This window comes from Streptomyces lunalinharesii (genome assembly GCF_039532155.1).
Classification (GTDB): Bacteria; Actinomycetota; Actinomycetes; order Streptomycetales; family Streptomycetaceae; genus Streptomyces; species Streptomyces lunalinharesii.
Genome location: NZ_BAAARK010000008.1, coordinates 115,344 through 230,686 on the forward strand (window position 1 = coordinate 115,344; position 115,343 = coordinate 230,686).

General features: G+C 73.6%; 81 protein-coding genes, 1 tRNA gene and 1 CRISPR repeat array (1 of these 83 only partly in view). Of the genes, 34 read left to right on the forward strand and 48 right to left on the reverse strand.

Annotated features, from left to right (window positions below; translation table 11 throughout):
• Positions 1–7 carry the 3' end of an aspartate-semialdehyde dehydrogenase gene (locus tag ABD385_RS15335; RefSeq protein ID WP_344575871.1) on the forward strand. The gene continues 1,025 nt to the left of window position 1, outside the view, so the window shows 7 of its 1,032 coding nt (coding positions 1,026–1,032); the start codon falls outside the window, past its left edge; it ends in the stop codon at positions 5–7.
• Between the two features lie 93 nt (positions 8–100).
• Here the strand turns inward: ABD385_RS15335 and ABD385_RS15340 are convergent, their stop codons facing one another.
• A complete protein-coding gene (locus ABD385_RS15340) occupies positions 101–622 on the reverse strand; it encodes a DUF1203 domain-containing protein (protein WP_344575872.1) in 522 nt (173 codons plus the stop codon).
• Between the two features lie 124 nt (positions 623–746).
• Between ABD385_RS15340 and pepN the strand changes: the two genes are divergently transcribed.
• A complete protein-coding gene (gene pepN / locus ABD385_RS15345; RefSeq protein ID WP_344575874.1) occupies positions 747–3,335 on the forward strand; it encodes an aminopeptidase N in 2,589 nt (862 codons plus the stop codon).
• A 220-nt stretch (positions 3,336–3,555) separates the two neighbouring features.
• Here pepN and alc read toward each other — a convergent pair whose 3' ends face one another.
• From alc to ABD385_RS15380, 7 genes are all read right to left on the reverse strand, one after another.
• Entirely contained in the window at positions 3,556–4,701 is a 1,146-nt protein-coding gene (gene alc, locus ABD385_RS15350; RefSeq protein WP_344575876.1) for an allantoicase, read from the reverse strand.
• Between the two features lie 173 nt (positions 4,702–4,874).
• Positions 4,875–5,819 carry a LysR family transcriptional regulator gene (locus ABD385_RS15355; protein WP_344575877.1) on the reverse strand — a complete coding sequence of 315 codons (945 nt, stop codon included), beginning with the start codon at positions 5,817–5,819 and terminating at the stop codon, positions 4,875–4,877.
• Between the two features lie 35 nt (positions 5,820–5,854).
• On the reverse strand, positions 5,855–6,793 hold the full coding sequence (locus tag ABD385_RS15360) for a DMT family transporter (RefSeq protein WP_344575878.1): 939 nt from the start codon (positions 6,791–6,793) through the stop codon (positions 5,855–5,857).
• 121 nt (positions 6,794–6,914) lie between these two features.
• Complete coding sequence (locus ABD385_RS15365) at positions 6,915–7,889, reverse strand: acyl-ACP desaturase (protein ID WP_344575879.1); 975 nt, start codon at positions 7,887–7,889, stop codon at positions 6,915–6,917.
• 264 nt (positions 7,890–8,153) lie between these two features.
• Entirely contained in the window at positions 8,154–8,402 is a 249-nt protein-coding gene (locus ABD385_RS15370) for a hypothetical protein (RefSeq protein ID WP_344575881.1), read from the reverse strand.
• Between the two features lie 105 nt (positions 8,403–8,507).
• Positions 8,508–10,691, reverse strand: a complete 2,184-nt coding sequence (gene malQ / locus ABD385_RS15375; RefSeq protein ID WP_344575882.1) for a 4-alpha-glucanotransferase — start codon at positions 10,689–10,691, stop codon at positions 8,508–8,510.
• A gap of 5 nt (positions 10,692–10,696) precedes the next feature.
• Positions 10,697–10,957: a hypothetical protein gene (locus ABD385_RS15380; RefSeq protein ID WP_016576256.1), complete on the reverse strand. Its 261-nt coding sequence runs from the start codon at positions 10,955–10,957 to the stop codon at positions 10,697–10,699.
• Between the two features lie 570 nt (positions 10,958–11,527).
• Between ABD385_RS15380 and ABD385_RS15385 the strand changes: the two genes are divergently transcribed.
• On the forward strand, positions 11,528–14,494 hold the full coding sequence (locus ABD385_RS15385; RefSeq protein ID WP_344576137.1) for a beta-N-acetylglucosaminidase domain-containing protein: 2,967 nt from the start codon (positions 11,528–11,530) through the stop codon (positions 14,492–14,494).
• 74 nt (positions 14,495–14,568) lie between these two features.
• On the opposite strand, the gene ABD385_RS15390 is transcribed toward ABD385_RS15385, so the two are convergent.
• Positions 14,569–15,105, reverse strand: coding sequence for an HNH endonuclease (locus ABD385_RS15390; RefSeq protein WP_016575977.1), 537 nt, complete (start codon positions 15,103–15,105; stop codon positions 14,569–14,571).
• A gap of 290 nt (positions 15,106–15,395) precedes the next feature.
• On the opposite strand from ABD385_RS15390, the gene ABD385_RS15395 reads away from it, so the two are divergent.
• From ABD385_RS15395 to ABD385_RS15430, 8 genes are all read left to right on the forward strand, one after another.
• The gene (locus ABD385_RS15395; protein ID WP_344575884.1) at positions 15,396–16,496 is read left to right on the forward strand and encodes a mechanosensitive ion channel family protein; all 1,101 of its coding nucleotides are present in this window, start codon (positions 15,396–15,398) and stop codon (positions 16,494–16,496) included.
• 149 nt (positions 16,497–16,645) lie between these two features.
• Positions 16,646–16,984 carry a hypothetical protein gene (locus tag ABD385_RS15400; RefSeq protein ID WP_344575886.1) on the forward strand — a complete coding sequence of 113 codons (339 nt, stop codon included), beginning with the start codon at positions 16,646–16,648 and terminating at the stop codon, positions 16,982–16,984.
• A 335-nt stretch (positions 16,985–17,319) separates the two neighbouring features.
• Positions 17,320–18,456, forward strand: a complete 1,137-nt coding sequence (locus ABD385_RS15405) for an ROK family transcriptional regulator (protein ID WP_344576140.1) — start codon at positions 17,320–17,322, stop codon at positions 18,454–18,456.
• A gap of 68 nt (positions 18,457–18,524) precedes the next feature.
• Complete coding sequence (locus tag ABD385_RS15410; RefSeq protein ID WP_344575888.1) at positions 18,525–19,919, forward strand: ABC transporter substrate-binding protein; 1,395 nt, start codon at positions 18,525–18,527, stop codon at positions 19,917–19,919.
• An 11-nt stretch (positions 19,920–19,930) separates the two neighbouring features.
• A complete protein-coding gene (locus ABD385_RS15415; protein WP_344575890.1) occupies positions 19,931–20,887 on the forward strand; it encodes a carbohydrate ABC transporter permease in 957 nt (318 codons plus the stop codon).
• A 27-nt stretch (positions 20,888–20,914) separates the two neighbouring features.
• Positions 20,915–21,820 carry a carbohydrate ABC transporter permease gene (locus ABD385_RS15420; RefSeq protein ID WP_344575892.1) on the forward strand — a complete coding sequence of 302 codons (906 nt, stop codon included), beginning with the start codon at positions 20,915–20,917 and terminating at the stop codon, positions 21,818–21,820.
• Positions 21,821–21,827: 7 nt separating this feature from the next.
• Positions 21,828–23,216 (forward strand): 6-phospho-beta-glucosidase, encoded by a 1,389-nt coding sequence (locus ABD385_RS15425; RefSeq protein WP_344575893.1) that lies wholly within the window; start codon positions 21,828–21,830, stop codon positions 23,214–23,216.
• A complete protein-coding gene (locus ABD385_RS15430; RefSeq protein ID WP_344575895.1) occupies positions 23,207–24,199 on the forward strand; it encodes an N-acetylglucosamine kinase in 993 nt (330 codons plus the stop codon). Before ABD385_RS15425 ends, ABD385_RS15430 begins: the two co-directional genes overlap by 10 nt.
• Before the next feature lie 42 nt (positions 24,200–24,241).
• On the opposite strand, the gene ABD385_RS15435 is transcribed toward ABD385_RS15430, so the two are convergent.
• Positions 24,242–24,559 (reverse strand): hypothetical protein, encoded by a 318-nt coding sequence (locus ABD385_RS15435; RefSeq protein WP_344575897.1) that lies wholly within the window; start codon positions 24,557–24,559, stop codon positions 24,242–24,244.
• A 369-nt stretch (positions 24,560–24,928) separates the two neighbouring features.
• On the reverse strand, positions 24,929–25,621 hold the full coding sequence (locus ABD385_RS15440) for a FadR/GntR family transcriptional regulator (RefSeq protein WP_344575899.1): 693 nt from the start codon (positions 25,619–25,621) through the stop codon (positions 24,929–24,931).
• A 501-nt stretch (positions 25,622–26,122) separates the two neighbouring features.
• Between ABD385_RS15440 and ABD385_RS15445 the strand changes: the two genes are divergently transcribed.
• The 9 genes from ABD385_RS15445 (at position 26,123) to ABD385_RS15485 (ending at position 39,154) form a co-directional block, all read left to right on the forward strand.
• Positions 26,123–27,586, forward strand: coding sequence for a hypothetical protein (locus ABD385_RS15445; protein WP_425585405.1), 1,464 nt, complete (start codon positions 26,123–26,125; stop codon positions 27,584–27,586).
• A gap of 11 nt (positions 27,587–27,597) precedes the next feature.
• Positions 27,598–28,611 (forward strand): glutamate ABC transporter substrate-binding protein, encoded by a 1,014-nt coding sequence (locus tag ABD385_RS15450; protein WP_344575901.1) that lies wholly within the window; start codon positions 27,598–27,600, stop codon positions 28,609–28,611.
• A gap of 150 nt (positions 28,612–28,761) precedes the next feature.
• Positions 28,762–30,072, forward strand: coding sequence for a hypothetical protein (locus tag ABD385_RS15455; protein ID WP_344575903.1), 1,311 nt, complete (start codon positions 28,762–28,764; stop codon positions 30,070–30,072).
• The gene (locus ABD385_RS15460) at positions 30,069–32,651 is read left to right on the forward strand and encodes a serine/threonine-protein kinase (protein ID WP_344575904.1); all 2,583 of its coding nucleotides are present in this window, start codon (positions 30,069–30,071) and stop codon (positions 32,649–32,651) included. The genes ABD385_RS15455 and ABD385_RS15460 overlap by 4 nt, the downstream gene beginning before the upstream one ends.
• Before the next feature lies 1 nt (position 32,652).
• A complete protein-coding gene (locus ABD385_RS15465; RefSeq protein WP_344575906.1) occupies positions 32,653–34,026 on the forward strand; it encodes a protein phosphatase 2C domain-containing protein in 1,374 nt (457 codons plus the stop codon).
• A 104-nt stretch (positions 34,027–34,130) separates the two neighbouring features.
• Positions 34,131–34,988 carry a hypothetical protein gene (locus tag ABD385_RS15470; RefSeq protein ID WP_344576144.1) on the forward strand — a complete coding sequence of 286 codons (858 nt, stop codon included), beginning with the start codon at positions 34,131–34,133 and terminating at the stop codon, positions 34,986–34,988.
• 44 nt (positions 34,989–35,032) lie between these two features.
• Positions 35,033–36,637: an FHA domain-containing protein gene (locus ABD385_RS15475; protein ID WP_425585406.1), complete on the forward strand. Its 1,605-nt coding sequence runs from the start codon at positions 35,033–35,035 to the stop codon at positions 36,635–36,637.
• A gap of 114 nt (positions 36,638–36,751) precedes the next feature.
• Positions 36,752–37,156 (forward strand): globin, encoded by a 405-nt coding sequence (locus ABD385_RS15480; protein WP_344575909.1) that lies wholly within the window; start codon positions 36,752–36,754, stop codon positions 37,154–37,156.
• Positions 37,157–37,354: 198 nt separating this feature from the next.
• Positions 37,355–39,154, forward strand: a complete 1,800-nt coding sequence (locus tag ABD385_RS15485; RefSeq protein ID WP_344575910.1) for an FtsX-like permease family protein — start codon at positions 37,355–37,357, stop codon at positions 39,152–39,154.
• Positions 39,155–39,182: 28 nt separating this feature from the next.
• Here ABD385_RS15485 and ABD385_RS15490 read toward each other — a convergent pair whose 3' ends face one another.
• The 7 genes from ABD385_RS15490 to ABD385_RS15520 form a co-directional block, all read right to left on the reverse strand.
• Positions 39,183–40,043, reverse strand: coding sequence for a DUF8010 domain-containing protein (locus tag ABD385_RS15490; RefSeq protein WP_344575911.1), 861 nt, complete (start codon positions 40,041–40,043; stop codon positions 39,183–39,185).
• The gene (locus ABD385_RS15495; protein WP_016575352.1) at positions 40,040–40,474 is read right to left on the reverse strand and encodes an acyl-CoA thioesterase; all 435 of its coding nucleotides are present in this window, start codon (positions 40,472–40,474) and stop codon (positions 40,040–40,042) included. Before ABD385_RS15495 ends, ABD385_RS15490 begins: the two co-directional genes overlap by 4 nt.
• A 5-nt stretch (positions 40,475–40,479) precedes the next feature.
• Positions 40,480–42,144 carry an energy-dependent translational throttle protein EttA gene (gene ettA, locus ABD385_RS15500; RefSeq protein ID WP_344575912.1) on the reverse strand — a complete coding sequence of 555 codons (1,665 nt, stop codon included), beginning with the start codon at positions 42,142–42,144 and terminating at the stop codon, positions 40,480–40,482.
• A gap of 284 nt (positions 42,145–42,428) precedes the next feature.
• Entirely contained in the window at positions 42,429–43,826 is a 1,398-nt protein-coding gene (locus ABD385_RS15505; protein ID WP_344575915.1) for a Cys-Gln thioester bond-forming surface protein, read from the reverse strand.
• A gap of 232 nt (positions 43,827–44,058) precedes the next feature.
• The gene (locus tag ABD385_RS15510; RefSeq protein ID WP_344575919.1) at positions 44,059–44,604 is read right to left on the reverse strand and encodes a single-stranded DNA-binding protein; all 546 of its coding nucleotides are present in this window, start codon (positions 44,602–44,604) and stop codon (positions 44,059–44,061) included.
• A 349-nt stretch (positions 44,605–44,953) separates the two neighbouring features.
• Positions 44,954–47,020: a GTPase gene (locus tag ABD385_RS15515; RefSeq protein ID WP_344576145.1), complete on the reverse strand. Its 2,067-nt coding sequence runs from the start codon at positions 47,018–47,020 to the stop codon at positions 44,954–44,956.
• 113 nt (positions 47,021–47,133) lie between these two features.
• Entirely contained in the window at positions 47,134–48,900 is a 1,767-nt protein-coding gene (locus ABD385_RS15520; protein WP_425585407.1) for a dynamin family protein, read from the reverse strand.
• Positions 48,901–49,212: 312 nt separating this feature from the next.
• Here ABD385_RS15520 and ABD385_RS15525 point away from each other — a divergent pair.
• A tRNA-Arg gene (locus ABD385_RS15525) sits at positions 49,213–49,285 on the forward strand.
• A gap of 283 nt (positions 49,286–49,568) precedes the next feature.
• A CRISPR array of direct repeats spans positions 49,569–51,062; the repeat unit is 29 nt; unit sequence GGGCTCACCCCCGCAGGTGCGGGGAGCGG.
• A 440-nt stretch (positions 51,063–51,502) separates the two neighbouring features.
• Here the strand turns inward: ABD385_RS15525 and cas2e are convergent.
• From cas2e to ABD385_RS15570, 9 genes are all read right to left on the reverse strand, one after another.
• Positions 51,503–51,853, reverse strand: coding sequence for a type I-E CRISPR-associated endoribonuclease Cas2e (gene cas2e, locus ABD385_RS15530; RefSeq protein WP_344574558.1), 351 nt, complete (start codon positions 51,851–51,853; stop codon positions 51,503–51,505).
• On the reverse strand, positions 51,850–52,860 hold the full coding sequence (cas1e, locus tag ABD385_RS15535) for a type I-E CRISPR-associated endonuclease Cas1e (RefSeq protein WP_344575923.1): 1,011 nt from the start codon (positions 52,858–52,860) through the stop codon (positions 51,850–51,852). Before cas1e ends, cas2e begins: the two co-directional genes overlap by 4 nt.
• 3 nt (positions 52,861–52,863) lie before the next feature.
• On the reverse strand, positions 52,864–53,568 hold the full coding sequence (gene cas6e, locus ABD385_RS15540) for a type I-E CRISPR-associated protein Cas6/Cse3/CasE (protein ID WP_344575926.1): 705 nt from the start codon (positions 53,566–53,568) through the stop codon (positions 52,864–52,866).
• Between the two features lie 2 nt (positions 53,569–53,570).
• Positions 53,571–54,299: a type I-E CRISPR-associated protein Cas5/CasD gene (gene cas5e / locus ABD385_RS15545; protein ID WP_344576146.1), complete on the reverse strand. Its 729-nt coding sequence runs from the start codon at positions 54,297–54,299 to the stop codon at positions 53,571–53,573.
• A 5-nt stretch (positions 54,300–54,304) separates the two neighbouring features.
• Entirely contained in the window at positions 54,305–55,525 is a 1,221-nt protein-coding gene (cas7e, locus tag ABD385_RS15550) for a type I-E CRISPR-associated protein Cas7/Cse4/CasC (protein WP_344575929.1), read from the reverse strand.
• The gene (gene casB / locus ABD385_RS15555; RefSeq protein WP_344575931.1) at positions 55,522–56,244 is read right to left on the reverse strand and encodes a type I-E CRISPR-associated protein Cse2/CasB; all 723 of its coding nucleotides are present in this window, start codon (positions 56,242–56,244) and stop codon (positions 55,522–55,524) included. The genes cas7e and casB overlap by 4 nt, the downstream gene beginning before the upstream one ends.
• Positions 56,241–60,824 carry a type I-E CRISPR-associated protein Cse1/CasA gene (gene casA / locus ABD385_RS15560; RefSeq protein WP_344575933.1) on the reverse strand — a complete coding sequence of 1,528 codons (4,584 nt, stop codon included), beginning with the start codon at positions 60,822–60,824 and terminating at the stop codon, positions 56,241–56,243. Before casA ends, casB begins: the two co-directional genes overlap by 4 nt.
• 1,591 nt (positions 60,825–62,415) lie before the next feature.
• Positions 62,416–63,540, reverse strand: coding sequence for a rod shape-determining protein (mreB, locus tag ABD385_RS15565; protein WP_344575936.1), 1,125 nt, complete (start codon positions 63,538–63,540; stop codon positions 62,416–62,418).
• 173 nt (positions 63,541–63,713) lie between these two features.
• Entirely contained in the window at positions 63,714–65,780 is a 2,067-nt protein-coding gene (locus ABD385_RS15570; protein WP_344575939.1) for an FUSC family protein, read from the reverse strand.
• A gap of 414 nt (positions 65,781–66,194) precedes the next feature.
• Between ABD385_RS15570 and ABD385_RS15575 the strand changes: the two genes are divergently transcribed.
• Complete coding sequence (locus ABD385_RS15575) at positions 66,195–67,211, forward strand: alpha/beta hydrolase (protein WP_344575942.1); 1,017 nt, start codon at positions 66,195–66,197, stop codon at positions 67,209–67,211.
• A gap of 70 nt (positions 67,212–67,281) precedes the next feature.
• Here the strand turns inward: ABD385_RS15575 and ABD385_RS15580 are convergent, their stop codons facing one another.
• From ABD385_RS15580 to iolC, 9 genes are all read right to left on the reverse strand, one after another.
• Positions 67,282–67,728 (reverse strand): hypothetical protein, encoded by a 447-nt coding sequence (locus tag ABD385_RS15580; RefSeq protein ID WP_344575944.1) that lies wholly within the window; start codon positions 67,726–67,728, stop codon positions 67,282–67,284.
• Between the two features lie 129 nt (positions 67,729–67,857).
• On the reverse strand, positions 67,858–68,718 hold the full coding sequence (locus ABD385_RS15585) for an ABC transporter permease (protein ID WP_344575947.1): 861 nt from the start codon (positions 68,716–68,718) through the stop codon (positions 67,858–67,860).
• Positions 68,715–71,519, reverse strand: coding sequence for an alpha/beta fold hydrolase (locus ABD385_RS15590; protein WP_344575949.1), 2,805 nt, complete (start codon positions 71,517–71,519; stop codon positions 68,715–68,717). The genes ABD385_RS15585 and ABD385_RS15590 overlap by 4 nt, the downstream gene beginning before the upstream one ends.
• Positions 71,520–71,765: 246 nt before the next feature.
• A complete protein-coding gene (locus ABD385_RS15595) occupies positions 71,766–72,911 on the reverse strand; it encodes a hypothetical protein (RefSeq protein ID WP_344575952.1) in 1,146 nt (381 codons plus the stop codon).
• Positions 72,912–73,161: 250 nt separating this feature from the next.
• Positions 73,162–74,655 (reverse strand): CoA-acylating methylmalonate-semialdehyde dehydrogenase, encoded by a 1,494-nt coding sequence (locus tag ABD385_RS15600; protein ID WP_344575953.1) that lies wholly within the window; start codon positions 74,653–74,655, stop codon positions 73,162–73,164.
• 36 nt (positions 74,656–74,691) lie between these two features.
• Complete coding sequence (gene iolD / locus ABD385_RS15605; protein WP_344575956.1) at positions 74,692–76,683, reverse strand: 3D-(3,5/4)-trihydroxycyclohexane-1,2-dione acylhydrolase (decyclizing); 1,992 nt, start codon at positions 76,681–76,683, stop codon at positions 74,692–74,694.
• Positions 76,680–77,678: a 5-deoxy-glucuronate isomerase gene (gene iolB / locus ABD385_RS15610; RefSeq protein ID WP_344575959.1), complete on the reverse strand. Its 999-nt coding sequence runs from the start codon at positions 77,676–77,678 to the stop codon at positions 76,680–76,682. The genes iolD and iolB overlap by 4 nt, the downstream gene beginning before the upstream one ends.
• A gap of 92 nt (positions 77,679–77,770) precedes the next feature.
• Complete coding sequence (locus ABD385_RS15615) at positions 77,771–78,658, reverse strand: Cgl0159 family (beta/alpha)8-fold protein (RefSeq protein WP_344575961.1); 888 nt, start codon at positions 78,656–78,658, stop codon at positions 77,771–77,773.
• 66 nt (positions 78,659–78,724) lie between these two features.
• The gene (gene iolC, locus ABD385_RS15620) at positions 78,725–79,717 is read right to left on the reverse strand and encodes a 5-dehydro-2-deoxygluconokinase (protein WP_344575964.1); all 993 of its coding nucleotides are present in this window, start codon (positions 79,715–79,717) and stop codon (positions 78,725–78,727) included.
• Positions 79,718–80,091: 374 nt separating this feature from the next.
• Between iolC and ABD385_RS15625 the strand changes: the two genes are divergently transcribed.
• From ABD385_RS15625 to ABD385_RS15645, 5 genes are all read left to right on the forward strand, one after another.
• On the forward strand, positions 80,092–81,012 hold the full coding sequence (locus tag ABD385_RS15625) for a sugar phosphate isomerase/epimerase family protein (RefSeq protein WP_344575966.1): 921 nt from the start codon (positions 80,092–80,094) through the stop codon (positions 81,010–81,012).
• 245 nt (positions 81,013–81,257) lie between these two features.
• A complete protein-coding gene (locus tag ABD385_RS15630) occupies positions 81,258–82,259 on the forward strand; it encodes a Gfo/Idh/MocA family protein (RefSeq protein ID WP_344576149.1) in 1,002 nt (333 codons plus the stop codon).
• 210 nt (positions 82,260–82,469) lie between these two features.
• Complete coding sequence (locus ABD385_RS15635; RefSeq protein ID WP_344575968.1) at positions 82,470–83,981, forward strand: sugar porter family MFS transporter; 1,512 nt, start codon at positions 82,470–82,472, stop codon at positions 83,979–83,981.
• A gap of 227 nt (positions 83,982–84,208) precedes the next feature.
• A complete protein-coding gene (locus ABD385_RS15640; protein WP_344575971.1) occupies positions 84,209–84,403 on the forward strand; it encodes a helix-turn-helix transcriptional regulator in 195 nt (64 codons plus the stop codon).
• A 174-nt stretch (positions 84,404–84,577) separates the two neighbouring features.
• The gene (locus tag ABD385_RS15645; protein ID WP_344575973.1) at positions 84,578–85,612 is read left to right on the forward strand and encodes a Gfo/Idh/MocA family protein; all 1,035 of its coding nucleotides are present in this window, start codon (positions 84,578–84,580) and stop codon (positions 85,610–85,612) included.
• 68 nt (positions 85,613–85,680) lie between these two features.
• Here the strand turns inward: ABD385_RS15645 and ABD385_RS15650 are convergent, their stop codons facing one another.
• Positions 85,681–86,232 (reverse strand): GNAT family N-acetyltransferase, encoded by a 552-nt coding sequence (locus tag ABD385_RS15650; protein ID WP_344575976.1) that lies wholly within the window; start codon positions 86,230–86,232, stop codon positions 85,681–85,683.
• Between the two features lie 30 nt (positions 86,233–86,262).
• Positions 86,263–86,916, reverse strand: a complete 654-nt coding sequence (locus ABD385_RS15655; RefSeq protein ID WP_344575979.1) for a DedA family protein — start codon at positions 86,914–86,916, stop codon at positions 86,263–86,265.
• 255 nt (positions 86,917–87,171) lie between these two features.
• On the opposite strand from ABD385_RS15655, the gene ABD385_RS15660 reads away from it, so the two are divergent.
• A complete protein-coding gene (locus ABD385_RS15660; RefSeq protein WP_344575981.1) occupies positions 87,172–87,459 on the forward strand; it encodes a heavy-metal-associated domain-containing protein in 288 nt (95 codons plus the stop codon).
• 710 nt (positions 87,460–88,169) lie between these two features.
• Here ABD385_RS15660 and ABD385_RS15665 read toward each other — a convergent pair.
• The 5 genes from ABD385_RS15665 to ABD385_RS15685 form a co-directional block, all read right to left on the reverse strand.
• Positions 88,170–89,459, reverse strand: coding sequence for a citrate synthase (locus tag ABD385_RS15665; RefSeq protein WP_344575984.1), 1,290 nt, complete (start codon positions 89,457–89,459; stop codon positions 88,170–88,172).
• Between the two features lie 177 nt (positions 89,460–89,636).
• Positions 89,637–91,853, reverse strand: a complete 2,217-nt coding sequence (recD2, locus tag ABD385_RS15670) for an SF1B family DNA helicase RecD2 (protein WP_344575988.1) — start codon at positions 91,851–91,853, stop codon at positions 89,637–89,639.
• 93 nt (positions 91,854–91,946) lie between these two features.
• Positions 91,947–92,822 carry a sugar phosphate isomerase/epimerase family protein gene (locus ABD385_RS15675; protein ID WP_344575991.1) on the reverse strand — a complete coding sequence of 292 codons (876 nt, stop codon included), beginning with the start codon at positions 92,820–92,822 and terminating at the stop codon, positions 91,947–91,949.
• Entirely contained in the window at positions 92,819–94,006 is a 1,188-nt protein-coding gene (locus ABD385_RS15680; RefSeq protein ID WP_344575993.1) for a dihydrodipicolinate synthase family protein, read from the reverse strand. The genes ABD385_RS15675 and ABD385_RS15680 overlap by 4 nt, the downstream gene beginning before the upstream one ends.
• Positions 94,003–95,151, reverse strand: coding sequence for a Gfo/Idh/MocA family protein (locus tag ABD385_RS15685; protein WP_344575996.1), 1,149 nt, complete (start codon positions 95,149–95,151; stop codon positions 94,003–94,005). Before ABD385_RS15685 ends, ABD385_RS15680 begins: the two co-directional genes overlap by 4 nt.
• A gap of 175 nt (positions 95,152–95,326) precedes the next feature.
• Between ABD385_RS15685 and ABD385_RS15690 the strand changes: the two genes are divergently transcribed.
• The 3 genes from ABD385_RS15690 to ABD385_RS15700 all read left to right on the forward strand — a co-directional run bounded on the left by ABD385_RS15690 (position 95,327) and on the right by ABD385_RS15700 (position 99,415).
• Entirely contained in the window at positions 95,327–96,505 is a 1,179-nt protein-coding gene (locus ABD385_RS15690; RefSeq protein ID WP_344575997.1) for a LacI family DNA-binding transcriptional regulator, read from the forward strand.
• Positions 96,506–96,575: 70 nt separating this feature from the next.
• Complete coding sequence (locus ABD385_RS15695) at positions 96,576–97,406, forward strand: sugar phosphate isomerase/epimerase family protein (RefSeq protein ID WP_425585412.1); 831 nt, start codon at positions 96,576–96,578, stop codon at positions 97,404–97,406.
• Between the two features lie 191 nt (positions 97,407–97,597).
• The gene (locus ABD385_RS15700) at positions 97,598–99,415 is read left to right on the forward strand and encodes a glycoside hydrolase family 3 protein (protein ID WP_344576002.1); all 1,818 of its coding nucleotides are present in this window, start codon (positions 97,598–97,600) and stop codon (positions 99,413–99,415) included.
• Between the two features lie 78 nt (positions 99,416–99,493).
• Here the strand turns inward: ABD385_RS15700 and ABD385_RS15705 are convergent, their stop codons facing one another.
• The 3 genes from ABD385_RS15705 to ABD385_RS15715 form a co-directional block, all read right to left on the reverse strand.
• Entirely contained in the window at positions 99,494–100,912 is a 1,419-nt protein-coding gene (locus ABD385_RS15705) for a S28 family serine protease (RefSeq protein ID WP_344576005.1), read from the reverse strand.
• A gap of 83 nt (positions 100,913–100,995) precedes the next feature.
• Entirely contained in the window at positions 100,996–105,048 is a 4,053-nt protein-coding gene (locus ABD385_RS15710) for an ABC transporter ATP-binding protein (RefSeq protein WP_344576006.1), read from the reverse strand.
• Between the two features lie 107 nt (positions 105,049–105,155).
• Positions 105,156–107,987 (reverse strand): discoidin domain-containing protein, encoded by a 2,832-nt coding sequence (locus tag ABD385_RS15715; RefSeq protein ID WP_344576010.1) that lies wholly within the window; start codon positions 107,985–107,987, stop codon positions 105,156–105,158.
• Between the two features lie 237 nt (positions 107,988–108,224).
• Between ABD385_RS15715 and ABD385_RS15720 the strand changes: the two genes are divergently transcribed.
• Genes ABD385_RS15720 through ABD385_RS15730 form a run of 3 tightly spaced genes read left to right on the forward strand, consistent with a single transcriptional unit; the run spans position 108,225 to position 111,899 of the window.
• Complete coding sequence (locus ABD385_RS15720; RefSeq protein WP_344576012.1) at positions 108,225–109,007, forward strand: ATP-binding cassette domain-containing protein; 783 nt, start codon at positions 108,225–108,227, stop codon at positions 109,005–109,007.
• Positions 108,979–111,264 (forward strand): YhgE/Pip family protein, encoded by a 2,286-nt coding sequence (locus tag ABD385_RS15725; RefSeq protein ID WP_344576015.1) that lies wholly within the window; start codon positions 108,979–108,981, stop codon positions 111,262–111,264. Before ABD385_RS15720 ends, ABD385_RS15725 begins: the two co-directional genes overlap by 29 nt.
• On the forward strand, positions 111,261–111,899 hold the full coding sequence (locus tag ABD385_RS15730; protein WP_344576018.1) for a TetR/AcrR family transcriptional regulator: 639 nt from the start codon (positions 111,261–111,263) through the stop codon (positions 111,897–111,899). Before ABD385_RS15725 ends, ABD385_RS15730 begins: the two co-directional genes overlap by 4 nt.
• Positions 111,900–111,909: 10 nt before the next feature.
• Here the strand turns inward: ABD385_RS15730 and ABD385_RS15735 are convergent, their stop codons facing one another.
• Positions 111,910–113,655, reverse strand: coding sequence for a thiamine pyrophosphate-binding protein (locus ABD385_RS15735; protein WP_344576021.1), 1,746 nt, complete (start codon positions 113,653–113,655; stop codon positions 111,910–111,912).
• 82 nt (positions 113,656–113,737) lie between these two features.
• Positions 113,738–115,246, reverse strand: a complete 1,509-nt coding sequence (locus tag ABD385_RS15740; protein ID WP_344576024.1) for a sodium:solute symporter family protein — start codon at positions 115,244–115,246, stop codon at positions 113,738–113,740.
• Between the last annotated feature and the right edge of the window lie 97 nt (positions 115,247–115,343).

The window sequence follows — 115,343 nt, forward strand, 5'->3', positions numbered from 1 at the left end:
CGGCTGACCCGCCCGCACCACGACGCGCACCGCGGCCGGTGCCGGTACGGATCCGCTCCGCACCGGCACCGGCCGCGGCCGTTGCGCGCCCCGGCTCGGGTCAGGGGCGGCGCACCTCGTACAGGAAGCAGCCGTACTCCAGCGCCCGGACGTGGACGGACGCCACCTCGGGGTCGGCGAACGCCTCGTCGAAGGCCGCCTCGAAGCCGGCCGCGGCGTCCTCGGGTATCTCGAAGTAGCGCCCGCCGGCGATCCGGCCCTGCCGGTCGTAGCGCCGCAGGGTCCGCAGAGACCCGGCGTGGGCGTGCGGGTACGGGGCGGCGGCGGGGTCCGGCCCCGGGCACGGTGCGGCGTGGATGAAGACCGGCCCCTGCTCGTCGTAGGCCCCGGGATCGGCGCCGGTCTCCGCCGCCCAGCGGCGCAGCGGTGCGTAGGACACCAGGGCGACCCGCTCGCCCTCCTCGATGGCCCGCAGGCAGCAGCGCAGCGGGCTGCCCACGCAGTCCACCGGCGCCCCCTTCTCGCGGGCGGTGTACGGCTCCATGGGGCGGCCGGCGTCGTCGGTGCCGCGCAACTGCGTGAGGGTGGCGGCCGGGATCGGGAGTGGTGCGTACGTGGTCATGCGTCCAGGTTCGGCGCTGCGCGCCCGGGCCGCTGGCGGGATCCGGACGTCGTCCTGGCCGCTCGGGCGCCGTGGAAGGATGGCCGGACGCTGCGAGATGACCGATCGTGAAGGAGAGGGACGGGTGCCTGGTACGAATCTGACCCGGGAAGAGGCCCAGGAGCGCGCGCGCCTGCTGACCGTGGACGCGTACGAGATCGAGCTGGACCTGAGCGGGGCACAGGAGGGGAGCGGCACGTTCCGGTCGGTGACGACGGTGCGGTTCGACGTCGCCGGCGAGGACGGCGCGGCGTCGTTCGTCGACCTGGTCGCGCCGACCGTGCACGAGGTGGTGCTGAACGGCACGGCGCTCGACGCGGCGACGGTGTTCGCGGACTCGCGGATCGCGCTGGCCGGACTGCGGCAGGGCCGCAACGAGCTGACGGTGGTCGCCGACTGCGCGTACACCAACAGCGGTGAGGGGCTGCACCGGTTCGTCGACCCGGTGGACCAGCAGGCCTATCTCTACACGCAGTTCGAGGTGCCGGACGCCCGCCGGGTGTTCGCCAACTTCGAGCAGCCGGACCTGAAGGCCACCTTCCAGTTCACCGTGACGGCGCCGCGGGGCTGGACGGTGATCTCGAACTCGCCGACGCCCGAGCCGGTCGGCGCGGACGGCACCGTCTGGCGGTTCGCGCCCACGCCGCGGATCTCCACCTACGTCACCGCCCTGATCGTCGGGCCCTACCACAGCGTGCACAGCACCTGGGAGGGCGCGGACGGCCGGTCGGTGCCGCTGGGGATCTACTGCCGGCCGTCGCTGGCCGAGCACCTGGACGCGGAGGAGATCTTCGCGGTCACCCGGCAGGGCTTCGACTGGTTCCAGGAGAAGTTCGCCTACGACTACCCGTTCGCCAAGTACGACCAGCTCTTCGTGCCGGAGTTCAACGCCGGGGCGATGGAGAACGCCGGCGCGGTCACCATCCGCGACCAGTACGTCTTCCGCTCGAAGGTGACGGACGCGGCCTACGAGGTGCGTGCCGAGACGATTCTGCACGAGCTGGCGCACATGTGGTTCGGCGACCTGGTCACCATGGAGTGGTGGAACGACCTGTGGCTGAACGAGTCGTTCGCCACCTACACCTCGATCGCCTGCCAGGCGTACGCGCCGGGCAGCAAGTGGCCGCACTCCTGGACCACGTTCGCCAACTCCATGAAGACCTGGGCGTACCGGCAGGACCAACTGCCGTCCACCCACCCGATCATGGCGGAGATCCGTGACCTGGACGACGTCCTGGTCAACTTCGACGGCATCACCTACGCCAAGGGCGCCAGCGTCCTCAAGCAGCTGGTGGCCTACGTCGGCCAGGACGAGTTCTTCAAGGGCGTGCAGGCGTACTTCAAGGCGCACGCCTACGGCAACACCCGGCTGAGCGACCTGCTGGGCGCGCTGGAGAAGACCAGCGGCCGGGACCTCGCGACCTGGTCGAAGAAGTGGCTGGAGACGGCCGGCATCAACGTGCTGCGGCCGGAGATCGAGGTGGCCCAGGACGGCACCGTCACCGCCTTCGCGGTGCGGCAGGAGGCGCCGGCGCTGCCGGCCGGGGCGACCGGCGAGCCGGTGCTGCGGCCGCACCGGATCGGGATCGGCTACTACGACCTGACGGGCGGCAAGCTGGTCCGCACCGGCGGCGTCGAGCTGGACGTGGACGGCGAGCGGACCGAGGTGCCGTTCCCGGCGGGCTTCCGCCGGCCGGACGTGATCCTGCTCAACGACGGCGACCTGTCCTACGCCAAGGTGCGGATGGACGAGCAGTCGCTGAAGGTCGTCACCGCGCACCTCGGGGACTTCGCCGAGTCGCTGCCGCGGGCGCTGTCCTGGGCCTCGGCCTGGGACATGACCCGGGACGGCGAACTGCCGGCCCGGGACTACCTGGCGCTGGTGCTCTCCGGCATCGGCAAGGAGACCGACATCGGCGTGGTCCAGTCGCTGCACCGCCAGGTGAAGCTGGCGCTGGACCTGTACGCGGCGCCGGAGTGGCGCGAGAGCGGCCTGGCGACCTGGACCGAGGCGGCGCTGACGCACCTGCGGGGCGCCGAGGCCGGCAGCGACCACCAGTTGGCGTGGGCCCGGGCGTTCGCCGCGGCGGCCCGCACCGACGCCCAGCTGGACCTCCTCCAGGGCCTGTTGGACGGCTCCGAGGAGCTGTCCGGGCTGGCCGTGGACACCGAGCTGCGCTGGGCGCTGCTGGAGCGGCTCGCGGCCACCGGCCGGGCCGACGAGGCGGAGATCGCGGCCGAGCTGGCGCGGGACGCGACGTCGGCCGGCGAGCGGCACGCGGCGACGGCGCGCGCCGCACGGCCGACCGCGGAGGCGAAGGCCGCGGCCTGGGCCTCGGTGGTGGAGTCCGACGCGCTCCCCAACGCCGTGCAGGAGGCCGTCATCGCCGGCTTCGTCCAGCCCGACCAGCGGGAGCTGCTGGCGCCGTACACCGCGCAGTACTTCTCGGCGGTCAAGGACGTCTGGGACAGCCGCAGCCACGAGATGGCGCAGCAGATCGTGGTGGGCCACTACCCGGCCCTCCAGGTCTCCCAGGAGACCCTGGACGCCACCGACGCCTGGCTGGCGCAGGTCGACCCGAGCCCGGCGCTGCGCCGCCTGGTGACCGAGTCGCGGGCCGGCGTCGAGCGGGCGCTGCGGGCCCGGGCGGCGGACGCGGCCGCCGGGGCCTGACCGGCGCGCGGTACGCGCAAGGGGCGTGCCCCCGGAACCGATGCGGTTCCGGGGGCACGCCCCTTGCTGCGGGCCCGGGCCCGCGAGGTGGAGTCGCCCGGCGGACGGGCGTCAGGCGCGTGACCGTCCGCCGGGCGGGTCGAGTGGCCCCGCCGCGTGGCGCGCGGGGCGGACCGCCGGGCCCCGTCCCCCTCCTACGGGGCCCGGCGGGACGGGCGGATCAGCCGCTCAGCTCGTCGAAGCGGCGGACCAGCTCGGCCCGGCCGGCCTCGGTGAGGTCGCCGTGCACCCGCATCCGGGCCAGGCCGCCGTCGGGGTAGACGTCCAGGCGGACGTGGGTGGCGGTGACCCGGCGGGGCAGCACGAAGCGGTGCGGGGTGTCGGGCTGGAGCTTGGTCTTGGGCAGCACCTCGAACCACGAGGAGGCGTCGTCCGGGTTGCCGTCGCAGGCGGAGAGCCGGGCCCAGCCGGCCGAGTTGCCCTTGAGGTAGGCGGTGTCGATCTCGACGGCGCGGACCTCGCCCTGCGCGGCGAGCCTGAAGCGCACCCAGTCGTTGGTGCCGCGGACCCGGCGGCGGCGGTTCTCCCAGCCGTCGTCCATCTTGCGCGACAGGTCGGGCTGGATGATCTGGGTGGGCGAGGAGTAGAAGCGGTCGGAGGCGTCCTCGACGGTGCCGCCGTGCATCACCGAGGCCAGGTCCAGGGTGCCCAGGACGTCCAGCCACTCCGGGTCCGGGACGACCTCGCCGTAGACCCGGAGGCGGGCTATGCCGCCGTCGGGGTGCTGCTTGAGGCGGAGGTGGGTGAAGCGGCGCTCGGTGGTGACCTCGAAGCCGTTGGCCGCGTGGCCGCGCACGGGCGTGCGGGGTACGAGCTCCTCCCACTTCACGCCGTCGGCGAGCAGGTCCTCGGGGCTGGGGCTGCCGGGCAGCGCGGTGGCCTCGACGGTGACCTGCTGCGGGTAGTTGCCGCGGAAGTGGGCGGTGTCGACGATGACGCCGCGGATCACGCCGGGGGCGGCGAGGCGGATCAGCGCCCAGTCGTGCTCGTCCTGGGTGGGGAAGGGGTGGTCGCCGTCGGCGCCCCGGCGGCGCCGGGTCTCCCAGCCGTCCATGATCTTGCCCTTGTGGCCGAAGTGCTCGGGGTCGAAGACCGCCGGGTTCGACTTCAGCAGGTTCTCCCGCTCGGCGAAGAACTCGTCGTTGGCGGCGATCACACCGGCGCCGAAGCGGCGGTCGGCCAGGTCGACGAGTGAGGTGAAGGAGAAGTCACCGCCGCGGTAGTCGGCGTACGGATCGCCGCCGGCGTACGGCTGGGCGTCGTTGGCGTGCGGATCGGTGGAATCGGCGGCCGGGGTGGCGGACATGCGTTTCCCTTCTGCTCCTGTGTGCGGTGCTGGGGACCGGTCCACCGTCGCAGCAGAACACCCGACAGGTCCATCGAAAGTTTGTGAGGAATATCTTCAGCAGGGCTGAAAGGTCGCGGTGGCACGGAGGCTTTCGGTCCGCCCGGGTGGGCGGCCGGCCGGCGGCCCCGGGGTCATTCGCCGCCGGTGCGGCCCACGGCCGCCTGCGCGGCGGCCGCCTGCCGCAGCGCGGCCAGCACCCGGGCGAGCCCGGGCGCCCCTTCGGAGCCGCGCCGGGCGGCGGCGACCACGTGGCGGCGCGGCTGGTCGGCGTGGAGCACCCGCAGCGCGACCCCGCCGTGCCCGGGGGCCCGCAGGGCGCCGGCCATCGCCATCCGGGGCACCAGCGCCACGCCCATCCCGGCGGCGACCATCGCCCAGATCGCGCTCCAGTCGGCGGCGGAGTGCGCCTGTTCCGGGACGAACCCGGCGTTCTCGCAGGCGGTGGTGGTGATCTGGGACCACGGGCCGCTGCTGCCGAAGATCCACGGCTCGCCGGCCAGGTCGGCCAGCCGCAGCCCCGGTTCGGCGGCCAACGGGTGGCCGGCCGGCAGTGCCACGTCCAGCGGGTCGGCGAGCAGCGAGACCCGGCTGAACTTCGGGTCGCGCGGGGTGGGCGCGTGCGCGGCCAGCGACAGCGCCAGGTCGACGCTGCCCTCGGCCAGCAGCTCGTACGCGGCCTCCGCCTCCGCCTCCCGCACGGTCACGGCGAGGCCCGGATGGGTGCGGCGCAGTTCCTGGACGGCCGGCACCACCAGCGCCGGGATGGCGGTGGAGAACGCCCCGACCCGCACCGTGCCGGCCTCGCCCTGGAGGTAGCCGAGCAGGTCCGCGTCGGCCCGTTCCAGCTGCGCGAAGACCGCCTCGGCGTGCCGCAGCACCAGGTGGGCGGCGCCGGTGAGCCGGACCCGCCGGCCGTGCGCCTCCAGGAGCGTCACCCCCAGGGACTTGGCGAGCCCGGTCAGCTGCTGCGAGACCGCCGAGGGCGTCATGTGCAGCGCCTCGGCGGTCGCGGTGACCGTGCCCACTTCCTCCAGGGTGCGCAGGATGCGCAGCTTCTTGATGTCCCAGTCGGCCATGCGGGCAGCGTACGCACCCGACGCGGCCGGTCCGGTCACCGTCTGCTGCCCGCCGCCCCCAGGGCCACCCCGGCGACGATCAGCGCCATGCAGAGCACCTGCACCGCGCCGATGCCCTCTCCCAGTACGGCCAGCGACAGCAGCGCCACGCAGACCGGCTGGAGGTAGTAGACGACCCCGGCGCGGGCGGCGCCGACCAGGGCGATCGCCTTGTTCCAGGTGAAGTAGGCGACGGCGGAGGAGCACACGCCGATGTAGAGCAGCGGTCCGGCCGTGCCGGCGGTGAGCGGGAAGCCGCCCTCGACGCCGAGGGAGACGGCGTAGGCGGGCACCAGCATCGCGGCGCCCAGCGCGAACGTCACGAACAGGAACGCGAGCCCGCCGATCCCCTCGGGGCGGCGGCGCAGCAGCGCGCTGTAGCCGGCGAAGGTGGCGGTGGCGGCCAGCATCCACAGGTCGCCGCCGGCGAAGTCCAGGTGCAGCACCGCGGTGGGCGATCCCTTGCCGACCAGGGTGACCACGCCCAGCAGGGCGAGCACCATGCCCGCGGCGCGGCGGGCGCCCAGCGGCTCGCGGCCGCCGCGCCGGCCGCCGATCAGGTCGAAGAGGGCGATCATCATCGGCGAAGCCGCCGCGATCATCGCCATGTTGGTGGCGGAGGTGCTCTTCCCGGCCGTGTAGATGAGGGTGTTGAAGAGCGTGACGCCCAACAGGGCGGCCAGCGCCAGGTATCCGAGGTGCCGGCGGATCACCGGCCACTCCCGGCGGACCTGCCCCAGCGCGAACGGGGCGACCGCCAGCAAGGCGATGATCCAGCGCCAGAACGCGGTCTGGACGGGCGGCACGGTGTCGTGCAGGGCCCGGGCGATGACGAAGTTGCCGGACCAGACGACGGTCGCCGTCAGGGCCAGGGTCAGCCCCACGGCCTGTGTGGACGGTGTGCGGCGTGCGCGGGCCCGCTCCAGGACTGCCACGGTTTCCTCTCCCTCGATGGTGGATACGGATCCACCGTGGCAGTCACCCAACCATCAGGTCCATCGAATACTTCAGACCCTTCCTTTCAGGAAAACTGAAAGGAAGGGTCTGTGGCGCCCCTCAGCCGCGGGCCGCCCGGCGGGCCAGGATCGCGGCCTGCCGCTCGTCGAAGCGGCGCGCCTGCCCGTCCAGGCCCTCCAGGTACGCCCCGAGCTCCTCCTGGGCGGCGAGCCCCTCCGGGCCCAGCCCGCCGCGCTCCAGGACCTTCAGGTGGCGCAGCACCGGCTGGAGCACGTCGTCGTGGTGGATGCGCAGGTTGTAGATCCCGCCGAGGGCCATCTGCACGGCGGCCCGCTCGAAGCCGGGCATGCCGTGGCCGGGCATCCGGAAGCCGGTGACCACGTCCCGCACGGCGCACATCGTCCGGTCGGGGGCCAGCTCGAAGGCCGCACCGAGGAGGTTGCGGTAGAAGACCATGTGGAGGTTCTCGTCGTTGGCGATCCGGGCCAGCATCTGGTCGCACACCGGGTCGCCGGAGTGCCGGCCGGTGTTGCGGTGCGAGATCCGGGTGGCCAGCTCCTGGAAGGCGACGTAGGCCACCGAGTGCAGCATGCTGTGCGCGTTGTCGGACTCGAACCCGGCGGACATGTGGGCCATCCGGAACCGCTCCAGCTCGACCGGGTCGACGGCGCGGCTGGTGAGCAGGTAGTCGCGCATCACGATGCCGTGCCGGCCCTCCTCCGCCGTCCAGCGGTGGACCCAGGTGCCCCACGCCCCGTCCCGCCCGAAGAGGGTGGCGATCTCGTGGTGGTAACTGGGGAGGTTGTCCTCGGTGAGGAGGTTGACCACCAGTGCGGTGCGGCCGATGGCGGTGACCTTGGACTGGTCGGGCGCCCACGCCTCGCCGTCCAGCACCCCGTCGAAGTTCCGCCCGTCGCTCCACGGGACGTACTCGTGCGGCATCCACTCCTTGGCGACCTTCAGGTGCCGGTTCAGCTCCTTCTCGACGACCTCTTCGAGGGCGTACAGCAGCCGGGCGTCGGTCCAGGCGGCCTGGCCGCGCGCTCCGTCGAGGCGGTCGGGGGCGATGGTCACGAGGGAACTCCAGGGGACGACGGACCTACGGCTCCGTAGGTTTGGACTTACGGCCCCGTAGGTTACGCCATCGTAGGTACGCGCCGGTTAAACACTTCCTCAAGGGGTGAATCGCCCGGAAACTTCGTAACTAGCGCTTCATGTCCGGTTTTTCGTGACCTCTGCCGCGCAACGCAAAGGGGCGCCCACCGGTCCGGGAAGAATCGGTGGGCGCCCCTGTGAAGGCGTCGCGGATGCGGGCGCGCGGCCCGCGCAGGGCTGGGGTCAGCCCTTGGACTTGGCCTGCTTGCGGGTCTTGTCGGTCATCATGACCAGCCCGGCGATGATGAGGAAGAGCACGATGGGCGTCACGACGTAGAGGCCGAGCGTCTGGATCACGCTCAGGCCCGGACCCGGGTCGTCACCGTCGTCGCGGGTGAGCGCAAACGCGGGGGACGACATCAGCAGCATCAGCGCGGTGCCGGCGGTGATGGTTCCGGCGCGCAGGGCGGTGTTCTTGACCTTGTTGCTCACCCGTTCAACGTAGCGGACGACGCTCGGCCCCGCGCGTCCGGGGTGGGGCAAGCGACATCGGGGCCGGCCGGACAGCCCGGCGCGGCATCCGCGGGCCCCGCCGGCTCAGGGCGCGGCGGACGCCAGCTCCCGCATCAGCGCGTGCAGGCGGGGCGAGGCGGCCAGCTCTTCGAGGGTGTGCGGGCGGCCGTCGGGGCCGGCGATGGGCAGGCGCCAGTTGGGGTACTCGTCCCAGGTCCCGGGGAGGTTCTGCGGGCGGCGGTCGCCCACCGCGTCCGGGAGCCAGATGCCGACCATCCGGGCCGGGGTGCGCAGCAGGAAGCGGTGGACGGCCCGGACCACCGCCTCCTCGTCGCGCACGCCCTGGGGCAGCAACCCGTGGCGGGTGAGCGCGCCGAACCACTCGCGCAGTTCGTGGGCGGCCCGGGAGCGCTCGCGCGCGGGCGGCCCGGCGAGCAGGCCGAGGCGGGCGCGCAGCGCGACGTCGTCGCCGGTGAGCCGGGCGGCGGTGGGCGGCAGGTCGTGGGTGGTGACGGTGGCCAGGCAGTCGGCCCGCCATTCGTCGGGGGCCAGGATCCGGGCCGGGGCGGCGGCCCCTTCCGACGCCGACGCCGCCTCCCCGGCACCGTCCGCCGCGGCAGCGCCGTTGCCGTCACCGTTGCCGTTGTCCTTGCCGTCGCCGTTGCCGTAGTCGCGCTCGAACCACAGGACCGAGGTGCCCAGGACGCCCCGCTCCGCGAGCGCCTCGCGGACGCCCGGCTCGACGGTGCCCAGGTCCTCGCCGATCACCGCAGTGCCGGCCCGGTGCGCCTCCAGGGCCAGTACGGAGAGCATCGCCTCGCCGTCGTAGCGAACGTAGGCGCCCTCGGTGGGCGGCCGGCCCTCGGGGACCCACCACAGCCGGAACAGGCCCATCACGTGGTCGATGCGGAGCGCGCCGGCGTGCCGGAGCAGTCCGCGCAGCAGGGCGCGGTACGGCGCGTAGCCGGACGCGGCCAGGGCGTTCGGGCGCCAGGGCGGCAGGCCCCAGTCCTGGCCGCGGGAGTTGAAGGCGTCCGGGGGCGCCCCGATGGACATCCCGGCGGCGAAGGCGTCCTGTTGGGCCCAGGTGTCGGCGCCGGCGGGGTGGACGCCGACGGCGAGGTCGTGGACGAGCCCGATGGCCATGCCGGCCTCCCCGGCGGCTCGTTGGGCGGCGGCCAACTGCTGGTCGGTGAACCAGGCGAGCCGGGAGTGGAAGTCGATCCGGTCCAGCAGCTCGTGGCGGATCCGGGCGGTCTGCGGGGAGCGGGGGTCGCGCAGTTCGGCCGGCCAGCCGTGCCAGTCGGGGCCGTGCCGCTCGGCGAGCGCGCACCAGGTGGCGTGGTCGTCCAGGTCCGGGCCCTGTGCGGCGAGGAAGTCGCAGTAGGCGGCGCGCCGGCCGGGGCTGAGCGGGACGGCGGCGAGGAGTTCCAGGGCTTCGCGCTTGAGGGACCAGACGGCGTCCCGGTCGATCAGTGCGCCGCGGTCGAGGACGTCCTCGCGCAACGTGCGGGCCCGGGCGGCCAGTTCGTCGGCCCGCACCCGCGCGGCGCCGGTCAGCAGGGCGTACTCGGGGACCTGCTCGATGCGCAGGTGGACGGGGTCGGCGAAGCGCCGGGAGGAGGGGCGGTAGGGGGACGGGTCGGTGGGCGCCCCGGGGACCGCCGCGTGCAGCGGGTTGAGCTGGACGAAGCCGGTACCCAGGGCGCGTCCGGACCAGGCGACGAGGTCGGCGAGGTCGCCGAGGTCCCCCATGCCCCAGGAGTGCCGGGAGAGCAGGGAGTAGAGCTGGACCAGGAAGCCGTGGCTGCGGCCGGGCGGGGCGGGCACCGCGTCGGGGGCGACGATCAGGTGGGCGCGGGCGGTGCGGCCGTCGGGGGCGTCGGCGCGGAGGTCGTGGACGCCGAGCGGGAGGCGGGCGAGCGCGGTCGGGTCCTCGGTGCCGCCGTGCGGGGTGCCGTCCCGCACTTCCGCGCCGATGACGGCGCCGTCGTCGGTGCCGACGCGCAGGACGGTGCCGTCGGGGAGGTCGGGCAGGTGGGGCGGGCGGCCGCTGCGGGCGGTGACGGTGGGGGGCAGCAGGGCCCGGTCGGCGGTCCGCTCGTGGGCGGCGAGGGCGGTGCGGACGGCCTGGGGGGTGGAGGCGTCGACGCCGAGTGCGGCGAGCACCGCGACGACGGTGTCCTCGGCGACGTGGACGGTGCGGCCCGGCGCGGGCTCGTAGGAGGTGGCGATGCCGTGGAGCCGGGCGAGCCGGGCGCGGCCCATGGCGCTCAGACCTCCATCGACTCCGTGCCCAGTCCGGTGGCCGTCGGCTCGCTGGTCAGCGGGAGTTCGGCGGAGATGGGGACCTCGCTGGTGAGCGGGGCGCTGTCGGCGAGCGGGGGCTCGCTGGTGAGCGGCGGCTCGGCGAAGCTGAACGAGCCGGAGCCCTCCAGGCCGGAGTCGGGGCCGGACACCCCGTCGAAGAGCCCGGGCTCGCCGCAGGGTTTCGCGGCGAGCGCGTCGAGGAGGAGTTGAGCGGATGCGGCCACGAGGGGCCTCCCGTTCATCGGTAGTGGGACACGTCTGCCCTACCCAGTCGACACGAGAGCAGACGTCTCTACCCAGTAAACGTGACTCACGTCACAGTAGGGCCCGGGCCGGCGATTTCGCGGCGGGGAGCGCCGTGTGGCGCACAGAACGCCGGACGACGCCGCCCGGGAACGCAATTCCTGCGGTCCGGGCGTGTCATGTTCGGGTCACAACGACGAGGGGCGGAGGGGCCGCTCCGCCGGATGTCGGGGAGCGCGGCACGGGCCCGGTTGACACCCTCTCCGGCACAATGGTGGGCTCACGGCCGAAGGTCTGTCCGAACGGGCACCGAGGGTGACAAGACCCGCGGTGCCGCGCCCCGCGCACCACGACCACGCACCCGCACCGCGGCCCCCGATCGACCGGGCGGGCCCGGGCGCGCGGGGGCGACGCGGCGGCCGGGCGGCGGGCCGCAGGGGGAACCGGCGGGAGCCGGTGAGCGCGAGAGACGGGGACGAGGAGCGACCGTGCGAGTCCGGGGCGTGTGGGGCGGTAGGGACGGTGCGGGCAGGGGCGGCACCCGGGCGCGGCTGGCGGGGACCACCGCACTGGCCGCGGCCGTCATAGGAGGACTGCTCGGCGGCGCACCGGCCGTCCACGCGGTCCCGACCGGTCCGGCGGCGGGCACCCCCGACCGGCCCGACCGCCCCGCCGACGCCGGTGCGCCGCCCGCGGTCTGGCCGCGCCCGCAGTCGATGCGGCAGCTCGACGCGGCCGTCCCGCTCGGCGGGACGGCGGTGCTGGTGGCCGCGCCGGACACCGACCCGTACGCCCTCGACGTGCTGCGCGGACTGCTGCGGGACGCCGGGGTGCGCACCGTCCGGCAGGTCGCACCCGGTGAGCGGCGGCCCGCGGACGGGCCGGTGCTGCTGGTCGGCGGGGCGCCCGCCGACGACGCCCTGCGGGCGCTGCGGGTGCCGCCCCGCGGCGACCTGCCGTCCGGGGGCTACCGGCTGGCCGTGGGCCAGGTCGCCGACCGGGACACCGTCGCGCTGGACGGCGTCGGCCCGGACGGCCTCTTCCACGCGGCGCAGACCCTGCGCCAGCTCGTCACCGACGCCCCCGACGACGGGGCGGGCGCGCGGCAGCTGGCCTCGGTGACCGTCCGGGACTGGCCGGCCACCGGCGTCCGCGGCACCACCGAGGGCTTCTACGGGCAGCCGTGGAGCCAGCCGCAGCGGCTGGCCCAACTGGACTTCATGGGCCGCACCAAGCAGAACCAGTACCTCTACGCGCCCGGCGACGACCCCTACCGGCAGGCGCGGTGGCGCGACCCCTACCCGGCCGCGCAGCGCGCCGACTTCCGGGCGCTGGCCGAGCGGGCCCGCGCCAACCACGTCACGCTCGGCTGGGCGGTGGCGCCCGGCCAGGCGATGTGCCTGTCCTCGGCGGACGACCTGCGGGCGCTGCGCCGCAAGGTGGACGCGATGTGGGCGCTGGGCGTGCGGTCCTTCCAGCTCCAGTTCCAGGACGTCAGCTACAGCGAATGGCACTGCGCCGCCGACGCGGAGACCTTCGGGACCGGACCGCAGGCCGCCGCCAAGGCCCAGGCGGGGGTCGCCAACGCGCTGGCCCGCCACCTCGCCGAGCGGCACCCCGGCGCCGCCCCGCTGTCCCTGATGCCGACCGAGTTCTACCAGGACGGCGCGACCGCCTACCGCAGTGCGCTGGCGGCGGCGCTCAACGACCGTGTGGAGGTGGCCTGGACGGGCGTCGGGGTGGTTCCGCGGACCATCACCGGCGGCGAACTGTCCGCCGCCCGCGAGGCGTTCGGCCACCCGCTGGTCACCATGGACAACTACCCGGTCAACGACTACGCGCAGGACCGGATCTTCCTCGGCCCCTACACGGGCCGCGAACCGGCCGTCGCCACCGGCTCGGCGGCGCTGCTCGCCAACGCCATGGAGCAGCCGCTGGCGTCCCGGATCCCGCTGTTCACCGCCGCCGACTACGCCTGGAACCCGCGCGAGTACCGGCCCGCGCAGTCCTGGGAGGCGGCCATCGACGACCTCGCCGGCGGCGATCCCACGGCGCGCGCGGCGCTGCGCACGCTGGCCGGCAACGCCGCGTCGTCGCTGCTCGACCGCGAGGAGTCGGGCTACCTCAAGCCGCTGCTCGACCGCTTCTGGCAGACCCGCGCGGCCGCCCTCAACCACGGCCGGCCCGGCACCGACGCGGACTTCGCCGAGGCCGCGCAGGCGCTACGGACCGCGTTCGGCGCCATGAGCGGTGCACCCAAGGGCCTGGCCTCCGACCTGCGGGCCGAAGTCGGCCCGTGGGCCGAGCAGTTGGCCCGCTTCGGGAGGGCCGGGGCGCAGGCCGTGGACACCCTGCTGGCGCAGGCCCGGGACGACGGCGACGCGGCCTGGGCGGCGCAGCGCACCGTGCGGCGGCTGCGGACGGAGCTCGACGGGAACCCGGTGACGGTCGGCAAGGGCGTCCTGGGGCCGTTCCTGGACCGGGCGATGACCGAGGCGGACGCCTGGACGGGGGCGCACGGCGGCGCCCCGACCCCGGACCGCGACGACGGCCGGACGTCGCTGACCGTGCCCTTCCCCCGGGTCCGGCCGCTGGCCGCGATCACCGCGCTCACCGCACCGGGCCCGGCGTCCGGCGCGGTCCGGCTCGAAGCCCACGTGCCGGGGGCCGGCTGGCAGCGGCTCGGCCCACTGTCCGCGACCGGCTGGACGGAGACCCGCACCGCCGGGCTGCGCGCCGACGCGATCCGCCTGACCTGGGACGACGACGCCCCGAAGCCGTCCGTGCAGGCCCTCACCCCGTGGTACGACGACGGCCCGCGGGCCGGCCTGGAGCTCTCCCGCACCGCGGTCGACGCGCAGACCGGCGGCCGCACCACGGTGCAGGCCCTGCTCTCCTCCCGCCGCCCCGGCGCGGTGCACGGCCCGCTGACGGTCACCGCGCCCAAGGGGTTCGCCGTCCACGCGCCCCGGGAGGTGACCGCCCCGCGCGGCGGCACCGCGCTGGTCCCGCTGGGCGTGGACGTCCCCGAGGACACCCCGTCCGGGACGTACCGGGTCACGGTCGCCTTCGCCGGCCGGGAGCAGCGGCTGACCCTCCGGGTGTTCCCGCCCACCGGCGGCCCCGACCTGGCGCGCGGCGCACCGGCCACGTCCTCCGGCGACGAGACGGACGAGTTCCCGGCCGCGGCGGCCACCGACGGCGATCCGCGGACCCGTTGGTCCTCCCCCGCCGAGGACGCCGCCTGGTTGCAGTTCGCGCTGCCCCGACCGACCCGGCTGGGCCTGGTCGTGGTGCACTGGCAGGCCGCCCACGCGTCCGCTTACCGCGTCCAGGTCTCGGCGGACGGCCGCACCTGGCGCACCGCCGCCACGGTCCGCCACGGCAAGGGCGGCCGGGAGGCGATCCGGATGGACGCCGAGGACGCCCGCTACGTCCGCATCCAGGGCGACGAGCGGGCGACGCGGTTCGGGTACTCACTCTGGGGCGTCGAGGCGTACGCGGTGCGCGGCCGGTGACGCGCCGTGGCGGGGGCTCCGAGGAGCCCCCGCCACACCGAAACCGCCGTCTCAACAGACGCAGAAGCCCGGATCTACGCCGATACGGCATCGATCCGGGCCAGGGCGTCATCCGCGCCGTACGGCTGCAAGTAGGGCAGCCAGCGCGGGTCCCTATGCCCCGTGCCGATGATCCGCCAGGCGAGGCCGGACGGTGGGGCGGGCTGGTGACGCAACCGCCAACCGATCTCGGCGACGTGCCGGTCGGCCTTGACGTGGTTGCAGCGACGGCAGGCGGCGACGACGTTCTCCCAGGTGTGCTGGCCGCCGCGGCTGCGCGGAATGACGTGGTCGACGCTGGTTGCGACGCCACCGCAGTACATGCAACGCCCGCCGTCCCGGGCGAACAGCGCCCGGCGGGTCAAGGGAACGGGCCCCCGAAAGGGGACCCTCACGAAACGCTTCAAGCGGACCACGCTCGGAGCGGGTATGACGTGGGTCGCGCTGTGCATCAGGGCGCCGGATTCCTCAAGGCTGACGGCCTTCTCATTGAGGACGAGGACGAGCGCGCGGCGGAGCGGTACGACGCCGAGCGGCTCGTACGACGCATTGAGGACCAGGACGTGCGGCACGGGTGCCTCCTTGTACGCCGGCGGCGCGTGGCTCGCGCCGGGACGATCTCCCCACAGTGTCCCCCGGTGCCTGGTCGGCGCGCCACCATGACCAGGTAACGGGCCGGAGGTGTTTTCCACCACAGCGCCGCAGATCCCTTCAGATCCGGCTCATTCCGGCCGTCCCGGGCGCCCCTTGATCGAACACAGGCGCGGTCCGCCCGCGTTGCCCCGTTAGTGTGGTAGATCTGCCCGGCTTCCTCGGGCCCCCGAGCGGGCCGGGCCTGCTGTCCCTCACGGAAGGTTCCGCTGTGTACTGGTCCGCCCTGACGGTCGCCGCCGCGCCACCGCGCACCGCCGCGTCCGGCTCCACCGGTCCGACCTCGCTCGACGAGGCCACCCAGAAGGCCACGAACGCCGCCGACTGGATTCAGGCGAACTGGGGGACGTGGCTGACGTCCGGGCTGCAGATCATCCTGATCATCGTGATCGCGGTGGTCCTGCGGCACGTGATACGTCGCACCATCACCAAGCTCATCGAGCGGATGAACCGCACCGCGGCCGCGGCGCAGCACACCGCACTGGGCGGGCTGCTGGTCAACGCCGAGCGGCGGCGGCAGCGCTCGGAGGCGATCGGCTCGGTGCTGCGCAGCGTCGCGTCCTTCGTGATCATGGGCACGGCGGCGTTGACGGTGCTCTCCGTCCTCCAGATCAACTTGGCGCCGCTGCTGGCCAGTGCGGGCGTGGCCGGCGTCGCGATCGGCTTCGGCGCCCGCAACCTCGTGACCGACTTCCTCTCCGGCGTCTTCATGATCCTGGAGGACCAGTACGGCGTCGGCGACGAGATCGACGCGGGCGTGGCCACCGGCACGGTCATCGAGGTCGGTCTGCGGGTCACCAAGCTGCGCGGCGCCAACGGCGCGATCTGGTACATCCGCAACGGCGAGGTCAAGCGGATCGGCAACCTCAGCCAGGGTTGGTCCACCGCCTCCGTCGGCGTGCTGATCGCCGCGGACCAGGACCTGGAGCGGGCCCGCGAGGTGATCACCGACGCCGGTGAGGCGATGGCCAAGTCCGAGCCGTGGAACGAACTGCTGTGGGAGCCGGTGGAGGTGCTGGGCCTGAGCGAGGTGTCGTTGGACACCGTCACGGTGGGCGTCTCGGCCAAGACCATGCCGGGCAAGGCGGCCGGTGTGGAGCGGGAGTTGCGCTGGCGCATCAAGCACGCGCTGGACGCGGCCGGCATCCACCTCGCGCCGCGCCCGGTGTCCGAGGAGGACGAGGACGCGCCGGCCGATCCGTCGGCCGCCGTCGCCGCCCCGTCGGCGCTCAACAACCCGTCGTCGCCGCAGTCCCTGGCGACGTCCCCGATCCCGCCGCAGTTGGGCAAGGAGCCCCCGTCGGGGCGGTGATCCCCGACCGGGGGTGACCCCGTGGCCCACGGAGACAGCGGGGCATGTGACTCACGTCACATGCCCCGCTGTCATACGTACCGCGGCCCCGCTTCGTGTCCGGGGTGTCGAACGCCAACGACACCAACGACGGAGAAGGAGACTTCGCCATGAAGATCCGCAATCGCGTGGCCACGGGGGCCGTCGCTTCGGTCCTGATGCTCGGCAGCGCGGCGGCCCTGACCGCCGCCGCCCCCGCCTCCGCCGCGGCCCGGCCGCAGATCAAGAACGACCTCACCTGCACCACCAACAGCGACGGTCGCCGCGGCACCGCGGACTGCACCAACAACACCCACCGCACCATCGCCTTCCGGGTGACCGTGGTCTGTGGCTGGTGGCCCGACCAGACCGGCCCCTGGCGGACCCTCAACCCGGGCGCCCGCGACCACTCCGAGGCCACCTGCGACGGCGGCACCGGCGTCGGCAGCGTCGGCTGGCAGGAGGGCTGAGCCGGCCCGAGGCCCCACCGCCCCCGTGACGCGCGGGGACACGGGCACCACGAGGACGACGGGGGACACGGGGACCACGGGGGAACACCGAGGGGCGCACCGGCCGATCGCCGGGCGCCCCTCTTCCCGTGCGCACCGCGACCGACCCCGAACGGCACCGAACCCCGTCCAGACCATTGACGCGCACCTGGCGGGCGGCCTACCTTCCTTCCCAGTAATTGGAAGGTTTCCTAACAGACATCTTCCGGTCAGCTTCCGCACGGAACACGGGGTGGGCAACAGCCATGGCCGCAGCAGGACAGGGAACGCCGGGCACGCCGAGGGTGCTGCGGGCGATGAACGACCGGGCCGCACTGGACCTGCTGGTCTCCCAAGGCCCCCTGACCCGCACCCAGATCGGCGAACTGACCGGCCTGTCGAAGCCGACCGCCTCCCAACTCCTGGCCCGGCTGACCGCGGCGGGACTGGTCCGCACCACCGGCAACGTCACCGGCCGGCCCGGCCCCAGCGCCCAGCTCTACGAGATCGACCCGGCCGCCGCCCACGTCGCCGCGCTGGCCGTCGACCAACTCGGCATCACCGCGGCCGTCGCCGACATCACCGGACGCGTCCTCGGCGAGGAACGGGTCGACACCGCGGCGGTCCCCGGGGACGCCCCCGACCTGACCGCCCGCCTCGTGGCGCGGGCCGTGGACGGCGCACTGGCCAAGGCCGGCGTGGAGCACGGACAGCTGCACCGCGCGGTGATCGGCACGCCCGGCGCCCTCGACCCGCAGACCGGCCTGCTGCGGTACGCGCCCCACCTGCCCGGCTGGCAGTCGCGGGCGCTGCGCGAGGAACTCGCCGAGGTCCTCGGCATCCCCCTGGTCATCGAGAACGACGTGAACCTCGCCGCGGTCGCCGAACAACACGACGGCGCCGCACAGGACTTCGACGACTTCGTCCTGGTCTGGGTCGACGAGGGCGTGGGCGCCGCGATCGTGCTGGGCGGACGGCTGCTGCGCGGCGCCACCGGCGGCGCCGGCGAGATCGGCTACATGCCGCTGCCCGGCGCACCACTGGCCCGGGACGGCGACCGCAGCGCCGCCCAGCCGGACGCCGGCGGCGGGTTCCAACGCCTCGTCGGCACCCCGAGCGTCCTCGCACTCGCCCACGAGTGCGGCGCCCCGCAGGTCCGCACCGTCGCCGAGGCGCTGGCCCGCGACGACGTGCGGGCCGAGGTGGCCCGCAGGCTCGCCACCGGCCTGGCCGCCGTCGTCGCCGTCGTCGACCCCAGCCTGGTGGTGCTCTCCGGCGAGGTCCCGCAGGCCGGCGGGGAGGCCCTGCGGGCCCTGGTCCAGGACGAGTTCACCGGACTCGCACTGCCCCGCCCCGAGATCCGGATCAGCGACATCGCCGGGAACCCCATCCTCACCGGCGCCCTGCGCACGGCGCTCGCCGAGGCCCGCGACGCCGTCTTCGACACCGCGTGACCCCCTCGCCGCGCCGGCCGAGGAGCCCCGCCAGGCCCCCAAGGAACCCCTGACGTAAGGAAGTCCGCATGCCGCTCTCGCGCCCGGGCGCCCGCACGCGTCCGCACCTCCGTCCACGCCGCCGCCCGCGGATCCGGGCGCGCGCCGGCCTCCCCGTCGCCCTGGCCACCGCCGGGCTGCTCGCCGCGGGCTGCGCCAACCCCAGCGTCGGCAGCGACCGCGACGACCCCACCCGGCCGGTCACCCTCACCTTCTGGCACGGCTGGTCCGACGCCGGCGAGGTCAAGGCGATCGACGACAGCATCGCGCGCTTCGAGAAGCTGCACCCGCACATCACGGTGAAGGCCGTCGGCAACGTCTCCGACGACACCATGAACCAGGCACTGCGGGCCGGCGGCAGCGACGCCCCCGACGTGGTGTCGTCGTTCACCACCAACAACGTCGGGCAGTACTGCTCGTCCGGGATGTGGGCGGACCTCGACCCCTTCCTGAAGAAGACCGGCGTGGACAAGGCGAAGGTCTTCCCGAAGGCCCTGCTCGACTACACCCGGTACCGCGGCCGACAGTGCGCACTGCCCCTGCTCGCCGACGCCTACGGGCTCTACTACAACAAGGACGCGTTCGCGGAGGCCGGCATCACCCGGCCGCCGCGCACCATGTCGGAACTGAAGCGGGACGCCGTGAAACTGACCCGGCGCACCCCGGACGGCGGGTACCGCCGACTCGGGTTCATGCCGAACTTCCGGCTCTACCAGAACAGCCCGGACCGGCTCTTCGCCCAGTGGGGACCCCGCTACTTCGACCGCAACGGCAAGGCGCAGCTCGCCGAGGACCCCGCGACCCGCGACTTCCTCACCACCCAGCGCGGCCTCATCGACGCCCAGGGCGGATACCGCGCGACGGAGAAGTTCCGCACCACCTTCGGCGACGAGATGTCCTCGCAGAACGCCTTCCTGCGGCAGAAGGTCGCCATGCACATGGACGGCGAATGGCGCGGCCTGATGCTCAAGGAGGCGAAGGCGCCGTTCCGTTGGGGCGTCGCGCCGATGCCGGTGCCCGACGACCGGGCCGACACCTACGGCCGGGGCTACCTCACCGGCACCATCGCCGGCATCGCGCACAGCAGCCGGCACCAGAACGCCGCCTGGGAACTGGTGAAGTTCCTGACCGTCGACACCGACCAGGTCGTCGACTTCGCCAACGCCATCCACAACATCCCCTCCACGAAGGCCGCCCTCGCCTCGCCCCGCCTCGACGCCGACCCGGACTTCCGCACCTTCCTCCGCATCGCCGCGGACCCCCGCAGCACCGCACTGCCGCCCTCCAACAACGGCGACATGTACGTGACCTCACTCCAGGACTTCTCCTACGCGGCGGAAGCCGGAAAGGTCCCCGACCTCGACGCGGGACTGCGCGGGCTCGACGCGCGGATCGACGCCGACAACCTCCAGTCCGAGAACTGACGGAGCCCCGCATGGCAGCCACCGCCTCCCCCGCCCCGGAACTCCGGCGCAAGCACCTCCGGGAACGCCTCCGCGTCCTGGGGTTCCTCTCCCCCTGGCTCGTCGGCTTCTCGGTCTTCTTCGGCTACCCGCTGCTCGCCACCGGCTACTTCTCGTTCATGCACTACAACCAGATCGAGCAACCCACCTTCGTGGGCCTGCGGAACTGGACCTACGTGCTGACCCAAATGCCGCTGTTCGGGCCGGCGTTGTGGAACACGCTCTGGCTGGTCGTGGTGATGGTGGCGCTCCGGGTGGTCTTCGGCCTGGGCATCGGCCTGCTCATCACCAAGATCAAATCGGGTGCCGGGTTCTTCCGCACCGCCTTCTACCTGCCGTACCTGGCCCCGCCGGTCGCCGCCACCGTCGCGTTCGTCTTCCTCCTCAACCCCTCGACCGGCCCGGTCAACGAGATCCTGGGCACGCTCGGCATCCCCGCCCCGGAGTGGTTCAACGACCCGAACTGGGCCAAGCCCTCCCTGGTCCTGCTGTCCCTGTGGGGCATCGGCGACCTGATGGTGATCTTCATGGCGGCGCTGCTGGACGTCCCCAAGGAGCAGTACGAGGCCGCCGAACTGGACGGCGCCGGCCCCTGGTCGAAGTTCCGCTACGTGACCTGGCCGGCGATCACCCCGATCGTGCTGTTCGCGGTGGTCACCGGCGTCGTGCAGACCATGCAGTACTACACCCAGGCACTGGTCGCCGGGAAACTCGCCTCCGGCGTCTCCATCGGCCCCGGCAGCGTCATCCAACCCGGCTACCCGGACCACTCCACCCTGACCGTGCCGCAGCTCGTCTACTCGCTGGGCTTCCAGAACTTCAACACCGGGGCGGCCTGCGCCCTGTCCCTGGTGCTGTTCGTCATCGCGATGGCCGTGACCACCCTGCTGATGCGCAAGCGCGCCGGCCTGCTCCCGGCGGACGACTGAACCGCCATGACGGAGGACTGATCCGACGTGACCACCACGACGTTCACCCGGCGCCCGGCCCGGACCCGTACGCCCGGCACCACCGGCACCCCGGCGGCCCGCGCCCGCCGCACACGGCTGCTGCACTGGATCGCCGTGCACGCGGTCGCCCTCGCCGCCGCCCTCTTCTTCCTCCTGCCGTTCGTCTTCGTGTTCCTGACCTCCGTCATGAGCGACGACCAGGCGATGAGCGGCGAACTGTGGCCGCACCAGTGGCACTGGTCGAACTACGCCGCGGTCTTCACCACCCCCGGCTTCCTCGACTGGTGGAAGAACTCGCTGCTCTACGCGGGCCTGGGCACCCTCTTCACGGTCTGCTCGGCGATCCCCGTCGCCTACGCGCTGGCCCGCTTCCGCTTCCGCGGCCGCCGCACCGCGATGGTCCTCGTCATCTCCACGATGATGCTGCCGCCCCAGGTCGTGGTCATCCCCATGTACCTGGTGTGGGCCCAGCAACTCCACCTGACCGGGTCGATCTGGCCGCTGGTCGTCCCGATGGCGTTCGGCGACGCCTACTCGATCTTCCTGCTGCGCCAGTTCCTGCTGACGATCCCCCAGGAGTACGTGGAGTCCGCGAAGGTCGACGGCTGCGGCGAACTGCGCACCCTGCTGCGGATCGTCGTCCCGATGGCCCGCCCGGGCATCGCCGCCATCTCGCTGTTCCAGTTCTTCTACTGCTGGAACGACTACTTCGGCCCGCAGATCTACACCGCGCAGAACCCGGCCGCCTGGACGCTCTCCTACGGCCTGGAGTCCTTCAAGACCGCGCACAGCGTCAACTGGAACCTCACCATGGCCGCAACGCTGCTGGTCATGGCCCCCGTCATCGTCGTTTTCTTCTTCGCGCAGAAAGCCTTCGTCGAAGGCGTCACACTCACCGGAGTGAAGGGCTGAAACGGATATGAAGCTGGCAGTGGTCGGCGGCGGCTCGACCTACACCCCCGAACTCATCGACGGTTTCGCCCGGTTGCGCGACGTCCTGCCGGTCACCGAACTCGTCCTGATCGACCCGGCGGCCGACCGGCTGGAGCTGATCGGCGCACTGGCCCGGCGGATCTTCGCCCGGCAGGACCACCCGGGCCGGATCACCTGGACCGACGACCTCGACGCCGGCCTCGACGGCGCCGACGCCGTCCTGCTGCAACTGCGGGTCGGCGGCCAGGCCGCCCGCAACCAGGACGAGACCTGGCCGCTGGAGTGCGGCTGCGTCGGGCAGGAAACCACCGGCGCGGGCGGTCTCGCCAAGGCACTGCGCACCGTCCCGATCGTCCTGGACATCGCCGAACGGGTCCGCCGGCGCTGCCCGGACGCCTGGATCGTGGACTTCACCAACCCGGTGGGCATCGTCACCCGGGCCCTGCTCAGCCACGGCCACAAGGCCGTCGGCCTGTGCAACGTGGCCATCGGCTTCCAACGGAAGTTCGCGCGGCTGCTCGGGGTGGCCCCGGAGCGCATCGAGTTGGAGCACGTCGGCCTCAACCACCTCACCTGGGAACGGGCCGTCCGGATCGACGGCGAGGACGTCCTGCCCCGGCTCCTCGCCGAGCACGGCGACGCGGTCGCCGCGGACATCCGCATGCCCCGCCCGCTCCTGGACCAGCTGGGCGTCGTCCCCTCGTACTACCTGCGCTACTTCTACCAACACGACGCGGTCGTCGAGGAACTGCGCACCAAACCGTCCCGCGCCGCCGAGGTCGCCGCCATCGAACGGCAGCTGCTCGACCTGTACGCCGACCCCGAGCTGGACGAGAAGCCCGAACTCCTCGGCCGCCGCGGCGGCGCCTTCTACTCCGAGGCGGCGGTGGCCCTCACGTCGTCACTGCTGGGCGACGGGAACGCGGACGGCAGGAACGGGAACAGCGGGAACAGGGGCGGCGGGAACGGGGGCGGCGGGAACGGGGGCGGCACGACCGGCAGCGCCGGGGGCCGGGCTCGGGCAGCCGGCGACGTCCAGCCGGTTCGGGCGGCCGGTGGCGTCCAGATCGTCAACACCCTCAACAACGGGACGTTGCCGTTCCTGCCGGATGATGCGGTGATCGAGGTACCGGCGGCGGTGTCGGCCCGGGGGGCCTCCCCCCTCCCCCTCCGCCCCCTCGCCCCCCTCTTCGCCGGACTGGTCGCCAACGTCACGGCCTATGAGCACCTGGCCCTGGACGCGGCCCTCAAGGGTGGCCGCGACCGGGTGTTCGCCGCACTCCTCGCACACCCCCTCATCGGCCAGATCGACTACGCGAACCGGCTCACCGACCAGCTGATCGCACACAACCGGGAGCACCTCACGTGGGCCTGACCGGCACCGCCCTCGCCATCGACGCGGGCAACAGCAAGACCGACGTGGCCCTGCTGGCCACGGACGGCAGGGTCCTCGGCCGGTCCCGCGGCGGAGGCTTCCAACCGCCCGTGGTGGGCACCGCCCAGGCCGTGGACACCCTGGCCCCGTTGATCGCCGCCGCCCGTGCCCAGGCCGGCCTGGGCGACCACGGCCCGGTCGCGCACCTGTCCGCCTTCCTCGCCAACGCCGACCTGCCGGTCGAAGTGACCCGACTGACCGCCGAGATCGCCGCCCGGGGCTGGGCGGACACCGTCACCGTCCGCAACGACACCTTCGCCCTGCTCCGCGCCGGACTGCCGGACGGCGCCGAACCGTTGGGCGTCGCCGTGGTCTGCGGCGCCGGCATCAACTGCGTCGGCCTCGGCCACGACGGCGCCACCGCCCGCTTCCCGTCCATCGGCCGCCTCTCCGGCGACTGGGGCGGCGGCTCCTTCCTCGCCGACGAAGCCCTGTGGCGCGCGGCCCGGGCCGAGGACGGCCGCGGCACCCCCAGCGCACTCGCCCGCGCCCTACCGGCCCACTTCGGACTGGCCACCATGCTGGAGCTGATCGAAGCACTGCACCTGCGCCGCATACCCGACAGTCGCCGGCACGAACTCACCCCCCTGCTCTTCGCCGTCGCCGCGGACGGCGACCCCGTCGCCCGCGCCGTCGTGGACCGCCAGGCGGAGGAGATCGCCGTGCTGGCCACCGTCGCCCTCCAGCGCCTGGACCTGCTCGCCGAACCGACCCCGGTCGTCCTCGGCGGTGGCGTCCTCGCCGCCCGGCACCCGCTGCTCCACGACCGCCTCACCCACCTCCTGGCGGAACGGGCCCCGAAGGCGGTGCCCCACGTCGTCACCGCGCCCCCGGTCCTCGGCGCCGCCCTGGACGCCCTGGACCGGACGACCCCGGCACCACCCCAACCGGCCTACGCGCGCCTGCGGTCGGAGTGGGCGTAAGGCCGCGGCTCGGGCCTGCCCGCCGCTGCGCGCCGCCCGCCCTCAGCCCACCCGGACGCAGTCGCCCCTGCGGGTCTCGGTGCGTTCGCCCGGGGCGAGGATCAGGTCTGCCGCGGACGGGGATCTCTCACTTTCCGTGATGATGGTGACGGGGTGGTCGGTGTCGTTGATGACGGGGGTGGGGGTGCCGTCGGCGGCGTGGAAGAGGGGGTAGGTGCCGGCCAGATCGATGTAGGTCGTCCTGCCGATGGTCAGGAAACCACTGGCCGGGGGCGGGAGTTCGGGGAGGTGCGGAGTCGTGGTGGCGGTCTGGGTGACGGCCTTGGTCAGCGGCGTCAGGAGCTGGTTGATGCGGCGCATGGCGTCCCTCCGAGTGCTTCACGGGTCGGCGGGGTGGGCGGATCCACTCACCCTTCGTCACTCAGCGTAGCCGGAGGGGGTGGGTTCGTCAGCGGCGCGCGGGAGCGAAGACGGGGGCGTGCGGGGTGCGATGCACGCCGCCGAAGCTCGGTCCCGGTTCGCCTCTGCCAGCTCGCGACTGCCCGTTCGCGACGGCCCGTTCACAGCTGCCAGCTCACGGCTGCCGGTTCGCGACTGCCGGTTCGCAGTTACCGCAGCTCGGGGCTCGTGCGCGACCGCCGCCGGGCCCTTGTCGATGCCCGCGCCGCCCCGCTCGGATCCGCACCGGCCGGCCCCGGCCGAGCGCCCGGCCGGTCGTCGCCCCGGCCGTCAGTCGTCGAGCGGCAGTGCCAGGTCGCGCACGTGGCCGGCGAGGAGGAGGACGGCGGCGTCGACGGCGGCCTGGGGGTCCTGGGCGCGGATGGCGTCGGTGAGGCGGGAGTGCGGGTCGGTGGAGTCGGCGTCGGCGGTGTCCAGGCAGGCGGCGCGGCGGAGCTCCTCGCGCAGGGCGGCGCTGAGGGAGCGGTAGATGTCGGCGAGCACGGGATTGGCGCTGGCCTCGGCGACCAGGACGTGGAAGTCGGCGTCGGCGGCGGTGAACGCCTCGCTGTCGTGCCGCGCGAGGGCGGCCCTGCGGCGGTCCAGGGCGGCTTCGATGCCGGCGAGCTGTGCGTCGGTGCGGTGCTTGGCGGCCTGCCGCGCGGCGACCACGTCGAGTCCCTGGCGGACCTGGGTGACGTGGCTGAGTTCGGCGCGCTCCAGGCGGCGGCGCAGGGCGACCGCGCTGTCGTCGTCGGAGATCACGAAGGTGCCGTCGCCCTGTCGGGGTTCGAGCAGGCCGGAGTGGACGAGGGAGCGGACGGCCTCGCGGACCGAGGCGCGGCTGACGCCGAGGGCTTCGGAGAGGGCGCTCTCGGGCGGGATGCGGCTGCCCACGGGCCAGGTGCCGTTGACGATCTGGCCGCGGATCTCGTCGGTCGCGGACTCCACGAGCGACACCCGACCCTTGCGGACGGTCTGCACGCGATCACTCCCCTTTTCTCGGCAGGTCGGACGTTCGTCGGGCGGGACGGACTGCTCCGGGCGGCGCGGGAGGCGGACGGGTCCGGCGGGGGCGGGCGGCGCGGGTCCCGTGGTGCGGGACTGGCGGACGCGCGTCCTTCGGGGTGGTGGCCGGCGGCGGAGCGTCCGTTCCCGGTCGCCTGATGTCCGGCGACTCCTCGTAAGGGTAATGCGGGGCGGCGGCGGTCGGCCCCGGGCCGGTGCGGAACCGCGGTGCCGCGGACCTGCGTGAAGGGGGAGGAGGAAGGGGTGGGTGGGGTCCCGCGGGTGCCGTGGGGTGCCGGGGCGTTTGGCGTTCCGAACAAGATCGGGTCAAGTCCGGTGTGCTGCTGGGGCGGCCCGGACATACTGACGGCCGTGCGCCCGTACCCGTGGGCGCCGGGCGCGGGGCCGGCCCGCAGTCAGCGATCAGGGGGTGGTGCGTCGGTGTCTCCGGTTCCTTCGGTGTCCGCGGAGGCGTCGGTGCCTTCGCAGGCGTCGGGGCCCCCGGGGTCCTCGGGGTCGCCCGCGTCGTTCGCGGCGGCGGACCCTGCGGCGGCGACCGCGGAGTCGGTGGAGTCGGCGCGCCGGCGTACCGCGTGGGCCGAGGGGCTCGACCGGCTGCGGGCCGCCGCCACGACCGAGCCGGGGCGGTTGCGCGCGATCGGTGCGGTGCTGGCGCTGCTGGTCGTGGTGTTCGGTGCGGCGACCGCCTGGCAGGTGACGGACCGGTCCGCGGCCGCCGACGACGTCGTGCTGCGCAGTCAGCCGCTGACCGTGGACGCGGCGAGCATCTTCCGGTCGTTGGCGGACGCCGACACCACGGCGGCCGGCGGGTTCCTGGCGGGCGGCACGGAGTCCGCGGCGACCCGGCAGCGGTACGAGGCGGACCTCGCGACGGCGTCGCAGCTGCTGGTCAGGGCCGCGGCGAGCGCGCAGGTGCCGGGGGCCGCGGACGGCGCCGCGGATCGGACCGGGAAGCAGATCGCCCGGCTGAACGCGTTGCTGCCGCGGTACACCGGGTTGATCGAGACGGCCCGGACCAACAACCGGCAGGGGTTGCCGCTGGGCGGTGCCTACCTGCGGTACGCGAACGGGCTGATGCGGACGGAACTCCTGCCGGCGGCGCAGGCGTTGTACGAGGCGGAGACGGAGCGGCTGGCCGCCGACCAGGCCCGGGCCACGGCGTGGCCGTGGTGCGCGCTGGTGGCGGGGGTGGTCGCCCTCGGGGCGCTGGGCTGGGCGCAGCGCCGCCACTACCGGCGCACCAACCGGGTGCTCAACCGCGGTCTGTTGGTGGCGACGGTGGCGTCGGTCGCGGTGCTGCTGTGGTTGACGGTGGGGCACGCGGTGGCACGGGCCGGGCTGATCGACGCGTACGAGCACGGCACCCGGTCGTTGCAGGCGCTGAACACCGCCCGGATCGACGCGCTGCGGGCGCGGGCGGACGAGAACCTGACGCTGGTGGCGCGCGGGGCGGTGCTCACGGCCGATCAGAAGGACTTCTACGAGGTCGACTTCCAGACGAAGATGGGGCATCTGGCGGGCGCGGCCGGTGCGGGGCCGGTGAGCGCGGCCGGTGAGTTGGGGAAGGCGCTGGCGCTGGTGGACGACGAGGCGGGGCGGCAGGCGGTGCGGGACGCGGTGGCGGCGGCCGGGCAGTGGCGCACGCGGCACGCGGCGGCGCGGGCGGCGGACGACCGGGGCGCCTACGACCAGGCGTTGGCGCAGGTCATCGGGGGGAGCGGGTCGACGGGGGCGTCGTTCGACCGGGTGGACACCGGGCTCGGGCGGGCGTTGGTGCACGAGCAGGCGCGGTTCCGTGCGACGGCGGACGGCGGGCGGGCGGCGTTGTCGCTGCTGGCGGCGGGGGCCGCGGTGTTGGCGGCGGGTGCGGCGACGGCCGCGGTGTTGGGCGTCGGGCGCCGGCTGTCGGAGTACCGGTGAGGGGGCCGGGGATGCGGTGGACGCGCGGGCGGGGGCTGCGGGACCTGGGGACGGTGCTGGCTCCGGTGGCGGCGGGCATGGCCGTGATGGCGGCGACCGCGACGGTGCTGGTGCCGGCGCTGGGGCACGGGGCGGTGCGGCCGGAGGGGTCCGGGCCGGTGGCGGAGCACCGGGCCTACGGGCCGGGGACGGCGACCGCGACGCCGGCGGGGGCCCGCTGCACGCCGGGGACCGCGGCCCAGAGCCTGCGGCCGTCGGCGGCCGACGGGCCGGCGGTGGAACGGATCAAGAAGAAGGGGCAGTTGGTCGTCGGGGTGGACCAGAACACCTACCGGTGGGGGTACCGGGACCGGGACACCAACGAGCTGGAGGGGTTCGACATCGATCTGGCGCGGGCGATCGCCAAGGACATCCTCGGGCCGGACGCCAAGGTCGTGTTCCAGGCGGTGCCGACCAACCAGCGGATCCCCGCGGTGCGGCAGCGCACGGTGGACCTGGTGGTGCGGACGATGACGATCAATTGTGCGCGCAAGGAGCAGGTGGCGTTCTCGACGGCGTACTTCCAGGCGGGGCAGCAGGTGCTGGCGCCGAAGGCGTCGTCGATCACGGCGTTCGACGATTCGCTGCGCGGGCGGCGGGTGTGCACGGCGGACGGTTCGACGGGGGAGGCGGAGTTGCGTCAGCAGCCGCACGGTGCACGGGTGTTGACGGCGCCGAACCAGTTGGACTGCCTGGTGCGGTTGCAGTTGGGCGAGGCGGACGCGGTGGTCACCGACAGTGCGTTGGCGGCGGCGCAGGCGGCGCAGGACCCGACGGTGGAGCTGAAGGGCAAGCCGTTCACGGACGAGTCGTACGGCGTGGCGATGAACAAGGACGATCCGGATCTGGTGCGGCGGGTCAACAAGGTCCTGGACGACTACCGCAGCGGGGGCCACGACAGTGCGTGGATGCGGGCGTACCGCAAGTGGCTCCAGGCCGATCTGCCGGGCATATCGGGGCCGCCGGCGCCGGAGTACGGCGACTGAGCGTGGCCCGGCCGTGGTCGGGGGCCCCACGGAACGTCCGATGGGGTCACTATGGAGGGACGGGAGCGGGGGAAAGGGGAGGCGAAGGGCCGGCGAGCGAGCCGGGCGCACCAACCGCCGTGCACGGTACGCGTATTGGAGAGGTGATCGATGGGGGTCCCTGGACCCTTCCCCAGCTCGGCGGGGCGGCCCGACGCCCCGGAGCTGGACCGGGAGGAGGCGGACCGTGCGCTGGCGCGGCTCGGCGCCGAGTACGAGGCGATCGAGACCTCGCTGTCGGCGTTGCAGGACCACGCCGGGCGTCGGCTCCTGGAGGGCGCCGACCTGTCGGGCGTCACCAAGGAGCGGTGGGCGAGGACGGAGCGGTCCCTGACGGAGCTGTGGTCGCTGTTCGACGCGTACACCGAGGTGTTGGAGGCGGCCCGGGAGGTGCGGGCGCGGCGGCGTTGGCCGTCCGCGGCGGATCTGGCGGAGCTGTCGGAGGTGCTGGGCCGCGGTGCGGCGCCGGTCGCGGTGTCGGACGGTGCCGGCGGGGAGCCGGGCGGCGGGGCGCGGATCGGCCTGGCGGAGCTGGTGGACCGGTTGACCGGGCTGTACGCGCGGTCGTTGGACGTCATCGTGGCGGCGGACGCGGTGTGGTCGGCGTTGCCGGCGCGGATAGACCTGTTGGCCGAGGAGTTGCGGCGGACACGGTCGTTGGCGCATTCGGTGGGGGTGCGGCCCGGGGAGCATCCGGCCGGTGACGACCTGGAGCGGATCACGGAGGAGCTGGCGCGGTTGCGGTCCCAGGTGATCGTGGATCCGTTGGCGTTCTGGGTGTCGTCGGGGGCGGGGAGCGCGGCGCCGGGCGGCGGTCGGCCGGACACCGTGCGGTACGACCGGGCGGCGCGGGCGTTGGAGGACATCCGGCGTGAGGTGGCTGCGGTGCTGGACGTGCGGCAGGACGCGGAGCGGCGGTTGATGGGCGTGCGGGACGTGCTGTCGCGGGCGGACCGGACGTTGACCGAGGCGCGGCAGGCGCGCGGCGAGGTGCTGGCGAAGATCGCCGCGTCGGAGGTGCCGGCGGTGAGCGGTCCGTCGACGGTGCTGCACGAGCAGTTGGCGGCGGCCGCGGAGTACCGGCGCCGGTCGCAGTGGCACCGGTTGTCGCCGCTGCTGGACGGTTTGGAGGAGCGGGCCGAGGAGGAACTGAAGCGGGCCCGGGAGTCGTTGACGGCGGTGACGGCGCCGTTGGCGGTGCGGGCCGAGTTGCGGGGCCGGCTCGACGCGTACCGGGCGCGAGTGGCGCGGCACGGTGTGGCGGCGGATCCGTTGCTGGTGGAGCGGTACGACCTGGCGCGCCGGATGTTGTGGAGTGCGCCGTGCGATCTGCGGGCGGCGGAGCAGGCGGTGTGGCGCTATCAGGAGGCGGCGGCGGAGGCGATGGTCGTGCAGGTCCGCGACGGCCGGGGGGAGCCGTGACGGAACGGGACGGGGGGCGGTGCCAGCGCCGGGAGTGCGCGGGGCGCTACGAGGACGTCGGCGGCGGGGAACTGTACTGCGAGGTGTGCGGGCTGGCGCCGGTGGTGTCGCCCGAGGGGCTGCTGTCGGCGACCGCGACGGTGTTGACGGAGCGCAGGGGCGTCGGGGACGCGACGGTCGCCGCGCAGGCGCCGTCCGGGGGCGGCCGGGGGCGCCGGTCGGACGGGACGCACCTGCCGGGGCGCGCTTCGGGGGCCGGCGGCGGGTCGGGCGGTCGGACGGCGCCGGTGGTGCACGGTGTGGGCAGCGGCCGGCCGGGGTCGGGCTCCGGGGGCGGTTCCGGGGCGTCGCGCGGCCGGTTGGGGGCCGGGCTGGTGTCGGTGCCGCAGGTGCCGCGGCGCGATCCGCTGGCGGCGGTGCTGGCCGACCCGGAGGTGCCGGAGCGGAAGCGGTTCTGCAGCCGCGGGGAGTGCGGGGCGCCGGTGGGCCGGGGCCGGGACGGGCGTCCGGGTACGGCGGAGGGCTTCTGCACCCGGTGCGGCCATCCGTACAGCTTCGTACCGAAGTTGCGGGCCGGGGAGCTGGTGCACGACCAGTACGAGGTCGCGGGGTGCCTGGCGCACGGCGGGCTGGGCTGGATCTACCTGGCGCGGGACCGGGCGGTCGACGACCGGTGGGTGGTGCTCAAGGGGCTGCTGGACACCGGAGACGAGGAGGCGCTGGCGGCGGCGGTGTCCGAGCGGCGGTTCCTGGCGGCGATCGAGCACCCCAACATCGTGCGGATCTACAACTTCGTGGAGCACCTGGACCGTTCGACGGGCAGTCGGGACGGCTACATCGTCATGGAGTACGTCGGCGGCACGTCGTTGAAGGACCTCGCCAACGAACGGCGCACCTCCCACGGGCGGCGCGATCCGCTGCCGGTGGAGCAGGCGTGCGCGTACGGCATCGAGGCGCTGGAGGCGCTCGGGCACCTGCACGGCCGGCAGTTGCTCTACTGCGACTTCAAGGTCGACAACGCCATCCAGCAGCACGACCGGCTGAAGCTGATCGACCTGGGTGCGGTGCGGCGGGCGGACGACCACGAGAGCCCGCTGTTCGGGACGATCGGCTACCAGGCGCCGGAGGTCGGCGAGGTGGGGCCGTCGGTCGGCTCCGACCTGTACACCGTCGCGCGGACCCTCGCCGTCCTCACCTTCGACTTCCAGGGCTACACCAACGTCTTCGCGGACTCGCTGCCGGACCCGGACCACATCGAGGTGTTCCGCTCCTACGAGTCGTTCTACCGGCTGCTGGTGCGGGCCACCGACCCGGACCCGGGGCGGCGCTTCGGGTCGGCGGAGGAGATGGCCGAGCAGTTGACGGGCGTGCTGCGGGAGGTGGTGGCGCTCCGGACGGGCGAGCCGCGGCCGGCGCCGTCGACCCTGTTCGGGCCGGAACTGCGGGTGGTGGGCACCGAGCCGCTGCCGCCGCCGGCCGGGGACGCGTCGCTGCTGGGCGGCCGCCGGAGCGGTCGGGGACGCGGGCGGCGGCCGGCGGATCCGGTGCGGGCGGCCGGGGGGCCGCAGCCGCGCCCCCTCGACGCGGCGGGGGCGGCGCTGGCGCTGCCGGTGCCGCGGGTCGATCCGGACGACCCCCAGGCCGGGTTCCTGGCCTCCCTGCACGCCGCGACCCCGGCGGAACTGCTGGCCGCGCTGCGGGCGGCACCGACCGACTCACCGGAGGTCCGCCTGCGGGCCCTGCGCGCCCAACTGGAGCTGGGGCGGGACGCGGCGGCCCCGCAGTGGGACGCGCCGGACGCCGGGGAGCGGTGGGACGCCGGCGGGCTGGTGGACGGGTCCGGGGACTGGCGGGCGGTGTGGCACCGCGGGCTGGTGGCGCTGGCGACCGGTGACCGGGAGGGCGCGGCGCTGGCCTTCGACGCGGTCTACGACGCCTTTCCGGGTGAACCGGCGCCGAAGCTGGCGCTGGGCGTCAGCGCCGAACTGCTGGGGCAGTTGGACAACGCCGCGGAGTACTACCGCCTGGTGTGGGCGACCGACCGCGGGTACGTGAGTGCCGCGTTCGGGTTGGCCCGGGTGCGGCTGGCGGCCGGTGACCGGACGGGGGCGGTGGCGGCCCTGGAGTCCGTGCCGGAGGCGTCCATCCACTACACGGCGGCCCGGATCGCGGCGGTCCGGGCTCGGCTGCGGCAGCGCTCCCCCCGGGAGCCACTGCTGCCGGACCTGACGGCCGCCGCCCAACAGGTCGAGGCGCTCGCCGACTTCGGACTGGACGACCGGCGGCGGGAACTCCTCGCCGCCGAAGTACTGGGCAGTGCCCTGGACTGGGTACTCTCCGGAGGCCACGGCGACGGGCCCTTGGCCGGCGCCCTCGGTGACGGGGGGTCGGGCGGCACGGTCGGGCCGCCGACCGCGCACCAGCGGCCGGCGCTGCTCGGCAGCCCGTTGGACGAACGCGGGCTGCGGTTCGGGCTGGAGCGTTCGTACCGCCTGCTGGCGCGCCTCGCGCAGCGTGGCGAGGAAAGGATCGAGCTGGTGGAGCGGGCCAACCGCTTCCGCCCCAGGACATGGGTGTGACATGGGTGTGACTGGGCCGTCCCGGTGCCGGAGCTGCGGCGAGCCGCTCGACGCGGGGGACAACTACTGCGGGCGGTGCGGCGCCGATCCCCTGGCGTCGGGCGGGTACGGGGTACCCGCCGGATACGGGACACCGCCGGCCGCGACGTACCCGACGGGGCCGGTGGTGCGGGTGGGACCGCCGCCGCCGGACCCCACGACCCGCCTCCCGTTCGCGGAGTACGGCGATCCGGTGGCGGCGCAGGCCGGTGCCGGCGACCGGCCGGCCGACCCCCGGGTGGTCGGCTACGAGGCGGTCGCCGACGCTGCCGCCGGCACCGGGCCGCGGGCCGAAGCGGACGCCTCCGCGGCGGACCCGGACGCGTCCGGCGCCGAAGCAGAAGCGGAGCGCGCGACGGACCTCGGCGCGGCCGGTGCGCCGGCGCCGGAGGCGGTCGGCGGGGCGTCAAGCGGAGCCGCCACCGGACCGGTTGCGAAGCCCGGCTCCGATCGCTCGGCGGCGGGAACCGGAACGGCACCGAAGGCCCCGGCGGGGCCGCCGCCCCGCGATCATCTGGAGCGGGCGGCGACCGGCGGCGCGGCGGTCAGCGACCGCGGCCACCGGCACCACCGCAACGAGGACTTCTTCGCGCTCGCCGACACCGCGCTGCCGGACGGCTCGCCCGCAGTGATCGCGGTGGTCTGCGACGGGGTCTCCTCGGCGACCCGCCCGGACGAGGCGTCCGAGGTGGCCGCCGAGCGGGCCGCGGGCGCGCTGCGGATGTCGCTGCCGCGCGGTGAGCACCCGCAGCAGGCCATGCGCGACGCGGTGCTGGCGGCCTCGGCGGCGGTCGACGCGCTGGCCGCCGACCCGTCGATAGCGCACGACGAGTACCGCCAACAGAACGCCCCGGCCTGCACCTTCGTCGGCGCCGTGGTCGGCGCCGACGTGCTGACCATCGGCTGGGTCGGCGACAGCCGGGCGTACTGGATCCCCGACGACCGCACCGCGGCGCCGGTCCGGCTGACCGAGGACGACTCCTGGGCCGCCCAGATGGTCGCCAACAACCTGATGACGGCGGCCGAGGCCAACGCCGACGAGCGGGCGCACGCCATCACCGGCTGGCTGGGCGCGGACGCGTACGAGGTCGAACCGCATGTCGCGGCGTTCCGGCCGGATGGGCCGGGGACCGTGGTGGTGTGCACGGACGGGCTGTGGAACTACGCCGAGGAGGCCAAGGCGCTGGCCGCGGTGCTGCCGCTGGACGCGCCGGCCCGGCCGTTGCAGGCCGCGCGGGTGCTGGTCGAACACGCCCTGGACGGCGGCGGGCACGACAACGTAACGGTCGCGGTGGTGCCGTTCCCGGCGCCGTCGCCAGGGGCAGGATCGGCCTGAGCACCTCGAAGCCGCACGTGCCGGACCCGGCCACCACCCAACGGGCCGCCCGCCCGCCGGTGGACCGGCCGGCCGGCGGCGGCCGCAAGGAGCGGACGTCATCCATGGCCAACTTCGCCAAGTCGCGGGTGCCGCGGTTCACCGTCGAGGTGCACCACAACCCGCATCTCCCCGAGGGCGGGCGGACGCTGCACGCGGTGGTCACCGTCACCTCGACCGGGGGCGGTTCGACCGGCGGCCGGCCGGTGCCCGGGCCGCGGTCGCCCGCGTCGGTGGTGGCGGCCGGTGCGGAGCCCGGGACCGGACCGGCCCTCGGCCGGGCCGCGGGGGTCGTGCTGCGGGTGCGGACCCCGCTGGGTGCCGAGGTCGCGTTGCTGCGGCAAGTGGCGCCCACCGCCGAGGACCTGACCGTCCGGCGGAGCGCTGCGGGGCCGCGCTCGGGCGACTACCCCACCGGCCCCTGGGGCGACGAGTCCCGCGACTACCACCTCGTCCTGCGGGTCCCCGATCCCGGGCTCGGCCGGGAGATGCTCGCCGCCCGGATCTCGGTACTGCTGCCGGCGCCGGACGGCGCTGCCCCCCGGGTCGTGGCGCAGGGCCTGGTCCGGGCCGTGTGGACGGACGATCCGGTCGCCGCGGTACGCATCGACCCGCACGTCGCGCACCACACAGAACGGTCCGAACTGGCGCAAGTCATCCAGCGGGGACTGGATGCGGCCAAGTGGGGAGATGCCGGCCGTGCCGTGGCGGAGCTGCGTCGCGCGGCGGCGCTGGCCGGCCCCCCGGGGAACGGTGACACTGCGAAACTCCTTGCGAAGGTGGTGGGCGACGTCGATCCCGCGACCGGTACTGTGCGACAGGCGGCGCAGGCGGCCGAGGTCGAACGGGAGGGCTCCCGGACGACCCCCGAACCCCCTGCACCGGCCGGAGAAACAGCAACGAACGAACACGATCAGCTCTGATCGGTACCACCCGGAAGAAACGGTACGGAGGGGGAAGAACCGACATGCCTACCTGCCCGAACGGCCACCAGTCGGTGGCCGAAGACTGGTGCGAGGTGTGCGGCCAGCGCATGGCGGGCGCCGTTCCCCCGCCGCCCTCCCTGCCCGCGGGATTCCTGAACACGCCAGCGCCCGCCGACCCGACCGGCCCCGCGGGCCCGCCGCCCGGCCAGCCCGCACCGCCGCCGCCCGGAATGCCCGGCCCCCCGCCGGTGGGCCAGCCCGGTCCCCCGCCGGGAATGCCCGGCCCCGGCCCGGTCGGTCAGCCCGCGCCGCCGCCGGCACCCTTCGAACAGCAGCAGCCGGGTCCGCCGCCCGGAATGCCCGGCCCCGGTGGCCAGCCGCCGCAGGGCGGTTACGGCTTCCCGCCGCCGGCGCCCTTCGAGCAGCACCAGCCGGGCCCGCCGCCGGGAATGCCCGGCCCCGGCGCCCAACCGCCGCAGGGCGGCTACGGGTTCCCGCCGCCGGCCCCCGGCCCCGGCATGCCCGGTATGCCGCCGCACGGCGCACCGGCCCCCGCGCCCGGCCCCGAACAGTCCACCGAGTTCTGCCCGCAGTGCCGCACCCCGCGGCAGGGCATGACGCCGTTCTGCTCCGAGTGCCAGTACAACTTCCTCACCAACTCCCCGGCGTCGTTCGCCCCGCCGCCCGGCGCCCCGATGCCCGGCGGCCCGCCGCAGGGCGGCTACGGCTTCCCCCCGCCGGCGCCCGGCCCCGGCATGCCCGGCCCCGGCGCCCCGATGCCTGGAGGCCCGCCGCAGGACGGCTACGGCTTCCCGCCACCGACCCCGTTCGAGCAGCAGCAGCCGGGCCCGCCGCCCGGAATGCCCGGCCCCGGTGGCCAGCCGCCGCAGGGCGGCTACGGCTTCCCGCCGCCGGCCCCCGGCCCCGGCATGCCCGGCCCCGGCCCGGCGGGCCAGCCCGGTCCCCCGCCGCAACAGGGCGGTGACGACTGGACGTTGACCCCGCCGAACCAGCAGGCCGCCGCGCCGATGGCGCCGCCGCAGCCCGGACCCGCCCCGTTCGAGCAGCAGCAGCCGCCCCCGTTCCCGCAGCAGCCGCAGCAGCCGCAGCAGCAGCCGCAAGGCTTCGAGCAGCACGGCTTCGACCAGCCGCAGCCGGGACCCGACGGGCAGTGGCCCGGCGGCCCCGGCCCCGGCCAGGCCCCGGCGGCCCCGCCGCAGGGTCCGCCGCCGGTGGTCGGCGACGGCTGGGTGGTGGCCATCGCGCCGGACCGCGAGTACTTCATGGCGATGATGGGCCGCAGCGGCCCGGAGGCGGCCGGCCTCAACCTGCCCTCGTACTCGCCCGAGCAGGTGCTGCCGCTCGCGAACGGCCAGATCTCCGTCGGCCGGCGCCGCAACAGCACCGGCGAGTCCCCGGACGTCGACCTGGGCCGGACCCCGGAGGACCCGGGCGTCTCGCACCAGCACGCGCTGCTCGTCCAGCAACAGGACGGCAGTTGGGCGGTGGTGGACCAGAACTCCACCAACGGCACCACGGTCAACCTCGCCGCGGAGCCGATCCAGCCGTACGTCCCGGTGCCGCTGCACGAGGGCGACCGGGTGCACGTCGGCGCCTGGACGACGCTGACCGTCCGCCGCGGCTGACCGCGCACACTCCCACTCCGGGGCGTGATCGACCGATCGCGCCCCGGAGTCGCGCCCGCCACCGGTCGTCCTAAGTCCCGAGTCCTCGGTCGGGGCGTCTGCCACCATGGACCGGTGAACAACATTCCGCACGGCACGCTTCAGGAGCAGACCTTCTACGAGCAGGTCGGTGGCGAGGACACCTTCCGCCGCCTGGTGCGCCGCTTCTACGAGGGGGTCGCCGAGGACCCGCTGCTGCGGCCGATGTACCCGGAGGAGGACCTGGGGCCGGCCGAGGAGCGCCTCGCCCTCTTCCTCATGCAGTACTGGGGAGGCCCCCGCACCTACAGCGACAACCGCGGCCACCCCCGGCTGCGGATGCGGCACGCCCCGTTCACCGTCGACCGGGCCGCGCACGACGCCTGGCTGCGGCACATGCGGGACGCGGTGGACTCCCTCGAACTCACCGAGGAACACCGCGCGCAGCTGTGGGACTACCTCACGTACGCGGCCGCCTCCATGGTCAACACCGCGGGGTGAGAGAACGGTCACACCGACCGGAACCCGCGCGTCCCCGTCACGATCCGGTCAAGACCACCCGCGAACCCCCCGCCCGGCGCACCGCCCTCTGAAAGCATCCACGGCATCCGCGCACTCTTTCGGATGCCTCGCATTCGCGGGTGCTGAGCGCCGCCGGCGCACCCCGGACCCCAGGCCCGAGCCGCTCCGGGGGGATCCGTGTCCGGCTTCGTCGTGCTGCGGGTGCGCGCGCACCGCACCCTGCTGGGTGCCGCCCTGCTCACGGTGGTGCTGACCGCCACCATCCTGGCCACCCTCGCCGCCTTCTCCGACGCGGTCGGCGACGCCGGACTGCGGCAGGCCCTGGGGAGCCGCCCCGCGGGCCGTGGCTCCTCCGCCGCCGCCTCCCTCCAGATCAAGGCGCAACTCCCCTCCTCCGGACGGCAGTCGGCCGACCGGGCGGTGGCGCGCGGCGCCCGACGGGCCTTCGACGGGCTGCCGTTCACCGTCCGCACGCTGACCCGCTCCGGGCCGTACGCGCTGCCGCGCACGCTCCGGCCACCGGCCGGGGCCGAAACGGCGGGCGCGGCACCGACCGACGCCGCCGAACCCGACCTCACCCACCTCGCGGTCCTCGACCGCAGCCGGATCGTGCTCACCGCCGGGCACCGGCCCGGCCGCACCGCGCACGGCCGGCTCCCGGTGGCACTGCCCGAGGCCGCCGCCGCCCGGCTCGGCGTCGGCCCCCACCTCACCATCGAGGTCAGCGGCGTCTACCGCCCCAAGGACGGCACGGACCCGTACTGGAAGCTCGACGAACTCGGCGGACGCGGCGTGCGCATCGTGGGCTTCACCACGTACGGGCCGCTGCTCACGCCGCCGGACGCGTTCCGGGCCGGCGGCCCGCTGGTGCAGGACTCGGCGGCGTGGTCGGCCAGCGCCGACTTCGGCACCCTGACCGCGGACCGGCTGCCCGCGCTGATCGCCGCCGCGCGCCCGGCGGCGCGCGCCCTGATGGCCGACCCGGCGTTCCGCGGCCAGGTCACCGCCGGCACCGAACTCCCCGACGTGCTGGCCACGTTGCAGCGATCGCTGCTGGTCAACCGGTCCACGCTGCTGATCGTCGCGCTCCAGCTCCTGCTGCTGGCCGGGTACGCGCTGCTGCTGGTGGCGCGGATGCTGAGCACCGAGCGGACCGGCGAACGGATCGTCCTACGGGCCCGCGGCGCCTCCCGCGGGCGCCTCGCCGGCCTGGCGCTCGCCGAGGCGCTGCTGCTGGCGCTGCCGGCCGCCCTCGTCGCGCCCGTGCTGGCCGGTCCGTTGGTGCGGCTGTTGTCGAGCGGCGGGGGCCGGGCCGGGCTGCCGGCGGACGCCGCCCTCACCGGCGGCACCTGGTTGACCGGTGCGGTGGTGGCGCTGGGCTGCGCCGCCACGGTCGCCGCACCGGCCGTGCTGCGATCCGGTGCACCCGCCCCGGCGGGACGGCGACGGGCGCTGCCGGGCGCCCTGCGGGCCGGCGCCGACCTGGGCCTGCTGGTGGTCGCGGGGGTCGCGTACGGGCAACTGTGGCGACGGACCAAGGACGACGGCGGCGGGGTGCTGACCCGGGACGCCGCCGGCCGCGTGGACATCGACCCGGTGCTGGTGGCCGCCCCGGCCCTGGCGCTGCTCGCCGGGACGGTGCTGACGCTGCGGCTGCTGCCGCCGGCCGCCCGACTCGCCGAACGGGCCGCGGCGCGCCACCGGCCCGGTGCTGCTGCTGGTGCTGGCCACCGCGCTGGGCCTGCTCGCGATCGGCCAGCACGCCTCCTGGGACCGCTCGCAGGACGACCAGGCGGACTTCCGGGCGGCCGAGGCGGTGCTGCGCGCGGCGACCCCGCCGACTACACCGCTCCCCTGGGCATGCGGGACCGCGTCCTGCTGCAACGGGAGGCCGACCACATCGGCGTCTGGCCCGATGCCGCGGCGCCGAGCGCCGACGACGACGCCCCGCGCCCGTCAGGTCCGGATGCGCGGTAGGCGCCCGACACCGCGCCCCGAGGCACCGTCAAACGGGCGTGACGGTCAGGCCCGACAACCCGGCCGATCCCGTCGACCCGCCGGCCCGCACGGCGATCGAACCGTACGGCGTGCTCAGCCGCAGCCATCCCCCGGCGGCCAACAGCGCCGGCGCCGGCGCCTCGGCACCCACCGCACCGGACGTGCCGGACGTCCCGGCCGCACCGGACACCGCACCGCCCGCGACGGCCGCCCGCGCGGCCGCGCCCGCGCTCCCGGAGGCCGCCAGCGCACCGGCCCGCGCCCCGCGCAGGAAGCCGAGCGCCTGGGCGGCGTGCACCGCCCGCAGCGGCAGCTCGGTGTCGCCCAGCGTCCGCGACCAGATCTCCCGCCCGATGCGGTCCCGCTCGTCGCGGGTGCGTCGCTGCGGCGGCAACGCCTCGTCCCGGGCGCGGAATTCGGCAACGGCGGCGGACACCGCGCGCACCAACGCCTGGGGGGTCGGCAGTCCGGGCACCCGCGCCCAGCCGCCCCGCGGCGGCAGCACCCCGGCCCACGGCGGGCCGGTGACCGCGGCGGGCACGGTGACGCCGCCCGTCGCCTCCGCCACGCCTTCGAGGAGTTCCCCGGCGGACACGGTCACGTCCAGGTCGAGGCCGCCGTCGCGCCCCCGGCCGGTCCGGACGTCGGCCGCAGCGGGACCGTCGACGGCGTCGACCACGCCGCCGGCGGCCAGCCGGGCCGTCCGGATCGCCAGCACCTCGAAGGACGGCGGGCGCCCGAAGACGGCCAGCACGCCGCCCCCGACCTGGAGCCGCACCGCCGCCCCGCGGTCGTAGTGGATCAGCCGGGCGAGGAAGGCGGCGAGGTCCGCCGTCTCCCCGGCGTCGGCCAACCGCAACACCGTCATGCGCCGACGGCCCCTTCCTGATGCGCGGCGTCGTCCAGGTACTCCTTGAGGATCGCCTTCTCCTCCGCCGTGAGGCGGCGCGGCCGCCCCGCGGCGAAGTCGAACGGCACGACCACGGTCGAGGCCCGCAGGTAGACCGTGTCCTCGTCCTTGACCTCGTACCCCACCGTCATCGACGCGGCACTGATCTTCTGCACCCACAGCTCGACGGTCACCGGCTCGGGCCGGTGCACCAACTGCCGCAGGTAGTCGATCTCGTGCCGGGCGACGACCGAACCGCCCGTGAACGACGGACTGCCGTCCCCCGGCGCCAGCCGACTCATGAAGTCGATCCGCGCCTCTTCGAGGTAGCGGACGAACACCGCGTTGTTGACGTGGCCGAACGCGTCCATGTCCGACCAGCGCAGGGGGCAGGAGTAGAGGTGTCGCACGGCGGTCAGCCCCGGGTCAGCTTCTTGTACGTCGCGCGGTGCGGGCGCGCCGCGTCGGCGCCGAGCCGCTCGATCTTGTTCTTCTCGTACGACTCGAAGTTGCCCTCGAACCAGAACCACTTGGAGTTGCCCTCGTACGCCAGGATGTGCGTGGCGACGCGGTCCAGGAACCAGCGGTCGTGGGAGACAACCACGGCGCAGCCGGGGAACTCCAGCAGCGCGTTCTCCAGGGAGGACAGCGTCTCGACGTCGAGGTCGTTGGTCGGCTCGTCGAGGAGCAGCAGGTTGCCGCCCTGCTTGAGGGTGAGCGCCAGGTTGAGGCGGTTGCGCTCACCACCGGAGAGCACCCCGGCCGGCTTCTGCTGGTCCGGGCCCTTGAAGCCGAAGGCGGAGACGTAGGCCCGCGAGGGCATCTCGACGTGCCCGACGTTGATGTAGTCGAGTTCGTCGGAGACCACGGCCCACAGGGTCTTCTTGGGGTCGATGTTCTCGCGGCTCTGGTCGACGTAGGAGATCTTGACGGTCTCGCCGACCTTGATGTCGCCGGAGTCCGGGGTCTCCAGGCCCTGGAGCATCTTGAACAGCGTGGTCTTGCCGGCGCCGTTCGGGCCGATGATGCCGACGATGCCGTTGCGCGGCAGGGTGAAGCTGAGGTCGTCGATGAGGACCTTCTCGCCGAACGCCTTGTTGAGGTTGTCGACCTCGACGACGACGCTGCCCAGACGCGGGCCCGGCGGGATCTGGATCTCCTCGAAGTCCAGCTTCCGCATGCGGTCGGCCTCGGCCGCCATCTCCTCGTAACGCGCCAGACGGGCCTTGGACTTGGCCTGCCGCCCCTTGGCGTTGGAGCGGACCCACTCCAGCTCTTCCTTCAGGCGCTTGGCGCGCTTGGCGTCCTTCTGGCCCTCGACCTTCAGACGGGTCTGCTTGGTCTCCAGGTACTTGGAGTAGTTGCCCTCGTAGCCGTGCAGGCGACCGCGGTCGACCTCGCAGATCCAGCCGGCGACGTTGTCGAGGAAGTACCGGTCGTGGGTGACGGCGACGACGGTGCCGGGGTACTTCGCCAGGTGCTGCTCCAGCCACTGCACCGACTCGGCGTCGAGGTGGTTGGTGGGCTCGTCGAGGAGCAGCAGGTCGGGGGCCTCCAGCAGCAGCTTGCACAGCGCGACGCGGCGGCGCTCACCACCGGAGAGGTTGGTGACCTGCCAGTCGCCGGGCGGGCAGCCCAGCGCGTCCATGGCCTGCTCCAGCTGGGTGTCCAGGTCCCAGGCGTTCGCGTGGTCCAGGTCCTCCTGGAGCTTGCCCATCTCCTCCATCAGCGCGTCGGAGTAGTCGGTCGCCATCAGCTCGGCGACCTCGTTGAAGCGCTTGAGCTTGTCCATGGTCTCGCGGGCGCCGTCCTGGACGTTCTCCAGGACCGTCTTGGACTCGTCCAGCGGCGGCTCCTGGAGGAGCATGCCGACCGTGTAGCCCGGCGAGAGGAAGGCGTCACCGTTCGACGGCTGCTCAAGACCGGCCATGATCTTCAGCACCGTGGACTTGCCGGCGCCGTTGGGGCCCACGACACCGATCTTCGCGCCCGGCAGGAAGCTCAGCGTCACGTCATCGAGGATGACCTTGTCGCCGTGCGCCTTGCGCGCCTTGCGCATCGTGTAGATGTACTCAGCCAAGAGAAACCGTCCGCCAGTTTGGATCTATCAGGTGGTCTGGGTGGCTCCGCCGCGTGGGCCGTGGTGCGGCGTGGCCGCGCGAGGGCAGATACACCCCATCTTGCCGTACCTCCGTCCCCGGACGGAAACGGGTGTCGAGGGGCGGACGGCGAAGGCCCCGGAGCCGACACTGCGCTCCGGGGCCTTCGTGCTGGTCGCCGCGTGATCATCGGTTCACGGCGCGCCGACGGCGCGGTCACCGGGTCTCACGGGGACGGCGGCGTCGAGACGGTCGATCGCCTCGCTCAGGCGGACTGTCCGGTCTTCTTCTTACGCAGGAAGAACACCGCTCCGCCGCCGATCACCACGAGGGCGACCGCGACGCCCGCGATCACCGGGGTGGCGTTGCTGGAACCGGTCTCGGCGAGGTCGGTGCCGTGACCGCCGGTGCTACCGCTGGAGGTGCCGCCGGCCGTGGCCGGGGTGGGGTGCGGGGTGGGCTGGCCGCCGGTGCCCGCGGTCTTGCAGTCCAGGACGCCGGAGAAGGTCTTCTTGAAGCCCGCGCCGGTGATCGTGATCTGGTACGGCTGGTCCTCGCCGACCGGAACGGTCACGGTCTTGGCCGCGCCCGGCGCGACCTCGTAGTCCTTGCCGGACAGCTGGAAGCGGAACGCCTCATCGCCCTTGTTGGTCGCGGTGACGTCCACGCCGCCCTTGGAGCAGTTCTTCTCCGCGGTGACGGCCGGGATCGCGCCCTGCTTCTTCCAGGAGACCGTGGCGGCCGCGGAGACCGTGGACTCGCTGGAGCCGGCGAGGATCTGGGTCTGGCTCTTGGCGTGCTCGCCGATGCCGGTGAAGGCGCGGCCGACCGGGACCTTGGTCGCGGCCTGCGCGGTCAGCGAGGTGTTGCCGTCGGCGGCGCCCTTGGGGACGTCGAAGAACAGCTGGGTGCCGTCGGCGGCGCTGGTGACCGGCTTGCCGTCCTTGCCGACGATCTTCACGCCGGCCGGCGCGCCCGCCGCCGGGGAGATGGTGACGCTGTCGGCGTTCGTGTGCACGGTGACCGGGCCGAGCTTGCTGCCGGACTTCCCGGAGACCGCCGGCGGGTCCAGGGTCAGCGACGCCTTGGGCTCGGAGACGGTCTGCGCGCTCTTCTCCAGGTAGTCGGCGAGCTTCTCGGCTGCCGGGTCGACCGCGTCCACCTTGACGTGGTCGGAGAAGCGCCAGATGGCGACCTGGGTGCCGGCCGCGGCGGTCTTCTCGGACAGCTGCCCGGAACCGGCCTTGGCGGAGAGCGCCGCCAGGTCGTTCACCTGCGGGTAGGAGTTCTGCAGGATCCAACGGATCTTGCCGGCGTCCGCGTTGTTGTGCAGCGACGAGGCGCTCCAGGGCACTTCCTGGTAGCGGGCCTGCTGCTGCGTCGGGTTGTGGATGTCGATGCAGTACGTCTGCAGCGTGCCGCCGTTGTCGACCGACATCTCGAAGAGGCCGGCGCCGATGCGCTGGTCCCCTCCGTTTCCGTGCACCACGGCCTGATCGAAGGTCTTCAGACCGCCGAGCGTCGCGGTGGCGCCCCCGTGCGATGCGGTCGGGTCGTCCGCCGCGGCGGTACCCGCGGTGGCTATCGTGCCCGCCGCGATGAGGCCCGAGGCCACGACCGCGGCGGCAAGGCGGGCTGCGCCCCGCCCCTTCATCGAAAGCATGATTTCCCCTCTGGGCAAGGCGGTCGGCTGGAGAGGTCGCCTCACCGGAAAGATCCCAAGAACTCAACGGCCGAACTGGTCAGCCTGGTCAGCCCCCGTGAGTACTCGTCGGATCCTATGGAGCGGGCGCAGCAGGGTCCCCGGTAAGAGCGTCCTATAAGCGATCCGAATCGCAATCGTTACCGAATGCACGCATCGCTCGCTAACATTATCGACAAATCGCCGTACGTTTTCAGGGCACAGATGCCTTGTTGAGTGAATTGCCGGACGGCTTCGTGCACTTCGCCGAAACGACCTCCGGCGCCTTCACCGCTGCCGCCATTACCACAGTCGTAGCCGATTCAACTTCCTTCTCCAACGGCACTTCTTCCGGGGCCCGTTGCGTTCCCTCCGCGGCTTTCGACGCTTTCAGTGCCCGACGGAATGCGGACGTTCCACGAGCGAGGTCGTGTCCGATCGCCAGGGCGTCGACCTCCGCCGCGAACCAGCGCTGGCCGCCCTTCTCCGGTGGCCGCTCCCCCTCCCGGAGCCGTAACCGCCCCTGCACGACCACGGGTTCGCCGACCGCGACCGATGCGGCGACATTGTCCGCGAGCGCGCGCCAGGACCGAACGGTGTAGAAACTCGTCTCCCCGTCGGTCCAACATTCCCGGGCCTTGTCCCACCGCCGCGAGGACGCCGCCATCCGGAACCGCGCCACGGACACCCCCGCCGCTGTCTCCCGGTGCTCCACCGCCGTGGCCACGTTCCCCACCAGCGTCACCATCGTGTCGTTCACGAAAGACTCCCCCGTCCTCTTCTTTATGACGTCACTTCGCTGCGTGGCGTCGGCACTTCGCTTCCCTGTCGGTCGCATTGCCCCACATTGCGCCGCGTGGCCCGCGGCGTCGTCGCATTGCACGGGTGCTGCCCGGCATTGCCGTGGGCGTACGGCGGCTTGCGTCGCATTGCGGCGGAAACGTTCCGCGTCCACCGCGCCGCGTCGTCTCCATGCTGCACGGATTCGACGCGGGCCACGGCGGCCTGTGGACGAAGCGCGCCCTGTGGACAACTCCGCCCCCCGAAAGGGCGACGGCACCGCGGCCGCCGCCCCTTCCCGGCTTCCCGGCTTTCTCGGCTTTCCCGCCTCAGACGCCCGACGCCACCGCGTACCGCTCCCGCACCTCGCGGTACCGCAGGAGTTCGGCGGCCACCGGCTCCAGTACCCGCGCCCGGCCGCAGCCGGCCGCCGTGCCCCGCAGCCGTCGCTCGGCCTCCTGCCCGTACCGGCGGGCCGGGCCGCGGGCCACCACCCCGCACAGCCAGGTCAACGCCGGCCCGCCCACCGTCCCCACGACCGCGGGCAGCACCCCGGCCAGCCACTCCGCCGGGTCGACCACCCCCGTCGCGGCGCCCACCATCCAGAGCACGCCCACCACTTGCAGCACGAAGAGCAACCCCTGCACCGAGGCCGCCACCGTCCACCACCGCGGTTTCCCGTCCGGTCCGTGGCGCAACGCCTCCTCGGCCCCGGCGGCCACCGCGTCCAGCGCCTCCGGCAGCCCTTCGGCCCCGCGCACCGCCGCCTCGCGCACCGCCTGCGCCCAGGGCAGCGGAAGCCCGTGCGCGGCCTCGCCCGCCACCATCCGGACCGCCTGCTCCACCACGGGCCGCGCCGTCGCCCGCCCGTCCTCGCCCGGCCCACGGCCACCGGCACGGCTGCCGGGAACGCCCCGCCCGGCCTCTGTACCACCCGCACCACGGCCGCCCGCCCCGGCGCTCCCGGTGCCGGCGCTCCCAGTGCTCCCAGTGCTCCCAGTGCTCCCAGTGCCGATGCTCCCCGCTCCGGTGCGCGGCGCGCCGATCCGGACCGCGCCCGTGCCGCCGGCGCCCCGGAGCACCGCCGCGCCCCGCCGGCGTGCCCTCCGCTCCTTGCGCCGGGCCCGCAGCCGCGACCACGGCGAACCGCACGCCCGTTCCGCGTGCCGCAGCCAGTCCCGTTCCGCCGCCCGCCCGGTGGCCACCGCCCCGACCGCCTCGGCGAGCCGGTCGTCGAACTCCTCCCGGGCGCCCTCGGTCAGGCCCACCCGGCCGTCCGCGGCGTACGCGGTGCGCAGCCGTTCCGCCGCGGTGTCCACGTCCGCCGTCAGCCGGCGGTCCGCCGCGCCCCGCTCGGCGACGAACTGGCCGAGCGCCTCACGGAGTTCCGCGACACCCTCGCCGGTCGCCGCGGAGAGGGCCAGGACCGCCGCGCCCGGCTCCCCGTGTTCGCCGAGCGCCAGCCCGTCCTCGTCCAGCAGCCGGCGCAGATCGTCCACCACCTGGTCGGCGGCGTCGCCGGGCAGCCGGTCCACCTGGTTGAGCACCACGAACGTGACCTCGGCGTAGCCCGCCAACGGCCGCAGGTACCGCTCGTGGAGCACCGCGTCGGCGTACTTCTCCGGGTCCACCACCCAGACCACCGCGTCCACCAGCTCCAGCATCCGGTCGACCTGCTCGCGGTTGGCGGTGGCCGAGGAGTCGTGGTCGGGCAGGTCGAGCAGGACCAGCCCGGCCAGTTCGGGACTGCCCTGCGCGGGGGTGTGCCGGCGGTGCACCGGCACCCCGAGCCGGCGCAGCAGCCCCTCGGCGCCCGGCCGGCCGCCCGACCAGACGCAGGCCACCGGCTCGCCGGTGGTCGGCCGGCGCGCCGCGACCTCCGAACGCGGCGCCCCCGCCAACGCGTTGAACAGCGACGACTTCCCGCTCCCGGTCGCTCCCGCGAGGGCGACGACGGTGTGCTCACCGGACAGCCGGTAGCGCTCGTCGGCCACTTCGAGGACCCGGCCGGCCCGGTCGAGCACCACCCCGTCCAGTCGGCTCCGGGACAGCGCGATCAGCTCCCGCAGGGCCTCCAGGCGGGGTCGCAGCCCCTCTCCCGCGGTCCGTCGGGCCCCACCGGGCACCCACTTGTACCCGGGCCCGCACTCCGCGAGCCCGTCCGCACCGGCGTCGCCCCGGACGGTGTTCCGCCGCCCGTCGCCGAACCCGTCCCCCGCGGCCTCCGGCGCCCCCGCCGGCCCTCTCCCCCCACGCCGGCGCCGCCCACGGGAGCGCTCGTCCTGCCCTGCACCGTCGTCCACGCCACCGGCGGCCCGCGCGCCGTTCCTCGGCTCCCTGCCCCGCACCCGTCGCGCGATCACCCCGTCGTCCCAGGCCCCACCGTCGTCCCACATCCCGCTGTCGCCACGCGTCCCACCATCGCCCGTCGGCTCATCCCACGCCGCTCCCTCGCCCGCCTCGCCCGCCTCGCCGGCCCCGAGTTCCGCCCGGCGTTCCCCGGAGTCCGTCACTGCGTCACCGTCTCTCTCCCGTACTGGTCCGCCGCCGGGCGTCCGTGCTCCCGCTCCGGCTCCCGCCCCTCCACCGGCCGCGGCCGGAGGGGTGCGCGCCGCAGCTGTTCGCGTTGCACCACGGAGACCGCGGCGATCAGTCCGGCCTGCTGGTCGGGCGACACCGTCAGGCGGTCCAAGGGGGCCAACCGGCGCTCCCGTTCACCGTCGAGGGCGTGCGCCAGGTACCGGGTCAGCAGCCGGGCGCCCTGGTCGCGCAGCCGCACCGCGCTCTGCGCCCCCAGGAGGTCGGCGAGGTTCTCGCCCGCCGTACGGGCCCGACGCCCGCCCAGCAGCGCGGTGGCCAACAGGGCCGCCGGCTCCTCGGCGTCGACCGGATCGGTCCGTTCACCGGCCTGCCCGCCGCGGGCCTCCCGGGCCTCCTCATCGGCCAGTTCCTCCAGGCAGCGCCGCCAGCGCCGGACGATCACGCCGATCCGCCCGGCGGCCCCCGCGGCCCCGTCCATGGCGGTCAGCACGCCCTCGGCCGCCGCGGGATCCCGCCGCCAGGCGCCGCCCGCCCGCTCGTCGGCCTCCTCGACGGCGCAGACCAGCAGCGCGGTCAGCCCGTGGGCCAGGGCGTCCAGCAGTTCGTCGGCGCGGCCGCCCCGCCCGTGCGCGTGCCAGTGGGCGCGGGCGTCGCCGGCCAGCACTTCACCGGCCGCGACCTCGCGCCGCACCCGCACCGCGGCCCCCTCGTACGCCTCCTCGACCCGGCCGGCCAACCGGAGCGCCGCCGCGTGCTGCGCGGCGGCGGCCCCGGCCAGCGCCGGCAGCCGGCTGCGCAGCGAGGCGATCACCCCGGAGGCGGTCCGGTCCGCGGCGGCACTACGGGCGACGGGGTCCTGGGCGTGCCGTTCCAGCCACTCCCGTACTCCGGCGACCGCCGTCGCGGGCAGCAACCCGCGGCCCCCGCCCGCGGACTCGGGCAGCTCGGGGATGGTGAAGCGGGGGACGTTGCCGAGCCCGGCGCGGAGCAGGAGCTCGGCGTAGCGCGCGGAGATCTCGCCGGCCATCTGGTGCGGCACCCGGTCCAACACGGTGACCAGCGTGACGTCGTACTCCTTGGCGGTGCGCAGGAGGTGCCAGGGCACCGCGTCGGCGTACCGAGCGGCCGTGGTGACCAGCACCCAGACGTCGGCCGCGCAGATCAACTCGGCCGCCAACTCGCGGTTTCCGGCCACCAGCGAATCGATGTCCGGGGCGTCCAGCAACGCCAGGCCGCTGGGCAGCGCGGCGTCCGTCTCGATCCGCACCGTCGGCACCCCCGGCGCTTCGCCCGCCCGCCCGCGTCCCCCGCCGAGCCCCTTCTCCTCCCCCTCGCCGCGCTCGTTGCCCTCGCCGCCGTCCTGCTCCGGCACCCACACCCGGGTGAGCCCCGGCAGCACCCGCTGCCCGGCGAACCAGCGGTGATCGTCGGGATGGCAGACCAGAACCGGCGTACGCGTCGTGGGCCGCAGCACCCCCGCCTCCGACACCCGCCGCCCCACGAGCGAATTGACCAGGGTCGACTTGCCTGCGCCCGTGGATCCCCCGACGACTGCGAGAAGGGGGGCCTTAGGGGCGCGCAGGCGGGGCATCACATAGTCGTCCAGCTGGGAGAGCAGCTCCGCCCGGTTGCGCCGGGCGCGGGCGGCGCCCCCGAGCGGCAGGGGAAAACGTGCGGCGTCGACACGGTCACGCAGAACGGACAGTGCGTCGATCAGCCGGGGTCCTACGTCCAAGGTCGCCACATGTGAAGAATGCCCAATTTAGTTAGGTTTTTGAAGCGTATAACCCCTTGTGTGCGCCGCAAGAATCTCGACGGGTCACGATAGGTGAGATATGGGATTTTCGTAACATTTCAGACGCAGGCATAACGAGTGCACAACACCCGCAGCGCGAGGCGCCAAAAGCGGTGCAGGATTCGTACCTGCCTGCGATTATCGGGATCGCTTCACCGAACCTCCACAACGTGCCACGGAGGTGAAGCAACCGGGACGAGCCACCCGGACCTCTATCCTGGTCCGCGGTTCGTGATCCACGCCCACCACCCGGCCCCCGTAGCTCAGTGGATAGAGCAGGTGCCTTCTAAGCACTTGGCCGCAGGTTCGAGTCCTGCCGGGGGCGCTCTTCCTCAGACCCTCCTCCGGGAGGGTCTTCTTGCTGTTCAGAGGCTGTTTCCCATCAGGGAGGGTCTCCCTTCTGGGGCCAGGGCGCCGCAGCCTGGGACTGTCCGACTGAAGCCGGTCGGAAGCGACCTCCGGCGGCCGTTCGGCCCAAAACGGCCCGAAGTTCGGGCCGCCCGCTGCGGCCCTGGCTCCCGGTACGAAGACGCGCGGCTCGGCGCCGATGCGGCCCCTGCAGGGGCGGGGAGCGGTCTTGGGCGAGGCTTGGTAGCGCAGTTGTCGGCGGGCTCATCCCTGCGGGCGCGGGGAGCGGTGGAATGCCCACGCGGGCCGACTCTGGAACCGGGGCTCATCCCCGCAGGCGCGGGGAGCGGTGCGAGACCTCGACCAGCCGGGCCCCGCGGATGGGCTCACCCCCGCAGGCGCGGGGAGCGGTCGAAGGTGCGGCCCCGCCGGTCGGCCCAGGCGGGCTCACCCCCGCAGGTGCGGGGAGCGGGTATCGCTGAACCCCAGCTCGTGCGCGGCGAAGGGCTCACCCCCGCAGGTGCGGGGAGCGGCCAACGTTGGTGAGGTCACCGACTGGTCGGTGGGGCTCACCCCCGCAGGTGCGGGGAGCGGCGGCCTCGGCCTCCGCGACGCGCGCCCGCGCGGGGCTCACCCCCGCAGGTGCGGGGAGCGGTTACCCGCCTAGGAGCGAAGCGCGGTTTCAATGGGCTCACCCCCGCAGGTGCGGGGAGCGGTTTCGCTTGCCCAGGCTGGTAACGCTGAGGCGGGGCTCACCCCCGCAGGTGCGGGGAGCGGTCTACCAGGGAGCCATGCGCTCCGCCAACGGCGGGCTCACCCCCGCAGGTGCGGGGAGCGGATCAGCGCAGTTCGCTCCGCCGACCACACCCGGGGCTCACCCCCGCAGGTGCGGGGAGCGGTCGGTGCGGGAGGTGCCCCAGGGCCAGCCGCGGGGCTCACCCCCGCAGGTGCGGGGAGCGGCGCTGGCCCTTCGAGGCGTAGAAGTTCGAGGAGGGCTCACCCCCGCAGGTGCGGGGAGCGGGCCGGCAACAGATTTTCGTTCACGTGTGCGATTGGCTCACCCCCGCAGGTGCGGGGAGCGGCACGTCCAGTTTGACGAGGAAGGCGGGGCGCCTGGGCTCACCCCCGCAGGTGCGGGGAGCGGACGTTGTTGACCGCGGTGGACACCGGGCGGGCGGGCTCACCCCCGCAGGTGCGGGGAGCGGCTACAGCTTGCGTGATGGAAGCACTGCGGGTGGGGCTCACCCCCGCAGGTGCGGGGAGCGGTCGGCGCGGAAGGCGTCTTCGGCGTCGTCCTCGGGCTCACCCCCGCAGGTGCGGGGAGCGGCTGCTTGCCGGACGCCCTTGGGCGTCCAGGTGGGGCTCACCCCCGCAGGTGCGGGGAGCGGGGCTGACGGCGCTGGCCCGGAGTCCGCTCGTTGGGCTCACCCCCGCAGGTGCGGGGAGCGGCTGGTCCTCGTCAACAACGGGCGTGAACCCGAGGGCTCACCCCCGCAGGTGCGGGGAGCGGACGTCGACACGCGCCCATAATCTGCGTTGAAAGGGCTCACCCCCGCAGGTGCGGGGAGCGGCGCTTCTGGCCCTTGGGGGCGGTCAGGCGGGCGGGCTCACCCCCGCAGGTGCGGGGAGCGGATGACCGCCTTCTCGTCGTCACCGAGCCGCAGGGGCTCACCCCCGCAGGTGCGGGGAGCGGATCAAGTCCAACCCAATGCCGGGGGATTTGGTGGGCTCACCCCCGCAGGTGCGGGGAGCGGTCTTCGTGAGCTGCGCTTTTATCAAGGGGCGTCGCTTGTTTCAGCAAGGATGAGAGAAAAGGACATACAGGATAAACATGGACCTGTTCCGTTAGAGATGCCTCCACGCCACAGGCTACGCGCTCACGCCGAGGGCCCTCGGGGGAAATGGCCAAGGCCCCAAAGACACCCCCGTCGACGCCCGACTCCCCCTCCTACAGTGCCGGGCCTGATACCGCATGCCCGGCAGGCGGTTCGCCACGGACCGCGGAAAAGGACGGCACTGCCGATTCCCACCACCCAGCATTCGCCAGGAGCAGCAGACCGCCGTGGACAAGGCGCCAAGTGCCCGAAGGTGAACTCGCTGGAGTCGCGATGTAGTGAATCTCAACCGCAAAGGCCCTGTCGGTGCGGGCACGTCGCGCGAACATGTCCGGCAGGCGGAGCCGTTGATGGCAGAGCTATGGTGCCTGGTTTCCGAAGCGGCGGCGCTTGGAGGCCTTGCTCCAGCCTGAGGAAGGTGATGGGCGCGACGGGCGGCTGGAGGGGCGGAAGATGAGGGTGAGGCCCTCATGGTCGACGGGATGCCATGTGTGGTCGTGGGTACGGAAGGCGTATCCCTGTTCGGAGTTGGTGGAGTAGGCGAGCAAGGCGCGGCCGTTGTCGGCGTACTGGCGAACCTCGTCCCACAGGGCGTCGCGGATGCGGGCGGACGGGCTGCCCAGGAAGACACCCGGAGAGATTTCCAGGAGCCAGCGGGTCAGGAAGCCCCGCAGACCGACCGGGCAGTGCGTGAGGACGATGACCGTCACCAGATGACGCCGTCTCGCGCGAGGGCATCCTGCATACCGACCTCCTGAGCCGAGGTGCCACCCCGACTGTCGCCGTGATCGCCGTAGTTGCGGCCGGCGGCCACTTCGGCACCTCGGTCGGACAGAAGGGCGACATGGTCCGCGTCGTCCGGGAGGTCGACTCCCGTGGGTGCGAGCAGTCCCTGGATGTCACGCACGCACCGGTCCAGCAACCCGGCACTGTTGATGCGGTCACGCAGCGCACGCCGAGTTCGGGAACCGATGTCTTCCGGGCCCTGTGCGGCAACCTCGAAGGCGACGGGAATGCCGATGTCCGTCTTGTAGAAGTCGGCCACGTCGAGGACGAAGGACAGTTCGTGGCCCGAGTGGACGAAACCGAGCCCTGGACTGCAACCCAACGCCGCGACCACCGTCTGGGCGATGCCGTACATGCACTGCGCGGCAGCGGTGACGGCCTGGTTCGGGGCGTCCCCGGAGTCGAAGTCGCCGGGGGTGAACCGGCGGCCGCGCCAGGTGACACCGGTGCGGGCGGCCTGCTCCGCGTAACAACGCTTGACCCGATCGCCCTCACGGCCGAGGAGCTGGCGGCGGGTGCACCCAGCCGGATCCTCGTCGGGGAAGCGGAGGCGATACATGGCCCTGGCGACATCGAGCCGGGCCCGCTGGTTCGCCCAGGCCAGGGCCTGGGCTTCCACGAGAGCGGAGGAGCGGCTCAGCGCCCGGCCGCCGGCGTAGAAACGTACGCCGTTCTCGCCCACCCATACCACCACGGCGCCGCTCTCGCCGAGAACTGCCATGGCCTGGTGGGTGATCCGCGTGCCCGGGCCGAGGAGCAGGGTGCCGATCGTCGCCGACGGGATGTGACGCACTCCCTCTGCGTCCTCGGCGGTGAGGGCATTGGCGTCGCGGTGCACCACACAGCGTTCGAGATAGACGAAGGACAGACGGTCACCGACGCGGGTGAGTTGCCGCGGGCTGGAGACCGGGCGCTTGCTGATCATGGTCATCGGTTACTCCGCAGGGGCCAGGGTCATGAGCCCGCAGCCGTACGCCTTGGCCTTGCCGAGGCCGGAGGTGAGGGTGCGGCGGAACGCATCGGGATCGAGGACGCGGAGGCGCCCATCGAAGGTGACGCGGGTCAGTGTCACCTTGTGCGCGCGGGCTTCGGACTCGTTCCTCTTACGGAAGGCGAGGTCGCCGCGGTGGTGGACGACGACCTCGTGCCAGACGCCGTCGAGGCCGTCCGGCCGGCGCTCTGCCTTTTCCACGATCTCGAAGCCGGCCTCCACCTGCCGCTTGAGCAACCAGTCCAGTTGATGCCGGGGGGTGACGTGCGCGGTGCGCTTGGTCGGCTCGGCGTCGTGCCGCCGGATGCTGTGCACGGGGTTCGCGGTGAGCCGGAAGGCCCAGGTGTCGTCAGCGGCGAGGCGGGCGAGGAGGGGACCGTACGGCTTCGTCTGCCAACCGCCCGTTGTCGGCCAGCCGGCCTGTTCCACGAGATGGGTGAGGTCGGGCCGGTCGGGGCTGACGACGTAGAGCAGCACTTCGCTGCGGGACTGCTCATCCAGGCGCCACAGCACCCGGGGGCCGGCACCCCGGTGGTCGGGCTTCTGTGCGAAGGACGCCATGACTGCCGCGTGCATGCTCTGCGGCGAGGAGATCAGCCGACGGGCGCCCATACGCGCGGTGTTGAGGCGGAATCGGGTCAGGAACATGGTCAGTCTTCCAGTAGCACCATCGGGTCGTGTTTCGGCGGTGGGGAAGTCCGGCGGGCCGCGCCCAGTGGATTGGCAACGGTGACGGCGCTCGAGTGGACTTCGCGCAGTCCGTACCTGCGGTGACGCGGGTCAAAGCTGAGCGGCTGGTCCCGTAGTGCGTCACCGGGGCCGTCGCCGGCGGCGAGGTCGGCGATCACTTCGAGTTCGATGCGTCGCTCGTGGGCACGGCGGCGCTGGAACCAGGCAGCAGCCTGCCAGGGCTCGGCCCGCAACGCCCGCCGAAGGCCGCCGCGATGGACGCCGAGGTCGATCGGGCGGGACGGCGGGCAGGAGCGGCGCCCGAGGAACGGCAGGAACGTCGGGGCCCGCACCGCCGCGTACAGGGCGTCGATCAAGGATTCATCGCCTTCGACAGCGGCGACAAAGACCGCGTCGGAGAGGTAGAAGCGTTCGGAGACCGGCATGGACTTGCCGGTGTCGCCGTGGTGCGCGGTCTGGTAGTCGCGTACACGGGTGCCCGGCTGATCGAGCCTGACGGCGAACGTGAGCGCGGCGAGGTCGGAGAGGTCCGCGCCGCGCTCACGGCCCTGAGCCGCGGCGAGCAGGCCGAGCACTCCGCTCTTGGTGGGTGCGCGCTCCGTCGTACGTCGTGCGAAGCGCGACGATGCGCCCCAGGACTGGAGTGGGCCCGCGAGACGCAGCGTCAGGACGCCGGTGCGTTCGCTCATTTCACTCATGCGGGACGATCCTGCCCCTCGGGCGCTTGTCCCGCCAGCCGTGCGGAGACCGCGTCGCTCACTTCGTCGAGCAGGCTGCTGAGGGTGACCGCGGTGCCGAGCGCCGCCAGCGGCTCGGTTGCCGCGCCCGCCCTGAGCACCCAGCTCTTGTCGCCGGTGACCTCGTATGCCTTCTCGATGTCGGAGACGTGCGCGAGCAACTGGGTGCATGCGCCGCGCAGATGTCCGCCGGAACCCTGCGGAGCAAGGACGGGCTCCTCGAAGGCGGAGACGAAGCTGATGGGCCTGGCCGAGCGGAGGCTGACGAGGACGGCTTCGGGGAGTGTGTGGTTGCCGAAGGTGTTGATCTTGCCGGTGGGCATGGAGGCCACGAAGCCGTGCAGGAAGGCCCGTACCGCCCTGCGTACCGGCTCGTCCAATGGCTGATCCGGGCGCCGGCCGACACCTAGGTTGTCGCGCAGCCGGTCCACGTCGAGAGCGGCGTAGCGGTAGAGCGTCGCCGAGTTGAAGTCGACCGTGCCGATCATGCCGGCACCGGCCTCCTCCGCCTTCTCGTTCTGGTCGTCCACCGCGGTGAAATAGTCGGACTCGTTCTCGACTTGATGGACGCTGATGGCGTGCGCGACCTGGGCCGCGGCGTCGACGTTGATGTCGGTGGAGTCGGCGACCATCCGTCCGAACAGTGCGATGTCCACCGAGTGCCGGGTGTCGGCGATCTCGCGGGCCTGGTTCTTGTTCTCCTTGACCTTCAGGTACGCCGCGATGTCATCAGCTCCCTCGACTGCGAGGCGAGCCAGGCCTTCGATCTGGCGCGCGCTGAGGAACATCAGGTACGAGGACTCCGGCGGCGGCTCCGGCTCGCCCTTCTTCTTCGCGTTCTCGGCCTTCCGGCGCGGCACCTCGATCTTCGAACCCGTCGCGGCGTAGAGCGTTTCGGCGGCCAGTGCCAGCGCCGTGGCGCCGTCCAGCGAGGGTTCCACGGCGGTGATCCGCTCGGCCAGCAGCTCGGCCACCCGGCGGGTACGCACGCCTAGTTCGTCCGGGTCGAGAAGGTCCTGGAACGCTCGCCGGGTCGCCCTTTTCCATGCCTGGCTGGAGACGCGGGCACGGCGGACGCCCCCGTAGACCGCGGTTTTGGGGGTACCGGTGTCGTCGCGGTTGAGGTTGCTCGGCGGCACGGTCTGCAGCACGTGCACGTCGATGATGGTGCGGCTCACGGGGTGTCGTCCTCCGAGGTGGTCGTGTCGGGGTCCTGCGGGCCGTCGCTGCTGCCCGCCACGTTCGGCCCGGCTGTCGCTTCGCCGTTGCCGGAGGCGGGCCGGGGGACGGCGAGGTAGGAGCGGCCCCAGGAGCGGCGCACCGCCTGGGGGCCGCCGGGGCTCTGCCACGTGTGGAGTTGGTCGGCCAGCAACCCGTAGTCGAGCGGAACGGCCTCGCGGCGCAGCAGGAGAACGAGGTCGCGCAGCCGCCCGGCGAGCACCACGGGAGTGGCGGCCGTACCCACTCGGACGAAGCGCTTGCGCGTCGGCTCGTCGATCTCGGGTCCGGAGGCCAGGCGACGTACGGCGGCGCCGAGTTCAGGGCCGGGCCTGCGGTGCATGCGGGCGGCGTGATGGGACTGCTGGTGGAGCGACCACAAGGTGACGGCAGCATGTGCCGCCTCTTCGGCCTGCCGCATGGCGTCCTCGGTCAACTCTCGGCGCTCGTACTGCTCGTATAGGGGTTCGGTGCCGATGAGGCCCCACAGGTCGGCGGTCTCGCCGGCAGGTCGGCCGATGCCGCGTCGCAGCCGGGCCAATGTGCCGACGGCATCGCTGCGGTCGTCCAGATAGCCGCGCTGCAGCCGCGTGATGCGCTGATGGACGGCGGCGCCGACCGGGCCGAGGGGTGCCTGGCGCGTACCGGACGTGACAGGGGCGGGACGGCTGGTGGTCATACCGGCGACTCCACGGGAGCGGGTTGGGTGGCCGGTGGGTCCGGCGGGCCGTCGTCATCGGTGGCCAGGAGTCCGTCGAGGCGTTTGCGGAAGCGGAGCTCGGCTGCGGCGTCGTTCAACCATCGCGGGCCGCCCGGGGCCTGGACGATGCGCCCTTCCCAGGCGGACAGTCCGGCGTCGTCCAGCAGGCCGGTCCCCAGGTCGCCGACGATCCGGTGTACGTCCCGCTTCCAGCAGTCGCGGTGCTCTTCCGGGTCGGTGGTGGCGCCCAGGTCCCGCAGCCACCGGCGGTAATGGGTGTCGAGGGTGCCGAATCCCTGGTCTCGGGCGGCGTCCCTGCGAGGTTCGGGGGTGGCCCCGGATGCCCGAGCGAGATCGGTGGCGAGGTCGGCGAGGATGCCTACGGCCCTCTCCGCGTCGTTCAGCGCATCCACGGCCTTCTGCCCGTACCGCCGGTCCTCACGATGGAGCAGCACCACGGGCATCAGGACCCCGTCGTCCACCACCTCATCGATCACCGACTGCTGGGTGCCGTACCGCGCGCCGATGACGCGGGTGCGGATCAGATGGCCGCGCGGAAGGAACCCTTCGGTGGACAGCCGGGCGACCCACTCCACGACCCCGGGCCGCAGGCGCTGGGCGCCGTCGCGGCCCTGCTCTGTCGCTGCCTCCCGGCCGGTGAGGAGGCCCTCCATCCCTCGCCAGGCCATCCGCGACGGATCGTGGTCCTGCGGCAGGTAGACGAGCGCTTCACGGCGTTTCTTCTCCTGCGCCGGGCTGCGACGCCAGCCTGTCATCGGCTCGTACGGCAGTTTGTTGTGTGGTTCGAGGCGGTCTCCGTACGCCAGCACGACGCCGTGGACACCGTCGGCGTCATGGTGCAGCCGGATCCGGCGTGACTGCCAGGTGTACAGGTCTCGCAATCCGTAGGGACGTTGCGCGAGGTCGCGGGCCTCGTCCGGTCCGCACGGCTTGGCCCGCCAAGCCGGACGGTCGGCTTGGTCCGTGTGCAGCCCTGTGGAGTCCGCGGCCATCAAGTTGAGCAGCAGCGTCTCGTGGAGGTCGGCCCCCTCCACGAGGACGCCGCCGAGGTTGCCCGCCCACGCGACGCCCTGAGGGTAGCCCTTGCCTGCCTTCACCCGGGGGTCGCCCACCGCACCGGACTTGATGCCCGAGGGGTCGAACGCCTGGGCGTGCACCAGCCATCGGGCTGCCTCTGCCCAGCCGAGCCGGTCGACCCCCGGCATGCGCATGCTGAAGAACGGTTCCCCGTTGGGCACGTCGGCGACCATGCGGTTGAGGGAGAAGACCTCGTCCTTGGCTGTCCGCAACCCGGCGACCTGGAAGAACGGGCGCTCGGGGTGCAGCAGGTCGAAGCGATCGCGGTGCTGGTGCAGGTAGTCGGCGACACGACCGGCGTACGGCGTCTCGGACAGCCACAGCTCCTCCCACTCGTCGCTGTCGGCCGGCGCCGCGCCTTTCCCGGGCCCGCCGAGAGCGTCGTGGAGGATCGCCAGCAGCAGTCGGATGAGGGCGAAATCCTGGGTCGGCAGATCTCCGACGAGCCGACGGATGGAGCGCGCCTGGTCGAACACCTCCGACAAGGACAGTTCGCGCTCCGTACCGTCGGCAAGCTGAACGGGCAACCAGGGCCGATGGGTCAGGTCGAAGGACGGCACCGCGGGCATCGACGCCGCTTCCCTTCCCTTGCTCGGTTCCTCGCGGGTCACCAACAGGCCCTCGTCGGGGTCGTACGCCATGTTCCATCCCGCCAGCCGGGCCCGGCAGTCCTCGTCGAGCGCGAGGATCAGTTCTCCGGCGAGCCAGTGGCTCTCCTTCCCCTGCCAGGCGGGGACGTAGAGCTCTTCCAGTTCGGCGAGGGCCTGGTTCTCCTGGTCGGGGAAGGAGAAGTGATAGGGCAGCCGCAAGCCGCTCGCAGCGGCGGCGCGTGCGGCGCGCGCGGACGGTACGGCGTCGGTGGGCAGTTCGAGTCCGCCGCGGCCCTTGTCCAACCAGGGCAGGGTGCACAGGGCACCGTCGTCCCGGCGCATGACGACCAGGACCTCCAGGCTCTCCCGGCCGTCCCGGACCTGCGCTCGTCCGGCCCTGCTGTCATCCGCATCACCGACGCCCGCGCCGATCCAGCCGATGAGCGGCCGTCCGGCCTTTCGTACCTCGTCCAGCCGGAAGACCTCCGCCTTCCGCTGCTGCTCGGCACGGGCGTCGCGGTGTTGGGCCTGCGCGGGATCGACGGTCTTCTCCCAGCGCGGCGGGCAGGGTTCGTCGGCGCCGTAGGCTCGCTGAACGAGAGGGCTGATGTCCTCTGGCAGCCGCACCGGCCGTCCTCGCTTCCCGGGCGCTCCAAGGTGTGGGGTGAGTACGGCGAGCGACCGGAGCAGCGGATACGCACCGTAGACCGTGCACGAGCCTTTGACAGGCGTGGGCGCCGGATCCGTCCGCCAGTCAACGCCGGTCACCAGGCAGCGCGGCTGCCGCAGGCGCGGAGGCCGTTCGCTCTGCAGCTCACCGCGGGGATGGCGGTGCAGCCGTCCCATTCGCTGAAGCAGCAGGTCGACAGGGCACAGGTCGGTCACCAGCAGGTCGAAGTCCACGTCCAGCGACTGCTCTGCCACTTGGCTCGCGACGACGATGTGCGCCGTTTGTGGACGGTGCGGTGACGTGCCGTTGCGGTCCGGTGGTCCGAACCGGACCAGCAGCGAGGCGTCCTTGCGCGCCCGGTCGACATCGATGAAGCGCGCGTGCGCGACAGTGACGTGCTCGGCACCGAACCTCGCTCTGAGTGCGGCAGCCGTGTCCGTCACCCGGTCGACCGTGTTGCGGACGACCAGCGCACACCCGCCGTCGGCCAGTTCCGCTGTCAGACGGTCCGCCAGTGCGGTCTCGTCATCCGCCAGGCGCTCCACCACCACGTCGTTCCGGCGCCCGGAGGCTGCGGGCGATGCTGTCGCCGGTTCCGCTCCGGGGGCGACAGCAGTCAGGAGCGGGTAGCCAGTGGCGTCGCCGAGAGCATCGGCACTCCCTCCGGTGTACGCCGCCGCCAACTCCCGCCGCCGACCGGCCGGAAGCGTCGCCGACAGCACCACGACGGGAACGCGATATGCCCCCAGCCACGACAGCACCCGGTCGAGATAGGTGTTCATGTAGGCGTCATAGGCATGTACTTCGTCGATGACGACGACCTTGCCAACCATCGCCAGGTGCCGAAGGGCCAGGTGCCTGCTCTTGAGACCGGTCATCAGCAACTGGTCGATCGTCCCGACGGCGAACGAGGCGAGCAGGCCCTTCTTCCGTCCCCGTAGCCACTGGTGCGCGATGAGGTCGGCGGAGACGGACTTCTCGCCGCCCGCGGGACGTTCGTCCTCGGCGTATGCGTCCACAGCGGCGATGGTGCGGTGGCTTTCGCGCATCAGGGCGGCGTAGTCCTCCTGGAGCGCTGCCTTGGCGTGCGCCAGCAGGACCGAACGCTGTTCCGGCGAGGATTCCCCTGCCGTCGCCGACGCGAAGGCCGGGAGACGGTCGAGCCAGTCCAGAAGCCGCGGGAACATGGCGTTGCTGGTCGCCATCGTCGGCAGAGCCAGGTAGCACCCACCCGCACCCGAACGGGCCGCGAACACCTCCGCCGCCGCGAGGGCTGCCTCGGTCTTCCCCTCCCCCATGGGCGCCTCGATGATCAGCATCCCAGGCTGTTCCATGCCCCGGGCCATGGAGAGCGCCTGCTCCTGCACCGGCCGCACCACAGCACCGGGCGGCAGGGCGAAGCGCGCGGCGAACAGGTCCGCCGCCTGCTCGCATGGCTCGGCCGGCGACCACGGTGCGGGCAGTCGAAGCCCTCGCCACGCCGCGGCCACCCGCTCGCTTTCGCTCCGGGGGTGCTCCTCGGGAAAGTACGGGAAAAGATCCGGATTGCTGGCGATCCAGTCGCACACGATGACAATCGCGGTCAGCAACACCTGTACCGGCTGGGGGAGTTTCACCCCTCGCCAGTGGGCAAGCCGGTCGTCCACCCCGAAGACGTCGGCGGAGGCATCCAGCAGTTCGTTCTGCACCCGCTGCCAGATCGCCTCCGCCGGCCCCGGCGTCCGCAACAATTCGGGATGCGCGTCGAGGTGGTGGATCTGCATGTGGTCCGGTGGTACGCCGTGGTGTCCTCCAGCCATCACTGCGAACTGCGCGGAAGCCCTGCGGGTCCATCCACGCCGTTCTTCGAGCCACTCCTGCAGCAGCACCTGCCCGGCCAGCCCATGCGGTGCCATCCGGCGATCGTCGCCGAATTGCTTCCGCGTACGCATGCCGAGGCCGGCGGCGCTCATCACATCGGCCAGATCATCCACCTGGCAGGCGAACGCGGGCGTCGCCTTCCCGATGTCATGCGTCCCCGCCAGCCACACGCACAACCGCCGCCCATCGGCTTCCCTCTCGGGAAGCGGCTCCGCGATCAACTCCTTCACGTTGCGCGGCAGCCAGTGATCCCACAGCAGCCCGGCGACGGCAGCACTGTCCGCCATGTGCCGCCACAGCGGCAGCCACTTCTCCGTCACCCGGTCGTGCTTGGCCCACACGGTACGAACCGCACCGGTCAAACGGTCGCCGAGGTTTGCCGGCGGGTTCCCTTCGTTATGCACGGCGGTTATTCAACAGGGACCTGAAGGACGCTACGCCCCAGACGAGAGGTTCGATCAATACTCGCCATTCGTGATCAAAAAACGCCACACCGCCAAGGCGGTTTCACGAAGGCGGAGCGACACCTCAACCAGATGGTGACGGCAAAGACGAGCGATCAACCCTGGAACGAAGCCAGGGAAAAGTTCGCGTACAATTCAACCGAACTCCCACTTCCCGCATTTGCGGGACATCTCACCCGGTCGAAAAATATGCGCACCATTAAAATTCGACAGGTGCGCATAATCGTCCGGTACGAAAAACTGGGTCCACTAATCCGAAGCACGTTCGGATGTTACCCTGAAAGTCGTCACGCGCAGCGCTGGCCGCTCCCCACATCTGCGGGGATCCCCTCCTTCACTCAGACCCACTTCCTGCAATCGCGGGCAAGCTGAACGTTGTTCGCGAAGCGGGGGCAAAATGCTAGAAGCCGCACGCGACACGCACATCTTGTCCTCCCGTTGCCATCACGTCGAATACTGTCGATAAAGCGGCGACGCGATCCACAATCGCCAGCCCTGCGGCAACGGGATCAGAACAAAATGAACATAAGATCTGCCCATGGGCTGGAGCGCTCGCCGCAGGCGGGAAGGAAGCGCTTGAGCGAATCGCCGGATGACCCAAACACTCTCCATGCAGGAGAGGAGGGCGAGTCGTACATGGCCTCTCGACCGCTTCATGTCTCGTAATTTCCCACCACTGGATCTCCCCACCATGCGCCAGCCTGTACGCGAACTCCTCATGGAGAGACTTTGCCTGCCTATTTCATGATCGCCTTCGCGACCGTTTTCTTCTGTGCCGTCATCGGCTGCACTGTCATCGCCATCGTGGCGATCCAACGTGCCGACTCGGCAGCAGTCCCCGAGGTGCTCCGCGAATTCGCCACACTAGTGAGCGTCCTGCTACGCCGTCGCCCCCAGTAGAAGTCATTCTCGCGCTAGCCGCTGACCAGGCAGCTAGCCAACGCTTCTCTTGCGGCCACCCCGGCCGCCTCCGTGCAGAATCTCGACTCGGGAATTTTCAACGGCTTCACCCCTGCGCCACGGCCGAACTCACTTCGGCTTCGCACATCGAAAATAGGCAGAATTAACGCCCAGTCGCCTCTCGGTTTTGCGTTCGTGGCACCGGTGCAGGCGTCGGCGGCCGGCGAGCCACGAAGTCGTTCTTTCGTCGAGCAGCGGTGACGGCCCAGCCCGCTGTTGAGACGTCGATGCCTTCGCTGCGGTGCGGTGGCTGATGCCGGGATCGCTCAGCCATCGGCGCAGGTAGTCCCAGTCATACCCCTCGTCGACGTGGAGGTTGTCCGGGTGTCGGCGGCGCCCGTCGCGTCCGGCTGCGGTGAGCGTCCATCGGGCCCGCCGGGTTCAGCGGCACGGCCGGCCGGTCGGAGTCGGCCGCTTCGCCGTTGTGCGTCGCGGGGTCGGTCCTCCCCCTGCCCGATCGGTCGGCGAACGGCCGTCACGGGCAGGGGGATCGGGGGTGGGTGGGGTGTTACAGGCCGAGGCGGACTGCCTTGCGGGGTTCGTTCTTGGCGCCGGTGAGGAGGCCGTGGAGGGTGGCGAACTCGTCGACGCACTTGGCGGTGCCGTTGACGACGCAGTCCAGGGGGGCGTCGGCGACCACGACGGGGACGCCCATCTCCTGGCGGAGGCGGCGGTCCAGGCCGCGGAGCAGGGCGCCGCCGCCGGTGAGGGCGATGCCGCGTTCGATGATGTCGCCGGAGAGCTCCGGGGGGCACTCGTCGAGGGTGCGGTGGACGGCGCGGACGATGGCCTCGACGGGTTCGGCGAGGGCGGTGCAGATCTCCTCGGCGGTGATCTCCTGGAGGCGGGGGAGGCCGCTGAGGTGGTCCCGGCCCCGGACGGTGAACGCGTACGGGGCGGGCGCGGGGGCGTCCTCGGCGTCGGGGTCCGCGGCGGGGTCGGTCGTCGCGGCGGGGAGGTCCTCGTCGGGGGTCCAGGCGGCCGAGCCGATGGCTATCTTGATCTCTTCGGCGGTGCGCTCGCCGATGGCCAGGCCGTGTTCCTTCTTGATGTAGGTGGAGATGGCGGCGTCCATCGCGTCGCCGGCGACCCGTACGGACTGGGCGGTGACCAGGCCGCCCATGGAGACGACGGCGACCTCGGTGGTGCCGCCGCCGATGTCGACGACCATGCAGCCGACCGGTTCGGCCACCGGGAGGCCCGCGCCGATCGCGGCGGCCATCGGCTCCTCGATGAGGTGGACCTCGCGGGCGCCGGCGCCGCGCGCGGAGTCGATGACGGCGCGGCGTTCGACGCCGGTGATGCCGGAGGGGACGCAGACGACGACCCGGGGGCGGGCGAAGCGGCGGCTGGGCAGGGCCTTCTTCATCAGGGCGCGCAGCATCTGTTCGGCGGCTTCGAAGTCGGCGATGACGCCCTCCCGCAGGGGGCGCATCGCGGTGATCCCGGAGGGGGTGCGGCCGATGGTGCGCTTGGCCTCCGAGCCGACGGCGACCACGTCGCCGGCGGCGTTGACGGCGACCACGGACGGCTCGTTCAGCACCACGCCTTTGCCGCGGGCGTAGACGAGGGTGTTGGCGGTGCCGAGGTCGATGCCTATGTCGTACGTACCGGACGAAGTGCTGGCGGCCATGGGGAGTTCGTTTGCTCTCTCTCGGGAGGACATTGCGCCGCAGAGAGCGCCATTGGCTTACCAATGACGGTAATTGCGGGCAATTATCTAGACTACTGGGGGTGCTGAATGGTTCCTGCGGGGGCGGTCTGCGGGGTAAAGAGGCGGCAAGGAGCAGGGGGCCCAGGGGCGGGTCAGGGGTCGGGCGGCAGCGCCTCGGCGAGGTCGTCGAGGGCGTCCAGGAGGAGTTCGCAGGCGCGGACGGCGACGCCGGTGTGCTCGCCCTCGGCGTTCCACTGCTCCCAAGTCTCCTGCGGTGCGCTCCAGTCGAGGGGGGTGCCGTCGCGCAGGGCGCGGGCCGCGCGGTCCAGGGCGGGGCCGAGGGCCGCGGCGAACGCGGCGGCGCCGGGCGAGGGCGCGGCGTTCCGGTCGGGCGGATGGGCCTCCACGATCATGGTGACCCGGCCCATGGTGGCGAGCGCGGCGCTGGCCGCGCGGGCCGCGGGGAGCGAGAGGCCGCGGTGCCGGACCGGCTCCTTCTCGGCGCGGGCCTCGCTCGCCTCCCAGGCGGCGCGGGCCGCGCGGGCGTCCAGCAGGGCCTCGCGGACCTGGCGGGGGCGGCGTTCGGCGGGCCGGGCGTAGCCGTCGAGGACGGCGAGCGCGTAACGGCCGTTGGTGGTGAGCCAGTCGGCGAGGCGGTCGCGGAGCCGGGGCGTCTCCCAGGCGGGGAACAGCGCGTAGGACAGCATCGCCAGGACGCCGCCGATGAGGGTGAGCACGACGCGTTCTTGGACGGTCTGCTCCCAGCCGGCGCCGACGATGCCGAGCAGGAAGACGACGTAGCCGGCGACGCAGGCGGAGGTGACCGAGAAGCCGGTGCGCATCAGCAGGTACATCAGGAAGACGCAGGCCAGCGCGAGGGCGGCGCTGACGTACGCGCCGGGGTGGGCCAGGGCCATCAGGGCGCCGGCGACGGCGACGCCGACGAGGGTGCCGGCGAAGCGGGCGACGCCGCGGGAGTAGGTCTGGGCGAAGTCGGGGCGCATCACCATGACGGCGGCGAGCGGCGCCCAGTAGCCGTGGCCGAACCGCAGGGCGGTGGCCAGCACGTAGCCGGTCGCGGCGACCGCGGCGACGCGCAGGGCGTGCCGGAAGACGTGGGAGGACCAGCGGGACTCGCGGCGCAGGGCGCGCAGGGCGACCGGGACGAGTTTGGGGACGCTGGGACGCAGCAGGTGGGCGCGTTCGGCCTCGGTGGTGGGGCGGGTGGCCTCGACGGGTTCGTCGGTGAGTTCGACGGCGTCGGCGAGGAGCGAGATCAGGCGGTAGGCGGACCGGCGGGCGGGGCCGGTGAGCATCGGGCCGGTGGCCGGGACTTCGAGGGCGGCCATCGCCTCCGGTGGCAGCCGGACCGGTCGGTCGTGGCGCACGGCGTGCGCGACGGCGTCCAGGACGGTGGCGGCGGCGCCGAGCAGTTCGCGGGCGCGGTCGCGTTCGGGGCCTTCCAACGGGGCGCCGACGACCGGGTCGGCCAGTGAGGCGAGCACCGGGCGGACGCGTTCGGCGAGGCCGCGGGGGCCGTGCAGTTGCACCGGGCGGCGCTTGGCCTGGCGGGGGGTGACGGCGGAGGCGAGCCGGGCGTCCATCAGGGGCGCGGGGTCGAAGGGGGCGACCGGGTCGTGGCGCAGCCGGCGGGCGTAGTCGGCCTCGGCGGCCAGGGCGTCGGCGAGGGCGTCGCGCTGGATGCCCCAGGGGCGGACCGGGAACAGGACGACGAGGGTGGCTTGGACGAGGCCGCCGAAGGCGATGAGGGCGGCGTGCGCGAGGGCGCCGAGGACGGACGTCGGGAGCGTGACGGTGATCAGCATGATCGCCACGGTCTGGGTGCCGATGAGGCCGGAGACCGGGCCGATCGCCCAGGCCAGGCCCGCCAGGAAGGTCCAGCCGGTGAGCAGCAGGACGAACGCGACGAGGTGGGCGGCGGCCAGGTAGCCGAGGAAGGTGGAGACCGCCAGCGCGCCGGCGACGGCCAGTGCCAGGACCGGCCGGGGGCGCATGCTGCGCTGGAAGGTGGCGATGCCGGCGGAGAACGCGCCGAAGGCGGAGGAGACGGCGAGGGCGGGGCTGCCCCACCACAGGCACAGGCCGAGGACGACGGCCACGCCGACGGTGCCGCGGATCGCGATCAGCGGGGTGAGCTTGGCCCGTTCGATGGTCAGCCCCGAGCGGGCGGCTTCCTTGAGCGCGCGCGACCAGGTCATGGCCCGAGGATACGGGCCGGCAGCTGGGGTCGCGGGGTGTCGGGCGGCGGGGGCGGGAGGGCGACCCGGATGCCCGTCCGGCGGGGTGCGGCCGGGGTGACCGGCGGGCCGGGGAAGGGCGCGCGGAGGGGTTTCGGAGGGGGAGGGAGCGTCGGGGCGCGGGCGGGCGTCGGGGTGCGGAAAGAGGGGCGTGCGGGGGTCCGTCCGGCGTCAGCGGTGCGCCCGCACCGGGAAAATCACGGTAAACCGGGTCTCCGTTGAGCGTAAACACCACAGGTCAGAGCGGGGTTGCGGGTTTCGGGTCGGGGCGGTGCGAGGAAGCAGACACCGCGGTAGGGAAACCTGTCCCCGCCCGGCCCCCTCTTGCTGGCCGGTCGGGACAACTCCCGGCCGGTCCGCCAAGGAGAAGGTCCCGTGCGCAAATCCCTTTTCAAACCGGTGATCGCCGTGATCGCCCTGACCGTACTCGGAACCACGGCCGGCTGCGGCACGAGCGACCAGGCCACCCCCGTACGGTTCAGTGGCCCCCGGACGGGTGCCGCCATGCAGACCGCGCCGGCCAGCAAGAACTCGCTGGTGCAGATGCCCACCCACCCCATCAGCTTCCAGGAGACCAGCAAGGTCGGCGGGGCCGGCGGGAACACTCCCATAGCCCTGACCACCTACCACGGGAAGAAGTCGGGCTTCACCGGGAAGGTGTGGGTCTGGGCGCCGCCGGAGTACTACGAGAAGAAGAACGCGAACAAGGGCTTCCCGGTCATGGAGGCGCTGCCCGGCGCCTACGGCTACCCGGTGAACTACTGGATCGGTTCCGACCTCAAGTTGGAGGAGAGCCTCGCCACCTGGTCGAAGGAGGGCAAGAGCCTGCCCTTCATCGTGGTGATGCCGGTGCTCAACCCCAACGACAAGCAGTACTACGACGGCAGTGACATCCCCGGTCAGCCGAAGATCGGTACGTGGCTGAGCAAGGACGTCCCCGACCTCGTCCGGGAGAACTTCCGCACCCTGAAGACCCGCAACGCCTGGTGCATCATGGGCTCCTCGTCGGGCGGCTTCTCGGCACTGAAGAACGTGTTGCAGAACCCGAAGGACTTCAAGGTGGCGATCCCCAACGGGCCGGACATCGTGCCGGACTCCCCGCTGTGGCGCGGACACCTGTCGGCGATGCGGGCGAACAACCCCGAGGTGCTGGCGCACCAGCTGATCGCCCGCGGTGGGCCGGACGTCTACCTGGCCTTCCAGGACGGCTCCAAGGAGAACACCGTGCTGCCCAAGGTGCGGAAGTTCATCGCGCAGTACAGCCGCGGGCCGGTGAAGACCCGGTTGCAGGTCGTGCCGGACGGCACGCACAGCGGCGCCACCTACGTCCAGGGCCTGGGCATGGGCACGATGCAGTGGGTCAGCGCCCACATGCAGGGGCCGACCGGCTGAGAACGGCACGACCCGAAGGGCGGTCGCGGCGGACACCGGTCCGCGGCGGCCGCCCTCGTCGTGCGCCGGGTCACGGCGCGCAGTCGACGTCCTGGAGGGTGATCGGACGGGAGTCCAGGCCGACGTAGGCGGTGAAGGAACGGCGGGTGCCGCCGTCCCAGTGGGTGGTGACGGTGGCCCAGCCGACGCCCGCCGACTGGGCCGTGGTGACCTTGCCGACGGTGATCGACCGCGGGGCGTTCTGGGCGCAGAGCAGCAGGTCGTAGCCGTCGGTGTGGGCGGCGCGGTCCTTGAGGTAGGCGGAGACCTGGTGGTCGCGCTGGTGGCGGGTGGGGCCGTGGTGGCCGTAGAAGCCGGTCAGGAAGCGGTGGACCTCGGCGGCGGTGTGGCGGCCGTTGGGGTCGCTGCGGACCGTGGCGGCGGCCGGGCCGGTGGCGGCCAGGGTCAGGGCGAGGGCCGCGGCGCAGGCGGCGACGGCGGTCGTGGCGCGGGTGGGATGCGGTGCGGTACGGGACATGGCAGGTCCTCACCTTCGGGCGTGTGACTGCCTAGACCCGCACATCCGGCGGAAGGTTGCGTTCCGGGGCGGGTCGGGCAAAGGGGACAGGTGTTCGTGGCCGGGCGGCCGGGCCCGGGGGCCGGCCGGCTACGACACCACGTCCTTGCGGGCGAAGCCGCGGAAGGCCAGTGCGGTGAGCACCAGCGCGTAGGACACCGAGACCGAGGCGCCCTGGAGCATCCCGGTCCACTCCAGTTGGGGCTGGAGGGCGTCCGCCCAGGAGTACTGCCAGTGGGCGGGCAGCACCGCGCGCCAGTCGCCGAGCGCGGTGACCTGGTCGAGGACGTTGCCGACGATGGTCAGTCCGACGGCGCCGCCGACCGCGCCCAGCGGCGCGTCGGTCACGGTGGACAGCCAGAACGCCAGCGCGGCGGTGACCAGTTGGCTGACGAAGACGTAACCGGTCACCACGGCCAGCCGCAGCACCGCGTCGCCCGGGGCGAGCGCGCCCCCGGTGGGCAGTTGCAGCGGCCCCCAGCCGTACGCGGCGGTGCCCACCGCCAACGCGACCACCGGCAGCAGCACCATCGCGGCGGCGCTGGAGGCCAGCCCCACGGTGAGCTTGCTCAGCAGCAGTCGGGCCCGGGGCACCGGGGCGGCCAGCAGGTAGCGCAGCGAGGACCAGCTCGCCTCCGAGGCGACGGTGTCGCCGCAGAACAGCGCCACCGGCACCACCAGCAGGAAGCCGGCGGAGACGAACAGTGCGGTGGCGGCGAAGTTGGCGCCGGAGGCGGTGGCGGTCGTCATCAGGCTGATCCGGCCCGTCGAACGGGTGCCGGGGTCGCCGCCGATCGCGAACGCCGCGACGAGGACGAACGGCAGCAGCGCCAGGATCGCGCCGATCACCAGGGTGCGGCGGCGCCGGAGTTGGCGACGGGCCTCGACGCGCAGCGGCAGGGTGCGCCGGGCGCGGTAGCCGGGCGCCGCCGCCGGGGTGGTCGCGGTCATCGTCCGTCTCCTTGGATCAGGGTGAGGAAGGCGTCCTCCAGGCGGCGGTGCGGGCCGACGCGGTGCACCGGAACGTCCATCCGGACGAGGTCGGCCAGCAGGTGCGGGGTGCCGTCGGGCGCGGCGAGGCGGACCAGCAGGCCCTCGTCGGCGCGGGCCGCGAAGTCCACGACGGACAGCGCGGCGACCTTCTCCACGACGGCGTCGGGCAGCGGCGCCGCGTCGCCGACGTCGATCAGCACGGTGTCGCCCGCGCCCACGACGTCGCCGACCGGGCCGGCCTGGACGAGCCGGCCGCGGTCCATGACGACCAGGTGGGTGCAGCTCTGCTCGACCTCGGACAGCAGGTGGCTGGAGACGATGACGGTGCGTCCGGCCGCGGCGTAGCGGATCATCACCTCGCGCATCTCGCGGATCTGCGGCGGGTCCAGGCCGTTGGTCGGCTCGTCGAGGATGAGCAGGTCCGGCAGGCCCAGCATGGCCTGGGCGAGGGCCAGGCGCTGCCGCATGCCCTGGGAGTAGGTGCGCACCGCGCGCTCCAGGGCGTCGCCCAGGCCGGCGATCTCCAGGGCCTCCGTCGCGTGCGCGTCGGCGGCGGGGCGGCCGGTCGCCTGCCAGTACAGGTCGAGGTTGGCCCGGCCGGACAGGTGCGGCAGGAAGCCGGCGCCCTCGACGAACGCGCCGACCCGGGACAGCACCGGCGCGCCCGGCCGGATCGCCTGGCCGAACACCCGCACCTCCCCGCCGTCCGGCCGGATCAGGCCCATCAGCATCCGCAGGGTGGTCGTCTTGCCGGCGCCGTTGGGGCCCAACAGCCCCAGCACCTGGCCGCGTTCGACCCGGAAGGTCAGGTCGCGGACGGCGTACCGGTCGGTGGACTTGGCGTAGCGCTTGGTCAGGTCGGTGATCTGGAGCGGGACGTCGGCCAGGGCCGGGTCGGGGGCGGGCGCCGCGGTCCGGCGGCGGGCGGTGAGCAGCAGCAGCGCGGCGGCGACCGCGGCGACCGCGGGCAGCGCCCAGGTCCAGGCCGGCAGCGGGGCGGCGGCGCTGCGCACCTCGGGCGCGGTGGGCACCTCCAGGGTGCCGGTGGCCGCGGCGGTGCGACCGGCGGCCGGGGCGCCGGCCAGGGAGACGGTGTAGGTGGCGGGCTCGACCGGGGTGGCGTAGGCCAGGTCGGTGGCGGCCAGGACCAGGCGCAGCCGGTGGCCGGCGGCGAAGTCGTGGTCGACGACGGGCAGGCGGAGCCGGACGGTGCGGCCGTCCCCGGCTCCTTCGACGCGGTACGGCGTGACCAGTTGGGACGGCAGCAGTTGGCGGCGGCCGTCCGGCGCGACGTCGTAGAGCTTGGCGAAGAACACCGCGTCCGGGGAGCTGGACCGGATCCGCACCGTGGTGGTGGGGCTGCCGGTGAGGTGGACGGAGCCGCGCAGCGGTGCGGAGTCGAAGTGCGCGTACTGGCCCGGGAAGTCGAGGGAGAGGCCGCCGGCGCCGAGGGCGGAGAGGTTGCCGAGGGCGCCGGCGCCGGGCACCGCGGAGATCGCCGGCGGGGCGGCGCCGGCGGGGTTGGCGAAGCGCTGCTCCCGCCCCGTCAGCGGGATCGGGCGCGGGTCGTGGTCCAGGCCGGGGTACTTCTCGGCGCTGGCGCCGCGCAGCCGAACGGTGCCGGCGGTGGAGTCCACTCCCCCGGTGCGGCTGACCCGGAACGCGGGCCCGGTGGCGGCGTGCCGGTCGCCCTTGAGGTAGCGGTCGAACCAGGCCGTGGTGCGGGCGGTGAGGCGGGCGGTCTCGCGGTCGCCGCCGTCGTGTCCGCCGGCGATCCAGTCGACGGCGACGGGGGCGCCGTTGCGGCGCAGCGCACGGGCCGCGGCGTCGGCCTGGTCGAGGGGGAACAGCGAGTCGGTCTGGCCCTGCATCAGCAGCGCGGGCACCTTGATGCGGTCGGCGACGGCGGACGGGCTGCGGGCCGCCAGCAGGTGGCGGGCCGCGGCGTCCGGCTTCCCGCTGACCGCGACCCGCTGGTACATCGCGCAGAGGGCGGGCGCGAACCGTCCGCAGCCGCCGGCGGACGCGGACGCGCCGGCGGGGCCGGAGGGGTTGGCGGAGTCGGGCGCGGCGGGCGGGGCGGCGGGGCTGGACGGGGTGGGTGCGGCGGTCGGGTCGCCGGTGGGGGCGGCCGAGCCGGTGGTGAAGAAGATCCCGGCCCACAGCTTCTTGAACACCCCGTTGGGGAACAGGGCGTCGGCGAGGTTCCAGTAGGTGATCTGCGGGGCGATGGCGTCGACCCGCGCGTCGTGGCCGGCGGCCAGCAGTGCGACGGCGCCGCCGTACGAGGCGCCGGCGATGCCCACGCGCGGGTCGCCGGGCTTGTCGAGCCGCACCTCGGGGCGCTTGGCGAGCCAGTCGATCAGGCGGCTGACGTCGGCGACCTCGCCGTCCGGGTCGTTCAGCCCGATCGTGCCGGTGGACTTGCCGAAGCCGCGCGCCGACCAGGTCAGCACCGCGTAGCCGTCCCGGGCCAACTGTTCGGCCTCGGGGCGGACGTCGGCCTTGCTGCCGCCGAAGCCGTGGCCGAGGAGGACCGCGGGGCGCCGGCCGGCGGCACCGCCCGCGGTGAAGAAGGAGGTGTCGATCCGCACCGTCCGGGCCGCGCCGGGCGTCTCGGGCATCGTCAGGACGTGGTCCTCGCGGTGCACGGCGGGCGGGGCGTCCGAGGCGGCGGCCGCCCAAGTGCCGCCCCCTATCAGTAGGGTCAGCGCGCCCAGGGTGGCGTAGAGCCTGCGCCCGCGCAGTCGGAGGTCCATGGCTGAATCCTAGGGAGCGGTCCGGGCGGGCGGCCCGTCCCGGGGGCGGAACCGGGCGCCCTCCCGGGGGAGTAGTCCCGGCCGGGGCCGTACCGCGTCCGCGGTAGGCCGGGGGCGGCCGGGCGTCCGGCGCCCCGCCGCCGGGCCTGAGGGCACGTCAACCGGCCGCGTGGGTGCGCACGGGCGAAAGGACGGCGGTCACCGGCCCTCGGGCCGGTGACCGCCGTCCTCGCTGCGTTCCTCGTGTCAGTACTGCGGCGGGCCGAACCCGCCCGGCGGGGAATGCGGCGCGCCGGGCGGCACGGGCGGGACGCCGGGCGGCATCGGGGGGCCGCCGACCGGGGGCATGGGCGGCGGGCCGGGCTGCTGCCAACCGGCCGGCGGCGGGGCCATGGGGCCCGGGACGAAGCCGGGGACGGCGAAGGCCGGCGCCGGTGCCGGCGGCTGCCAGGCGGGCGCGACCGGCTCGCCGCGGAGCATCAGCGCGACCAGCGTCAGCGAGCCGAGCAGGTCGAGCGCCAGCTGGGCGCAGATGATCACGCTGAGGCCCGGCGTCGCCTTGGTCATCTCCACGAACGCGCCGGTGTTGAGGAACGAGACGACGGTCAGCACGGCGTTGGGCAGCAGCGCGACGGCCAGGCCCAGGGCGAGGCCGCGGGCCGCGCAGCCGCGGGCCAGGCAGGTGATCCCGGCGATCGCGGTCAGCAGCAGGAACACCACCGCGTACCAGCCGGGGGCGAGCGCCAGCAGCGAGGACAGCGCGCCCTTGCCCAGATAGAGCAGGGTGAGGGCGTCCATGCCGTGCTGCAACTGCACCAGCAGGTAGAGCTGGTAGACGACGTAGCCCAGGGCCATCGCGCCGAGCACCAGGCCGCCGAGCACGCCGGCGGCCTTGCCCGGGCGGGCGGGCGGTTCGCTGGGGGCCTGGCGCGGCCAGGACCGCATCCCGGCCAGCAGCACCACGCCGGCGACCAGGGTCAGCAGGAACAGCGGCAGGCTGCTGAGGAAGACCCCGTCGAAGGTGGCGGTGCCGGTCTCGGCGTGGCGGAACCAGCGGTCGTCGCTGGTGTGGTTGCCGACGCTGATCAGGGCCTGCAGTGCGGTGGCGAAGGTGACGGTGGTGGCGACGGCCAGCAGCCCGCCGGCCGAGCGGCGGCCCGCGAACGCCGCGCCGGCGGCGGTCAGTTGCAGCAGGCAGAAGCCGAGCTGGACCGGGTCGGTGACCTGGTTGGTGCCCGGCCCGCGGCTGCCGGTCCAGCTGTCCCAGACGCCGGCGAGGCCGAACGCGCCCAGGTCGACGGCGAGCCAGTACGCCGTCCAGAAGAAGAACAGCAGGCAGAGAACGCCCGCAGTGATCCGCGCGCCCTTGGCCAGCGCGGTGCCTTGTGCCATGTGGTCCCCCGTTGTGTCGGTGCCGCGCGGCGGTGGTGTCCCGCAGCGCGAGGAGCACCGTAGCAATGCCCGAACGCGGGGTACGCCCCGGACCACGGGCCGTTCGCCCACCGTCCGCAGCGGCGGGCGAACGGCGTCCGGCACCGGGGGTGGCGGACGTGCGGACTCCCTGCCGGCGGGGGACCGGCAGGGAGTCCGGACGGCAGCGCCCGTGAGGGGGGCGCGGCCGTCGGCCGGGGGCGGACTTTGGTCAGTGGTTGCTCGGGAAGCCCAGGTTGATGCCGCCGTCGGACGGGTCGGGCCAGCGGGTGGTGACGACCTTGCCGCGGGTGTAGAAGTGCACGCCGTCGTTGCCGTAGATGTGGTGGTCGCCGAAGAGCGAGTCCTTCCAGCCGCCGAAGGAGTGGTAGCCCACCGGGACCGGGATCGGCACGTTCACGCCGACCATGCCGGCCTCGACCTCCAGCTGGAAGCGGCGGGCCGCGCCGCCGTCCCGGGTGAAGATCGCGGTGCCGTTGCCCCACGGCGAGGAGTTCATCAGCTCGATGGCCTGCTCGTAGGTCTCGACGCGGACGACCGAGAGCACCGGGCCGAAGATCTCGTCGCGGTAGGCGTCCATCTCGGGCGTGACGTTGTCGAGCAGCGAGACGCCCATCCAGTGGCCGTCCTCGTAGCCCTCGACGGTGTAGCCGGTGCCGTCGATGACGACGTCGGCGCCCTGGGCGGCGGCGCCGGTGACGTAGGAGGCGACCTTGTCGCGGTGGGCCTTGGTGATCAGCGGGCCCATCTCGGACGCCGGGTCGTCGCCGGGGCCGATGCACAGCCGGTCGGCGCGCTCCTTGATCTTGCCGATCAGCGGGTCGGCGGTGTCGCCGACGGCGACGACCACGGAGATCGCCATGCAGCGCTCGCCGGCCGAGCCGTACGCGGCGTTGATCGCGGAGTCGGCGGCCAGGTCGAGGTCGGCGTCCGGGAGGACCAGCATGTGGTTCTTGGCGCCGCCCAGCGCCTGGACGCGCTTGCCGTTGGCGGTGCCGGTGGTGTGGATGTACCGGGCGATGGGGGTGGAGCCCACGAAGGAAACGGCGGCGACGTCCGGGTGCCCCAGCAGGGCGTCGACGGCCACCTTGTCGCCGTTGACGACGTTCAGCACGCCGTCGGGCAGGCCCGCCTCGGCGGCCAGCTCGGCGAGCTTGTACGCGGCGCTGGGCACCTTCTCGCTCGGCTTGAGGATGAAGGTGTTGCCGCAGGCGATGGCGAGCGGGAACATCCACATCGGGACCATCGCGGGGAAGTTGAACGGCGTGATGCCGGCGACCACGCCCAGCGACTGGCGGATCGCGGCCACGTCCACCCGCGTGGAGACCTGGGTGGACAGCTCGCCCTTGAGCTTCTCCGTGATGCCGCAGGCCAGCTCGACGATCTCCAGACCGCGGGCGACCTCGCCCAGCGCGTCGGAGTGCACCTTGCCGTGCTCGGCGGTGATCAGCCGGGCCAGCTCGTCGCGGTGCGCGTCCACCAGCTCGCGGTACTTGAACAGCACCGAGGTGCGCTTGGCCAGCGAGCTGGTGCCCCAGCCGCGGTACGCCTCCTTGGCGGCGCGGACCGCGGCGTCGGCCTCGTCGACCGAGGCGAAGGCGACCTGCTTCTCCTGGGCGCCGGTGGCCGGGTTGTAGACCGGCCCGAAGTTGCCCGAAACGCCCTCGACGGGCTTGCCGCCGATCCAGTGGTTGATGGTCTTCATGCGAGGGGCCTTTCGTACGGTGCGGCGGAGCGGATGTCAGAGGTGGCGGCGGCGTGCGGCGGCGTGCTCGTCGTACGCCGTGCGGGCGGCGACCGCCGCCGGACGCGTCGCGGTCTCGGCAACGGGTACATCCCACCAGGCTTGCGCGGGCGGTGCGCCCGGCACAGTGTCAGTCGTTTTGGTCTCCACGTAGACACATGTGGGCGTTTTTGCGCCGCGGGCCTCGACGAGGGCGGTGCGCAGTTCGGCGACGGTCGTGGCGCGCAGCACCCGCATGCCCAGGGAGGCGGCGTTGGCGGCGAGGTCGACGGGCAGCGGCGCGCCGGTGTACGTGCCGTCCGGGGCGCGGAAGCGGTAGTCGGTGCCGAAGCGCTCGCCGCCGGTCTGCTCGGAGAGGCCGCCGATGGAGGCGTAGCCGTGGTTCTGGACGAGGACGAGGGTGAAGGTGATGCCCTCCTGGACGGCGGTGACGATTTCGGTGGGGTTCATCAGGTATGTACCGTCACCGACGAGCGCCCACACCGGCCGGTCCGGAGCGGCCATCCGGACTCCGATCGCGGCCGGGATCTCGTAGCCCATGCAGGAGTAGCCGTATTCGAGGTGGTACTGCCTGCGGGACCGGGCGCGCCAGAGTTTGTGCAGGTCACCGGGGAGGGAGCCGGCCGCGTTGACGATGATGTCGGATGCGTCGACGACCGCGTCGAGCGCCCCGAGGACCTGGGTCTGCGAGGGCTGCGCGGCGGGGTCGGGGGCCGCGAACGCGGCGTCCACCCGGCGCTCCCAGTCGGCCTTGGCCGCGGCGTACTCCGCCTCGTAGGCGGCGTCCACCCGGTGGCCGGTGAGGGCCTCGCGGAGCGCGTCGAGTCCGGCCCGGGCGTCGGCGACCAGGGCGAGGGCGCCGAGCTTGTGGGAGTCGAACGCGGCGACGTTGAGGTTGACGAAGCGGACCCGGGGTTCGGCGAAGAGGGTGGCGGAGGCGGTGGTGAAGTCGGTGTAGCGGGTGCCGACGCCGATCACGACGTCGGCCCGCCGGGCCAGTGCGTCGGCGGTGGCGGTGCCGGTGTGGCCGATGCCGCCGACGTCCGCGGGGTGGTCGTGGCGCAGCGATCCCTTGCCGGCCTGGGTGGAGGCGACCGGGATGCCGGTGGCGTCGACGAGGTCCCGCAGCGCCTCCTCGGCCTCGCTGTGGTGGACGCCGCCGCCGACGACGAGCAGCGGCCGGCGGGCCGCGCGCAGTGCCCGCACCGCCTCCGCCAGGGCGTCGGCGTCGGGCGCGGGCCGGGGCACCCGCCACACCCGGTCGGCGAAGAACTCCACCGGCCAGTCGTACGCCTCGGCCTGCACGTCCTGGGGCAGCGCGAGGGTGACGGCGCCGGTCTCGACCGGGTCGGCGAGCACCCGCATCGCCTGGAGGGCCGCCGGGACCAGCGCTTCCGGGCGGGTGATCCGGTCGAAGTAGCGGGAGACCGGGCGCAGCGCGTCGTTGACCGACACGTCGCCCGCGGACGGCACTTCGAGCTGCTGGAGCACCGGGTCGGCGGGCCGGGTGGCGAACACGTCGCCGGGCAGCAGCAGCACCGGGAGGCGGTTGACGGTGGCGAGCGCGGCTCCGGTGACGAGGTTGGTGGCGCCGGGGCCGATGGAGGTGGTGACGGCCTGCGCGGAGAGCCGGTCGCACTGCCGGGCGTAGCCCACCGCGGCGTGCACCATGGCCTGTTCGTTGCGGCCCTGGAGGTACGGGAGCTTCGGGGGTGCGTCGGTCGCCTCCGGGGACGCCGCGCTGCCGGACTCCAGCAGCGCCTGCCCGATGCCGGCGACGTTGCCGTGTCCGAAGATGCCCCAGCAGGCGGTGATCAGGCGGTGCCGACGGCCGTCCCGCTCGGTGTACTGGTGGGCGAGGAACTCCACCAGGGCCTGCGCGACGGTCAGCCGGCGGGTGCCGGCCGGGCCGGTCGCCGACCGGTCCGGCGCGTCGCTCGCCCGGGGAGGGGTCGAAGCGCTGGTCGGGTCGTTGGTCGGCGCGGTCATCGCGGGTCTCCTGCCGGTGCCGGTGCGGTGTACAGAGGGAGTCGGGGGTCGACCGGCTGCTGCGGCCAGGTCGTGCGGATCCAGCCGTGGTCGGGGTGGTCGCAGATCAGCCACTCGCGCGTCGCGCCCGGCCCCGCCATGACGTTGAGGTAGTACATGTCGTGCCCGGGGGCGGCGATGGACGGGCCGTGCCAGCCGTCCGGGATGAGCACCGCGTCGCCCGTGCGGACCTCGGCGAGGAGGTCGGTGCCGCGCCCGTGTCCGGAGGGCGTCACCCGCTGGTAGCCCAGGCCCGCCGTCCCGTGGGCGGCCGCGATCTCGAAGTAGTAGATCTCTTCGAGCGCGGACTCCTCGCCGGGGCGGCACTCGTCGTGCTTGTGCGGCGGGTACGACGACCAGTTGCCGCCGGGGGTGAGCACCTCCACCGCGATCAGCCGGTCGCAGTCGAACGCGCCGGCCGCGGCGAAGTTGTTGACCTGCCGCGAGCAGGTGCCGGAGCCGCGCAGTTCCACGGGCACGTCGGACGCGGCGCCGTGGCGGGCGGGCAGCCGGCGGGTGCAGCGGGCCCCGGTGAGCGCGAACCGGCCGCCGGCCGGGCTGGCGATCCTGACCCCTGCGTCCCGCGGCACGTAGGCGAAGTCCGTCACGCCGTGGAACACGCTCTCCCGCCCGGCCAGTTCGAACGTCCCGCCGTCGGGGCCGTCCGCCCGGACCGTGCAGCCGCCGGCGAGCGGCAGCACGATCCACTCGCTGTCGCCGGTGGCGAAGGAGTGGACACCGCCCGGCGGGAGTTCGAGGATCCGCAACGCGGAGTAGCCCCAGCCGGCCGTCTCCGGCACGACGTCGAGGGCGTACGCCCCCGCGGCGGCGCGGCCCGCCGGGAGGTGGAAGGAGGGTGCGGCGGGGGGCTCGGCGCGCCCGCCGTGGGGGGTGTCGGGCCCGTGCGGCGTGTCGTGCCCGCGGGCCGGCTGGGTGTCTGCGAACTCGGCGCTCATGACTGCAAGTCTCCTACTCGCCACTGACAGTGAAGTTCTCCGGCGGTGCGGCGCCCGGCGCGGGCCGCCCGCCGCGACGGCGTCGCCCGGCTCTAGAGCAGCCCCACCGCCGTGTCGACCGCGCCCGCCACGTCGCCGTCCGCCGGGTAGAGCAGCGAACGGCCGACGACCAGGCCGTGCACGGTCGGCAGCCGGAGCGCCTTGCGCCACTTCTCGTAGGCGGCCTCCTGTCCCCGCGCCGTCCCGCCGACGTCGCCGCCGAGGAGGACGACGGGCAGGGTGGAGGTCTCGCAGACGCGGGCCATCGCGTCGGGGTCGTCGGTGACCGGGAGCTTCAGCCAGGTGTAGGCGGAGGTGCCGCCGAGGCCGGAGGCGATGGCGACGGAGCGGGTGACCGCGTCGGGGCTGAGGTCGTTGCGGACCGCGCCGTCCACCCGCCGGGAGAGGAACGGTTCGACGAACGTGGGCAGTTGGCGTTCCGCCATCGCGTCGATGGCGCGGGCGGTGGCCTCCAGGGTGGCCAGCGAACCGGGATCGTCGTAGTCGATCCGCAGCAGCAGCTTGCCGGCGTCGAAGCGGAGCCGGGCGATGTCCTGGGGCCGGTGGCCGGTGAACCGGTCGTCCATCTCGAAGGCGGCGCCGGCGATCCCGCCGCGGTTCATGGAGCCCATGACGACCTTGCCTTCGAGGGCGCCGAGCAGCAGCAGGTCCTCCAGGATGTCGGCGGTGGCCAGCACCCCGTCGACACCGGGCCGGGACAGCGCCAGCACCAGCCGTTCGAGCAGGTCCAGGCGGTTGGCCATGGCCATGCGGCGGTCGCCGACGGCGAGCGCGCCCCGGGCCGGGTGGTCGGCGGCGACGATCATCAGCCGGCCGCTGTCGCCGAGCAGGGGGCGACGGGTGCGGCGGGCGGCGGCCTCCGCGACGGCTCCGGGATGCCGGGCCCGTAGCGCGGGGAGGTCACTGATCCGTGGGGACAAGGCTCAACTCACCTTCTTGAGGACGCGAATGGGGGCGGGGCGGGCGACCGGGAGGGGCGGACCCGCTCACCGTGCCGCGAGGAACTCCTCGACCTCCGCGGCCGTCGGCATCGCGGACGAGCAGGCGAGGCGGGAGGCGACGATCGCCCCGGCGGCATTGGCGTGGCGCATCATCGGCTCCAACTCCCGTCCGGCCAGCAGCCCGTGGCACAGCGAGCCGCCGAACGCGTCCCCGGCACCGAGCCCGTTGACCACCTCGACCGGGGTGGGCGGCACCTCGGCGCAGCGCCCGTCCCGATGGACGGCGAGCACCCCCTTAGGGCCCTGCTTGATGACGGCCAGTTCCACGCCCCGGTCGAGCAGCGCCTCGGCGCACGCCTTCGGTTCCCGCAGGCCGGTGGCGACCTCCGCCTCGTCGACGTTGCCGACCGCGACCGTGGCGTGCCGCAACGCCGCCTCGTAGTACGGCCGGGCGGCGGCCCTCGCGGCCGCGCCGGTGACCCCGCCGGCCCCGGAGGCGCCGCCCTCGCCGCCCCAGAACATCGGCCGCCAGTCCAGGTCGAAGACGGTGGTGCCCCGGCGGTCCCGCGCCTCCAGTGCGGCCAGGGTGGCGGCGCGGCTCGGCTCCTCGCACAGTCCGGTGCCGGTGATCCAGAAGATCCGGGCCGCGGCGACGGCCGCCAGGTCCAGCTCCTCGGGCCGGATGGCGAGGTCCGGGGCCTTGGGGCGGCGGTAGAAGTACAGCGGGAAGTCGTCCGGCGGGAAGATCTCGCAGAACGTGACCGGCGTGGGGAGGTCCGCCACCGGGGTCACCCAACGGTCGTCGACGCCGAAGTCGGAGAGCGCCTGGTGGAGGTAGTCCCCGAACGGGTCGCGTCCGGTGCGGCTGATGACGGCGGTGCGGCGGCCCAGCCGGGCGGCGGCCACCGCGACGTTGGCGGCCGAGCCGCCGAGGAACTTCCCGAACGTCTCCACCTGGGCGAGCGGCACGCCCGTCTGCAACGGGTAGAGGTCCACCCCGATGCGCCCCATGGTGATCAGGTCGTACGGCTCGGTCATTGCAGGCCCCTTCGGGTCACCCGGCGCGACGGTGCCGGCCCCTGCCCCGGCGGAGCCGGGAGCGCGGGGCGGTCGACGGCGGATCGGTCGATCGGAGCCGGCTCTCCCCGCCGGCTCCCGCTCCGAACAAAGGTCTAACCGCCCGCCACAAACCCTGTCAACACTTTGTCCTTACATTAAGACGTCAACCGTTCCTCCTCGGCCATCCGGCCCCGCACCCGCCCGGCACCCCCGCCACCCCCGCCCCTCCAAGTCCTTAAGTCCTTATGTCAGGACGAAGTCTTGACACTCCCCAGGGCGACAGAGAGGCTGTGCCCCACAACCGACCCCAGCGCCTCCCGGTCACCGCCGACCGGCGAGAGGAGAGCCGCAGCATGTCCGCACCCCGTGCCGCCTCGCCCGTCCTGGACCGCCTCCGCATCGGTTCCGCCCCCGACTCCTGGGGCGTCTGGTTCCCCGACGACGCACGACAAGTCCCCTGGCAGCGCTTCCTGGACGAGGTCGCCGAAGCCGGCTACGCCTGGATCGAACTCGGCCCGTACGGCTACCTGCCCACCGACCCCGCGGCGCTGCGCGCGGAGACCGACCGCCGCGACCTGAAGGTCTCCGCCGGCACCGTCTTCACCTCGCTGCACCACGGCCCGTCCGTATGGGACGCGACCTGGACGCACGTCCGCGAAGTCGCCACCCTCACCCGGGCGATGGGCGCCGGGCACCTCGTCGTCATCCCGTCCTTCTGGCGGGACGACAAGACCGCCGAGATCATCGAGCCGCCCGAGCTGACCGTCGAGCAGTGGAAGCACCTGACCACCGGCATGGAGCGCCTCGGCAAGCGGGTCCGCGACGAGTTCGGGCTGGACATCGTCGTCCACCCGCACGCCGACACCCACCTCGACACCGAGGAGCACGTCGCCCGCTTCCTCGACGTCACCGACTCCGACCTGGTCAACCTGTGTCTGGACACCGGCCACTACGCCTACTGCGGCGGCGACAGCGTCAAGCTCATCCGCACCTACGGCGAACGGATCGGGTACCTCCACCTCAAGCAGGTGGACCCGGACGTCCTCGCCGACGTCGTCGCCAAGGGCACCCCGTTCGGCCCGGCCGTCCAACAGGGCGTGATGTGCGAGCCGCCGTTGGGCGTCCCGGCGCTGTCGCCCGTCCTGGAGGCCGCCCAGGAGCTGGACGTCGACCTGTTCGCCATCGTCGAGCAGGACATGTACCCGTGCCCGCCCGACCGGCCGTTCCCGATCGCCCAGCGGACGCGCCGCTTCCTGCGGTCCTGCGGGGCGTGAGTGATCCTCGGCAGTACGGCCGGCCGCGGCCCGTAGGCGGACGGGGTGCGCGCGGAGGAACGGCGCGCGCACCGGGGACGACGAGGTGCGAGAGGAACGGCGTGAGGGACGACATGGGCGAGACGAGGGACGGCATGGGCACGACGCGCGAGACGGGCACGGTGGACGGGAGGAGCACGGTGGGACACGCACCGGAAGCAGCAGCGGCGCGGGGCGCGCACGGGGTGGAGGGCCGCCCGGGCACGTTGGGCGTCGCGGTCATCGGGACCGGACGCATGGGCGCCGACCACGTGCGGCGCCTCCACGACGTGATCAGCGGGGCCAGGGTGGCGGCGGTGGCCGACCTCGACGCCGACCGGGCGGCGCGGCTGGCCAGGGACGTCGGCGGGGCCACCGCCTACACGGATCCGGCCGCCGCCATGGACGACCCCGGCGTGGACGCCGTCCTGATCGCGTCGCCGGGGCCGGCGCACGAGGCGGCGCTGCTGGACGCCTTCGCCCGCGACCTGCCGGTGCTGTGCGAGAAGCCGCTGACCCCGGACGCGGCGTCCGCGCTGCGGGTCCTGGAGGCCGAGCAGAAGCTGGGCCACCGCCGCGTCCAGGTGGGCTTCATGCGCCGCTACGACGCCGGCTACCGCACCCTGAAGTCCCTGCTCACGAAGGGGACTCACGGCCGTCCGCTGATGCTGCACCACAAGCACCGCAACGCCGACACGCCACCCGGCTTCACCAACGCGATGATGATCAACGACTCGGTGGTGCACGAGATCGACGTGACGCGCTGGCTGCTCGACGAGGAGATCACCGCGGTGCGGGTGCTGCGCCCGGCCCCGACCGGCAACGCGCCGGAGGGGCTGAGCGACCCGCAGCTGATCCTCTTCGAGACCTCGGCGGGCCAGGTCGTCGACACCGAACTCTTCGTCAACTGCGGCTTCGGCTACCAGGTCAGCTGCGAGGCGGTCTGCGAGGGCGGCACCGCCCGGATCGGCGACGACCACGGGGTCTTCGTCAACGCCGCCGGCCAGTGGGGCGGCACCATCCCCCCCGGCTTCGTGGAGCGCTTCGAGGACGCGTACGACCGGCAGGTGCAGCACTGGGTGGACGCCACCCGCCGCGGCGAGGTCGAGGGCCCGAGCTGCTGGGACGGCTACGCGGCGGCCGTGGTGTGCGAGGCGGGCGTCCTGGCCCAGGCCAGCGGCGAACGCGTCCCGGTCGAACTGATCGAGCGCCCGGACCTCTACGGCTGACGGGCCCGGCCCGCCGAGGGGCCGCCCCCGCCGGGCGGCCCCGCCAGCCGGCGGCGCGCTCCAGCCCGCGGCCCGCACCCGCCGTCCGACTCCGCACGCCAGGTGACACACGTCCGCCATCACGGTCGACTTATCGATTTTCCTGGGCACCGAGCCGCCCCTCCCCCACCCTCACTCCCCCGAGCCCGCACGCCACCGAAAGGCCGCACCATGCGTACCGCGCACGGTCCCCGCCCGCCCCACAGGCCGGCGGTCGGGGGCAGCTCCCCCGAGCCGCCCGTCCCGCCGCCGCCCCCGCCGCGGACGCCCGCCCGCACCGCCCGGCGGTTCATCGTCGCCATCGCCGCCATCGCGGCGCTCGGCGGCGCACTGTTCGGCTACGACACCGGGGTGGTCTCGGGCGCGCTCCCCTTCATGACGGCGCACTTCGGCCTCACCTCCCTCGGCGAAGGCGTCGTCACCAGCGCCCTCCTGATCGGCGCCGCCTTCGGCTCGCTGGCCGGTGGCCGGATGGCCGACGCGCTGGGGCGGCGCAACTCGCTGCTGTGGGCCGGCGCGGTGTTCACCGGCGGAGCGGTGGCGGTCGCCCTGGCGCCCACCGTGCCGTTCATGGCCCTCGCGCGCTTCGTGCTGGGCCTCGCCGTCGGCAGCGCCTCCGTCATCACCCCGCTCTACCTCTCCGAGATCGCGCCCCCGCACGTCCGCGGCCGGCTGGTCTCGTTCAACTCCCTGATGATCGTCAGCGGTCAGCTGCTGGCGTACCTCGTCAACGCCGTGCTGGCCCATTGGGAGGCGTGGCGCTGGATGCTGGGACTGGCCGCGCTGCCCGCGGTGGCGCTGTTCCTCGGCGTCCTCTTCCTGCCCGACACGCCGCGCTGGTACGTCAGCCGGGGGCGGCGGGACGAGGCCGGCGCGGTGCTGCGCCGCACGCTGGCCGCCGACGACGTCCCGGCGGAACTCACCCGCATCGAGCAGGCCCACGACATGGCGGCCGACGCCCGACGCGGCGGCTGGCGCGAACTGCAACGCCCCTGGGTGCGGCGGCTGCTGCTGATCGGCATCGGGCTGGCGGCCGTCCAGCAGATCACCGGGGTCAACGCGGTCATCTACTTCGCCCCCAAGATCCTGGCGACGACCGGTCTGGGAACCGACGCGGCGATCACCGCCACCATCGCGATCGGCGCCGTCTCTGTCCTCGCCACCGCGATCGGCATGTCCCTGATCGACCGGGTGGGCCGCCGCCCGATGCTCCTGTGGGGGCTCTCCGGGATGACGGTGTCGCTGGCGCTGCTGGGGGCCGCGTTCCACCTGCCGCACTCCACCGCCGTCAGCTTCCTCGTCCTCGGCCTGATGGTCCTGTACATGGGCTTCATGCAAGCGACCCTCAACACGGGCGTCTGGCTGCTGCTCGCCGAGATGTTCCCGCTGAAGGTGCGCGGACTGGCCATGGGGGCGGCGGTGTTCGTGATGTGGCTGGTCAACTTCGGGATCGCCCTGGCCTTCCCGCTGCTGCTCGACGCGGTCGGCCCCGCCGTCACGTTCTGGCTGTTCAGCGCACTGTGCGTGGCCTCGCTGGTCTTCTGCAAGCGGTACGCCCCGGAGACCAAGGGGCTGGCACTGGAGGACCTGGAGCAGGAACTCCGCAAGGCCGCGAACGCATCCACCGCGGACGCGACCACGCCCACGCCCACCCCCGTTCCCGAACACACCGATCGCAACTGACGGTTCCGCGTCGCCGCGCACCTCGTCCCGTCGGCGTCACGTCCGTCCCTCCCCCGTCACGACTGTCACCGTTACGCGGGCCTTCCGTCACAGCCCTTCGACAACCCCTCGCCGACGGTCACTCACCGTCGTTGTCCGGGCACAGGGTGAGTGATCACCCCGCCGTACGCAGCCCCCGCCGGCTCGCCGGGCCGGCCCTGCGCGCGGCACCGAGGAGGTGCGCAGAGATGACCGACCGAAGGCTCTGGTCGTACAAGGAAATCGCCGCCCACATCCAGGTGCAGCCGGACACCGTGCGGTCCTACCGCAAGCACGGATTGCTGCCGGAACCGGATCTGGTGGAGGGCGGCAAACCGTACTGGTACGCGGACACCGTCAGAGCCTGGGTGGCGCGGCGCCCGGGCCAACGCGGGCGGCAGTGACGGCCTCGGGACCACCTTCCGGCGAACCGCGCCCGGCAGTGGCCCCGTTGGACGAGCGGCGCTCCCCCACCCGACGGGCCGGCACCCCGGACGGCCGTCGCCCCCCGTCACCCCGCTCCGTCATCCCGTTCCTCTCCCACCTCCCCACCACCTCCCGCCCCAGAAAGGACCCCCGTGAAGATCGGTCTCATCGGCACCGGGCGCATTGGCGCGTTCCACGCCGCGACCTTGCAGAACGTCCCCGGCGTCACCGACCTCGTGGTCGCCGACGCGGACCCGGTGCGGGCCGCCGCACTCGCCGGCGACCTGGGCGTACGGGCCGCCGCCGACCTCGCGGCGCTGTACGCGGACGGCCTGGACGGGGTGGTCATCACCGCCGCGACCAGCGCGCACGCGACCTTGATCCATCAGGCGCTGGACGCCGGCGTGCCGGTCTTCTGCGAGAAGCCGGTGGCACTGGACGTGCCGGGCACCCGCGCCGTCGTGGCACGCGCCGAGGCCGGCCGGGTGCCCGTGCAGATCGGCTTCCAGCGACGGTTCGACGCCGGGTACCGGGCGGCGCGGGCGGCACTGCGCTCCGGCGAACTGGGCTGGGTGCACACCCTCCGCGCCTGCACCAGCGACCAGTCGCCGCCGCCGGCCGCCTTCATCCCCACCTCCGGCGGGCTGTTCCGGGACTGCAGCATCCACGACTTCGACGCCATGCGCTGGCTGACCGGTCGCGAGGTCGTCTCCGTCTACGCCCAGGGCGCCAACCGCGGCGCGGACTTCTTCGCCGCCGGCGACGACGTCGACACCTGCGCCGCGCTGCTGCGCTTCGACGACGACGCCCTGGCCACGGTCACCGCGACCCGCTACAACGGCGCCGGCCACGACGTCCGGTTGGAGGTCTGCGGCTCCGCGGGGGCCCGCTTCGTCGGCCTGGACGACCGGGCACCGATGCCGTCCGCCGAGACGGAACTGTCCTGGCGCCGGGCCGACGCCCCGTACGCCACGTTCATGGAGCGGTTCCACGACGCGTACGTCACCGAGCTGGGGGTCTTCGCCGAGGTGGCCGCGGGCCGCACGCCCAGCCCGTGCACCCCCGCCGAGGCGTTGGAGGCGCTGTACGTGGCGGAGGCGTGCGACCGCTCGCGCCGGACCGGCCGGCCGGTGGCCGTGGCGGACGTGCGGGCGGCCGGGGACGGTGGTGCGACGCCCGGCGCCTGACCGGCACCGCGGTCGCGGCGGCGCGGCCGCCGGTCGTCGGGGCCTTGGGGTCCACCGTGAGAAGCGCCCTAGTCACGGCCTTGGCCCGTCGCTCCCGGCAGCGTCGCCCGCCACTCGTTGGCCCGGAGGAGGTGACCCTTGGGGTACTCGATCTCGCACGGCCCCAGGAGGGTGAAGCCGGCCGTGCGGCACACCGCGTTGGACGCGACGTTGGCCACGGCGGGGAAGGCGTGGACGGTGCGGTGGCGGCCCTCCGCGGCGGCGGCCGCGAGGACCTGCCGCACCGCGCTCGCCGCGATGCCGCGCCCCTGGAACGCGGAGAGCACGCACCAGCCCGCCTCGTACCCCAACGCGCCGCGCCACTGCGTCTCCCAGAAGCCGACGGTGCCGACGGCCTCGCCCCGCGGCAGCAGGATGCGGTACATCCGACCCGGGCCCTCGCCGCCGAGGTATCTGAGGTGGCGCCGGTCGAGCTGCTCCTCGGTCTCGGGGCCGCCCAAGTGGAGGGTCATCTCAGGGGTGTTGGCCTGCTCCAGCAGCTCGCGGCCGGCTGCCGTCCACGGCGCGATCCGCACCGCGGGGGCGGCTTCGCGTGCTGCGGTTTCCCGTTCCGTCGTCATGCCCCCAACGTTACGGACGGCCACTGACAGTCACGCCGCGGTGATGGATGACGCCTGGTCACCGCCCTCCTCGCGGTCCGTGCGGGGAGGTTCGTCGGGGGGTCGCCGGGCGTCCCGGGCATCCCGGGCGCGCAGTGCGCGGCGACGGACGCCCCACTGGGCGGCGGTACCGGCGGCGGCCACGAGGACGGAGACGCCGATGCCGATGGCGGCGGCGTAGAAGGGGTTCCCGGCGGCGGCGCTGCCCAGGTAGCCGAGGCCGACGGAGTAGGTGGCCCACAGGGACTCGGCGAGACCCGCGCCGATCAGGTACTTGCGCAGCGGGTAGTGCAGCACCCCGGAGGCCAGGGCCCCGGCGATCCGCCCGGTGGGCAGGAACCGCACGGCGATCACGAAGGGCACGCCGTGCCGCCGGATCCGCCGGGACGTCCACGCGAGTGCCGCCCGGCGGCTCGGGCGGCGCAGCAGCCAGGCCCGGACGGGGCGGCCGAACCGCCGCGCGGCCAGGTACATCAGGACGTCGCCGAGCAGGGCGCTGCCGGCGACGACGACCAGGACGGGCGGGAGCGCGACGTGCCCCTCGGAGGCGAGCACGCCGGTGGAGACCAGGAGTGCGGAGTTGGGGACCAGTGGCGGCAGGGTGGTCAGCGCCAGCAGGCCGTAGAGGGCGAGTGTGCCGTCCATCGGCCGCCTCCTCGGATCCGCGCCCCGAGTCCGTATCCCCAGGCTGACGCGCGGCGGGACGGGCGGCAACGCGTGCGGCCACGGGTCCCCGGGGCTGGATCAATACCCCTAGGGGGTATACAGTGGCGAAAGTCGGGAGGACGACACCGGCCGCCACCGCGCTCCCTCGCGCCACTTGGCCACCACACTGGGCGCAACGGCCACATCGCCCGTACCGGCACATGTCGGCACACACGGCACCACGAGGAGAAACCCATGACCGAGAACGGCTCCTGCTGCACCCCCGAAGGCTCCTGCCACCCCGGCGGCGGCACCGCCGTCGAGGTCGGCGCGGTGACCACCACCTACCAGGTCACGGGCATGACCTGCGGCCACTGCGAGGGCGCGGTGTCGTCCGAGATCGGCGAGATCGCCGGCGTGAGCGCGGTGCAGGCGGTCGCCGCGACCGGCCTGGTGACCGTCACCTCGAAGGCGCCGCTGGACGAGGCCGCGGTCCGCGCGGCGGTCGACGAGGCGGGCTACGAGCTCGTCGGACTCGCCTGACACCGGCGCACGCACCCCCACGAGGCGCAGGGCGCACCCGCCGTCGACGGGTGCGCCCTGCGCCTCGTGTGCGTGGGGCGGGACCGCCCGCAACCGGGCACTGACGGTAATCGCCGCAGACCGGGACGATCAGCGACGAACGGTCACAACCTCAGAGCTTGGTCACAAAAATTCACATGTCCCTTACAACTCGCACAACACCCATACTTCGGGGTGGCGATCTGCAAAAGGAAGTCCTTGACCAGATTCGCCCCTATATGGCATGAGACCCAGATCACACTCATCGGAACGTAACCATTGAGGGGGGTCGCGAGTCTAACCGGGCAGTGCAGGCACCCCGGCGGGGCTTGCACTGCGACAGCCGTACAGGGTCTTTGGGGGACCGTGTTCGGCTCCGCGTTGGCCGGGGCGACGCGCCCGGGGAGCTTTGAGCGGCCCTCCCGAATGTGCGCGTCCCGGCAGAGCGCGGTGCAACCCGGAACGCCCGGACGGATCCCGTGGGGGGAATCCGCACCGGGACACGGGAAGCGCCCCGCACTCTGGACCCGTGGGGGGATCCGGAGGCGGGGCGCTTTCTCTTGCCCGCACACCGCGAAGCCGCCGGCGCGCGACCGGCACGGCCCGCGAGGGCGCGGAAACGCGTTTGCGCGATTATCGATCACCGGTGTGCAACGGCTGGTGTCGGCCCAGCCGTTACGCGAGGCCCGGGTTCAGCGCTCCTGGACGGGCACGAAGTCGCGCTCGACGACGCCGGTGTAGACCTGCCGCGGACGGCCGATGCGGGAACCGGGCTCGGTGATCATCTCGTGCCACTGGGCGATCCAGCCGGGCAGCCGGCCGAGCGCGAAGAGCACGGTGAACATCTCGGTCGGGAAGCCCATCGCCCGGTAGATCAGGCCGGTGTAGAAGTCGACGTTCGGGTAGAGCTTGCGCTCGACGAAGTAGTCGTCGGCCAGCGCGTGCTCTTCCAGCTTCAGGGCGATGTCGAGGAGCTCGTCCTCCTTGCCCAGCGCCGAGAGGACGTCGTGCGCAGCCGCCTTGATGATCTGCGCCCGGGGGTCGAAGTTCTTGTAGACGCGGTGCCCGAAGCCCATGAGCTTCACGCCGTCTTCCTTGTTCTTCACCTTGCGGATGAAGGTGTCGACGTCGCCGCCGGCGTCCCGGATGCCCTCCAGCATCTCCAGCACCGACTGGTTGGCGCCGCCGTGCAGCGGGCCCCAGAGGGCGTTGATGCCGGCCGAGATCGAGGCGAAGAGGTTCGCCTGCGAGGAGCCGACCAGGCGCACGGTGGAGGTCGAACAGTTCTGCTCGTGGTCCGCGTGCAGGATGAGCAGCTTGTCGAGCGCGCTGACCACGACGGGGTCCAGGTCGTACTCGGCGGCGGGGACCGAGAAGGTCATCCGCAGGAAGTTCTCGACGTAGCCGAGGTCGTTGCTCGGGTAGACGACCGGGTGGCCGACCGACTTCTTGTAGGCGTAGGCCGCGATGGTCGGAAGCTTGGCCAGCAGGCGGATCGTGGAGATGTGCCGCTGCCGCTCGTCGAACGGGTTGTGGCTGTCCTGGTAGAACGTCGACAGCGCGCTGACCACGGAGGACAGCATGGCCATCGGGTGGGCGTCCCGGGGGAAGCCGTCGTAGAAGCGCTTGACGTCCTCGTGCAGCAGGGTGTGGTACGTGATGTCCTGCTTGAAGGTCGCCAGCTCATCGACGGTGGGCAGCTCACCGTTGATCAGGAGGTAGGCGGTCTCCACGAACGTGCTGCGCTCCGCGAGCTGCTCGATCGGGTAACCGCGGTATCGAAGGATGCCCTTCTCGCCGTCGAGATAGGTGACCGCGGACTTGTACGCCGCGGTGTTGCCGTAACCGGAATCCAGGGTCACCAGACCGGTCTGGGCGCGCAGCTTCGAGATGTCGAAGCCCTTGTCGCCGACCGAGCTGTCGACGATCGGGTAGCTGTATTCGCCGTCCCCGTAACGCAGTACTACAGAGTTGTCGCTCACGTCATCCCTCACCGACGTTGTGCCTCTTCTTCGAGGTGCCCTGACTGCCTATACCTTCCCCCATTTGGACCTTGGATGTGCACTCGGGGTCGGCCATAGGGCCTCATCGCGGCACTCAGTGCCGCGTACGAGGTCCATCCTGCTCCCGTTCGCCCCGATTGGGAAAGAGGGGCGGCCTCACCTCACTCCGGCGAGCCGGTGATCCAGGGCCGTATGCCTCCGACCGGCGGATACCGTCCGCACGGCCTGTCCGAGGGCCCTCCGGGACCCCACCAGCACCACCAGGCGCTTCGCCCGCGTCACCGCCGTGTAGAGCAGATTGCGCTGGAGCATCATCCAGGCGCTGGTGGTGACCGGAATCACCACGGCCGGGTACTCGCTCCCCTGGGAGCGGTGGATCGTCACCGCATAGGCGTGGGCCAGCTCGTCGAGTTCGTCGAAGTCGTACGGGACCTCCTCGTCCTCGTCCGTGATGACCGTCAGGCGCTGCTCGACGACGTCGAGGCCGGTGACCACCCCCACGGTGCCGTTGAAGACGCCGTTGCGGCCCTTCTCGTAGTTGTTCCTGATCTGGGTGACCTTGTCGCCGACGCGGAAGACCCGGCCGCCGAAGCGGCGCTCGGGGAGGTCCGGGCGGGCCGGGGTGACCGCCTGCTGGAGCAGGCCGTTGAGCGACCCTGCGCCGGCCGGGCCGCGGTGCATCGGGGCCAGCACCTGGACGTCCCGGCGCGGGTCGAGGCCGAACTTCGCGGGGATCCGGCGCGCCACCACGTCGACCGTCAGCCGGGCGGCCTCCTCCGCGTCCTCCTCAGGGAACAGGAAGAAGTCCGCCAGACCGGTGGTCAGCGGCGGGACGCCGGAATTGATGCGGTGCGCGTTGGTGACCACACCGGACTGCTGGGCCTGGCGGAAGATCTTGGTCAGCCGGACGGCGGGGACGGGCCCGGTCCCGCCCCCGGCGAGCAGATCGCGCAGCACCTCGCCGGCACCCACCGACGGCAGCTGGTCGACGTCGCCCACCAGCAGCAGGTGGGCGCCGGGCGGCACCGCCTTGACGAGTTTGTTCGCCAACAGCAGATCGAGCATCGACGCCTCGTCGACCACCACCAGATCGGCGTCCAACGGGCGGTCCGCGTCGTAGGCGGCGTCCCCGCCCGGCCTGAGCTCCAACAGGCGGTGGACCGTGGACGCGTCCGCGCCCGTCAGCTCCGCCAGCCGCTTGGCGGCCCGGCCCGTGGGGGCCGCCAGCACCACCGTGGCGCGCTTGGCGCGGGCCAGCTCGACCACCGAGCGGACGGTGAACGACTTGCCGCAGCCCGGACCGCCGGTGAGCACCGCGACCTTGCTCGTCAGCGCCAGCCGGACCGCCGCCTGCTGCTCGGGGGCCAGCTGCGTACCGGTGCGCCGGGCCAGCCACGCCAGCGCCTTGTCCCAGTCCACGTCCTGGAAGACGGGCATCCGGTCGTCCTCCGTGCGCAGCAGTCGGGTCAGCCGCCCGGCCAGGGAGATCTCGGCGCGGTGGAACGGCACCAGGTACACCGCGGTGACCGGAGCGCCGTCCTCCGGGCCGGGCACCTTCTCGCGGACCACGCCCTCCGGGTCCTCGGCCAGCTCGGCCAGGCAGTCGATGACCAGCCCGGTGTCCACCTGGAGCAACTTCACCGCGTCCGCGATCAGTTGCTCCTCGGGCAGGAAGCAGTGGCCCTGGTCCGTGGACTGCGACAGGGCGTACTGGAGGCCGGACTTGACCCGGTCCGGGCTGTCGTGCGGGATGCCCACCGCCTGGGCGATCCGGTCGGCGGTCAGGAAGCCGATGCCCCACACGTCGGCGGCCAGGCGGTAGGGCTGGTTCTTCACCACGGAGATCGAGGCGTCGCCGTACTTCTTGTAGATCCGCACGGCGATGGAGGTGGACACGCCGACGCCCTGGAGGAAGACCATCACCTCCTTGATCGCCTTCTGCTCCTCCCACGCGGCGCCGATCAGCTTGGTCCGCTTGGGCCCCAGGCCGGGCACCTCGATCAGCCGCCCGGGCTCCTGCTCGATCACGTCGAGGGTGTCGATGCCGAAGTGCTCGGTGATGCGGTCGGCGATCCGGGGGCCGATGCCCTTGATCAGGCCCGAGCCCAGGTAGCGGCGGATGCCCTGGACCGTGGCCGGCAGGACGGTGGTGTAGTTCTCCACCGTGAACTGCTTGCCGTACTGGGGATGGGAGCCCCAGCGACCCTCCATCCGGAGCGACTCCCCCGGCTGCGCGCCGAGCAGTGCGCCGACGACGGTCAGCAGGTCGTTGGAACCACGGCCGGTGTCGACCCGGGCGACCGTGTAGCCGTTCTCCTCGTTGGCGTACGTGATCCGCTCCAGGACCCCTTCCACCACCGCTGCGTTGACCATGCCCCGACGGTACCGCCGGGGGCCGACAGCGGTGCGGGCGGCGGGGTTCCGCGGCGGGACCGGGGCGGGCGGCGGGCCGGGCCCGCCGGCCGGTCAGCGCACGTGTCGGAGGAAGCGGGCGACGACCTCCGCGAGGACCTCGGTGCCGTCGCGGGACCACAGGGACGGGTTGAAGATCTCCACCTCGATGGGGCCCCGGTAGCCGGCCGCGTCGACGCGTTCGCGAAACCATCGCAGGTCCACCGCGCCGTCGCCCAGCTGCCCCCGCCCCAGGAGGACGCCCGCGGGCAGCGGCGTGACCCAGTCGGCGAGTTGGAAGGCGGCGATCCGGGAGGACGGGCCGGCCGCGCCGGTGGCGGTGTCGGTCGCGCCGGCCCGGGCGAGTTGGGAGCCGACCGTGTCGTCCCACCACAGGTGGTAGGTGTCCACCACCACGCCCACCCGGTCGGCGGGGAAGCGCTCGGCCAGGTCGAGGGCCTGGGCGAGGGTGGAGACCACGCACCGGTCCGCCGCGTACATCGGGTGCAGCGGTTCCAGCGCGAGCCGCACGCCCCGTTCGGTGGCGTACGGGGCCAGTTCGGCGAGCGCGTCGGCGACCCGCTCCCGGGCGCCGGGCAGGTCCCGGCTACCGGGCGGCAGTCCGCCGGAGACCAGCACGAGGGTGGCGGTGCCGAGCGCCGCGGCCTCGTCGATCGCGGCCCGGTTGTCCGCCAGCGCGGCCTGCCGCTCCCCGGGGTCCTCCGCGGTGAAGAAGCCGCCCCGGCACAGGCTGGTGACGGCGAGCCCGGCGTCCCGTACGAGGCGGGCGGCGGCGGCCACCCCGTAGGCGCGCACCGGGGCGCGCCACAGGCCGACGCCCCGCAGGCCCGCACGGGCGCAGCCGTCGGCCAGTTCGGGCAGCGACCACTGCCGGACGGTCTCCTGGTTGAGGCTCAACCGGGACAGCAGGGGCGCCGTGGTGTCCGTCACGGGGCGCCCGCCTCCTCGACGCCGTGCACGAGAAGCAGGGCGCGCATCTTGGCGGCGGCCCGCTCGGGGTCGGGGAACAGGCCCAGGGCGGCGCCGAGTTCGTGGCTGCGGCGCAGGTGCGGGAGGGAGCGGGCGGACTGCAGGCCGCCGACCATGGTGAAGTGGGACTGGTGCCCGGCCAGCCAGGCGAGCAGGACCACGCCGGTCTTGTAGTAACGGGTGGGGGCCTGGAAGAGGTGGCGGGCCAACGGGACGGTGGGGTCGAGGACGGCGCGGAAGCCCGCCGGGTCACCCGCGTCCAGGCGGCGCACGGCTTCGGCCGCCAGCGGGGCGAGCGGGTCGAAGACGCCCAGCAGGGCGTCGCTGGCGCCGTGCGCATCGCCGGCGATCAGTTCGGGGTAGTGGAAGTCGTCGCCCGTGTAGCAGCGCACCGCCCGCTGGTGCCCGTCCTGGGCCGCGGCCTCGGCGCCGGCCGTCGGGGTCGTCGCCCTGGTGCCGAGCCGACGGCGCAGCCGGACTTCCCGGGCGGCGTCCAGGAGCGAGACCTTGACCCCGTCCACCGCACCGGGGTTGTCGGCCACGATGCCGAGCAGGGTCTCCGTGGCGACGTCGAGGTCCGCGCTGCCCCAGTAGCCGGCCAGCGCCGGGTCGAACGCCGCGCCGAGCCAGTGCAGGATCACCGGGCGGCCGGTCTGGCGCAGCAGGTGCCCGTAGAGGTCGCGGTAGGCGTCCGGGCCGGCGCCGAGCGCGGCGAGTTGGCGGGAGGCCATCAGGACGGGCTGCGCGCCGGCGTCCTCGACGAGGGCGAGCTGCTCCTCGTAGGCGGCCCGGACGTCGGCCAAGGAGGAGCCGGTCGGCGGGAGTTGGTCGGTGCCGGCGCCACACGCGAGGCGGCCGCCGACGGCGCGGGCCTCGGCGGCCGAGCGGCGGATCAGTTCGGCGGCGCCGGCCCAGTCCAGGCCCGCGCCGCGTTGGGCGGTGTCCATCGCCTCGGCCACGCCCAGCCCGTGCGCCCACAGGTGGTGGCGGAAGGCGAGGGTGGCGTCCCAGTCGAGGGCGGCCGGGCCGTCCGGGGAGGTGTCGGCGTGCGGGTCGGCGACCACGTGGGCGGCGGCGAAGACCGTGCGGGAGCGCAGCGGTGGCGGCGGCGCCCCGGTGGGGGCGGCGGGTTCCGGGGCGGTCACCGGGTCAGCTCCGGCACCGGCAGCCGGCGGCCCTCGGCCGAGGAGCGCAGGCCCAGTTCGGCGAGCCGGACGCCGCGGGCGCCCGCCCACAGGTCCCACTGCCAGGGCCCGTCGGCCACCACGTGCCGCAGGAAGAGCTCCCACTGCACCTTGAAGGCGTTGTCGAACGCGTCGTTGTCGGGCACCTCCTGCCACTGGTCGCGGAACGACTCGGTGGACGGCAGGTCGGGGTTCCACACGGGTTTGGGGGTGCCGGCCCGGTGCTGGAAGCGGCAGCGGCGCAGTCCGGCGACGGCCGAGCCCTCGGTGCCGTCGACCTGGAACTCCAGCAGTTCGTCGCGGTGCACCCGGACCGCCCACGAGGAGTTGATCTGCGCGAGGACGCCGCCGTCGAGTTCGAACAGGGCGTAGGCGGCGTCGTCGGCGGTCGCCTCGTAGGGGGTGCCGGACTCGTCCCAGCGGCGCGGGAGGTGGGTGGTCACCCGGGCCTGGACGGCGCGGACCGGCCCGAACAGCTCGTGCAGCACGTACTCCCAGTGCGGGAACATGTCGGAGGCGATGCCGCCGCCGTCCTCGGCGCGGTAGTTCCAGGACGGGCGCTGGGCCGGCTGCCAGTCGCCCTCGAAGACCCAGTAGCCGAACTCGCCCCGCACGGACAGCACCCGGCCGAAGAAGCCGCCGTCCAGGAGGCGGCGGAGTTTGCGCAGCCCGGGCAGGAAGAGCTTGTCCTGGACGACGCCGTGTTTGATACCGGCGTCCTGCGCGCGGCGGGCCAGGTCCAGGGCTCCGGCCAGGCCGACGGCGGTGGGCTTCTCCACGTAGAGGTGCTTGCCGGCAGCAATCGCTTTCTGCACGGCCGGCTCGCGGGCCGCGGTCACCTGGGCGTCGAAGTAGATCTCGACGGTGTCGTCGGCGAGCACGGTGTCGAGGTCGGGGCTCCAGGCGAGGCCGTACCGCTCGGCCAGGGCCCGGACCCGCGGCGCCGAACGGCCGACGAGCACCGGTTCGGGCCAGAGCACCGTGCCGTCGTCCAACGGGAGTCCGCCCTGTTCACGCAGGGCGAGGAGGGAGCGGACCAGGTGCTGGCGGTGGCCCATGCGCCCGGTCACGCCGTTCATGGCGATGCGTACGGTCCTACGTGTCACGGCCCGGCCTCTCTGCGCGTTCGGCGGGTGGGGTGCGTGCAGGGTGGGGCAGGTGGTGCGCGGATGGGGCTACCTGTGGACAGTAAGCGCTTTCTCCCGGAACGGACGCTAGCCTGCGTGGCAGGTCGCCAACAAGAGTGCGATCGAGGGTCGTTGGGGGATGCGGGAGGGCGCGATGGCGGTGACGCTGGCGGATGTGGCGGCGCGTGCGGGGGTGTCGGCGGCGACCGTCTCGCGGGTGCTCAGCGGCAGCTATCCGGTGACCGAGGGCACCCGCGGCCGGGTGCTGCGCGCGGTCGCGGAGTTGGAGTACGTCGTCGACGGCCCGGCGAGCGCGCTGGCCGGCGCCGGCTCGGACCTGGTCGGCATCGTGGTGAACGACATCGCGGACCCGTTCTTCGGAGTGCTGGCGGGGGCCGTCCAGGAGGAGCTGGGCGGCGCCGGTCCCGGCGGCGAGAAGCTGGCCGTGGTGTGCGGCACGGGCGGCTCCGCCGCGCGCGAGCTGGACCACCTCACCCACCTCCAGCGACAGCGGGCCGCCGCGGTGGTGCTGACCGGCGGCGCCCCCGAGGACCCCGGGCACGCACGGGCGTTGGCCACCAAGGTGGCGCGGCTGGCGGCGGCGGGCACCCGGGTGGTGCTCTGCGGGCGCCCGCCGCAGGAGCCGGGCGGGACGGCCGGGGCGGCGCCGGTGGAGGGCGACGCCGTGCCGCCGGCGGGCCGGACCCGGGTCGCCGTGCCGCCCGTCACCCTGGCGTTCGACAACCGCGGCGGCGCCCGGCGGCTGACGGCGCACCTGCTGGCGCTGGGGCACCGCCGGATCGGCTGCGTGGCGGGGCCGGCCGGGCGCACCACCACGACCGAGCGGCTGGCCGGCCATCGGGACGCGCTCGCCGCGCACGGCGTCGTGGACGTGCCGGCGCTGACCGTCCCCGGGGCCTACGACCGCGCCTCGGGCTATGACGCCGCCCTGGAGCTCCTGCGCCGGGAGCCGCGCCTGACGGCCGTCGTGGCAGCGAACGACACCGCCGCGCTGGGGGTGTGCGCGGCGCTGCGCGAGCGGGGCCTGCGGATACCCGAGGACGTCTCGGTGGCCGGTTTCGACGATCTGCCGTTCAGCGTGGACGCCGCGCCCGCGCTCACCACGGTGCGGCTGCCGCTGCGGGAGGCGGGGGCCCGGGCCGGGCGGCTGGCGCTGGGTCGGGCGGTGGCGCCGCCGGGCGGGGTGGCGACGCTGCCGGCGGAGCTGCTGGTGCGCGCGTCGACCGGTCCGGTGCGGCCGGCGGCGGTGTCGGCCGGGGGCGACGGGGGTGCGGTTTCGGGTTCGATCGGGTCGGGCAGGGTTGGCGCCTGACGGTGCGTCAGCGAAGGTGGGAGGCGGGATGACCGGGGACGGCGCGGGCGGGGACGGCGGTCCGGGGGCGGTGCGGGCGGCGTTCTCGACGCTCGGGGTGCCGGGGATGGCGGTGGCCGAGGTGGTGCGGCTGGCCGTGGCGTGCGGCTATCAGGGCGTGGAGGTGCGGGCGCACCCCGAGGAACCGGTGCATCCGCTGCTGGGCGCGCGGGAGCGGGCGCAGGTGCGCGGGCGGTTCGCGGACGCGGGGGTGGAGGTCCTGGCCGTCGCCGGGTACGCAAGGGTGGCGGCCGAGTGCGCGGGCCCCGCGGCGGAGGCGGAGCTGGCCCATGAGCTGGTCGAACTGGTTTTGCTGGCCGCCGACTTGGGGGCCCGTTACGTGCGGGTCTTCCCCGGGGGCGGCGGTCGTCCGGCGGAGCGGGCGGCGGCGGACGCGGTCCGGCGGCTGGGCGCGGTGGCGCCGCTGGCCGCGGAGCGCGGGGTGCGGGTGCTGCTGGAGACCCACGACTCGCACCGCACCGGTGCGGCGGTGGCCCGGATCCTGGCGGCCGTGGACGCTTCGCACGTGGGCGCCCTGTGGGACGTGCTGCACAGCTGGCTCGGCGGGGAGGCGCCGGCCGCGACCCGGGCGGCGCTGGCCGGGCATCTGGGGTACGTGCAGGTCAAGGACGTGGCGTCGGCGCAGGACCTGACGCCGCTGCCGTTGGGGGCGGGGGTGCTGCCGTTGCCGGAGGTGGTGGCGGCGCTCGGGCCGGGGGCCGACGGGTGGTGGTGCTGGGAGTACGAGAAGCGGTGGTTCCCCGGTGCGGCGGGGCTGCCGGGGCTGCTGGCGCAGGGGCGGGCGCACGTGGCGCGGCTGTTCGGCGAGGGGGGTGGGGCCCTGGGGCGGGGCGGCGGCTGACCGGTGTGCCCGGCCGCGGGCGGCGGCCCGCGAAGCCGATCCTGTGCGCGCCCACCACACCCCGGCCCGCGCCGCAATCCCGGGGCGGCGCCGTGGTTCTCCGTCATTGACCGGCGGGTGTTTTCCGGCTATCCGTGTCTCCTTGGAAGTTTCCTTCACGTGTTCGAGGAAGCCCCCCGGAAGGAGCGCAGATGCACTCCAGACGTACCGTCCTGACCACCGCCGCGGCAGCCGCCGCGGCCGCTGCCCTGGGCGTCGGCGAAGCGCACGCCGGCCCCTCCCCCGTTCCGTCGCCGCCCGCCGCCGTCGAGCGGCTGCGCCGGCTGATCGCCCGGATGTCGCCGGAGGAGAAGGCCGGCCAGCTCTTCGTGATGCGGGTGTACGGGCACTCCGCGACCGACCCCGACCCCGCCGACGTCGCCGCCAACCGCAAGGAGATCGGCGTCGCCGACGCCGCCGAACTGATCGCCAGGTACCACGTCGGCGGCATCATCTACTTCGGCTGGGCGCACAACACCCGCGACCCGCACCAGGTCGCCGCGTTGTCCAACGGCATCCAGGAGGCCGCCGCCGCACTGCGCGTCCCGGTGCCGGTGCTGATCTCCACGGACCAGGAGCACGGGATAGTGGCCCGGATCGGGGCGCCGGCGACGCTGCTGCCCGGGGCGATGGCGCTGGGCGCCGGCGGGTCCGTGGCGGACGCCCGCACGGCGGGGCGGATCTCCGGCCGGGAGCTGTTCGCGATGGGCGTCCGGCAGGACTACGCGCCGGACGCGGACGTCAACGTCAACCCCGCCAACCCGGTCATCGGGGTGCGGTCCTTCGGGGCCGACCCGCAGGCCGTGGCCCGTATGGTCGCGGCGCAGGTGGGCGGCTACCAGAGCGCGGGGGTGGCGGCCTGCGCCAAGCACTTCCCCGGGCACGGCGACACCGACACCGACAGCCACGTCGGGCTGCCGTACATCCACCACTCCGCGCAGGAGTGGGAGCGGCTGGACGCGCCGCCCTTCAAGGCCGCGATCGCCGCCGGCATCGACTCGGTGATGACGGCGCACATCGTGGTGCCGGCCCTCGACCCCAGTGGCGATCCGGCGACGCTGTCCCGGCCGATCGTCACCGGCATCCTGCGCCGGCGGCTCGGCTACGACGGGGTGGTGGTGACCGATTCGCTGGGCATGGAGGGCGTCCGGGTGAAGTACGGGGACGACCGGGTGCCGGTGCTGGCGCTGAAGGCCGGGGTGGACCAGTTGCTGAACCCGCCGGACCTGTCCGTCGCGCACGCCGCGGTCGTCCGGGCGCTGCGGGACGGGGAGCTGAGCGAGCCGGAGATCGACGCCAAGCTGTTGCGGATCCTGTTGCTGAAGGAGCGTCGGGGGCTGTTCGCCGATCCGTACACCTCTCGGGAGCAGGTCGACCGGGTGGTGGGGGTACGCGCGCACCGGGCCGCCGCGGACCGGATCGCGGACCGCACCACCACGTTGCTGCGCAACCGGGACGGGGTGCTGCCGCTGTCTCCGCGGCGGACCCGCCGGCTGCTGGTGGCGGGGGTGGACCCGGCCGCGCCGTCCGGGACCGGCGGGCCGCCGACCGCGGTGCTGGCCGAGGAGCTGCGTCGGTCGGGCTTCACGGCCACCGTGCTGCCCACCGGGACGGCGCCGTCACGGGAGCTGATCGCCCGGGCCGGGGCGGCGCTGGCGGAGCGGGACGCGGCGGTGGTGGCGACGTACGACATCACCGCCTCGTCGGCGCAGCGCACGCTGGTCGAGGAGCTGTTGGCGACGGGGAAGCCGGTGGTGCAGCTGGCGGTGCGCAATCCGTACGACATCGCCCTGTTGGACGGGGTGGCGGCGGCGCTGGCCAGTTACTCGTGGACGGACGTGGAGTTGCGGGCGGCGGCCCGGGTGATCGCCGGGCGGCGGGATCCGGCGGGCCGGCTGCCGGTGGCGATAATGCGCGCGGACGCGCCGCAGACCGCGCTGTTCCAGATCGGGCACGGGCTGCGGTACTGAGCGGGCCGACCGGCCCGGTGGGTGTGCGTCCCGCGTTGGTGCGGGACGCACACCCGGTGGGGCGGGTGCGGTGCGGGGTTACGGCCGCAGGGTCCGGCGCTGGGCGAGTTCCGGCCGGTCCAGGGTGCTGTCGTGCGGGGCCTGGGCGGTGGCCCGGCCGTCGGCGGGCACCGGGAGGCCGGCCCAGTCGAGGAGTTCGGCGGTGGCCTTGGTGCGGTCGGCGTCCTTGAGCGCCGCGATGTTCGCGCCGTGGTTGCCGCCGGGGACGGTGAAGAGGTACGAGTCCCGGGCGCCGCGGCCGAGTTCGAAGTGCTTGGCGCTCCACGGGTCGAACTGTCCGTTGACGAACATCATGCGGGTGGCGTGGTGGCGCACCCAGCGGTCGACGTCGGGCATGGCGCGCCGGTCGAACCGCATCGGGATCTCGCGGGGCACGAAGCTGCGGGAGTTGTTGAGGCCCGGGTAGCGCAGCAGGCCGCGGAGGTTGGGGTAGTGGTACTTGGGCTCACCGAGCTGGGTGCCGGCCTGGTAGTAGTACGGCTGGAACTTCTCCAGGCCCTGGTCGGTGTAGGAGTCGAAGCCGCCAACCTTGTCCATCCAGGTCCACAGGGCGTCCGTGGGGGCGGTGGGCGCGGGTACCTCGGCGCAGGCGGTCGCGGCGGGCTGGTACTGCCAGAAGCCGAAGACCAGGTCGGTGACGAGGACTTCGTAGGCCCGGTCGGCGTTGCCGATGAGGTGGAAGGTGCGCTGGTGTTCGCCGGCCCACTTCTCGTAGCGGTTGACGATCTCGTCCCGGCGGAGCAGCGCCTCGCGCTCGACCTTCCCGACGGCGGCGCGGCACTCGGGGGTGCCGACGGTGGCGAAGAAGCGGTCGTAGGCGGCGGCGTCGTCGCGGTCGGGGTTGTCGGGGGCGACGTAGGCGACGGTGCCGTTCATGTCGTGCGGGAAGAAGCGGCGGTAGTAGGTGGCCGTCATGCCGCCCTTGCTGCCGCCGGTGGCGATCCAGTGCTCGGGATAGAGGGCGTGCAGGGCCTGGAAGACGCGGTGCTGGTCGTTGGCGGCCTGCTGGATGTCGAGTTTCTTCCAGTCGGTGGGCACCGGGCGGGACGGGGTGAAGTAGCGGTACTCCAGGGAGACCTGGTTGCCGTCGATGATCTTGGTGGGTTCGCTGCGGGACGGGGTGGTGCTGACGTTGTAGCCGGAGGTGTAGAAGACCGTCGGGCGGTCCACCGACTTGTGGAGCAGGGTCAGGCGCTGTTGGAAGGTGCCCTTCTCCGGGTGCCGGTGGTCGACCGGCTGGGTGTAGTCGAGGACGAAGTAGCGGTAGCCGTCGACCGGCTTCTCCTCGATGACGCGCATTCCCGGGATCGCGAGGATCCGGTCCTTGATGTCCGTGCCGTCCGGTCCGGCGGCGGTGGCCGCTCCGGCTGGTGCGCCGACGCTCGCCGCACTTATGAGTACGGCGAGCGTCAGCAGCCCTCTCTTGGCCTTGCGCATGGGCCCTCCCCTTGGGTTGTCAAAGGTCGGGCCGAACCTATCCGCGCGGTGCGGGCGCCACCAGCCCCCATTGGGGCGCCTGCTCACACGACGAGGCTCTCCTCCTCGCCGCTGTAGGTCCGCCACAGCTCCGCGTAGCGGCCGTTGCGGGCGAGCAGTTGGGCGTGGGTGCCGTCCTCGATGATCCGGCCGTGGTCGAGGACCACCACCCGGTCGGCGCGGGCGGCGGTGGTGAGCCGGTGGGCGACGATGAGGGTGGTGCGCGCGTGGGCGGGCGGCGCGGGGAGCGGGTCCTGCCCCGCTCGCACGGGGGCGAGGTCGGGCGACGGGTCGGCGCGGCGGCCGGCGAGCCGGTCGGTGGCGTGGTTGACGACGGCTTCGGTGGCCAGGTCCAGGGCGGCGGTGGCCTCGTCGAGGAGCAGCACGTCCGGGTCGGTGAGTTCGGCGCGGGCCAGGGCGAGGAGTTGGCGCTGGCCGGCGGAGAGGTTGCGGCCGCGCTCGGCGACCTCGTGGAGGTAGCCGTCGTCGAGGGTGGCGATCATGTCGTGGGCGCCGACGGCGCGGGCGGCGGCCTCCACCTCGGCGTCGGTGGCGTCCGGGCGGCCGTAGGCGATGGCGTCGCGGACGGTGCCGGCGAAGAGGTAGGACTCCTGGGGGACGACGCCGAGCCGGCGGCGGTAGCCGGTCAGGTCGAGTTCCCGCAGGTCGGTGCCGTCGATGCGGACCGCGCCGGCCGTCGGGTCGTAGAAGCGGGCGACCAGCTTGACGAGGGTGGACTTGCCGGCGCCGGTCTCGCCGACGAAGGCGACGGTCTGGCCGGCCGGGATGGTGAGGTCGATGTCGGCCAGCGCCTGCTCGCCGTGGTCGCCGTAGTGGAAGTGGACGCCGTCGAAGGTGAGGTCACCGCGGAGGGCGGGGACCGGGCGGGGGTGCTCGGCGGCCGGGGTGGAGGTGGGCTGGACGAGGAGTTCGCGGATCCGACCGAGCGAGACGGACGCCTGCTGGTAGCCGTCGAAGACCTGCGAGAGCTGCTGGACGGGGGCGAAGAACAGGTCGATGTAGAGGAGGTAGGCGACCAGGGCGCCGGCGCTGAGGGTGTGTCCGCCGATCCGCTCGGCGCCGACGACCAGGACCAGGGCGGACGCCACGGACGACAGCAGCTGGACGAACGGGAAGTAGACGGATATCAGGAACTGGCCGCGCACCCGGGCCCGGCGGTAGGCGTCGCTGTGCGCGGCGTACCGCTCGGCGCCGTGCCCCTCGCGGCGGAACGCCTGGACTATCCGCAGCCCGGCGACGTTCTCCTGGAGGTCGCCGTTGACGGTGCTGATCCGTTCGCGGGCGAGTTCGTACGCCGTGATGCTGCGCTTGCGGAAGACGTAGGTGGCGAGGACCAGCGGGGGGAGGGTGGCGAAGACCACCAGGGCCAGCTGGACGTCGAGGGCGAGCAGGGCGAGCAGGATGCCGAAGAAGGTGAGCACCGAGACGACGGCGGTGACCAGGCCGGTCTGCAGGAACGTGGACAGCGCGTCGACGTCGGTGGTCATCCGCGTCATGATCTTGCCGGTCAGTTCGCGCTCGTAGTAGTCGAGGCCGAGGCGCTGGAGCTGGGCGAAGATCTTCAGGCGGAGGGAGTACAGGACCCGCTCGCCGGTGCGGCCGGTCATGCGGTTGGCGCCGATCTGGGCGACCCACTGGGCGGCGACGACGGCCAGGGCGAGCCCGGCGGCGGTCCAGACGCCGGCCAGGATGCCGCGCCGGACGCCGTCGTCGATGCCCTGGCGGATGAGGACCGGCAGCAGCAGCGAGGCGACCGCGTCGACGGCGACCAGCAGCAGGGCCACGGTGAGCGGCCGGCCGAAGCCGTGCAGCAGCCGGCGCAGGCCGTAGGAACGCTCGGGGCGGACCGCGGCGGCCTCGTCGACGTCGGGGGCGTCGGTGGCCGGGGGCAGCGCGGCGACCTGGGCGAGGAGTTCGGGAGTGGCGGGGCTGCCGGCCGTCGCGGCGGCGAGGCCGGGGCCTGCGACGGTGGCCCCGCGGGTGGCGGTGCCGGCGGCGCCCGCCTCGGCCTCCTGCTCGCGGCGGACCCACAGCTCGGGGGTGATGCCGCCGGTGACGGCCGCGGCGGCGGCGCGGTCGGCGGGCTCGGCGGGCTCGACGTCGACCAGGGCGCCGGGGCGGCGGACGGGTCCGTCGGGGTGCGGCCGGTCGCCGTCGGGGGCGGGCTGAAGCAGCCCGGTCGTCCCGGACGCCGCGTACTCGCCGTCGAAGAGGCCCCCCGCTCCGGCGGGGTCGTGCGGGACGTCGCCCAGCTCTTCCGGGTCGGTCAGCAGCCGGCGGTACAGGGCGCAGCGTTCGGCCAGCTCCTCCTGGGTGCCGATGTCGACGAGCCGGCCGTCGTCGAGGACCGCGACCCGGTCGGCGAGCGCCAGGGTGGACGCGCGGTGGGCGATCAGCAGGGTGGTGCGGCCGGCCATGACGCCGCGCAGCGCCTCGTGGATCTCGTGCTCGACGCGGGCGTCGACGGCGGAGGTGGCGTCGTCGAGGACCAGCAGTCGGGGGTCGGTGAGGATGGCGCGGGCCAGGGCTACGCGTTGGCGCTGGCCGCCGGAGAGGGTCAGGCCCTGCTCGCCGACCTTGGTGTCGTAGCCCTGGGGCAGTTCCGCGATGAAGCCGTCGGCCTGGGCGGCGCGGGCGGCGGCGTGGACCTGGGCGTCGGTGGCCTCGGGGTGGCCGTAGGCGATGTTGTCGCGTATCGAGTCGGAGAACAGGAAGCTGCTTTCGGGGACCAGTCCGATGGCGGCGCGCAGCGATTCCAGGGTGAGGTCGCGGACGTCGTGGCCGCCGACCAGGACGCGGCCGGCGGTGACGTCGTAGAAGCGGGGCAGCAGCAGGGAGACGGTGGACTTGCCGCTGCCGGAGGCGCCGATCACGGCGACCGTCTCGCCGGCGTCGATGCGCAGCGAGAAGTCGTCGAGGATGGGGCGGACGGGGCGGGGCGCGGGCGGCGCGGCGCCCGCGCCGTCACCGGTCGCGCCGTCCTGGCCGTCCTGGCTGCCGGCGGCCGGGGCGTGGTGGGGGCCGTAGCCGAAGGTGACCCGGTCGAAGACGACGGTCGCCGGGACGTCGGCGGGCAGGGCGTGGGCGTCTCGGTGCTCCGTTATCGTCGGCTCGGTGTCGATGAGTTCGTAGACCCGCTCGACGCCGGCGCGGGCCTGCTGGCCGACGGTGAGCATCATGGCCAGCATCCGGACCGGGCCGACCAGCTGCGCGAGGTAGGTGGAGAAGGCGACGAAGGTGCCCAGGGTGATGTGGCCCTGGGTGGCCATCCAGCCGCCGAGCGCCAGCATCGCGACCTGGCCGAGCGCGGGGACGGCCTGGAGGGCCGGGGTGTAGCGGGCGTTGAGGCGGACCGTGCGCAGCCGGGCGGCGAACAGCCGGCGGCCGACCTCGCGGAGCTTGCCGGTCTCCTGCTCCTCCTGGCCGAAGCCCTTCACGACGCGGACGCCGGAGACCGCGCCGTCCACGACGGAGGCGACCGCGGCGGCCTGGCCCTGGGCGTACCAGGTGGCCGGGAAGAGGCGGGCGCGGCTGCGCCGGGCGATGATCCACAGGGCCGGGGCGACGGCCAGTGCGACGACCGTCAGCAGCGGCGACAGGACCGCCATCACGGCCAGCGAGACGGCGAAGAGCAGGACGTTCCCGATCATCATCGGGAGCATGAACAGCAGGCTCTGGATGAGCTGGAGGTCGCTGGTGGCGCGGCCGACGACCTGGCCGGTGCTCAGCTCGTCCTGCCGCCGCCCGTCGAGCCGGGCTATCGCGTCGAACATGCGGGTGCGCAGGTCGTGCTGGACGTCCAGGGCGAGCCGGCCGCCGTAGAAGCGGCGGAAGTAGGTGAGGACGTAGACCACGACGGCGGCGACGACCAGCAGGACGGCCCAGGGGGCCAGCGCCCGGTCGTGCCGGACGATCACGTCGTCGATGATCAACTTGGGGATGAGCGGGACGAGCGCCGTGACGCCCATCCCGACGAGCGAGGCGCCCAGCGCCAGCAGGACGTCCTTGCGGTACCGCCAGCAGTCCCGGCTCAGTCGCCGTGCCCAGCCCTGTCGTGCCGTGTCCGTCCCCGCCACCCGATGCCTCCCGTGCCTCGTCTACCGCACGGAACCAACACGCGGGGCCGCGGATTTCATCCCGCCGCAACAATCCACGGCGCTCCGACGGGGGGAACCGGCCGCGGTCAGGGCGCCCGGGTCACCTGGAGCTCGGCCAGGCCCGGGCGGGGTGCGGGCGCGCCGCCGGGTCCGGGCCGGGTGGCGCCGTGCACCACGATCCGGACGTACCGGGCCGGGCTGCGGCCCGCGTAACCGGTGCCGGTCCAGTGCCGGCCGTCCTGCGAGACCTGCACGACGTACGCCGTCGGGCGGGTGGCGGTCCAGTGCGGGGTGATCCGGCCGACGGTGACGGTGCGGCCCAGGTCGACGGTGAGGGTGGCGTCGGCGGCGTCCGGGACCCAGGCGGTGGTGGCGTTGCCGTCGACCGCGGCGCCGGCGTACAGGCCGGGCTCCTCGGAGGTGGCGGTGGCGGTGGCGCACCGGGCGACGTCGGTGGTCGCGGCGAGGTCGGGGCGGCGGGTCTTGAGGACGGCCGGGACGCCGCGGCTGACCAGCTTGTCGCCCTCGGGGGTGGCGAGCGGCAGGGCGGGGCCGGCGGTGAGCCGGACGGTGCTCTGGTGGGCGCCGAGCGCGACGTCGAAGGTGCGGCCCTGCCAGTGCAGGCCGCGCAGGGTGACGCCGGCGGCCAGCTGCGGCGGCAGCATCGGGTCCAGGTGGACCCGGTCCTCCTCGAAGCGCAGACCGGTCAGGCCGTGGGTGAAGACCTGGAGGAAGCCACCCTTGCCGGTGAGGAAGTCCTGGGCGGGGCGGCCGGCGTGCGGGTCGCCGGCGCCGGCCTTCTCGCCGCGGGCCTCGGAGAACTCCGCGAACGGTCCGCGCACGAACGGCCTGATGGCGCGCTGGAGGTAGGTGTAGGTGGCGCAGCCCGGCTCGCCCAGGGCGGCGGCGTCGACGGCGTGCACCGAGTCGGTCATGGCCGGGCCGTCGGGGTCGGTGCGGGCCGCGTAGTAGTCGAGGGTGGCGGCGGCCTGCTGCCGGGTCATCGGCCATTGCAGCGGGTACATCAGGAGCACCGTGTCGGCCTGCTTGATGGTCGTCCCCCGGTACCCGGCGTACTGCTCGAAGACCTTCTTGCCGCTGTCGTAGGGGATCCGCAGCTGGTCGGCGACGGTCTTCCAGGCGGCGGGGGCCGGTTCGCCCAGGAGGGTGGCGGCGCGGGCGGCGTGCCGCAGGGCGGTGGCGGCGCCGGCGTTGGTGAAGACCGCGTCGGTCACGCCGTTGCTGTACTCGTCCGGGCCGGCGACGTTCTTGATCGAGTAGCTGCCGTCGGGGTTGCGGGTGGCGCGGGAGACCCAGAAGTCGGCGATGCCCGCCAGGACGGGCCAGCCGCGGGACTTCAGCCAGGTGGTGTCCTTGGTGGCGAGGTAGTACTGCCAGGCGGCCAGCGAGACGTCGCCCATCAGGTGGTTCTGGGTCGTGCAGTGCGGCGGGTCCCAGCTGTGGCACTCGGTGAACAGGTCGCCGGTGCTGCCGCTGGTCCAGGAGTAGAAGAGGCCCCGGTAGCCGAGGCGGCGGGCGTTGGCGCGGGCGGCGTCGCGGGTGCGGTAGCGGTAGTCGACGACGGTCCGGGCGAGGTCGGGGTGGGTGGCCAGCAGTCCCGGGTACATCCAGGTCTCGGCGTCCCAGAAGATTTCGCCGGCGTAGTTGTCGCTGGTCAGGCCGGCGGGGGCGATGCTGTTGGCGCTGCCGGGACGGGTCGCTGCCAACAGTCCGTACTGGGCGGAGCGGATCCAGGACTGGAGCGCGGGCTGCCCGGCCACCTCGACGTCGCTGCGCCACAACTCCTGCCAGGCGGCGCGGTGCCGGGCGGACAGGGCGGCCCAGCCGGTGTCCGCGGCCCGCCGGGAGGCGGCCTCGGCGGCGGTGCGCGGGGCGCGGGAGGTGAGGGCGGTGTCCACGCCGACGTACTTGGTCACCTCGTAGGCGTGGCCGCGGCGCACCGGGAGGGTCAGTCGCTGGCGGGCGGTGAGGGCCTCGGCCGTGGTGGCGCCGAGGCGGGGCACAGCCGACGGGCGGGCGTCCGGGGTGCCGGGCCCGGCGCGCAACGTGGAGGCGACGGCGCCCGCGGTCCCGGTGCCGTCGGTGCGGAAGCCGACGGCGACCGTGCCGGGCCGTTGGACGTCGGCGCCGGGGGCCGGGCCGGCGGGGCGCAGCCGGCGGGCGCCGCGGCCGTCGAGGGTGTCGGTGACGGTCGTCTCGCCGCTCCAGTGGGGCGTCATCCGCAGGCGGACCGCGGCGGTATGCGGGTCGGCCCGGTCGGCGAGCACGTCGTAGACCAGGTCGGTGACCCGGCCGTCGGCGGCGGTCCAGGTCAGCGCGGTGCGCACGAAGCCGCAGCGCAGCGAGAGGGTCTGGCGGTAGTGGCTGATGCGGCCCGGGGCGGTGGCCGAGGAGAACGTGTCGGGGTGCGGGCCGCCGGTGGTGACGTCGAGGGTGGTCCAGGTGGGGAGGGCGGCTATCGCCTGGCGGCCCTGGAGGTTCGCCGGGCCCTTGGCGTAGAGGCCGGAGACGAAGGAGCCGTCGTACTCGGGGGTCTTCAGGGGCCAGCCGGTGGTGCCGCCGGGGGCGGCGTAGCCCGTGCCGTTGGGCGGGACGCGCTGGCCGAGGTAGCCGTTGCCGACGTAGGCGTGGTGGCTGTCCCGGGGGTCGAGGGCGGTGGCGGTGGGGGCCCAGCCGTCGGCGGTGCAGGAGGGCGGCGCGGTGGCGGCCGGCACCGCCTCCGCCGCGGCGGGCGGGGCGGCGGCCGGGGCGAGGGCGGCGAGCAGGGTGCCGGCGAGCAGGGCGGCGAGCGGTCCGCGCGGGCGGCGGGGTCCGTTGCGGCGGGCGGCGGGCGGCTTCGGGCGCGGCCCGCCGTCGTTCCGGTCGCCCCGCCGCGGCGTCCGCTGCGTGTGGTCCATGGCTCTCCGTCCCCGTGCGGCCGGTGCCGCGCGCTGAGGCACGGACCCAGCCTCGGCGCTGCCCGACGTCTGCGCACCCTATGGGCCGTCAGCCACTCGGGTCACTGGTTTCCCGGGAGATTCAGCGCTTTCCGGCCGTGAGCGGCGTTTTCCGGCCGCCCTACGGCCCCGATTGGTCAATACGGGCACGCGTACGGCACACTTTTAGACTGACCAGTCAGACTAAAAGGAGGGGCTGTGGAGACCACCCGCCAGGGGGCGGCCGTCAACGCCCGGGGCATCGGAGTGAAGGGCCCACGCGGCTGGGCCTTCAGAGGCGTCGACCTCACCGCGGAGCCGGGGGCGCTGATCGCGGTACGGGGTCCGTCGGGCTCCGGTCGCACCTGCCTGCTGCTCGCGCTCACCGGCCGGATGCGGATCACCGAGGGGCACGCCACGGTCGCCGGGTTCCCGCTGCCGAAGCGGATGGGGACGGTCCGCGGGCGCACCGCGCTCGCTCACGTGCCCGGCGTCGCCGACCTCGAACCGGCCCTCACCGTCGCCGAACACCTCCAGGAACAGGCCCTCTTGGGCCGCCGGGGCGCGCCGTTCCTCTGGGGCAGCCGCCGCAGGGAAGCCACCCGGGCGGTGGTGAACGCCGCCCTGGCGGCCGCCGGCCTCGACCCGGACACCCTGCCCAAGGGCCTGCGGACCTGCGTGCGCGACCTGGAACGGCTGGAGGCGCTCCGGCTGTCCGTGGCGCTCGCGGTGATGCACCAGCCGTACCTGCTGGCCGTCGACGACCTCGACCTGAAGCTGTCGGCGGAAGAACGCGCCACGGCCTGGCAGTTGCTGCGGGACGTGGCGCTGGCCGGCACCACCGTGGTCGCGGTCGCCTCCGACGCCCCGGCGGACGCCCTGGTCGTCACCACCGGCACGACCGCCACCACCGACACCACCCCCACCCCCGCCACCGGCGGCACCCACGACACCCACGAGGAGGAAGCGGCGCATGCGTTCGCCGAGACTGGCCGCGCTTGAGCTGAGGCGCTTCGGCCGGGGCAAGCTCCCCCGCCTTGGCCTGGTCGCCCTCATGCTCATCCCGCTGCTGTACGGAGCGCTCTACCTCTGCTCCTTCTGGGACCCCTACAGCCGGCTGGACAAGATCCCGGTCGCGCTGGTCAACGAGGACCAGGGCGCCACCTCCGACGGCAAGAAGCTGACCGCCGGCGCCGACCTGGCGAAGAACGTCAAGGACAGCAAGACCTTCGACTGGGAGGAGGTCAGCGCCTCCGCCGCCGCCAAGGGCCTGGAGAAGGGCGACTACTACCTCTCGCTGACCGTCCCGAAGGACTTCAGCGAGAAGATCGCCTCCAGCGGCGGTGACGACCCGCAGACCGGCGCCCTCCAGGTGCGCACCAACGACGCCAACAACTACATCGTCGGCTCCATCTCCAAGACGGTGTTCTCCGAGATCCGCGCCAAGACGTCGTCGAAGTCCAGCCGGGCGTTCCTCGACAAGATCTTCGTGTCGTTCTCCGACCTGCACGACGAGACCGCCAAGGCCGCGGACGGCGCGGGCAAGGTCGACGACGGCCTGGGCACCGCCCGGGAGAAGACCGGCGAACTGGCCGACGGGCTCGGGAAGCTGAACGACGGCGCGGGCAAGCTCGACAAGGGTGCGGGCGACCTCAGCAACGGCGCCGGCAAGCTCAACAAGGGTGCGGGCGACCTCAGCAACGGCGCCGGCAAGCTCGGCAAGGGTGCCGGCGACCTCAGCAACGGCGCGGCCCAGGCCGCCGCCAAGGCCAAGGAACTCAGCCAGGGCGCGAGCCAGGTCGCGGACGGCACCCAGCAGCTCGTCGACCAGGTCGACGGCCTCGCCAAGAAGGACCTGCCCTACCTGAAGGAGCACGGCAAGGAGATCGCCGACGGCGCGCGGTTCGTCGTCAAGGTCACCGAGGACGTGGACGACCTCCTGTCCAAGCTGCCGGCGAACTCCGCCAAGGCCGCCACGCAGACGCGCAAGAACGCCGAAGACGCCCAGGCGCTGTACGAGGCGCGGTGCACCGGCGGGAACACCGACGCCGACTGCGCGCGCCTGAAGGGGGTCGCGGCCGGCGCCGCCACCGGGGCCGACCTGGCGGGCAAGGTCGACGACGCCATCGCCCACGCGGACTTCGGCCAGCTGCGCACGAAGCTGCGCGAGGTGCAGCAGGGCGCTCAGATGGTGGCCGACCAGGTGCCGGACATCGTCAAGAACGCGGACGGCCAGCTCGCCAAGCTCAACCAGCTCAACGACGGTGCCCACAAGGTCGCCCAGGGCGCCGGCCAGTTCGCCGGTGGTCTCGGCACCCTCGCCAACGGCGCCGGCGACCTCGCCAACGGTGCGGGCCAGCTCCACAAGGGCGCCGGCGACCTCGCCAACGGCGCGGGCCAGCTCCACAACGGTGCCGGCGACCTCGCCAACGGCGCCGGGCAGCTCCACGACGGCCTCGGCACCGCCCACGACGGCGCCGAGAAGCTCAGCGGCGGTCTGTACAAGCTCAAGGACGGCGCCAACCAGCTGGCCACCGGGCTGCACAGCGGGGTCGCCAAGATCCCCGACTACGACAAGAAGGACCGCGACGACCGGACCGACGTGATGTCCGACCCGGTCAAGCTGGCCGCCAAGTCGATGCACAAGGCGCCCAACTACGGCACCGGCCTCGCCCCGTACTTCATCCCGCTCTCCCTCTGGGTCGGCGCGATGGTCGCGTACATGCTGCTGGCGCCGCTCGGCAAGCGGGCACTGGCCGCGGGCGCGCCCGGCTGGCGGATCGCGCTCGGCTCCTGGCTGCCGGCCTTCGCCATCGGCGTCGTGCAGGTGCTGGCCCTGATGGCCGTGCTGCACTGGGCGCTGGGTCTGGAGATGGACCGCGCGGGTGCCACCATCGGGTTCCTGATGCTGGCGACGGCCTGCTTCACCGCCGTCATCCAGCTGCTGAGCGCCTTCTTCGGCCCGGCCGGCCGGGTGTTGACGCTGGTCATCCTGATGCTCCAGCTGACCTCGGCGGGCGGCACCTACCCGGTGCAGACCAGCCCGGCGTTCTTCTCGGCCGTCCACCCGTTCCTGCCGATGAGTTACGTCGTCGACGGCCTGCGCCGCCTGATCACCGGTGGTGACGTGGACGTCGTCTGGCAGGGCAGCATCGTGCTGGCCGCGTTCACGCTCGGCGCGCTGGCCCTCACCGCCCTCGCGGCGCGCAGCCGCCAGGTCGTGCGGATGAAGGACCTGCACCCGGAGCTCAGCCTGTGAGCAGCCGCTCCGGCAAGGGGGGCGGTGCCGTCGCCGGCGCCGCCCCCCGCCGCACGTCGACCCGGCGGCGGCTCTTCGACGCCGCCGTCATCCTCATCGCCGAACAGGGCTTCTCCGCCACCACGGTCGAGGAGATCGCCGAACGCGCCGGCGTCGCCAAGGGCACCGTCTACTACAACTTCAGCAGCAAGAACGTCCTCTACGAGGAACTCCTGCGGGACGGCGTCGACCTGCTCGCCGCCTCCCTGCGCACCGCCGCCGACCGCACCGTGGCCGGCGGCGGCACCCGGGTCGACGCCCTCGACGCGATGATCCGCGCCGGCCTGGACTTCATCGCCGGCTCCCCCGCCCTCACCCAGCTCTACGTCGCCGAGCTCTGGCGCACCAACCGCACCTGGCGCGCCACCCTCACCTCCGTACGGGGCCGGGCCCTGGCGGTCGTCGAGTCGGTGCTGCGGGACGCCGTGCGCGGCGGGGAACTCAGCGACGAACTCGACGTGTCGCTGACCGCCTCGGCACTGCTCGGGATGGTGCTGGTCGCCGCGCTGGACTGGCAGTCGTTCCAGCCGGAGCGGTCGGTCGACGAGGTGCACGCCGCGCTGTCCCAGCTGGTGCAGGGGCGGGTCGGGGCGTGAGGGGGCGCCTTCACGCCGTCAGGTGCGTGGGGGCGAACATCCGCAGCCGGGCGGGCAGGACGACGACCGACGGACCGGGGGCGGCCAGCGCCGCGGCCAGGTCCGCGCCCAGCCGCTCCGGGGTGGTGCGGACCGCCGGCACCCCGAACGACCCGGCCAGCGCCACGAAGTCCGGCCGGGTCAGCTCGGTGGCCTCGGCGGTGGTCGCGCCGAACGCGTCGGTCATGTACTCGCGCAGGATGCCGTAGCCGCCGTCGTCCACGATCAGCCAGGTCACCGGCAGGTCGTACTGGCGGGCCGTGGCCAGTTCGGCGAGCGAGTACATCGCACCGCCGTCCCCCGAGACCGCCAGCACCGGTCGCCCCGGGTCGGCGACGGCCGCGCCCAGCGCCGCCGGGAAGCCGTAGCCCAGGCCGCCGGCGCCCTGCGCGGAGTGCAGCGCGTTGGGCCGCCGCGCATCGAACGCGGACCAGGCCCAGTAGGCCAGGATCGTCATGTCCCAGCAGCTGACCGCGTCGTCGGGCAGCGCCGCGCGCACCGCGGCGAGGATCTCCCGCTCCGCCGCCAGCCCCTGGCCGTCGAGCCGGTCGCGGACCCGGGCCAGCAGCGCGGCGACGGCGGCCTCGGGCCCGTCGGCGGCCGGCGCTCCCGCCGGACGCCCCGGTGGGACCTCCGCCAGCAGGGCCGCCAACGCCGCCCGGGCGTCCGCGTGGATGCCCAGCGCGGCGTGGTTGGACTCCAGCTTGCCGAGGTCCGCCTCGATCTGGACGACCCGGCCGCGCGGCCGGAAGGTGTGGTAGTTCGAGGAGAGTTCGCCGAGCCCCGAACCGACCACCAGGAGGGTGTCCGCGTCCTCCAGGAAGTCGGTGGTGTGGCGGTCCTCCAGCCAGGACTGGAGGGAGAGCGGATGCTCCCAGGGGAAGGCGCCCTTGCCCCCGAAGGTGGTCGCCACCGGTGCCCGCAACCGCTCGGCCAGCGCCAGCAGTTCGGCCTCCGCCCCGGCCCGCACGACGCCCCCGCCGGCCAGGATCACCGGCCGGCGGGCCTCCCCCAGCCGCCGGGCGGCCTCCACGATCACCTCCCGCCGCGGCGCCACCTCCCGCACCTGGAGCGGGAGTTCGACGACCGGCGGCACGTCGACGGGCGCCAGCAGCACGTCCTGCGGGATCTCCAGCCACACCGGCCCGTGCGGGACGCTCACCGCCGACTCCCACGCCGCCGCCACCGCGGACGGGATCTGCGACGCCGTGCGCACCGTGTGCACGGACTTCACCACGCCCCGGAACGCGGCCGCCTGGTCGGCGAGTTCGTGCAGGTAGCCGTGGCGACCGCCGCCGAGCCCGGCCACCGGCACCTGGCTGCCGAGGGCCAGGACGGCGGCCGAACCGGCGGCCGCCTCCTGGAGCGCGGGCAGCGTCAACAGTGCGCCCGGCCCGGTGGAGACCAGCAGCGGGGCGACCCGGTGCGTGGTCCGGGCGTAGGCGTCGGCGGCGAAGCCCGCGTTGTTCTCCGTCCGCAGCCCCACGTACCGCAGGCCGGGCGCGCGGCGCAGCGCGTCGAAGAGGCCGAGGGCGTGCTGACCGGGCAGGCCGAAGACGGTGTCGGCGCCCAGCGCGGCGAGCGACTCGATCACCAGGTCACCGCCGGTGCGGGGCGGACGGTGCGCCGGCGGGGCGGGGGTCGTACTGGGGCCGGGGGGCGTACTGGGGCCGGGTGTCGGGGCAGCGGCCGGATCGGGGGTCGGGGTGGTGCTCATGAAGGTGCTCTCTTCCGTCTCGTCGGGGTCGATCGGACGCCCGCCGGGGTGCCGGGCGGCGTGCGGCGGCGTGCGGTGCGGGTCAGTCGCCGGCCGGGCCCGGGGCGCCCGCCACGGCGGCGGGCCGCGGGCCCAGCCGTTCCCGCCAGGCCGTCAGGACCGCCGCGTCCGTGGGCCGGGTGGCCAGGCTGACCGCCACGTAGGCCACGAGGGAGGCCAGCAGCCCGTAGTAGATGGGCTCGTTGGCGAGGACCCCGAGGGCGACCATCAGGCCGACCACGGTCACCCCGCCGACCCCGATCGCGGCCAACGCCCCGGCCGCGTTGCCGCGCTTCCACAGCAGCCCCCCGAGGATGGGCACCAGCAACCCGCCGACCAGCACGTTGTAGGCGAGGGTGAGCGCCTCGACGACGTCGTTCAGCGCGAGCGCGATGACGATCACCGCGACGCCCATGAGGAGGATGAACAGCCGGTTCCCCCGGACCTCGTCGTGGCCCGCGGACGCCTCGGGCGCGGGCTCCTCGGGGGCCGCGCCGCCCGGCCCCGCCGGCCGGCGCCCGGCGCCCCGTCGCACCCGCGCCCAGATGTCGTTGTTGGCCACCGTCGCGCAGGCGATCAGCGCGCCCGACGACGTCGACATCACCGCGGACAGCGCCGCCGCCAGCACCAGCCCGCGCACCCCCACCGGCAGCGCGTCCTTCACGATCGTCGCGAACGCGTCGTCGGGGCTGCCCAGATGGGGGTAGAGGACCTTGGCCGCGGTGCCGATGACCGCCCCCGCCACCGCGTACACCAGGCAGTACGTGCCGGCCGCGGTGCCGCCCAGGCGCGCGACCCGGTCGCTGCGCGCGGTGAACACGCGCTGCCAGATGTCCTGCCCGATCAGCATCCCGAACGAGTAGATCAGGACGTAGGTGAAGACGGTCTGGCCGCCGATGCCCAAGGGGGCGAAGTAGTCGCTCGGCAGCTGGGCCTTCAACTGCGCGAAGCCGCCCGCCTTGACGAGCGCGAGGGGCAGCAGGAGCACCAGGACGCCGATCGTCTTGACGACGAACTGCACCATGTCGGTCAGGGTGATCGACCACATCCCGCCGAGCGTCGAGTACGCCACCACGATCGCCCCGCCGAGGACGATCGCCAGGGTGCGGTCGAGCCCGAACAGCACGTCGAAGATGGTCGCGTAGGCGAGGGTCGAGGTCACCGCGAGCATCAGGGTGTACGCCCACATGACGACGCCGGAGATGATCCCGGCGGCGCCCCCGTAGCGCAGGTCCAGCATCTCGGAGACGGTGTAGACCTTCAGCCGGGCGATCCGGGCCGAGAAGAAGACGCTCAGGCCCAGCAGCCCGAGGCCGATGGCGAAGACCATCCACGCCCCGGACAGCCCGTACTGGTAGCCGAGGCCGACGCCGCCGATGGTGGAGGCACCACCGAGCACGATCGCGGCCATGGTCCCGGAGTACATCGCGGGGCCCAGTCGCCGCCCGGCGACCAGGAAGTCGCTCTTGGAGGTGGCGCGCCGCATGCCCCACCACCCCATGGCGAGCATGCCGGCCAGATAGAGAACGATCACCGCGTAGTCGACAGCCATGGGCCATCCCTTCCAACTGCGCCGAGGGGAGAGGGGAAGAGCGAGGGGAACGAGGGGAGCAAGGGGAGCGAGGGCGAAGCGGGGTGAGGTGCTTCGG

Bases quoted from the DNA above. Each gene is read 5' to 3' on its own strand.
- ABD385_RS15595 (WP_344575952.1), bottom strand. From the start codon at position 72,911: ATGGCACAAGGCACCGCGCTGGCCAAGGGCGCGCGGATCACTGCGGGC.
- ABD385_RS15705 (WP_344576005.1), bottom strand. From the start codon at position 100,912: ATGCGCAAGGCCAAGAGAGGGCTGCTGACGCTCGCCGTACTCATAAGT.
- ABD385_RS15450 (WP_344575901.1), top strand. From the start codon at position 27,598: ATGCGGTGGACGCGCGGGCGGGGGCTGCGGGACCTGGGGACGGTGCTG.
- ABD385_RS15475 (WP_425585406.1), top strand. From the start codon at position 35,033: ATGCCTACCTGCCCGAACGGCCACCAGTCGGTGGCCGAAGACTGGTGC.
- ABD385_RS15600 (WP_344575953.1), bottom strand. From the start codon at position 74,655: ATGAAGACCATCAACCACTGGATCGGCGGCAAGCCCGTCGAGGGCGTT.
- ABD385_RS15655 (WP_344575979.1), bottom strand. From the start codon at position 86,916: ATGGACGGCACACTCGCCCTCTACGGCCTGCTGGCGCTGACCACCCTG.
- ABD385_RS15635 (WP_344575968.1), top strand. From the start codon at position 82,470: ATGCGTACCGCGCACGGTCCCCGCCCGCCCCACAGGCCGGCGGTCGGG.
- ABD385_RS15410 (WP_344575888.1), top strand. From the start codon at position 18,525: ATGCCGCTCTCGCGCCCGGGCGCCCGCACGCGTCCGCACCTCCGTCCA.
- ABD385_RS15585 (WP_344575947.1), bottom strand. From the start codon at position 68,718: ATGACCGCGACCACCCCGGCGGCGGCGCCCGGCTACCGCGCCCGGCGC.
- ABD385_RS15715 (WP_344576010.1), bottom strand. From the start codon at position 107,987: ATGGACCACACGCAGCGGACGCCGCGGCGGGGCGACCGGAACGACGGC.
- ABD385_RS15515 (WP_344576145.1), bottom strand. From the start codon at position 47,020: ATGTGGGACGACGGTGGGGCCTGGGACGACGGGGTGATCGCGCGACGG.
- ABD385_RS15490 (WP_344575911.1), bottom strand. From the start codon at position 40,043: ATGACGGTGTTGCGGTTGGCCGACGCCGGGGAGACGGCGGACCTCGCC.
- ABD385_RS15355 (WP_344575877.1), bottom strand. From the start codon at position 5,819: ATGGCCGACTGGGACATCAAGAAGCTGCGCATCCTGCGCACCCTGGAG.
- ABD385_RS15740 (WP_344576024.1), bottom strand. From the start codon at position 115,246: ATGGCTGTCGACTACGCGGTGATCGTTCTCTATCTGGCCGGCATGCTC.
- recD2 (WP_344575988.1), bottom strand. From the start codon at position 91,853: ATGGTCAACGCAGCGGTGGTGGAAGGGGTCCTGGAGCGGATCACGTAC.
- ABD385_RS15470 (WP_344576144.1), top strand. From the start codon at position 34,131: ATGGCCAACTTCGCCAAGTCGCGGGTGCCGCGGTTCACCGTCGAGGTG.
- ABD385_RS15650 (WP_344575976.1), bottom strand. From the start codon at position 86,232: ATGACGACGGAACGGGAAACCGCAGCACGCGAAGCCGCCCCCGCGGTG.
- ABD385_RS15690 (WP_344575997.1), top strand. From the start codon at position 95,327: ATGGCGGTGACGCTGGCGGATGTGGCGGCGCGTGCGGGGGTGTCGGCG.
- alc (WP_344575876.1), bottom strand. From the start codon at position 4,701: ATGTCCGCCACCCCGGCCGCCGATTCCACCGATCCGCACGCCAACGAC.
- ABD385_RS15425 (WP_344575893.1), top strand. From the start codon at position 21,828: ATGAAGCTGGCAGTGGTCGGCGGCGGCTCGACCTACACCCCCGAACTC.
- ABD385_RS15435 (WP_344575897.1), bottom strand. From the start codon at position 24,559: ATGCGCCGCATCAACCAGCTCCTGACGCCGCTGACCAAGGCCGTCACC.
- ABD385_RS15640 (WP_344575971.1), top strand. From the start codon at position 84,209: ATGACCGACCGAAGGCTCTGGTCGTACAAGGAAATCGCCGCCCACATC.
- iolB (WP_344575959.1), bottom strand. From the start codon at position 77,678: ATGAGCGCCGAGTTCGCAGACACCCAGCCGGCCCGCGGGCACGACACG.
- ABD385_RS15590 (WP_344575949.1), bottom strand. From the start codon at position 71,519: ATGGACCTCCGACTGCGCGGGCGCAGGCTCTACGCCACCCTGGGCGCG.
- casB (WP_344575931.1), bottom strand. From the start codon at position 56,244: ATGACCACCAGCCGTCCCGCCCCTGTCACGTCCGGTACGCGCCAGGCA.
- ABD385_RS15415 (WP_344575890.1), top strand. From the start codon at position 19,931: ATGGCAGCCACCGCCTCCCCCGCCCCGGAACTCCGGCGCAAGCACCTC.
- ABD385_RS15570 (WP_344575939.1), bottom strand. From the start codon at position 65,780: ATGACCTGGTCGCGCGCGCTCAAGGAAGCCGCCCGCTCGGGGCTGACC.
- mreB (WP_344575936.1), bottom strand. From the start codon at position 63,540: ATGGCCGCCAGCACTTCGTCCGGTACGTACGACATAGGCATCGACCTC.
- malQ (WP_344575882.1), bottom strand. From the start codon at position 10,691: ATGGGCCGCGCCCGGCTCGCCCGGCTCCACGGCATCGCCACCTCCTAC.
- iolD (WP_344575956.1), bottom strand. From the start codon at position 76,683: ATGACCGCGCCGACCAACGACCCGACCAGCGCTTCGACCCCTCCCCGG.
- ABD385_RS15700 (WP_344576002.1), top strand. From the start codon at position 97,598: ATGCACTCCAGACGTACCGTCCTGACCACCGCCGCGGCAGCCGCCGCG.
- ABD385_RS15725 (WP_344576015.1), top strand. From the start codon at position 108,979: ATGCGTTCGCCGAGACTGGCCGCGCTTGAGCTGAGGCGCTTCGGCCGG.
- ABD385_RS15505 (WP_344575915.1), bottom strand. From the start codon at position 43,826: ATGCTTTCGATGAAGGGGCGGGGCGCAGCCCGCCTTGCCGCCGCGGTC.
- ABD385_RS15465 (WP_344575906.1), top strand. From the start codon at position 32,653: ATGGGTGTGACTGGGCCGTCCCGGTGCCGGAGCTGCGGCGAGCCGCTC.
- cas5e (WP_344576146.1), bottom strand. From the start codon at position 54,299: ATGAGCGAACGCACCGGCGTCCTGACGCTGCGTCTCGCGGGCCCACTC.
- ABD385_RS15625 (WP_344575966.1), top strand. From the start codon at position 80,092: ATGTCCGCACCCCGTGCCGCCTCGCCCGTCCTGGACCGCCTCCGCATC.
- ABD385_RS15580 (WP_344575944.1), bottom strand. From the start codon at position 67,728: ATGTCCCGTACCGCACCGCATCCCACCCGCGCCACGACCGCCGTCGCC.
- ABD385_RS15660 (WP_344575981.1), top strand. From the start codon at position 87,172: ATGACCGAGAACGGCTCCTGCTGCACCCCCGAAGGCTCCTGCCACCCC.
- ABD385_RS15340 (WP_344575872.1), bottom strand. From the start codon at position 622: ATGACCACGTACGCACCACTCCCGATCCCGGCCGCCACCCTCACGCAG.
- ABD385_RS15400 (WP_344575886.1), top strand. From the start codon at position 16,646: ATGAAGATCCGCAATCGCGTGGCCACGGGGGCCGTCGCTTCGGTCCTG.
- cas1e (WP_344575923.1), bottom strand. From the start codon at position 52,860: ATGACCATGATCAGCAAGCGCCCGGTCTCCAGCCCGCGGCAACTCACC.
- cas6e (WP_344575926.1), bottom strand. From the start codon at position 53,568: ATGTTCCTGACCCGATTCCGCCTCAACACCGCGCGTATGGGCGCCCGT.
- ABD385_RS15405 (WP_344576140.1), top strand. From the start codon at position 17,320: ATGAACGACCGGGCCGCACTGGACCTGCTGGTCTCCCAAGGCCCCCTG.
- iolC (WP_344575964.1), bottom strand. From the start codon at position 79,717: ATGACCGAGCCGTACGACCTGATCACCATGGGGCGCATCGGGGTGGAC.
- ABD385_RS15455 (WP_344575903.1), top strand. From the start codon at position 28,762: ATGGGGGTCCCTGGACCCTTCCCCAGCTCGGCGGGGCGGCCCGACGCC.
- ABD385_RS15735 (WP_344576021.1), bottom strand. From the start codon at position 113,655: ATGAGCACCACCCCGACCCCCGATCCGGCCGCTGCCCCGACACCCGGC.